Annotated in this window: 101 protein-coding genes (1 of these 101 cut by a window edge); 58 read left to right on the top strand and 43 right to left on the bottom strand. The window is 64.2% G+C overall.

Annotation, left to right across the window (positions count from 1 at the left end; genetic code table 11):
* Positions 1–337, bottom strand: the 5' portion of a protein-coding gene (locus tag A6B35_RS16410) for a DMT family transporter (protein WP_006204037.1). It extends 656 nt beyond the left edge of the window; 337 of the gene's 993 nt are visible here — the first part of the coding sequence; it begins with the start codon at positions 335–337; its stop codon lies off the left edge, out of view.
* Between the two features lie 159 nt (positions 338–496).
* Here A6B35_RS16410 and A6B35_RS16415 point away from each other — a divergent pair, with 159 nt between their 5' ends.
* Complete coding sequence (locus A6B35_RS16415) at positions 497–2,473, top strand: BTAD domain-containing putative transcriptional regulator (RefSeq protein WP_006204038.1); 1,977 nt, start codon at positions 497–499, stop codon at positions 2,471–2,473.
* 91 nt (positions 2,474–2,564) lie between these two features.
* Here A6B35_RS16415 and efp read toward each other — a convergent pair whose 3' ends face one another.
* Entirely contained in the window at positions 2,565–3,134 is a 570-nt protein-coding gene (gene efp / locus A6B35_RS16420; RefSeq protein WP_081482215.1) for an elongation factor P, read from the bottom strand.
* 140 nt (positions 3,135–3,274) lie between these two features.
* On the opposite strand from efp, the gene epmA reads away from it, so the two are divergent.
* Entirely contained in the window at positions 3,275–4,315 is a 1,041-nt protein-coding gene (gene epmA, locus A6B35_RS16425; protein ID WP_006204040.1) for an EF-P lysine aminoacylase EpmA, read from the top strand.
* Positions 4,316–4,323: 8 nt separating this feature from the next.
* On the opposite strand, the gene A6B35_RS16430 is transcribed toward epmA, so the two are convergent.
* Genes A6B35_RS16430 through A6B35_RS16445 form a run of 4 tightly spaced genes read right to left on the bottom strand, consistent with a single transcriptional unit; the run spans position 4,324 to position 8,675 of the window.
* Positions 4,324–5,151 (bottom strand): ABC transporter permease, encoded by an 828-nt coding sequence (locus tag A6B35_RS16430; RefSeq protein ID WP_006204041.1) that lies wholly within the window; start codon positions 5,149–5,151, stop codon positions 4,324–4,326.
* Between the two features lie 11 nt (positions 5,152–5,162).
* Entirely contained in the window at positions 5,163–6,443 is a 1,281-nt protein-coding gene (locus A6B35_RS16435; RefSeq protein WP_006204042.1) for an ABC transporter permease, read from the bottom strand.
* 6 nt (positions 6,444–6,449) lie between these two features.
* Positions 6,450–7,502 carry an ABC transporter substrate-binding protein gene (locus tag A6B35_RS16440; RefSeq protein ID WP_006204043.1) on the bottom strand — a complete coding sequence of 351 codons (1,053 nt, stop codon included), beginning with the start codon at positions 7,500–7,502 and terminating at the stop codon, positions 6,450–6,452.
* A 6-nt stretch (positions 7,503–7,508) separates the two neighbouring features.
* Positions 7,509–8,675, bottom strand: a complete 1,167-nt coding sequence (locus tag A6B35_RS16445) for an ABC transporter ATP-binding protein (RefSeq protein ID WP_006204044.1) — start codon at positions 8,673–8,675, stop codon at positions 7,509–7,511.
* Between the two features lie 304 nt (positions 8,676–8,979).
* Here A6B35_RS16445 and A6B35_RS16450 point away from each other — a divergent pair, with 304 nt between their 5' ends.
* The 8 genes from A6B35_RS16450 to lpxK all read left to right on the top strand — a co-directional run bounded on the left by A6B35_RS16450 (position 8,980) and on the right by lpxK (position 17,412).
* Positions 8,980–10,368 (top strand): aminotransferase-like domain-containing protein, encoded by a 1,389-nt coding sequence (locus tag A6B35_RS16450; protein ID WP_040583330.1) that lies wholly within the window; start codon positions 8,980–8,982, stop codon positions 10,366–10,368.
* A gap of 10 nt (positions 10,369–10,378) precedes the next feature.
* Complete coding sequence (locus A6B35_RS16455; protein ID WP_006204046.1) at positions 10,379–11,623, top strand: NAD(P)/FAD-dependent oxidoreductase; 1,245 nt, start codon at positions 10,379–10,381, stop codon at positions 11,621–11,623.
* Positions 11,624–11,815: 192 nt separating this feature from the next.
* Positions 11,816–13,159 carry a TldD/PmbA family protein gene (locus A6B35_RS16460; RefSeq protein ID WP_006204047.1) on the top strand — a complete coding sequence of 448 codons (1,344 nt, stop codon included), beginning with the start codon at positions 11,816–11,818 and terminating at the stop codon, positions 13,157–13,159.
* Positions 13,146–13,952: a 3'(2'),5'-bisphosphate nucleotidase CysQ gene (locus tag A6B35_RS16465; protein WP_006204048.1), complete on the top strand. Its 807-nt coding sequence runs from the start codon at positions 13,146–13,148 to the stop codon at positions 13,950–13,952. Before A6B35_RS16460 ends, A6B35_RS16465 begins: the two co-directional genes overlap by 14 nt.
* A gap of 74 nt (positions 13,953–14,026) precedes the next feature.
* Complete coding sequence (locus A6B35_RS16470; RefSeq protein ID WP_006204049.1) at positions 14,027–14,272, top strand: DUF4170 domain-containing protein; 246 nt, start codon at positions 14,027–14,029, stop codon at positions 14,270–14,272.
* 5 nt (positions 14,273–14,277) lie between these two features.
* Complete coding sequence (locus A6B35_RS16475) at positions 14,278–15,069, top strand: lysophospholipid acyltransferase family protein (protein ID WP_065518221.1); 792 nt, start codon at positions 14,278–14,280, stop codon at positions 15,067–15,069.
* The gene (gene waaA, locus A6B35_RS16480; RefSeq protein ID WP_065518222.1) at positions 15,066–16,382 is read left to right on the top strand and encodes a lipid IV(A) 3-deoxy-D-manno-octulosonic acid transferase; all 1,317 of its coding nucleotides are present in this window, start codon (positions 15,066–15,068) and stop codon (positions 16,380–16,382) included. Before A6B35_RS16475 ends, waaA begins: the two co-directional genes overlap by 4 nt.
* Position 16,383: 1 nt before the next feature.
* Positions 16,384–17,412, top strand: coding sequence for a tetraacyldisaccharide 4'-kinase (gene lpxK, locus A6B35_RS16485; protein ID WP_006205852.1), 1,029 nt, complete (start codon positions 16,384–16,386; stop codon positions 17,410–17,412).
* Here the strand turns inward: lpxK and A6B35_RS16490 are convergent, their stop codons facing one another.
* On the bottom strand, positions 17,413–17,646 hold the full coding sequence (locus tag A6B35_RS16490; RefSeq protein WP_040584002.1) for a DUF2093 domain-containing protein: 234 nt from the start codon (positions 17,644–17,646) through the stop codon (positions 17,413–17,415). It abuts the gene before it with no gap.
* 69 nt (positions 17,647–17,715) lie between these two features.
* Positions 17,716–18,642, bottom strand: a complete 927-nt coding sequence (locus A6B35_RS16495; protein ID WP_006205854.1) for a LysR substrate-binding domain-containing protein — start codon at positions 18,640–18,642, stop codon at positions 17,716–17,718.
* A gap of 91 nt (positions 18,643–18,733) precedes the next feature.
* On the opposite strand from A6B35_RS16495, the gene A6B35_RS16500 reads away from it, so the two are divergent.
* On the top strand, positions 18,734–19,627 hold the full coding sequence (locus A6B35_RS16500) for a DMT family transporter (RefSeq protein WP_006205855.1): 894 nt from the start codon (positions 18,734–18,736) through the stop codon (positions 19,625–19,627).
* Between the two features lie 27 nt (positions 19,628–19,654).
* Here A6B35_RS16500 and A6B35_RS16505 read toward each other — a convergent pair whose 3' ends face one another.
* The 3 genes from A6B35_RS16505 to A6B35_RS16515 form a co-directional block, all read right to left on the bottom strand.
* Positions 19,655–20,176 carry a P-loop NTPase family protein gene (locus tag A6B35_RS16505; RefSeq protein ID WP_006205856.1) on the bottom strand — a complete coding sequence of 174 codons (522 nt, stop codon included), beginning with the start codon at positions 20,174–20,176 and terminating at the stop codon, positions 19,655–19,657.
* A 42-nt stretch (positions 20,177–20,218) separates the two neighbouring features.
* Complete coding sequence (mutL, locus tag A6B35_RS16510; RefSeq protein ID WP_006205857.1) at positions 20,219–22,081, bottom strand: DNA mismatch repair endonuclease MutL; 1,863 nt, start codon at positions 22,079–22,081, stop codon at positions 20,219–20,221.
* Between the two features lie 113 nt (positions 22,082–22,194).
* Positions 22,195–23,097: a LysR substrate-binding domain-containing protein gene (locus A6B35_RS16515; protein ID WP_006205858.1), complete on the bottom strand. Its 903-nt coding sequence runs from the start codon at positions 23,095–23,097 to the stop codon at positions 22,195–22,197.
* 92 nt (positions 23,098–23,189) lie between these two features.
* On the opposite strand from A6B35_RS16515, the gene A6B35_RS16520 reads away from it, so the two are divergent.
* The 6 genes from A6B35_RS16520 to A6B35_RS16545 all read left to right on the top strand — a co-directional run bounded on the left by A6B35_RS16520 (position 23,190) and on the right by A6B35_RS16545 (position 29,706).
* The gene (locus tag A6B35_RS16520; RefSeq protein ID WP_006205859.1) at positions 23,190–24,740 is read left to right on the top strand and encodes a trimethylamine methyltransferase family protein; all 1,551 of its coding nucleotides are present in this window, start codon (positions 23,190–23,192) and stop codon (positions 24,738–24,740) included.
* A 43-nt stretch (positions 24,741–24,783) separates the two neighbouring features.
* Positions 24,784–26,433 (top strand): ABC transporter substrate-binding protein, encoded by a 1,650-nt coding sequence (locus A6B35_RS16525; RefSeq protein WP_006205860.1) that lies wholly within the window; start codon positions 24,784–24,786, stop codon positions 26,431–26,433.
* 96 nt (positions 26,434–26,529) lie between these two features.
* Complete coding sequence (locus tag A6B35_RS16530; RefSeq protein ID WP_006205861.1) at positions 26,530–27,222, top strand: corrinoid protein; 693 nt, start codon at positions 26,530–26,532, stop codon at positions 27,220–27,222.
* 98 nt (positions 27,223–27,320) lie between these two features.
* The gene (locus A6B35_RS16535; protein WP_006205862.1) at positions 27,321–28,430 is read left to right on the top strand and encodes a mandelate racemase/muconate lactonizing enzyme family protein; all 1,110 of its coding nucleotides are present in this window, start codon (positions 27,321–27,323) and stop codon (positions 28,428–28,430) included.
* Positions 28,431–28,631: 201 nt separating this feature from the next.
* On the top strand, positions 28,632–29,108 hold the full coding sequence (locus A6B35_RS16540) for a DUF3828 domain-containing protein (RefSeq protein ID WP_006205864.1): 477 nt from the start codon (positions 28,632–28,634) through the stop codon (positions 29,106–29,108).
* 4 nt (positions 29,109–29,112) lie between these two features.
* A complete protein-coding gene (locus tag A6B35_RS16545) occupies positions 29,113–29,706 on the top strand; it encodes a YqhG/Tai3 family protein (protein ID WP_006205865.1) in 594 nt (197 codons plus the stop codon).
* Positions 29,707–29,726: 20 nt separating this feature from the next.
* Here A6B35_RS16545 and queF read toward each other — a convergent pair whose 3' ends face one another.
* Positions 29,727–30,188: a preQ(1) synthase gene (gene queF, locus A6B35_RS16550; RefSeq protein ID WP_006205866.1), complete on the bottom strand. Its 462-nt coding sequence runs from the start codon at positions 30,186–30,188 to the stop codon at positions 29,727–29,729.
* A 60-nt stretch (positions 30,189–30,248) separates the two neighbouring features.
* Here queF and A6B35_RS16555 point away from each other — a divergent pair, with 60 nt between their 5' ends.
* Complete coding sequence (locus A6B35_RS16555; protein ID WP_006205867.1) at positions 30,249–32,294, top strand: oxidoreductase; 2,046 nt, start codon at positions 30,249–30,251, stop codon at positions 32,292–32,294.
* Positions 32,295–32,435: 141 nt separating this feature from the next.
* Here A6B35_RS16555 and A6B35_RS16560 read toward each other — a convergent pair whose 3' ends face one another.
* A complete protein-coding gene (locus A6B35_RS16560) occupies positions 32,436–32,843 on the bottom strand; it encodes a hypothetical protein (RefSeq protein WP_006205868.1) in 408 nt (135 codons plus the stop codon).
* Between the two features lie 114 nt (positions 32,844–32,957).
* Between A6B35_RS16560 and A6B35_RS16565 the strand changes: the two genes are divergently transcribed.
* Complete coding sequence (locus A6B35_RS16565; protein WP_006205869.1) at positions 32,958–33,467, top strand: MarR family winged helix-turn-helix transcriptional regulator; 510 nt, start codon at positions 32,958–32,960, stop codon at positions 33,465–33,467.
* Positions 33,468–33,512: 45 nt separating this feature from the next.
* On the opposite strand, the gene A6B35_RS16570 is transcribed toward A6B35_RS16565, so the two are convergent.
* On the bottom strand, positions 33,513–35,582 hold the full coding sequence (locus A6B35_RS16570; protein ID WP_006205870.1) for a putative bifunctional diguanylate cyclase/phosphodiesterase: 2,070 nt from the start codon (positions 35,580–35,582) through the stop codon (positions 33,513–33,515).
* 299 nt (positions 35,583–35,881) lie between these two features.
* On the opposite strand from A6B35_RS16570, the gene A6B35_RS16575 reads away from it, so the two are divergent.
* Positions 35,882–37,126 carry a glycine C-acetyltransferase gene (locus tag A6B35_RS16575; protein WP_006205871.1) on the top strand — a complete coding sequence of 415 codons (1,245 nt, stop codon included), beginning with the start codon at positions 35,882–35,884 and terminating at the stop codon, positions 37,124–37,126.
* A complete protein-coding gene (gene tdh / locus A6B35_RS16580; protein WP_040584004.1) occupies positions 37,114–38,148 on the top strand; it encodes an L-threonine 3-dehydrogenase in 1,035 nt (344 codons plus the stop codon). Before A6B35_RS16575 ends, tdh begins: the two co-directional genes overlap by 13 nt.
* A gap of 59 nt (positions 38,149–38,207) precedes the next feature.
* Here tdh and A6B35_RS16585 read toward each other — a convergent pair whose 3' ends face one another.
* On the bottom strand, positions 38,208–38,849 hold the full coding sequence (locus tag A6B35_RS16585; RefSeq protein ID WP_006205873.1) for a suppressor of fused domain protein: 642 nt from the start codon (positions 38,847–38,849) through the stop codon (positions 38,208–38,210).
* A gap of 18 nt (positions 38,850–38,867) precedes the next feature.
* Positions 38,868–39,338 carry a MarR family winged helix-turn-helix transcriptional regulator gene (locus tag A6B35_RS16590; protein WP_006205874.1) on the bottom strand — a complete coding sequence of 157 codons (471 nt, stop codon included), beginning with the start codon at positions 39,336–39,338 and terminating at the stop codon, positions 38,868–38,870.
* A gap of 126 nt (positions 39,339–39,464) precedes the next feature.
* Here A6B35_RS16590 and hmgA point away from each other — a divergent pair, with 126 nt between their 5' ends.
* The 5 genes from hmgA (at position 39,465) to A6B35_RS16620 (ending at position 43,830) form a co-directional block, all read left to right on the top strand.
* A complete protein-coding gene (gene hmgA / locus A6B35_RS16595) occupies positions 39,465–40,778 on the top strand; it encodes a homogentisate 1,2-dioxygenase (RefSeq protein ID WP_006205875.1) in 1,314 nt (437 codons plus the stop codon).
* Complete coding sequence (locus tag A6B35_RS16600) at positions 40,775–41,677, top strand: MBL fold metallo-hydrolase (RefSeq protein ID WP_006205876.1); 903 nt, start codon at positions 40,775–40,777, stop codon at positions 41,675–41,677. The genes hmgA and A6B35_RS16600 overlap by 4 nt, the downstream gene beginning before the upstream one ends.
* On the top strand, positions 41,674–42,687 hold the full coding sequence (locus A6B35_RS16605; protein WP_006205877.1) for a fumarylacetoacetate hydrolase family protein: 1,014 nt from the start codon (positions 41,674–41,676) through the stop codon (positions 42,685–42,687). Before A6B35_RS16600 ends, A6B35_RS16605 begins: the two co-directional genes overlap by 4 nt.
* A gap of 4 nt (positions 42,688–42,691) precedes the next feature.
* Entirely contained in the window at positions 42,692–42,988 is a 297-nt protein-coding gene (locus A6B35_RS16610; RefSeq protein ID WP_006205878.1) for a hypothetical protein, read from the top strand.
* 305 nt (positions 42,989–43,293) lie between these two features.
* Positions 43,294–43,830 (top strand): DinB family protein, encoded by a 537-nt coding sequence (locus A6B35_RS16620; RefSeq protein ID WP_006205879.1) that lies wholly within the window; start codon positions 43,294–43,296, stop codon positions 43,828–43,830.
* A 135-nt stretch (positions 43,831–43,965) separates the two neighbouring features.
* Here A6B35_RS16620 and hppD read toward each other — a convergent pair whose 3' ends face one another.
* Positions 43,966–45,081 (bottom strand): 4-hydroxyphenylpyruvate dioxygenase, encoded by a 1,116-nt coding sequence (gene hppD, locus A6B35_RS16625; protein WP_006205880.1) that lies wholly within the window; start codon positions 45,079–45,081, stop codon positions 43,966–43,968.
* Positions 45,082–45,219: 138 nt separating this feature from the next.
* Between hppD and A6B35_RS16630 the strand changes: the two genes are divergently transcribed.
* Positions 45,220–45,687, top strand: a complete 468-nt coding sequence (locus tag A6B35_RS16630; RefSeq protein ID WP_006205881.1) for an Lrp/AsnC family transcriptional regulator — start codon at positions 45,220–45,222, stop codon at positions 45,685–45,687.
* Here A6B35_RS16630 and A6B35_RS16635 read toward each other — a convergent pair.
* From A6B35_RS16635 to aztA, 4 genes are all read right to left on the bottom strand, one after another.
* On the bottom strand, positions 45,684–46,022 hold the full coding sequence (locus A6B35_RS16635; RefSeq protein WP_006205882.1) for a protein tyrosine phosphatase family protein: 339 nt from the start codon (positions 46,020–46,022) through the stop codon (positions 45,684–45,686). The two genes, A6B35_RS16630 and A6B35_RS16635, sit on opposite strands and share 4 nt — an antisense overlap.
* Before the next feature lie 123 nt (positions 46,023–46,145).
* A complete protein-coding gene (gene aztC, locus A6B35_RS16640; protein ID WP_006205883.1) occupies positions 46,146–47,087 on the bottom strand; it encodes a zinc ABC transporter substrate-binding protein AztC in 942 nt (313 codons plus the stop codon).
* 34 nt (positions 47,088–47,121) lie between these two features.
* The gene (aztB, locus tag A6B35_RS16645; protein WP_006205884.1) at positions 47,122–47,997 is read right to left on the bottom strand and encodes a zinc ABC transporter permease AztB; all 876 of its coding nucleotides are present in this window, start codon (positions 47,995–47,997) and stop codon (positions 47,122–47,124) included.
* Positions 47,997–48,806 carry a zinc ABC transporter ATP-binding protein AztA gene (aztA, locus tag A6B35_RS16650; RefSeq protein WP_006205885.1) on the bottom strand — a complete coding sequence of 270 codons (810 nt, stop codon included), beginning with the start codon at positions 48,804–48,806 and terminating at the stop codon, positions 47,997–47,999. The genes aztB and aztA overlap by 1 nt, the downstream gene beginning before the upstream one ends.
* A gap of 236 nt (positions 48,807–49,042) precedes the next feature.
* On the opposite strand from aztA, the gene A6B35_RS16655 reads away from it, so the two are divergent.
* Complete coding sequence (locus A6B35_RS16655; RefSeq protein WP_006205886.1) at positions 49,043–49,387, top strand: RidA family protein; 345 nt, start codon at positions 49,043–49,045, stop codon at positions 49,385–49,387.
* A 123-nt stretch (positions 49,388–49,510) separates the two neighbouring features.
* Here A6B35_RS16655 and hutC read toward each other — a convergent pair whose 3' ends face one another.
* The gene (hutC, locus tag A6B35_RS16660; RefSeq protein WP_006205887.1) at positions 49,511–50,251 is read right to left on the bottom strand and encodes a histidine utilization transcriptional repressor HutC; all 741 of its coding nucleotides are present in this window, start codon (positions 50,249–50,251) and stop codon (positions 49,511–49,513) included.
* Positions 50,248–51,600 (bottom strand): formimidoylglutamate deiminase, encoded by a 1,353-nt coding sequence (locus A6B35_RS16665; RefSeq protein WP_006205888.1) that lies wholly within the window; start codon positions 51,598–51,600, stop codon positions 50,248–50,250. The genes hutC and A6B35_RS16665 overlap by 4 nt, the downstream gene beginning before the upstream one ends.
* Positions 51,601–51,696: 96 nt before the next feature.
* Here A6B35_RS16665 and hutI point away from each other — a divergent pair, with 96 nt between their 5' ends.
* The 8 genes from hutI to A6B35_RS16705 all read left to right on the top strand — a co-directional run bounded on the left by hutI (position 51,697) and on the right by A6B35_RS16705 (position 69,454).
* Complete coding sequence (hutI, locus tag A6B35_RS16670) at positions 51,697–52,932, top strand: imidazolonepropionase (protein ID WP_040584006.1); 1,236 nt, start codon at positions 51,697–51,699, stop codon at positions 52,930–52,932.
* Positions 52,929–54,470 (top strand): histidine ammonia-lyase, encoded by a 1,542-nt coding sequence (hutH, locus tag A6B35_RS16675; RefSeq protein WP_006205890.1) that lies wholly within the window; start codon positions 52,929–52,931, stop codon positions 54,468–54,470. The genes hutI and hutH overlap by 4 nt, the downstream gene beginning before the upstream one ends.
* Entirely contained in the window at positions 54,467–55,282 is an 816-nt protein-coding gene (gene hutG, locus A6B35_RS16680) for an N-formylglutamate deformylase (protein ID WP_040584007.1), read from the top strand. Before hutH ends, hutG begins: the two co-directional genes overlap by 4 nt.
* Positions 55,283–55,310: 28 nt before the next feature.
* On the top strand, positions 55,311–56,981 hold the full coding sequence (gene hutU, locus A6B35_RS16685; RefSeq protein WP_006205892.1) for a urocanate hydratase: 1,671 nt from the start codon (positions 55,311–55,313) through the stop codon (positions 56,979–56,981).
* An 86-nt stretch (positions 56,982–57,067) separates the two neighbouring features.
* Positions 57,068–57,655, top strand: a complete 588-nt coding sequence (locus A6B35_RS16690) for a HutD/Ves family protein (protein ID WP_006205893.1) — start codon at positions 57,068–57,070, stop codon at positions 57,653–57,655.
* Positions 57,656–57,912: 257 nt separating this feature from the next.
* The gene (locus A6B35_RS16695; RefSeq protein ID WP_006205894.1) at positions 57,913–66,471 is read left to right on the top strand and encodes a glycoside hydrolase family 94 protein; all 8,559 of its coding nucleotides are present in this window, start codon (positions 57,913–57,915) and stop codon (positions 66,469–66,471) included.
* Between the two features lie 355 nt (positions 66,472–66,826).
* Positions 66,827–68,596 (top strand): glucan ABC transporter ATP-binding protein/ permease, encoded by a 1,770-nt coding sequence (locus tag A6B35_RS16700; protein ID WP_006205895.1) that lies wholly within the window; start codon positions 66,827–66,829, stop codon positions 68,594–68,596.
* Between the two features lie 105 nt (positions 68,597–68,701).
* Positions 68,702–69,454: a heme ABC transporter permease gene (locus tag A6B35_RS16705; RefSeq protein WP_006205896.1), complete on the top strand. Its 753-nt coding sequence runs from the start codon at positions 68,702–68,704 to the stop codon at positions 69,452–69,454.
* A 27-nt stretch (positions 69,455–69,481) separates the two neighbouring features.
* Here the strand turns inward: A6B35_RS16705 and A6B35_RS16710 are convergent, their stop codons facing one another.
* Entirely contained in the window at positions 69,482–70,540 is a 1,059-nt protein-coding gene (locus tag A6B35_RS16710; protein ID WP_006205897.1) for a D-TA family PLP-dependent enzyme, read from the bottom strand.
* Between the two features lie 139 nt (positions 70,541–70,679).
* On the opposite strand from A6B35_RS16710, the gene A6B35_RS16715 reads away from it, so the two are divergent.
* Positions 70,680–71,366 (top strand): D-lyxose/D-mannose family sugar isomerase, encoded by a 687-nt coding sequence (locus A6B35_RS16715; protein ID WP_006205898.1) that lies wholly within the window; start codon positions 70,680–70,682, stop codon positions 71,364–71,366.
* A 15-nt stretch (positions 71,367–71,381) separates the two neighbouring features.
* Here the strand turns inward: A6B35_RS16715 and A6B35_RS16720 are convergent, their stop codons facing one another.
* The 7 genes from A6B35_RS16720 to A6B35_RS16750 all read right to left on the bottom strand — a co-directional run bounded on the left by A6B35_RS16720 (position 71,382) and on the right by A6B35_RS16750 (position 77,628).
* Positions 71,382–71,585, bottom strand: coding sequence for a hypothetical protein (locus tag A6B35_RS16720; RefSeq protein ID WP_244426098.1), 204 nt, complete (start codon positions 71,583–71,585; stop codon positions 71,382–71,384).
* Between the two features lie 95 nt (positions 71,586–71,680).
* On the bottom strand, positions 71,681–72,541 hold the full coding sequence (locus tag A6B35_RS16725; RefSeq protein ID WP_006205900.1) for an RDD family protein: 861 nt from the start codon (positions 72,539–72,541) through the stop codon (positions 71,681–71,683).
* Positions 72,534–73,541, bottom strand: a complete 1,008-nt coding sequence (locus tag A6B35_RS16730) for a stage II sporulation protein M (RefSeq protein WP_244426107.1) — start codon at positions 73,539–73,541, stop codon at positions 72,534–72,536. The genes A6B35_RS16725 and A6B35_RS16730 overlap by 8 nt, the downstream gene beginning before the upstream one ends.
* A 2-nt stretch (positions 73,542–73,543) precedes the next feature.
* Entirely contained in the window at positions 73,544–74,854 is a 1,311-nt protein-coding gene (locus A6B35_RS16735; RefSeq protein WP_006205902.1) for a DUF58 domain-containing protein, read from the bottom strand.
* A complete protein-coding gene (locus A6B35_RS16740) occupies positions 74,851–75,807 on the bottom strand; it encodes an AAA family ATPase (RefSeq protein WP_006205903.1) in 957 nt (318 codons plus the stop codon). The genes A6B35_RS16735 and A6B35_RS16740 overlap by 4 nt, the downstream gene beginning before the upstream one ends.
* The gene (locus tag A6B35_RS16745) at positions 75,794–76,999 is read right to left on the bottom strand and encodes a hypothetical protein (RefSeq protein ID WP_006205904.1); all 1,206 of its coding nucleotides are present in this window, start codon (positions 76,997–76,999) and stop codon (positions 75,794–75,796) included. Before A6B35_RS16745 ends, A6B35_RS16740 begins: the two co-directional genes overlap by 14 nt.
* Positions 76,996–77,628: a DUF4129 domain-containing protein gene (locus A6B35_RS16750; protein WP_244426102.1), complete on the bottom strand. Its 633-nt coding sequence runs from the start codon at positions 77,626–77,628 to the stop codon at positions 76,996–76,998. Before A6B35_RS16750 ends, A6B35_RS16745 begins: the two co-directional genes overlap by 4 nt.
* 164 nt (positions 77,629–77,792) lie before the next feature.
* Between A6B35_RS16750 and A6B35_RS16755 the strand changes: the two genes are divergently transcribed.
* Complete coding sequence (locus A6B35_RS16755) at positions 77,793–78,560, top strand: YciC family protein (protein WP_006205906.1); 768 nt, start codon at positions 77,793–77,795, stop codon at positions 78,558–78,560.
* Between the two features lie 205 nt (positions 78,561–78,765).
* Positions 78,766–79,821 carry an ornithine cyclodeaminase gene (locus A6B35_RS16760; RefSeq protein ID WP_006205907.1) on the top strand — a complete coding sequence of 352 codons (1,056 nt, stop codon included), beginning with the start codon at positions 78,766–78,768 and terminating at the stop codon, positions 79,819–79,821.
* 31 nt (positions 79,822–79,852) lie between these two features.
* On the opposite strand, the gene A6B35_RS16765 is transcribed toward A6B35_RS16760, so the two are convergent.
* The 7 genes from A6B35_RS16765 to A6B35_RS16795 all read right to left on the bottom strand — a co-directional run bounded on the left by A6B35_RS16765 (position 79,853) and on the right by A6B35_RS16795 (position 88,582).
* Positions 79,853–80,662 (bottom strand): PA3715 family protein, encoded by an 810-nt coding sequence (locus A6B35_RS16765; protein ID WP_244426106.1) that lies wholly within the window; start codon positions 80,660–80,662, stop codon positions 79,853–79,855.
* 127 nt (positions 80,663–80,789) lie between these two features.
* Positions 80,790–82,475, bottom strand: coding sequence for a tetratricopeptide repeat protein (locus tag A6B35_RS16770; protein WP_006205909.1), 1,686 nt, complete (start codon positions 82,473–82,475; stop codon positions 80,790–80,792).
* A 238-nt stretch (positions 82,476–82,713) separates the two neighbouring features.
* Complete coding sequence (locus A6B35_RS16775; RefSeq protein WP_006205911.1) at positions 82,714–84,354, bottom strand: ABC transporter substrate-binding protein; 1,641 nt, start codon at positions 84,352–84,354, stop codon at positions 82,714–82,716.
* Positions 84,355–84,621: 267 nt separating this feature from the next.
* The gene (locus A6B35_RS16780) at positions 84,622–85,599 is read right to left on the bottom strand and encodes an alpha/beta hydrolase (RefSeq protein WP_006205912.1); all 978 of its coding nucleotides are present in this window, start codon (positions 85,597–85,599) and stop codon (positions 84,622–84,624) included.
* Between the two features lie 17 nt (positions 85,600–85,616).
* A complete protein-coding gene (locus A6B35_RS16785) occupies positions 85,617–86,294 on the bottom strand; it encodes an isochorismatase family protein (protein WP_006205913.1) in 678 nt (225 codons plus the stop codon).
* Positions 86,295–87,599: a M24 family metallopeptidase gene (locus tag A6B35_RS16790; protein ID WP_006205914.1), complete on the bottom strand. Its 1,305-nt coding sequence runs from the start codon at positions 87,597–87,599 to the stop codon at positions 86,295–86,297.
* An 86-nt stretch (positions 87,600–87,685) separates the two neighbouring features.
* A complete protein-coding gene (locus tag A6B35_RS16795) occupies positions 87,686–88,582 on the bottom strand; it encodes a GlxA family transcriptional regulator (RefSeq protein ID WP_244426110.1) in 897 nt (298 codons plus the stop codon).
* Between the two features lie 183 nt (positions 88,583–88,765).
* Between A6B35_RS16795 and A6B35_RS16800 the strand changes: the two genes are divergently transcribed.
* Positions 88,766–89,263, top strand: a complete 498-nt coding sequence (locus tag A6B35_RS16800; RefSeq protein ID WP_006205916.1) for a GAF domain-containing protein — start codon at positions 88,766–88,768, stop codon at positions 89,261–89,263.
* On the opposite strand, the gene A6B35_RS16805 is transcribed toward A6B35_RS16800, so the two are convergent.
* Positions 89,260–90,354 carry a YeiH family protein gene (locus tag A6B35_RS16805; RefSeq protein ID WP_006205917.1) on the bottom strand — a complete coding sequence of 365 codons (1,095 nt, stop codon included), beginning with the start codon at positions 90,352–90,354 and terminating at the stop codon, positions 89,260–89,262. The two genes, A6B35_RS16800 and A6B35_RS16805, sit on opposite strands and share 4 nt — an antisense overlap.
* 317 nt (positions 90,355–90,671) lie before the next feature.
* Between A6B35_RS16805 and A6B35_RS16810 the strand changes: the two genes are divergently transcribed.
* The 6 genes from A6B35_RS16810 to A6B35_RS16830 all read left to right on the top strand — a co-directional run bounded on the left by A6B35_RS16810 (position 90,672) and on the right by A6B35_RS16830 (position 96,557).
* The gene (locus A6B35_RS16810) at positions 90,672–91,133 is read left to right on the top strand and encodes a GNAT family N-acetyltransferase (protein ID WP_006205918.1); all 462 of its coding nucleotides are present in this window, start codon (positions 90,672–90,674) and stop codon (positions 91,131–91,133) included.
* A 138-nt stretch (positions 91,134–91,271) separates the two neighbouring features.
* On the top strand, positions 91,272–92,705 hold the full coding sequence (locus tag A6B35_RS16815) for an aldehyde dehydrogenase family protein (protein ID WP_006205919.1): 1,434 nt from the start codon (positions 91,272–91,274) through the stop codon (positions 92,703–92,705).
* Positions 92,706–92,877: 172 nt separating this feature from the next.
* Complete coding sequence (locus tag A6B35_RS37525) at positions 92,878–93,003, top strand: SEC-C metal-binding domain-containing protein (protein WP_425277679.1); 126 nt, start codon at positions 92,878–92,880, stop codon at positions 93,001–93,003.
* A 189-nt stretch (positions 93,004–93,192) separates the two neighbouring features.
* Positions 93,193–94,488, top strand: coding sequence for a hypothetical protein (locus A6B35_RS16820; RefSeq protein WP_065518223.1), 1,296 nt, complete (start codon positions 93,193–93,195; stop codon positions 94,486–94,488).
* A gap of 231 nt (positions 94,489–94,719) precedes the next feature.
* Positions 94,720–95,322, top strand: a complete 603-nt coding sequence (locus A6B35_RS16825; RefSeq protein WP_006205921.1) for an ANTAR domain-containing response regulator — start codon at positions 94,720–94,722, stop codon at positions 95,320–95,322.
* Positions 95,319–96,557 (top strand): CmpA/NrtA family ABC transporter substrate-binding protein, encoded by a 1,239-nt coding sequence (locus A6B35_RS16830; protein WP_040584011.1) that lies wholly within the window; start codon positions 95,319–95,321, stop codon positions 96,555–96,557. The genes A6B35_RS16825 and A6B35_RS16830 overlap by 4 nt, the downstream gene beginning before the upstream one ends.
* Before the next feature lie 242 nt (positions 96,558–96,799).
* On the opposite strand, the gene A6B35_RS37180 is transcribed toward A6B35_RS16830, so the two are convergent.
* Positions 96,800–96,928 carry a hypothetical protein gene (locus A6B35_RS37180; RefSeq protein WP_280110147.1) on the bottom strand — a complete coding sequence of 43 codons (129 nt, stop codon included), beginning with the start codon at positions 96,926–96,928 and terminating at the stop codon, positions 96,800–96,802.
* On the opposite strand from A6B35_RS37180, the gene A6B35_RS16835 reads away from it, so the two are divergent.
* The 8 genes from A6B35_RS16835 to A6B35_RS16870 all read left to right on the top strand — a co-directional run bounded on the left by A6B35_RS16835 (position 96,915) and on the right by A6B35_RS16870 (position 107,533).
* Positions 96,915–98,231, top strand: coding sequence for a CmpA/NrtA family ABC transporter substrate-binding protein (locus A6B35_RS16835; RefSeq protein WP_006205923.1), 1,317 nt, complete (start codon positions 96,915–96,917; stop codon positions 98,229–98,231). The two genes, A6B35_RS37180 and A6B35_RS16835, sit on opposite strands and share 14 nt — an antisense overlap.
* Before the next feature lie 95 nt (positions 98,232–98,326).
* Positions 98,327–99,223: a nitrate ABC transporter permease gene (gene ntrB / locus A6B35_RS16840; RefSeq protein ID WP_006205924.1), complete on the top strand. Its 897-nt coding sequence runs from the start codon at positions 98,327–98,329 to the stop codon at positions 99,221–99,223.
* A 10-nt stretch (positions 99,224–99,233) separates the two neighbouring features.
* Complete coding sequence (locus A6B35_RS16845; protein ID WP_006205925.1) at positions 99,234–100,031, top strand: ABC transporter ATP-binding protein; 798 nt, start codon at positions 99,234–99,236, stop codon at positions 100,029–100,031.
* A 406-nt stretch (positions 100,032–100,437) separates the two neighbouring features.
* Positions 100,438–100,635 (top strand): hypothetical protein, encoded by a 198-nt coding sequence (locus A6B35_RS16850; protein WP_006205926.1) that lies wholly within the window; start codon positions 100,438–100,440, stop codon positions 100,633–100,635.
* A 57-nt stretch (positions 100,636–100,692) separates the two neighbouring features.
* The gene (locus A6B35_RS16855) at positions 100,693–101,994 is read left to right on the top strand and encodes an MFS transporter (protein WP_006205927.1); all 1,302 of its coding nucleotides are present in this window, start codon (positions 100,693–100,695) and stop codon (positions 101,992–101,994) included.
* Positions 101,995–102,014: 20 nt separating this feature from the next.
* Positions 102,015–104,465: a nitrite reductase large subunit NirB gene (nirB, locus tag A6B35_RS16860; RefSeq protein ID WP_006205928.1), complete on the top strand. Its 2,451-nt coding sequence runs from the start codon at positions 102,015–102,017 to the stop codon at positions 104,463–104,465.
* 64 nt (positions 104,466–104,529) lie between these two features.
* Entirely contained in the window at positions 104,530–104,859 is a 330-nt protein-coding gene (gene nirD, locus A6B35_RS16865) for a nitrite reductase small subunit NirD (RefSeq protein ID WP_006205929.1), read from the top strand.
* A 4-nt stretch (positions 104,860–104,863) separates the two neighbouring features.
* Positions 104,864–107,533 (top strand): nitrate reductase, encoded by a 2,670-nt coding sequence (locus A6B35_RS16870; protein ID WP_006205930.1) that lies wholly within the window; start codon positions 104,864–104,866, stop codon positions 107,531–107,533.
* 90 nt (positions 107,534–107,623) lie between these two features.
* Here the strand turns inward: A6B35_RS16870 and A6B35_RS35610 are convergent, their stop codons facing one another.
* Complete coding sequence (locus A6B35_RS35610) at positions 107,624–107,929, bottom strand: hypothetical protein (RefSeq protein ID WP_006205931.1); 306 nt, start codon at positions 107,927–107,929, stop codon at positions 107,624–107,626.
* 367 nt (positions 107,930–108,296) lie between these two features.
* On the opposite strand from A6B35_RS35610, the gene A6B35_RS16880 reads away from it, so the two are divergent.
* The 4 genes from A6B35_RS16880 to A6B35_RS16895 all read left to right on the top strand — a co-directional run bounded on the left by A6B35_RS16880 (position 108,297) and on the right by A6B35_RS16895 (position 113,751).
* Positions 108,297–108,818, top strand: coding sequence for a putative pterin-binding protein (locus A6B35_RS16880; protein WP_006205932.1), 522 nt, complete (start codon positions 108,297–108,299; stop codon positions 108,816–108,818).
* Positions 108,819–109,019: 201 nt separating this feature from the next.
* Positions 109,020–110,801 carry a putative bifunctional diguanylate cyclase/phosphodiesterase gene (locus A6B35_RS16885; protein WP_065518224.1) on the top strand — a complete coding sequence of 594 codons (1,782 nt, stop codon included), beginning with the start codon at positions 109,020–109,022 and terminating at the stop codon, positions 110,799–110,801.
* A gap of 184 nt (positions 110,802–110,985) precedes the next feature.
* Positions 110,986–111,303 carry a hypothetical protein gene (locus tag A6B35_RS16890; RefSeq protein ID WP_139032264.1) on the top strand — a complete coding sequence of 106 codons (318 nt, stop codon included), beginning with the start codon at positions 110,986–110,988 and terminating at the stop codon, positions 111,301–111,303.
* Between the two features lie 9 nt (positions 111,304–111,312).
* Positions 111,313–113,751, top strand: coding sequence for a tetratricopeptide repeat protein (locus A6B35_RS16895; RefSeq protein ID WP_006205936.1), 2,439 nt, complete (start codon positions 111,313–111,315; stop codon positions 113,749–113,751).
* Between the two features lie 158 nt (positions 113,752–113,909).
* Here A6B35_RS16895 and A6B35_RS36650 read toward each other — a convergent pair whose 3' ends face one another.
* Positions 113,910–113,975, bottom strand: coding sequence for a hypothetical protein (locus A6B35_RS36650; RefSeq protein WP_244426112.1), 66 nt, complete (start codon positions 113,973–113,975; stop codon positions 113,910–113,912).
* Positions 113,976–114,115: 140 nt separating this feature from the next.
* A complete protein-coding gene (locus A6B35_RS35615; protein WP_006205937.1) occupies positions 114,116–114,274 on the bottom strand; it encodes a hypothetical protein in 159 nt (52 codons plus the stop codon).
* Positions 114,275–114,553 lie beyond the last annotated feature (279 nt).

Below are 114,553 nucleotides of genomic sequence, written 5' to 3' on the forward strand. Positions count from 1 at the left end.
TAAGCAACCACGCAGCCAGCGGCGTCATCACCGTTGCCGTGCTTATCAGAAAGCTTGCATTCGTGACGGTGGCGCCGAGATAGCAAAGCTGCTGAAGCATGATGGAGATGGCAAACAGCGCCCCCACTCTGGCCAGGCTGGCAAGATGGCCCGCCCCGACCGGCAGTCGCCTTTCAGTCAGGACAAAGGGCAGCACAAGCAGCCCGCCGATCAGGCAGCGCAGACCAACGGCACTCAGCGCATCGAGGTGGTCGAGCACCGTCTTTTGCGCGACATTTCCGAAGCCCCACAAGGCGGCGGCAAACAGGAGCAGCAAATTGGCTCTAAGCTTTGACATCCGCCGCCCTCGGGCCAAAGCCTGCCGCAGGCTCAGTCGCCCCTAATTCAGCGAAGTCTAATCGACCGGCCGTCACGAGAGCGCTTGAGGCGCGGCTCTACTGTTTGCGAAGCGTTAGTTTTGAGTTAGAATTTCGTCACGAGGGAAGCTGTTAAGCAAATGCAAGATGCGGATGGCGTCACTGCAAGTAAAATCTCGCTTTTCGGCGGTTTCCGGATTGAAAAGGAGGCTGTCGGCCCACTCTGGCTGACCGGGAAGCGAGGCCCCGCGATCATTGCCTATCTGGCCCGCTGTCCGGGTATGTCGACGACAAGGGAAAGGCTTGCTGACCTGCTATGGGGCGATAGCGATAGCGAGCACTCACGCAACAGCCTGCGGCAAACCCTCAGCGTCCTGCGCCGGGATCTGTCACGAGCGGGGGTGGATCTCATTCATTCCCGCAAGGAGTTGATCGGCCTCAGGCCGGATGCGGTTCGCGTCGACGTCGGGGAGTTCGAAGCCGGCCTCTCAGCCCGTTCCTCGCAGGAGCTCGAAACGGTTCTGGCACTTTACACCGGACCTTTTCTCGATGGCCTTTATCTGGGGAACAGTGCTTTCGATGACTGGGCCGCATCGGAACGCGAAAGGCTGCTGAACCGCGCACTTGAGTCGTTCGAAAAGCTTGCTCGTGTCGTGGACGCTGAAACGGGGCTCGTCCTGGCTGATCGAATTCTGGCCATGGAGCCGACGCGGGAGGAAGCCTATCGGCTGAAGATGGAACTGCTGGTCGCGTGCGGCCAACGCGACAAGGCGTCGCGAACATTCGAGGCTTGCAGGAGCATCCTGAAAAAGGAGTTTGGTGTCAACGTCAGCCCCGAGACGCGGGCACTTTGGCAGTCTCTCTCTGCTGCCGACGCATCATCAGGCCAGCAATCGGTCAATGGTGCTCCGGCCGTTCAGCACATCGGGCGTCCGTCGATCAGCGTCGCCGACTTCGTCAATCTGACCGGAGAGCGAGGCGACGATTTCTTCGCCAAGGGCCTCGTTCATGACATCACCACGGCGCTTTCGGAGGTGGCCAGCTACATCGTCATCTCAGGGCTATCGCCGCTCGAGAAGAGTGGCGAGGAATCCAGGGCGTCGGCTGCCCCAAGGGCCCGTTACATGCTCAGCGGCAGTGTCCAGAGATCCGGGGACGAACTGAGGGTGAACGTCCAACTTGCCGACGCTGCCGGTGGTCACAATGTCTGGGCCCAAAAATTCGACGGTCACTTCGAGAATGCCCTCGCGTTCCAGGACAGGATCGCTCAATCGGTTGTGTTGGCCGTGATCCTCGAACTTCAACTGACCAACTGGAAAGTGCGCGACAAGAGCCCGCCCGGCCCGCCCGAAGTGCGCAGGTTGGTGAACGAAGCGCTCATGAAGTATTTCGAGATGACTCGAGACTCACTCCTGGCCGGGATAGAGCTCGCCGAGAAGGCACTTTCGCTTAGCCCCGACAATGCCCGTGCCAAGCGGACGCTCTCGATCTTGATCTCCATGGGCGTGGCTTTTGGCGCGTTGTCTCGGGAGCAGGGTCAAATCGAGCATGCGCTGGCACTTGCGGAAGATGCGGTGAGGGCGGTGCCGGACGACGAGATTGCCCGGTGCATCCTGTCTTTTGCTCTCGAAAGCGCCGGCCGTATCGACGAGGCGATCGCCGAATGCCGGCATGCGATCAGTCTCAACCCAAGCTATCCCAGCGGCCACGGTGATATTTCGATGCTCTTCGCCTTGCGCGGTCAGCTTAGCGAAGCCGTGCGCGAGGCCAACGAGGCGATCCGGCTCGGAACGCATGACGTCATCGACTTCTGGCGTCACCACGGCCTGGTTGTCGCGCTGTTTGCCGCTGGTGACGATCGGCGGGCGCTCGAAGTAGCCCGCAAGGTGGTCAGGACCAAACCGGGCTTCGTTCGCGGCGCCCTTTACTGGGCCGCGACTGCTTCGGCGACCGGAAACAATGAAGAAGCCTCACGCGCCATCCATCATTGCCTGTCACAGCTTCCACATCTCAATCTGGGCAATGTCTGCCCTGGCTTTTTGCCGCGCTATATGAAGGACCATCATCACTCCCGGCTGCTTGAAATGCTGTCGAGAGCAGGTCTTCCGAGTTCCTAAATCCTCCAAGTGCAGCTGGTCGTGCCGACGCGCATTGGCTCGAATGAATTGAGCCTCATCGAGAATCCATCGGGAAGGGAGGCCTCGCGCCTCAGTCCTTGGCGCGCTCCACATAGGCACCGTCGGCCGTCATCACTACCACGCGCGTGCCGGCGCTGATGTGCGGCGGCACCGCCGTGCGCACGCCGTTGGATAGCATTGCCGGCTTGTAGGACGAAGACGCCGTCTGGCCCTTGGTCACCGGTTCGGTCTCGACCACCTCGAAGGTGGCGCGCTGCGGCAGCACCAGCGAGATCGCAATGCCGTTGAACTGCGAGACCTGCACCGGCATGCCTTCCTGCAGGTAGGGCGCGGCGTCGCCGACAACGCTCTCCGACACCGCCACCTGGTCGTAGGTTTCCGGGTTCATGAAATGATAGCCTTCGCCGTCGGCGTAAAGGAACGTGTGCTCGCGCTCCTCGACATAGGCGCGCTCGACCTGCTCGGTCGTGCGATAGCGCTCCGAAACCTTCACCCCATCGCCGATGCGGCGCATGTCGAGCTGGGTCACGGGCGTACCCTTGCCAGGGTGGATGTTTTCGGCAAAGAGGATCACATAGAGCTTGCCGTCCTTATCGACGACGTTGCCTTTGCGTAGGGAACTGGCGATGACCTTCACCACGGGGAACAATCCTAAAGTTTGTTGGCCTGAAAGAGCCGATTGGCACAAATCGGCTGCGAGAGCCGTCCGCTGCGGCCTAGCGCATCTTGGCTCGAACCGCCAGCCCCCAGTGCACGCCCATTGCTGATGAGCCTGGCCCGATGATCACCGCTTCGCCCTGGTGGACGCCCGACGTCCACGCCGACCGCCGGCCGCGGCTGATGCAGCGCAACGCGATCGCAACCGCCATGCGCGACTGGTTCGCGCAGCGCGACTTCATCGAAGTCACCACAGCGGCGCTGCAGGTGTCGCCCGGCAACGAGGCGCATCTGTCGGCCTTCGCCACCGAGCTGATCGGGCCGGACGCCGTACGCTCGCCGCTCTATCTCCACACCTCGCCGGAATTCGCCTGCAAGAAGCTGCTTGCCGCCGGCGAGCAGCGCATCTTCAGCCTGGGTGCCGTCTGGCGCAACCGCGAGCGCGGCCCCTTGCACCATCCCGAATTCACCATGCTCGAATGGTACCGGGTCGGCGAGACCTATGAGAGCCTGATGGCCGATTGCGCCGCGCTGCTGGCGCTGGCGGCCGAGCGTGCCGGGGCAACAACCTTCCGCTTTCGCGGCCGTGAGGCCGACCCGTTCGTCGAGCCGGAGCGGCTGAGCGTCGCCGACGCTTTTTCGCGTTATGCCGGAATCGACCTGCTCACTACCGTGGCTGCGGACGGCAGCACCGACCGCGAAACGCTGCAGGCGGCGCTGGTCCAGGCCGGGCTACGCACGGCCGAAGATGACAACTGGGCGGACCTGTTCAGCCGGGTGATGGTGGAAAAGGTCGAGCCGGCGCTGGGGCAGGGGCGGGCCACCATTCTTTACGGCTATCCGATCTCGGAGGCAGCGCTCGCCCGGCCGAGCGCCGCCGACCCGCGCGTCGCCGAACGCTTCGAGCTCTATTGCTGCGGCGTCGAACTCGCTAACGCCTTCGGCGAGCTCACCGATCCGGCCGAGCAGCGTCGCCGCTTTGCCGCCGAAATGGACGAGAAGCAGCGCGTCTATGGCGAGCGCTATCCGCTGGACGAGGATTTTCTCGACGCTCTCGCCATCATGCCGCAGGCGAGCGGCTCGGCCCTGGGTTTCGACCGGCTGGTCATGCTCGCCACCGGCGCGCTCAGGATCGACGACGTGATCTGGACGCCGGTTGCCTGAAGAATTGGCTATGCACCCTTGGCCGGCCGCTTCTGGCCGCGCCGTGCCAGAATATTGGCGACGACCAGCAGCACGATCGACAGCCCCATCATCAGCGTCGCGGCGGCGGTGATCGCGGGCGAGAGTTTTTCGCGCAAGCCAATGAACATTTCGAGCGGCATGGTGCGCTGGTTGGCGCTGGCCAGGAACTGCACCACGACCACCTCGTCGAACGAGGTGACAAAGGCGAACGCCGCGCCCGAGAGTACGCCGGGCAGGATCAGCGGCAGCATCACCGTGAAGAACGACCGCACCGGCTTGGCTCCCGAGATCGCCGCGGCGCGCATCAGATTGCGATCGAAGCCGGTCAGGCTCGCCGCCACGGTGACGACGACGAAGGGGCTGGCAAGTGCCGTATGCGCCAGGATGATGCCGGCATAGGTGCTGGCCAGCCCGACGCGGGCGTAGAACAGATACGAGCCGACCGCGGTGATCACCACAGGCACGATCAGCGGTGACAACAGCAGCGGCATGACGATGCGGCGTCCCGGGAATTTTTCGTCGGCGAGCGCGATCGCCGTCATCGTGCCGAGCGTCGTGGCGATCAGCGTCGTGCCGAAGGCGACCAGCAGGCTGTTGCCGATCGCCGACTGCCAGCGCTGCGTGCCGAGCACGACCTCGTACCAGCGCGTCGAAATGCCTTCGAGCGGGAAGATGAAGAAGGAGCCGCTGTTGAACGACAGCGGCACCGGGATCAGGATCGGCACCAGCAGGAACAGGATCACCAGCCCGCACCACAGCCACAACAGCCCGATGCGGATGCGCTCGCCGGTGGTCGGATAGGGAGACAGCATCATGGCCCGGGCTCCTATACGAGTTTCAGTCGGTCGAGGCCGAGGATGCGGGCAAATATGCCGAACAGCGCCAGCGTGAACACCAGCAGGATGAAGCTGAGCGCCGCCGCCATCTCCCAGTTCAATTCGACATTGACGTAGTTGGCGATGAAGTTGCTGATCAGCTGGTCGCTGGCGCCGCCGATCAGCGCGGGCGTGATGTAGTAGCCGAGGCACAGTATGAAGGTGAGCAGGCATCCGGCCATGACGCCCGGAAAGACCTGCGGAAGGTAGATGCGGCGAAACGCTGTGAACGGCCGCCCGCCCAGCGAATAGGCGGCCTTCATTTGCGACGGCGGGATGGTGCGCATGACGCTGTAGATCGGCAGCAGCGTGAACGGCAGCTGGATATGCGTCATGGCGATGATCAGGCCGATGCGGCTGTACATCAGGTCGAGCCGGTCGTCGACGACGCCGAGCCACAAGAGCAGGTCGTTGACCAGGCCGAACTTCTGCAGCAGCACCGTCCAGGCCGCCGTGCGCACCAGGATCGATGTCCAGAACGGCAGCAGCACCGCGACGATCAGGATGGCGGCCAGCCCCTTCGGCGCGCTGGCGATGAGATAGGCCAGTGGAAAGCCCAGCAAGAGTGTCGCCAGCGTCACCGCCGCCGCGACGAAGAAGGTGCGCATGAACACCTGCAGGAAGATCGCCTGTTCGGGTGGCACGCGTTCGATCGAGCCATCGGCATTCCAGCGCAGGTCGAGAGCGCTGAGCAGATAGAACGAGGTCACGGCGTGGGTGCCGTTGGCGATCGCCGGCCAGGTGCCCGGCTGCGACCAGAACGGCACGGATTTCACCACCTCCAGCGGCGGCCTGTCGCCGGCGCCTTCGAGCTGGCGCACCGTCTTCAACACCTGGCTGCGCGCACCGGGCAGGCGGGCGTTCAGGCTCTTGGCCAGCTCATAGGCGGTGCCCTTGGCCTGGTTGTCCTTGAGGTCGGCGGCCAAAGCCAGGAAGGCAGCATCGTCGGGCAGGCCGCTGCCGCTCCAGCCGCTGAGCGCCTGGGACGTCTGCGGCAAGGCATTGGCGATGGTCGGATCGTAGACGGCGCGCGACAGCAACAGCACGATCGGGATGCCGAAGCTCAGCGCCAGCAGCACCAGCAATGGTGCGGCCAGCGCCAGCGAGCGCAGCCGGTCGCCGAACTCGGCCCGGCGGATCGCCGCCGACACCGACCTGAGGTCGGCATCGGCGGCTGACCGGCCGCGGGCCAGCGCGGGCCGGTCGAGTTCGCTGGGCGGGATCGCCGTCATCGACTTCTACTGCGCGAGCCAGGCGTTGAAGCGCTTGACCAGGTCCTCGCCATAGTCGCCCCAGAACTCGGTGTCGGCGACGAGATAGGCACCCTTCAGATGCTCGGGAGCGTTCGGCAGCTTGGGCAAGGCGTCGGCAGCGACGAAGGACGCCGCATCGATGCGCACCGGTCCGTAGGTGATGTAGCTGGCGAGCTTGGCGTTGTTCTCGGGCTGGCTGATATAGGCGAGGTATTTGTAGGCGAGATCCGGGTTCTTGGCGCCTTTCGGAATGGCGATCATGTCGTATTCCAGGATCTGGTTGTTCCAGACGATCTTGAACGGCGCGCCGTCTTTGTCGATGGCGTTCTGGATGCGGCCGTTCCAGGCTGTGGTCATCACCACTTCCTTGGAGGCCAAAAGCTGCGGCGGCTGCGCGCCGGCATCCCACCAGACGATGTCCTTCTTGATCGTGTCGAGCTTCTTGAAGGCGCGGTCGACGCCTTCGGGCGTGCCCAGCACCTTGTAGACGTCGGCGGGTGCGACGCCATCGGCCATCAGCGCCCATTCGAGGTTCTGCGCCGGGAACTTGCGCATGGCGCGCTTGCCGGGGAATTTGGTGGTGTCGAAGAGATCGAGCACCGAGGTCGGCGCTTCCTTCAGCACGGTCGGGTCATAGGCCAGCACGTCGCCATAGGCGTCGAGGCCGACGCCGCAATCGAGGGCGGAGCCTTCGAGGAATTTATCGCGCGGCGCGATCTTGGAGTAGTCGAGACGCTCGAGGATGCCGGCGTCGCAGCCCTGCAGCACGGTCGCGGTTTCGACCGTCACCAGGTCGATCGGCACGTTGCCGGTGTCGACCATGGCTTTGACCTTGCCGAGATCACCGAGATATTCCTGCTCGACGATCTTGGTTCCGGTCTCCTTGGTGAACGGCTCGAACCACGCCTTGCGCTGCGCGTCCTGCCAGGCGCCTCCGCTGGCCATGATCGACAGCTCGTCGGCGACGGCGGCATGGCCGATCGCCATCCAGGCGGTTGCCGCCGCAAGCGCGAGCAGCCGGGTCTTGGTGATTTTCATCTGATCTTACTCCCCTGTTGTTTTTGATTTCGATCCGCCCGTTCCGGCATCGGCCGGAAAGGCGCGGCAATCACCGGGCGCGCAGGAAACCATCACCGGCTCCCCATTCGCCATGGTCGCTTCGGGGCCGACCTTGACGGTCAGCACCTGTCCGTTTTCGAGTCTGGCAAGCAGGCGCTGGTGATCGCCGAGATAGATGCGGCCGTCGACCGTGGCAGTCAGCCTGTTGCCGGCCTGCGCTGCGGCCGCCATGCCGAGTCGCTCGGGGCGGATAGCTACATGGCAGGCAGCACCCTCGGCGACGCCGATGGCCAAAGCGGTGATCGCGCCGCCGCCGTCCAGAGCGACGCGGCATTCCTTGCCGACCACGTGTTCGACCTTGCCGGCCAGCGTGTTGTTCTCACCGATGAAGCTCGCCACGAACGAGTTTTGCGGCGTGTTGTAGAGATCGTCGGGCGAGCCGAGCTGGGCGATGCCGCCATTGTTGAACACGGCGACGCGGTCCGACATCGTCAGCGCCTCGCTCTGGTCGTGCGTGACATAGACGATGGTGACGCCGAGCATCGTGTGCAGCTGCTTGATTTCGAGCTGCATGTGCTCACGCAACTTCTTGTCGAGCGCGCCGAGCGGCTCGTCCATCAGTACCAGGCTCGGCTCGAACACCAGTGCGCGCGCCAGCGCCACGCGCTGCTGCTGGCCGCCGGAAAGCTGCGTCGGCCGCCGGTCGCCAAACTGTTTGAGCCGCACCATGTCCAGCGCGCGGCCGACACGGGTGGTGATGTCGGCCTTGTCGATCTTGCGCACCGAGAGCGGGAAGGCGACGTTCTCCTCAACCGTCATGTGCGGGAACAGCGCGTAGTTCTGAAACACCATGCCGATGTTGCGCTCATAGGGCGGCAGCCGGTCGACCGAACGGCCCTCCAGCGTGATGATGCCCCTGGTCGGACGTTCGAACCCGGCAAGCATGTTGAGCGTCGTCGTCTTGCCCGAGCCGGAGGGGCCGAGCAGCGTGAGGAATTCGCCGCGGGCGACGCTGAGGTTCAGCCGCGTCACCGCGAAGGTGCGACCGTCATAGGATTTCTCGACATCGGTGAATTCGACAAACCTGTTGAGGTCGGCTGCTGGTGCCGAGGCGGCGCTGCCGGCTGGCCGGGCCGTCGCGACGGCGGTCACCGGTGGAAATCCGTCGTGCGGCCGCCAAGGCCGTTGGTCGAAACGAAAAGGGGCTTGCGTTGCATGTCTCGGTCTCGCGGGCGCTGGCCGCACAAGGGCGGCAAGCCAAACTTGTATGCTCACACAATCGATGGCTAAAGAACCATAGATGCAGACAAGTTTCGCCGTCAAGCGACTTTTTTGACGATTGTATGGGATTTTTGCAGTCGGATATTGAGTTTATCAACCAGACAAGCGCTATTGTCCGGCGCATTGTCTTATGCTAGATGCCAATCGTCTCAACAGTCCGAATCCGCCAATCTGCATGCTTCAAGACCTGCAACTCGCCTCGGATGAAGGTCCGGTCTATCGCCGCCTTGCCGACGCAATTGCCGAACGGATCGCCGCCGGCACGCTTGCCGTGGGCGACAGGCTGCCGCCGCAGCGCGAGATCGCTCGGGCGCTTGGCATCAACGTCACCACGGTAACGCGGGCGCTGTCGACGCTGCAGGCGCGCGGCCTGCTCGAGGCACGGCCGGGGCGCGGCACCACCGTCGCCGCCCGCGATGCCGGCGAAAGGCCGGGCTTCGTCTCGGCGCCGAGCGACGATAGCGGCGTCGTCGACCTGTCCGTCAACCGGCCGGCGACCTCAGCCTATCTCGACGCGCTGGCATTGCTCTTGCCGCGCATGGCCAAGCACCGGCACTACGCCACGCTGCAGGACTACCATCCGCCGGAAGGACCGTTGTGGGCGAGATCGGCGATCGCTGAATCGATGCGGCCGGTGGCCGGCGACGGTGATCCCGGCCGCGTCGTGCTGGCGGCTGGTGCCCAGCACGGGCTGGATTGCGTGCTTGGCGCGGTGACTAAGCAGGGCGAGGTCATTCTCGCTGACGAGGTCACCTATCAGGGCATCAATGCGCTTTGCCGGGTGCATGGGCTCGATCTCAGGGGCGTCGCCATGGATCGCGGCGGCATGCGGCCGGACGCCTTCGATGCCGCCTGCGCGCAACTTCGGCCCCGCGCGGTCTTCCTGGTGCCGACACTGCACAACCCAACGACGATCACGCTCAGCGCCGAACGCCGCAACGAACTGGTCGCAGTCGCCCGCCGCCACAATGTGCTGATCATCGAGGACGACGTCTATCGTCCGCTGGCCGACAATCCGCCGCCGTCGCTGGCCAGCCTCGAGCCGGAGCTGACGGTCCATATTGGCGGCCTGTCGAAATGCATCGCGCCGGGGCTGAGGCTCGGTTTCGTCATTGCGCCGCGCGCCATCGCCGGCCAGGTGGCGGCCGCTCTTCGCATCAATTGCTGGAGCATCAGCCCCATGGCGGCGCTGATCGGCACGCAATTGCTGGAGGAGGGGATGGCGACGCGCATCATCGAGGCGCAGAAGCAGGAGCTGCGCCAGCGCCAGGCGGTGCTGAGCGACATCCTCGGCGGCTTCGACATCCAGACCCATCCGACCTCGACCCATGCCTGGCTGCGACTACCGGAACCCTGGCGTGGCGCCGGCTTTGCCCGCACCTGTCTGCAGCGCGGCGTTGCCGTGCTGCCCGGCGATGCCTTCGCCGTCGGCCGCGAGCCGGTACAGCATGGGGTGCGCATCAATGTCGGCGCCGCACGCTCGCTCGACGATTTGCGCATGGCGCTGAGCACGATGGCCGAGCTGCTTGCGGCGGGTCATTTGCAGCTGCCTGGCTTCGTCTGAGGGGTCATTCGTGGCCGCATCCGAAACAGTCGAAATCGCCATCGTCGGCGCCGGTGTTGTCGGGTTGGCGACGGCGCTCAGGCTTGCCGGAGAGGGGCGCGAGGTTCTGCTTATCGATCCTAACGAGCCAGGCTCCGGCGCTTCCTTCGGCAATGCCGGGACGATCGCCGAATATGCCTGCATGCCGGTCGGCAACCCGGGCGTGCTGCACGCCTTGCCAAAGCTGCTGCTCGATCCCGACAGCCCGTTTGCACTGCGCTGGACCGCGCTTTTCCAGCTGGCGCCATGGCTCGCCCGCTTCGTCAGGCAGTCGCTGCCCGGGGCCACCCGCGCCAATGCCTTGGCGCTTGCCGGGCTGCTGTCGGAAGCTTTGCCGGCCTGGGGAGAGATGGTGCAGGAGGCCGGCCTGCAGGACCTTATGCGCCGCAATGGCTGCCTCTATCTCTACCGCCGCGAGAGCGACTTTGCCGCTGCCGCCGGCGGCCGGGCGTTGCGTGCCGAATTTGGCGTCCATCAGGAGGTGCTGACGCCGCAGCAGGTCGCCGTGCTGGAACCCGGCCTGCAGGCGATCGCGGCCCGTGGCCTGTACTTTCCGGACTCGCTGAACGTCACCGATCCGAGCATGGTGATGCGCCGCCTGCTCGAGGCGGCCGTCGCACGCGGCGCGTCGCTGGCCAAGGCCGAAGTGACCGGCCTGCGGGCTGGCGCCGGCGGCGTGGAACTCAGCGGCCCGGGTTTCCGGGTCAAAGCGAAGACGGTGGTCATCGCCGCCGGCGCACGCTCACGCGCCTTGGCCGCGCAGGCCGGCGACAGCGTTCCGCTCGAGACCGAGCGCGGCTATCACCTCGAATTTTCAACCGATGCGCCGCTGCTCAACCGGCCGGTCTGTCCCGTCGATCTCGGCTTCTACATGACGCCGATGGCCGGCCGGCTGCGTATTGCCGGCACTGTCGAGCTTGGCGGGCTTGCCGCACCGCCCAATCCGCGCCGACTGGCGCTGCTCGACCGCGGCGTGAGGCAGATCTTTCCCCAGCTCGGCAAGCCGTCATCGGAATGGCTCGGCTTCCGGCCATCGCTGCCCGATTCGCGTCCGGTCATCGGGCTCTCGCGCCGCAGTCCCGGCGTCGTCCACGCGTTCGGCCATGGCCATCTCGGGCTGACATTGGCGCCGATCACGGCGCGGCTGGTCGCCGATCTTATCGCCGGACACGGCGATGCGGCGCGCGTCGTTCCTTTTGCCGCAGATCGCTTCTGACAGTCCTTTCCTCCTTAGGATGCGAAGCCTTCTCGGAGAGACCGGAAACTCGAGATGGGCGTCGCTGGAGCTCTGAACCGGCTGCCTTGCCTTTTGATTGCCGCGTTTCTCATTGTACAAGCCACGGCGGACCAATAGATGGGTGCCAGTGGCTTCCTCCCAAGGCCGGTAGAAAAAGCAGGATTGATACGCATGACCAATACGCTCGACGCAGCGAAATTGACCGACCGCGTCGCGGCCCTGGTCGAGGCCGCCAAACGGGCCGGCGCCGAAGCCGCGGATGCGGTCGCGGTGCGTGGCCGCTCGGCTGGCGTGTCGGTGCGGCTGGGCAAGGTCGAGGCCACCGAATCGTCCGAGAGCGAAGATGTCTCGCTGCGTGTGTTCGTCGGCCAGCGCGTGGCGAGCGTTTCGGCGACCGCCGCCTCCGATCCCAAGGCACTGGCCGAGCGCGCGGTCGCCATGGCCAAGGTGTCGCCGGAGGACCCCTATCAGGGGCTGGCCGACCCGGCGCTGCTGGCGAAAACGCCGCGCGACCTCGATCTGTTCGACCCGACCGAGGTTTCGGCCGATGAACTGAAGGAGGCCGCACTTGCGGCGGAAGCGGCAGCCCTTGCCGTCAAGGGTGTCACCAATTCGTCCGGCAGCAGCGCCGGTGCCGGGCTCGGCGGGCTGGTGCTCGCCACCTCGCATGGTTTCGTCGGCCAGTATGTCGCCTCGCGCTTTTCGCGCTCGGCCAGTGTCATTGCCGGCGAGGGTACCGGCATGGAGCGCGACTACGAGTACTCCTCGCATCAGCATTTTTCCGATCTCGACGCACCCGAAGATATCGGCCGCAAGGCCGGCGAGCGGGCCGTGCGCCGCCTCGGCGCCCGCAAGGCGGCGACCGGGCCGGTCGATGTCGTGTTCGATCCGCGCGTTGCGCGCGGCATTGCCGGTCATCTCGCCGGCGCCATCAATGGCACCGCCGTGGCGCGCAAGACCAGCTTCCTGCGCGACATGATGGGCAAGCAGGTGGCCTCGACCGCGATCACCGTCACCGACGAACCACTCAGGCGCCGCGGCCAGGCCTCGCGTCCCTTCGACGGCGAGGGCATCGAGGGAAAGAGGCTGCTGATGGTCGAAAAGGGCGTTCTCAACCACTGGTTCCTGTCGACCTCCGCCGCGCGTGAACTCGGCCTCGTCACCAATGGACGCGGCTCGCGCAGCGGCTCCTCCGTCTCGCCATCCTCGACCAACCTCGCCATCGAGCCGGGCGAACGCACGCCGGAAGATTTGATCAAGTCGCTGAAGAGCGGCTTTTACGTCACCGAAGTGTTCGGCCAGGGCGTCGACATGATCACCGGCGAATACAGCCGCGGCGCGTCCGGCTTCTGGATCGAGAATGGCGAGCTTGCCTATCCCGTCGCGGAAGTGACCATCGCCTCCAATTTGAAGACGATGTTCCTCAACATGGTTCCGGCCAGCGATCTCGATCGCGATTTCGGCACCGCGGCCCCGACGCTGATGATCGAAGGGATGACCCTTGCCGGCGCCTGATACGGTCATATCGGCAGGGGCCCGCGAGGACTTGGCCCTGCTGCGCGACGCCGCCCGCGAGGCCGGCATCATCGCCATGCGCTATTTCGGCAACAACCCGCAGGCCTGGATGAAGGGCGGCACGTCGCCGGTCAGTGAAGCCGACCACGCAGCGGATGCCTATCTGCGCGACACGTTGCTTTCCGCGCGGCCTGACTACGGCTGGCTGTCGGAGGAAACCGCCGACAATCCCGTCAGGCTCTCGGCGCGCCGTACCTTCGTCGTCGACCCGATCGACGGCACGCGCGGCTTCCTCGAAGGCCTGCGCTCCTGGTGCGTCAGCGTCGCCGTGGTCGAAGACGGCCGCACGCTGGCCGGCGTGCTCGAATGCCCGGCCATGCAAGAGACCTATTGGGCGCTGCCCGGCGAGGGCGCGTTCCTGAACGGCCGTCGCATTGCCGTGCGCCTGCCTTCGGCAAAGGTCGAGATTGGCGGACCGAAGCCGCTGGTCGACCTGATGCCGGCTAAGTGGCAGGGCCGGCTGAACCGCGTCACCCACATTCCGTCTCTCGCCTACCGGCTGGCGATGGTCGCCAATGGCCGCCTCGATGCCACCTTCGTCAAGCCGAGCGCGCATGACTGGGACATCGCCGCCGCCGATCTCATCCTGCACGAAGCGGGCGGCGCCTTGCTCGACCGGCATGGCGAGCGGCCGCGCTATGCCGGCGAGGTGATTCGCCACGGCGCGCTCGCCGCCGGCAGCGGTGCGCTGCTTGCCGTGCTTGCCGGTGTCATTGCCGGGCTGGACAGTTAACCATCATCAAAGGTTCCAAAGTCGGCGGCTTTGGTCTAGACCTCTGCAAAACTCACGATATGTGAAGGACAGACATGGCCGCGGAAGACGGAAAGAAACAGCTTTTGCACCTGGTTTTCGGTGGCGAGCTGAAAAAGCTGGGCGGAACCGAATTCCGCGACCTCGATGGGCTCGACATCGTCGGCATCTACCCCGACTATCAATCCGCGCACACGGCCTGGAAGGCCAAGGCGCAAGCCAGTGTCGATAATGCCCATATGCGCTATTTCGTCGTTCACCTGCATCGGTTGCTCGACCCAGACAGCAAGGCCGTCGGTTGACTTCTATGCACCATGATGCGGCGAAAGCGCCGGCCGGCGAGGCCGCGCCCGCGGGCCGTGGCGGCAGCCGAGCCACCAAGGCCTTCTGGCGCAGGGTTCGCGAACCGCTGGCGCAGTCGCGAATCGTCAAGAACGTCATCGTCGGCCTTCTGGCGCAGTTCGTGCGTCTGGTGCGCCTGACCAATCGCACGGTCGAGGGATCGGCGAAGGTTGCCGGCGGCGCCTATGCGCATCTGGAACCCGGCATCATCGCGCTCTGGCACGGCCAGCATCTTCTGACGCCGGCCTACTATCCCAAGGGGCGGCCGCTGGTCGCCATGGTCTCGCGCAGCGCCGATGCCGAGCTCAACGCCCTGATGCTCGAGAGATTCGGCATCGAGGCCGTGCGCGGCTCCGGCGGACGTGACAGCACCAGGCATCTCGACAAGGGTGGCGCCAAGGCGTTGATTGCCCTGAAAAAGTCGCTCACGGCCGGCAAGAACGTCGCCATGATCGCAGACATACCCCACGGCACGCCGCGCGACGCGGGGCTCGGCATCGTCCTTCTGGCGCGGCTCTCGGGCCGCCCGATCATGCCCGCGGCCATCGCCACCAGCCGCCGCAAAGTGCTGGAGAAGAGCTGGGACAAGACCACGATCAACCTGCCTTTCGGCCGCGCCTCGATCGTGCTTGGAACGCCAGTTCTGGTGCCGGCCAATGCCGACGACGCCGAGATGGAGCGCAAGCGCCAGGAACTCACCGCCTCGCTCAACGCCGCCACCGCCGAGGCCTACCGCCTCGTGGACGGCCCTAAGTGAGCGAGCGCTGGGCGCGCGCCATGCTGTCGGCCTACCGCTACGCGGGCGCCGCCGCCTATCCGCTGATCGGGCCCTACGTCGCCTGGCGCACCTCCCGTGGCAAGGAAGATCGAGTGCGCCGGCGCGAGCGCTACGGCGTCGCCGGCCGCCCACGCCCGGAAGGGCCGATGATCTGGATCCACGCAGCGAGTGTCGGCGAGACCCTCGCCGTCATTCCCCTGGTCGAGAGCATCCTCGACTACGGCGTCAACATCGTGCTGACCACCGGCACCGTCACTTCCGCGCAGGTCGCCGACGAGCGGCTTGGCGCCCGCATCATCCACCAATATGTGCCGCTTGACCTGAAGCCGGCGGTCAGCCGCTTCCTCGACCATTGGCGGCCGGACCTGGCGATCATCGCCGAATCGGAAATCTGGCCGATGACCATGCTGGAACTCGGCGCCCGGCGCGTGCCGCAGGTGCTGGTCAACGGCAGGCTGTCCGACCGCTCCTTCACCTCCTGGAAGAAGCGCGCCAACATCGCCGAGGCATTGTTCGAGAACCTTGCCCATGTCGTCGCCCAGTCGGATGTCGACGGTGAGCGCTTCCGCTCGCTGGGCGCTCGGCCGGTCACCGTGTCGGGCAATCTCAAGGTCGACACCGCGCCGCCGCCGTTCGACGAAAAGGCGCTGTCCTCGCTGAAGCGCCAGATCGGCGAGCGGCCGACCTGGGCGGCGATCTCGACCCATGACGGCGAGGAGGTGGTGGCGGCCGAGGTCCACGCCATGCTGCACAGGCGCCATCACGGCCTGCTGACGATCATCGTTCCGCGCCATCCGGACCGCGCCGAGGCGCTGGCCGCGCAGATTTCCGGCATGGGCCTGAAGCTCGCCCGGCGCAGCAAGGGTGACAGGATCACCGCCGATACTGATATCCTGCTTGGTGACACGATCGGCGAGATGGGGCTTTATCTCAGGCTGACGGAGATCGCCTTCGTCGGCCGGTCGCTGACCTCCGAGGGCGGCCAGAACCCGCTGGAACCGGCGATGCTGGAGACGGCGGTGCTCGCCGGCCGCAATGTGCAGAATTTTCGCGAGGCCTATCAGCGGCTGCTCGACAGTGGCGGCGCGAGACTCGTGCGCGACCGCGACATGCTGGCCGGCGCCGTCAATTTCCTTCTGACCAACGAGGCGGCGCGTTATGAGATGATGGCCGCCGGTGTGGCGACCGTCGACGAGATGCGCGGCGCGCTGGCGCGCACGCTGAAGTCGCTGGAGCCCTATATCCAGCCGCTGGTCGTCAAGTCGCGCCTGAAGGGCGCCAACGGGAGGTAGCGTGACCTCCGAGGCGCCGCCCTTCTGGTGGGAAAAGCCGGACTGGCGCGTGCTGGCGCTGTGGCCGCTGTCGGCGGCCTATGCAATCGTCGCCGGCCGTCGCATGCGCCGCGCGCCGCGCGAAAAGGTCGAGGCACCGGTGCTGTGCGTCGGCAATTTCACCGTCGGCGGCACCGGCAAGACACCGGTGGCCATCGCGCTGGCCAGGCAGGCCAAACGCATGCAGCTCAATCCCGGCTTCCTGTCGCGCGGCCATGGCGGCTCGTTCGCGCAGCCGCATCTTGTTGATCCGCACCATGACGCCGCCAAACATGTCGGCGACGAGCCGCTGCTTCTGGCCGAACATGCTCCGGTCGCGGTGACGCCGAACCGCGCGGCGGGCGCCAGGCTGCTCATCGAGAAGTACGGCTGCGACTTCCTCATAATGGACGACGGCTTCCAGAGCGCGCGCATCCATATCGACTTTGCGCTGGTCGTCGTCGACACGCGCTACGGCATCGGCAATGGCCGCGTCATCCCCGGCGGGCCGCTCAGGGCAAACGTCGTCGACCAGCTGGTCTTCACCAGTGCGCTGCTCAAGATGGGCGAGGGCACAGCCGCCGATGCGGTGGTGCGCCAGGCGGCGCGCGCCGGCCGGCCGATCTTCGAGGCGCATACCGAGCCGCGGGCCAAGGAGCGCTTTGCCGGCAGGCGCTTCCTGGCCTTCGCCGGCATCGGCCATCCCGAAAAATTCTTCGACACGCTTCGCGCCGCCGGCGGCGAGGTGGTGCTCTCGAGGGCCTTTCCGGATCATCATTTCTATGGCGAGGACGAGCTTGCCGAACTCGCGGCGACCGCGCGCCGCGAAGGGCTAGGCCTCGTCACCACCGCCAAGGACGCCGCCAGGCTGCGCCACGGCACGGCGCCCGCCGGGTTCCCGGATCAGCTCGACGTGCTGGAAATCGACACCGTGTTCGAGCTCGACCACGTGCCGGAGCGGATCATCGACGAAACGCTGGATGCGTGGCGGCAGCGGAAGTTGCGGGGGTGATCAGCGCCGGCTGCGCAGATCCGGATTCGCTTCCATCTCACGCCGCAGCGAGGCAGTGGCGTTCGCATAAGGCTCTTGCCTGGCGACGCTCCAATATTTGAGCTCGTCCAGCGGGATGCTCTCACCGGTCACCGCGCAGCGCACGAACGTGCCGGGGCTGGTGACCTGGAAATCGCCATCGAGATAGCGAATCCGGGCTTCCTTGCCGCCAGGGCCTTCGAAGCGGTTCATCATGAGGTGGCGCCAAGGTTCATGAGGATGTCATCGCCATAAATTGCCGGCGAGGTCAAGCTTGACGCAATGCTAACTCTCGGCCTCGATGAACGCTTCGATCTTTTCCGGCGCCAGCCCGGCCAGCGCGGCGATGCGGCGGGCAAGGTCGGCGGCGGCGGCGCGCGGGCGGCCGGCAGGCCGGTCGAGCCAGTAGGAGATCGGATTGAGAGCGACGCGGTCGTCGGCCGCGACGATGCGGCCCGACTTCAGCTGGTCCTGCGTCAGCGGCGGCCGCGCCAGTGCGATGCCCAGCCCATGCGCGGCGGCGTCGAGCACCAGATTGTAATCCTCGAAGCGGCGGTCGTGCGGGCGCGGGCGGTAATCCATGCCCTGCGCCGCGAACCAGGCGCGCCAGGTGGACGCATCGGAATCGTTGATCAGCGGGAATTTGAGCAGCCGGGCAGGATCGCCTCGGCCGATCTCGTTCGCCAGTTCCGGCGAGGCTACGGGGAAGACATGTTCCTCGAACAGCTGCACCGAAACGCGGCCGGGAATGCGGCCGCGCCCGCAGCGCACCGAAAGATCGATGCCTTCATCGGCGAGATCGGCCTGGCGGTTGTCGACGTCGAGCACGATGCGCAATTTGGTCGGGTTGCTTTCAAGCGCTGCCATACGCGGCATCAGCCACAGTCCTCCCACCGAGGGAATCGAGGCGAGCCGCACCACGGCGGTGCCGCGCGGCTCCACCCAGCGGTCGGAATTGCTCGCGATCAGTGCGAAGGCTTCGGTGGTCCTGAGATGCAGACGATTACCTTCGATGGTCAGCGACACGCCGCGCGCGCCGCGATCGAACACTTTCAGCCCCAGCCAGTCCTCCAGCTTGGCGATCTGCCGGCTGACGGCGCCATGGGTGAGGTTGAGCTTCTCGGCGGCGGCAGAAAAACTCCCGGTGCGCGCCGCCGCGTCGAAGGCGCGCAAGGTCTCGAGCGGCAGCATCGGTTCTGAGCTGTGATCCATGCTCACAGGTGGCCCTCGATTTGCTCGTTTGTCAACCGGCCTGCAATGGCATTTCTATACATGCATGCAATTGAATCGCGAGGACGGTCAGATGAGCGCTTACACCGGCACGTTGAATTCGACACAGCGCATGGACACGACGGCGGTCATCGCCGTGGCCCTCACCGTGGTCGGTTGGGCCTCCGCCTTTCCGGCCATCCGCGCCGGCCTCGCTGCCTTCGATCCGCTGGAGCTCGGTGCGCTGCGCTTTGCCATCGCCGCCGTGCCGGCCGCTATCTTCCTCGCCGTCAAGCGCCCGGCGCTGCCCAGGATCGACGAATTGTGGCGCTTCGCCTTCGGTGGCGCCATCTTCGTCGCGCTCTACACGGCGATGCTCAATTTCGGCGAGCTGACGGTTTCGGCCGGTGCCGCCGGCTTCATCATCAATGTCAGCCCGATCTTCACCGCCATCATGGCCATGGCGTTGCTCGGCGAACGCTTCTCAGGCCTGGCCTGGCTCGGCACGGCGATCTCTTTCGCCGGCATCGGCATCATCGCCATGGGTGAGGGACAGGGCCTGCATTTCAACACCGGGGCGCTGCTGGTCTTGGGTTCCGCCTTGTGCTCAGCCGTCAACACCATCGTCCAGAAGCCGCTCTTTGCCCACCACCATCCGCTGACCATCGCCGCCTCCAACATGGTGCTCGGCGCGCTCTGCCTGGCACCCTTCCTGCCCAACGCGCTCTCGCAGGCCGCGGTCGCCGACGCCGCCGGTATTGGCGCCGTCGTCTTCCTCGGCATTGTGCCGAGCCTGATCGCTTACGCCGCCTGGGCAATCGCGCTGTCGCGCCTGCCGGCCGCGCGCGCCTCGAACTTCCTCTATCTGGTGTCGCCGGTGGCCACCCTGATCGGCTTCTTCTGGCTCGGCGAAGTGCCGACCCTGCTCGGCATCATCGGCGGCGCACTGGCGCTTGGCGGCGTCGTCGTGGTGAATTTGAAGAGGTGAATCAGAGTGTTATAGCAGTTGGCTGCGTTAGGGCTGGCGAGCAAGCGAGCTTAAGAAGTCGGATATCTGACGGCTGCCACGCAAGTTGATCGCCGGCACCAGTGCTCCCCTCGCCAGCCGCTCCTGCTCGATGAGCGGTCGACTGTCACGGTCGAAATTCCAGATGTAGCGCAGAAACTCCAAAAACTCTTTGTCCAGTCTCTCCCGGCATCCGGCCGCAAGATCAGGCCGAGGCCGGTTCAATGCGCTACGCAATATGACCCGGCTCAGGCAGGTTACGCGAGGGGTGTCGAGCCAGACAACGAGATCGGCGCGGGGCAGCCTTAGGTCGAAAGTCTGCCGATAATAGTTCCCCTCGCACACCCAGCCGCTACCAGAAATGGCTTGGCTGACGCTTGCACGAAAGACCGCATTTTGAGGTTTGGTCCAACCCGGCTCCCAGAACAGTCTGTCCAAATGCACAACCGGCAATTTCAGCCGCTCACCCACCGCCCTTGCCAGGGTTGATTTGCCGCTTCCAGCATTTCCGAGAATTACGATCCGTTGCACGAGGCGACCTCGAAAGGCGGTGAAGAGGGTCCAGAGACAGTCTCACCGCCGCCCGAACAGCCTTTCTATGTCGGCGAGCTTGAGCTCGATATAGGTCGGGCGGCCATGGTTGCAGGTGCCGGAGCCCGGCGTCGCCTCCATCTGGCGCAGCAGCGCGTTCATCTCCTCGGCCTTCAGCAGACGGCCGGAGCGCACCGAGCCGTGGCAGGCCATAGTCGCGGCGATCCTGTCCAGTCGGCCTTTCAGCGTCTCGACCGTGTCGTTGTCGGCGATCTCGTCGGCGAGGTCGCGCACCAGCTGCTGCACATTGGTTTCGCCGAGCATCGACGGCGTCTCGCGCACCGCGACGGCACCCGGCCCGAAGCGCTCGATGCCGAGGCCGAAGCGGGCCAGCGTCTCGGAATGCATGGCAAGCCGGTCGGCATCCTCTTCCGGCAGGTCGACGATCTCCGGCAGAAGCAGCATCTGCGAGGGCACCGCGCGGGCATGCAGCGCATTCTTCAAGGCTTCGAAGACCAGCCGCTCATGCGCCGCGTGCTGGTCGACGATGACGAGCGAATCCCTGGTTTGGGCGACGATGTAGTTCTCATGCACCTGCGCCCGCGCCGCACCCAGCACTGTGCCGAGCAGCGTCTTGGCCGCCTCGTCCTGGCCGGCTCGCGCATCGGCGCTGGCCAGCGGCCCGGCATCGAAGGCGGCCTGATCGTTCTCGCGGAAGCCGCCATTGCCGAGCCCACCGCCTTCCATGTCGAGCGGCCGCTGCGCGGAGCGGTCGAATCCGGAAAAGCCCGAGGCGCGATAGGCCGCATCGTAGCTGCGGTGGCCATTGGCCGGACCCGGATGCGCGTAGCTGGCAGCACCCGGCCGGAACGCCGCCATCATGCCGGCGGCACCTGTGGTCGCGGCGCGGATGCCGGCATTGGCCAGCGCCTCGCGGATGGCGCCAACGATCAGCCCGCGCACCAGTCCGGGGTCACGGAAGCGCACATCGGCCTTGGCCGGGTGGACATTGACGTCGACGGTTCCCGGATCGAGCGTCAGGAACAGCACGGTCACGGCGTGGCGGTCGCGCGGCAGCACGTCGGCGAAGGCGCCGCGAATGGCGCCGGCGATCAGCTTGTCGCGCACCGGCCTACCGTTGACATAGGCATATTGCTGCAGCGCGTTGGCGCGGCTGAACGACGGGATCGAGACATGGCCGGAAAGCTGCACGCTCTCCCGCTCGGCATCGATGGCGATCGCATTGTCCGGAAAGTCGGCTCCCATCACTTGTGCGACACGGGCAAGGCGGCCCTCAGAGCTGTCGTCGGTCGCCGGCAATTCCAGTGTCGAGCGGTCGGAGCCGGCCAACGTGAAGCGCACGGCAGGGAAGGCGATGGCAATGCGCTTGACCACGTCGCTGGTTGCCGAGCTTTCGGCGCGTTCGCCCTTCATGAATTTGAGCCGGGCGGGCGTGGCGAAGAATAGGTCGCGCACCTCGACCGTCGTGCCGCGATTGGCCGCCGCCGGCTTGACGGCGGACATACGGCCGCCCTCAATGCCGATCTCGGCGGCGCTGTCGCTCGATGCGGTGCGCGAGCGGATCGACAGCCGCGCCACCGAACCGATCGACGGCAGCGCCTCGCCGCGGAAGCCGAGCGAGCGGATGTCATGGATGTTGTCGGCAAGCTTGGACGTGCAGTGCCGCGCAATCGCCAGCACCAGCTCCTGCTCGGGGATGCCCGAACCGTCGTCGGTGACGCGGATCAGGTTCAGCCCGCCGCCGGCGGTGACGATCTCGACCCTGCTGGCACCGGCATCGAGCGCATTCTCGACCAGTTCCTTCACCACGCTCGCCGGACGCTCGATGACTTCGCCGGCGGCGATCTGGTTGATCATCGTTTCGGAAAGCTGGCGGATGGGCATTGGGTTAGTATAGGCGGATTCGTAACGGATGCGGAAGTTTTCGATACGGCGGAATAGCGGATACGGCGGGGCAGCACCCCCTCGCGGCGATCCCAGCTATGCGGCTTGCCTCCTCACGCCTGCGCGGCCAACCAGTCCCGCACCTTGCGGGCATTGTCGCTCAGCTCGCGGTTCTTCGGCCAGATGACGTAGAATCCGACGCCGGTCCTCAGCACATGATCCGTCACCGGCACCAACAGTCCAGATGCCACGAGCCGCGCGACCAGATGCCGCCAGCCGAGCGAGATGCCTTGTCCCTCCATGACCGCCTGAATCACCAATGCATAGTCATTGATGCGCAAGCCGCGCTCGGCATTACGGAGGCTGGTTCCTGCGGACGCAAACCATTCGTCCCAGTTCGGGGCCTCGCGGTAGGGCTCCTCGAGATGGATGAGTCGGTGCGTTGCCAGTTCCTCGACGGTCTTCGGCAGCCCAAACTTCGCCAGATAGTTGGGGCCTGCGACCGGGAAGATCTCCTCGTCAGAGAGCAACAGCGAATGATAGTCCGGCCAATCGCGCGGCACGCCGCCGCGCACGCCGAGCGGGATGCCCTCGGCGATGATGTCGAGGTCGCGGTCGGCGGTCTGGATGCGTAGATCAACGCCAGGCAGTTCGTCGCGGAATTGCTGCAGGCGCGGCATCATCCAGAACGAGCCGAAGGCGGTTGAGGCGGCCAGCGTGACATGGCCGCCGGTCGCCTGCAGGCGCAGGTCCTCCGCCGATTTGCGGATGTGGGACAGGCCGAGCGAGACATCGGCATGGAAGCGCTCGCCGGCCTCGGTCAGGCTGACCTGCCGGTGGCGGCGTTGGAACAGCTTGGCGCCGAGCTGTTCCTCCAACCCGCGCACTGCATAGGAGACGGCGGCCTGCGTCATGCCGAGCTCGCGCCCGGCGGCGGTGAAGCTCGACAGCCGCCCGGCCGCCTCGAAGACGATCAGGCTGCCGGCGGAGGGTAGGAGGTGGCGCAGGCTTCGCATAAGCGGAGCTTATACAAGAGATCAGGTTTTTCCAGCGTCACAGTCATGTTTCGTCTCGCTAAGTTGACGGGCTCAGGGAGGATTGACTTGCCATGAACGCACCGGCCGTTGAAGTGACCGAAACTGCCCACCGCCGCGGTGGCGGCCGCCTGGGGCGCAAGGCGCTCAGGAGCGTACCGATCGCGTCGTTCCCGACGCTGGTGCGCCAGATTCCCGCCTATCAGATGGTGCCTGACGAGGCGGTGGAGCTGATCCATCAGGAGTCGCTTGCGATTCTCGAAGAGGTGGGCTGCGAATTTCGTGACGACGGGGCAATCGCCCTGTGGAAGGCGGCCGGAGCCGATGTCAGGGAAACGCGCGTCCGCATCGACCGTGCGCTGCTGATGGAGCTGGTCTCCAAGGTTCCATCGGAGTTCACCCTCAATGCCCGCAACCCCGAGCGTACCGTGCGCGTCGGCGGCAAGAACTCCATCTTCGTGCCGATGTATGGCGCGCCCTATGTGCGCGACCTCGACAACAACAGGCGCTATGGCTCGCTCGCCGACCTCAACAATTTCCACAAGCTCGCCTACATGGCGCCGGCGCTGCACTCGTCGAGCTCGGTCATCTGCGAGCCGATGGAAATTGCGGTGCCCAAGCGTCACCTGCACATCATTCATTCGGCGCTGAAGCACTCCGACAAGCCGTTCATGGGCATCGTGACCTCGAAGGAACGCGCCGAGGACACGATGGCGATGGCCGGCATCGTGTTCGGCGACGAGTTCGTCCGCGACAACCCGGTGTTGGTGGCGATCACCAACTGCAATTCGCCGCTGGTGTGGGACGCCACCATGATCGACGCCATGCGGGTCTATGCGAGCCACAATCAGCCGCTGATCCTGGCGCCTTTCGCGCTGTGCGGCGCCTCGACTTCGGCCTCCGCCGTCGGCGCGGTGGCACAGGTCAACGCCGAGGCACTGGCCGGCGTGGCGCTGACCCAGCTCATCCGCCCCGGTTCGCCGCAGATCTACGGCCAGTTCATGGTCACCGTCGACATGAAGACCGGTGCGCCGATGGGCGGCACGCCGGAGGCGGCGCAGATGATGTATCTGATGGGCGCGCTGGCGCGGAGATACAAACTGCCGTGGCGCACCTCCGGCTTCCATGTCGGCTCGAAGCTCAACGACGCCCAGGCCGGCTACGAGGCGAACATGCTGATGCATGCCGCCATCCTGGCCGGCGCCAACTACATCTGGCACTCCGCCGGGTGGCTCGAGGCCGGCCTGACCTGCGGCTATTCGAAATTCGCGACCGACTGCGAGCAGCTTGTCGGCTGGTACAAATATGCCGGCGGGCTGCCGTTCGACGATTTCAAGGAAGCCATGGCAGCGATCCGCGAGGTCGGGCCGCAGGGCCATTTCCTCGGCACCCAGCACACGCTCGAACATTTCGAGTCCGCTTTCTTCATGCCCAGCATCATGGACTTCAATTCGTACGAACAGTGGAAGGCTGAAGGCGCAAAGGACCACGACACCCGAGGTCGCGAGAAGGCGCGCAACATGCTGGCGGACTATGAGGAGCCGAAGCTCGACGAGGGTATCGCCGATGGTCTCAAGGATTTGATCGCGCGGCGTGAGGAAAAACTGCCGGACAGCGTTAGTTGACAAGGGCAGGCGAAGACCTGACCGAACCATAAGGGAGGAAAACATGACGCTCTTCAGAAGCGATGGCGACCGCGTGCCGGGCGCTATCGAGGCAATGGCGAAAGAGACGCGTGCGGGCCGCATGGACCGGCGTGAATTCCTGGCGCTGGCCAGCGCCTTTGGCGCTTCGACGGCTTTCGCCTATGGCATGATCGGCCTTGCCGCGCCGACAAAAGCCCTGGCCGAGGAGCCGAAGAAGGGCGGAACGCTGCATGTCGCCATGTCGGTCAAGGCGCAGAAGGATCCGCGCACCTATGACTGGACCGAGATGGCAAACATCACCCGTTGTTGGCTGGAGCCGCTGGTGCGCTACACGCACCAGTTCACGTTCGAGCCGGTCCTGCTCGAAAGCTGGGACGTCAACGACGACGCCACCGAATACACACTGCATCTGCGCAAGGGCGTTACCTGGAACAATGGCGATGCCTTCAACGCCGATGACGTGGTCTCCAATCTGAACCGCTGGTGCGAGAAGGAGGCTTCCGGCAATTCCATGGCGGCACGCGTCGGCGCGCTGATCGACGCAAAGACTGGCAAGGCCCAGGATGGCGCTATCACCAAGGTCGATGACCACACGGTCAAGCTGAAGCTGAACGAACCGGACATCGCCATCATACCGGGCCTCACCGACTATCCGGCACTGGTCGTGCATCGCGACTTCGACAAGGATGGCGCCGACCCGATCAAGAAGCCAATCGGTACCGGAGCTTTCGAGCTGGTCTCTTACGACGTCGGCCAGAAGGCGATCGTCAAGCGTCGCGAGAACGGCAAGTGGTGGGGTGGCGAAACGCCGCTCGACGGTGTCGAGTTCATCGACTACGGCACCGACTTCAACGCCACGCTGAATGCCTTCGAGTCCGGCGAGATCGACCTCGATTTCGAAACGCCGGCCGACTTCATCGACGCCCTCGACAAGATGGATCTGGTGAAATCGGAGGTCGCGACGGCGACCACGCTGGTTGCCCGCACCAACATCACGCACAAGCCCTATGACGACCAGCGGGTGCGCAACGCGCTGCAGATGGCCGTCGACAACGATGCCGTCATGCAGCTCGGCTACGCCGGGCGCGGCACGGTCGGCGAGAACCACCACGTCGCCCCGATCCATCCAGAATACTATCCGCTGCCCAAGAAGACACGCGATGCCGCCGCAGCCAAGAAGCTGATGGCGGATGCCGGGCAGGCCGACTTCGAGCATGAGCTGATCACCGTCGAGGACGAATGGCAAAAGAACACCGGCGATGCGATCGCCGGCCAGTTGCGCGATGCCGGGATCAAGGTGAAGCGCACGGTGCTGCCGGGCTCGACCTTCTGGAACGACTGGACGAAGTATCCATACTCGATGACCATCTGGTACATGAGGCCGCTGGGCGTCCAGGTGCTGGCGCTCGGCTATCGCAGCGGCGAGGCGTGGAACGAAACGGCCTATGCCAACCCGGAATTCGACGCCAAGCTGAAGCAGGCGCTGTCGCTGGCCGATCCTGCCCAGCGCAAGGAGGTGATGAAAGACGTCGAGCAGATACTGCAGGATTCCGGCGTCATCATCCAGCCGTTCTGGCAGAAGCTGTACTGCCACATGAGCAAGAAGGTGAAGAACTACGGAATGCACCAGACCTACGAAATGGACTTCCAGAACGTCTGGCTGGACGCCTGATATAACTCCCGAGGCTGCAAGCAACCGCCGCCGGCGCCTATGACAAAGGTGCCGGCGGCCCGTAGATCACCGACAAGCAATTGGCGCAGGTAACAAATGGCCGACGACGAGATCATCCTTTCCGAGCTTTCCGACGACGAGCTGGTGCAGCAGATGCACGACGACCTTTATGACGGGTTGAAGGAAGAGATCGAGGAAGGCACGCAGATCCTGCTCGAGCGCGGCTGGGCACCCTACAAGGTGCTGACCGAGGCGCTGGTTGAAGGCATGCGTATCGTCGGCGAGGATTTTCGCGACGGCATCCTGTTCGTGCCGGAAGTGCTTTTGTCCGCCAACGCAATGAAGGCCGGCATGTTCATCCTGCGCCCGCTGCTTGCCGCCACCGGCGCGCCGAAGCAGGGCAAGATGGTGATCGGCACCGTCAAGGGCGACATCCACGACATCGGCAAGAACCTCGTCGGCATGATGATGGAGGGCGCCGGCTTCGACGTCATCGATCTCGGCATCAACAATGCGGTCGAAAAATACCTCGACGCCATCGAGCAGCACCAGCCCGACATCATCGGCATGTCGGCGCTTTTGACCACCACCATGCCCTACATGAAGGTCGTCATCGACACGATGAAGGAAAAGGGCATCCGCGACGACTATGTCGTTCTGGTCGGCGGCGCACCGCTCAACGAGGAATTCGGCAAGGCCGTCGGCGCCGACGCCTATTGCCGCGACGCGGCGGTGGCGGTCGAGACCGCCAAGGACTTCATGAAGCGCAAGCACAATGTGCGCGCTTGAGCACAACAGTGCGATCCAGGTTTGTGACCGAGAGCGCCGTCATGCACTGGAATGGCAAGATGGCCAGAACCGCTTGGCTCGAAGGGAGCTAAGGCCGTATGCGTATCGAGTCGATTAATGTCTATCAGGTGCTTCTGCCTGTCAAAGGCGGTGCCTACCGGATGGCCAGCTCCACCGTGCAGGATCTGGACAGCACGCTCGTTGAAGTGACCACCGAGGACGGACTGTCAGGCTGGGGTGAGACCTGCCCGGTCGGCCCTGTTTATCAGCCCCAACATGCTTTGGGTGCGAGAGCGGCGATTGTCGAAATAGCGCCTGGACTCGTCGGCCAAGACACCACGTCCATGCGCCGCCTCGCGAGAAGGATGGACGAGCGGTTGAACGGTCACAACTATGCCAAGGCAGCCTTGGATATCGCTCTCCTCGACCTCGCCGGCCAGCGGCTGGGCGTTCCGGTTTCGACACTTCTGGGCGGTGCGCTCACCGATCGTGTGCCCTCTTACTACTCGACTATTGTCGGTGTGCCCGATGAGACTGCGCGCATAGCCGCCGACAAGGTCAAGGCCGGCTACCCACGGCTTCAGATCAAGATAGGCGGACGGGATCTAGAGCAAGACGTCGCCACCGTGCACAAGGTCTGGGAAGCGGTTGGCTTCAAGGCCCGGATAGCCGTCGATGCAAATCGTGGCCTCACCGCCGCGGCCGCGCTGCACATCGATCGGCTTTGCCAGGCAATCCCGTTCGTGTTTGAACAGCCTTGCAACACCATGGAGGAAGTCGCGAGCCTCAAGGGACGCGTTACCCATCCGGTCTACCTGGATGAGAATACCGAGGATTTGAATGCCGTCCTGCGGGCAATTTCTTCAGGTATCGCGGACGGATTCGGATTGAAGGTCACCCGACTTGGCGGCCTTACCAAGATGGTCACGGTCCGCGACCTGTGTGCGATACGATCTCTACCGCACAGCTGTGACGATACATGGGGCGGGGACGTCATCGCCGCGGCATGCGTGCACCTTGCCGCTACCGTCGAGCCGAGACTTCTTGAGGGCGCCTGGATCGCGCAGGAATACATCGAAGGGCACACCGATCCCGTAAACCCCATCGTTGTCGAAAACGGGCATATCCACGTCCCGCAGATGCCAGGGCTCGGTGTCAAGCCCGAGCGCTCCCAACTCAAAGCGCCTGTCGCGACTTTCGGAGGCTGAGGATCCTGTGATGTTCGCAGCGATTGTATCTGGCCAGTATCGTCGGCAATTGGCCGCGGAAGCGCTTTTGCGACCTTCCAGAACGTCTGGCGGGGCGCCTGAGGCTGGCGCTGCGGGACTTCATGAACCGCAAAAAAGCCGATATGCAGGATGCGTGGTGGTGATCTTGCCACCACGCCGCCGAACATCCGGAGATCCTGCATGAGACCGATAGTGCTGGCCGCTGCCTTGTCGATTGCCTTGCCTGCCGCAGCACTCGCTGGGCCGGCTTCCAACGCCGTGAAGTTCTTCTACGCACCGGTGAAATTCGAGGCGGACGCCAAATATCGCGACCGCTTCACCGATCCGGTGACCAAGCTGTTCGAGCTCAACGACAAGGCGCAGCAGGAGAAGCCCGACGAGGTCTCCTGCATCGACTTCGATCCCGGTCTCGACGCGCAGGATTTTGACCAGAAGACGGTGACGAAGACGCTGAAGCTTGCCGAAACGGTCGATGGCGATACGGCCGAGGTAACGGCGACGTTCAGCCTTTTCCCGGAAGGCGATGATTCCAAACGCGAAATGGTCTGGTCGTTGAAGAAGGTGGACGGCAAATGGAAGGTCGCCGACATCGCTTCCAAAACCAACAACTGGACCCTGAGTGCCTTGGAATGCATGCCGGCGCCCTCGGCGGAGTGATGCTGTGCTCCGTCGTCTTGTCGTCACGCTGTCGACCCTATCGATGCTGGCCGCGGGGCTGAACGGCGGCGCCTCGGCGCAAGGCCTGTTCGGCGCGCCGCCGAAGGCCTCGTCCGACGACAACACGCCGGCGGATGCCGCATCGCCGCCGCCGGAAGGAACGCCCGCGCCGGGAACCAAGTCGGCCAAACCGCCGCCGCCCGCGCCCGTTTTGCCGGGATCGCCGACGGCGGTGGTGAAACCCTTCTACGAGCATCTCGGGCTGGAGCTTGATCCGGCTCAGCGCAAGAACTTCATCGATCCGGCGAAAACCGTTCTCGACAAGAGCGATACGCTGCGCGCCTCGGGGCAGGGCGAGTGCCTCGACCCCAACATGGCGCTCGACAATGCCGACTACGACAAGCTCGCCATCGACAAGAGCCTGCGCACCATCGAGGCCGTCAATGGCGACGAGGCCAAGGTGGTCGTCGCCTTTGTCGTCGAAGGTCACCAGCACCGGCTCGAATGGAAGCTGAAGAAGGTCGGTGGCGCCTGGAAGATAACTGACCTTCTGTCGGTGACCGGCGAATGGGCGCTCAGCCAATATCAGTGCGAATGAGTATTGCTAGCGTGATCCCGTCAACCCCGTCCGCGATAGGGCGCAACGCCGGTATCGGGCAGCCAGGCCCCTTCCGGCGGCGCGCCGGTTTGCCAGAACACGTCGATCGGAATGCCGCCGCGCGGGTACCAATAGCCGCCGACGCGCAACCACAGGGGCTTGGTCGCGGCTACAATGCGGCGGCCGATCATGACGGTGCATTCTTCATGGAAGGCGCCGTGGTTGCGAAACGAAGTCATGAACAGCTTGAGCGATTTCGATTCAACCAGCAGCGTATCGGGTGCGTAGTCGATGACGATATGGGCGAAATCCGGCTGTCCGGTGACCGGACAGAGCGAGGTGAATTCCGGGCAGACGAAGCGCACGATGGCCGGTGGGCCGTCGCCGCGCGCAAACGGCACGGTTTCCAAAACCGCTGCTTCGGGGCTCCGTGGCGGCTCGACATGGGCGCCGAGCTGGGTGAGGGCTTTGGTGTCGATCATGGCTGGGTCTCTTTTCAATTTTCGCCGCTCATTAGCACAAAATGAATCAGTAGGAAGACGATGACCAGCAACGATCCGCTCCTGCAGGCCTACCAGCTCAAGCACCTGACGCTGAAGAACCGGGTCATGTCGACCAGCCATGAGCCGGCCTATTCGGAGGACGGCATGCCGAAGGAGCGCTACCGGCTCTACCACGCCGAAAAGGCCAAGGGCGGCATGGCGCTGACCATGACCGCCGGTTCGGCGATCGTCTCGCGCGACAGCCCGGCTGCCTTCGGCAATCTGCATGTCTATGACGATAGGATCGTGCCCTGGCTCAAGGAACTGGCGGATGCCTGCCACGAGCATGATTGCAAGGTGATGATCCAGATCACCCATCTCGGCCGCCGCACCGGCTGGAACAAGGCCGACTGGCTGCCGGTACTGTCGGCCTCGCCAGTGCGCGAGCCGGCGCATCGCGCCTTCCCGAAGACCATCGAGGACTGGGATATCGAGCGCGTCGTTGCCGACTATGCGTCGGCCGCGCAACGTTGCCAGGCGGCTGGTCTCGACGGCATCGAGTTCGAGGCCTACGGCCATCTCATCGACGGCTTCTGGTCGCCGGCCACCAACCAGCGCGATGACGAGTTCGGCGGTTCGCTCGACAACCGCTTGCGCTTCACTCGCATGGTGCTCGATGCGGTGCGCGTGGCGGTTGGCGAAAAGTTCGTTGTCGGCATCCGCATGGTCGCCGATGAGGATTTTGAAAAGGGCCTGTCGAAGGACGAAGGCGTCGAGATCGCCAGGCGGCTGGCCGGCTCCGGCAAGGTCGATTTCCTCAACATCATCCGCGGCTCGATCGAGACCGATGCGGCACTGACCAAGGTCATTCCGGTGACCGGCATGCGCTCGTCGCCGCATCTCGACTTCGCCGGCGAGGTGAGGGCGGCGACGAAGTTCCCGACCTTCCACGCGGCACGCATTTCCGACGTCGCCACGGCGCGCCACGCCATCGCCACCGGCAAGCTTGACATGGTCGGCATGACCCGCGCCCACATCGCCGACCCGCATATCATCAAGAAGGTGATGGAAGGCCGCGAACACGAGATCCGCCCCTGCGTCGGCGCCACCTATTGCCTCGACCGGATCTATGAGGGCGGCGAGGCGCTGTGCATTCACAATGCGGCAACCGGCCGCGAGGCCGAGATCCCGCATATCATCCCCAGGACGGAGGGGCCTAAGCGCAAGGTGGTCGTGGTCGGCGCCGGCGCCGGCGGGCTGGAGGCGGCGCGCGTCGCCGCTGAGCGCGGCCATCAGGTGACGGTGCTCGAAGCCTCTAGCCAGGCCGGCGGGCAGGTGCGGCTGGCGACGCAGAACCCGCGCCGCAAGGAACTGATCGGCATTGTCGACTGGCGATTGGCCGAACTCGACCGGCTCGGTGTCGAGATCCGCTACGACAATTGGGCCGAGAAGGACGACGTGCTGGCGCTGTCGCCCGATGTGGTGGTGGTCGCCACCGGCGGCCTGCCGCAGAACCCGCCGCTGACGGCAGGCGACAATCTCGTCACCTCGAGCTGGGACATCATGGCGGGCGCCGTCAAGCCGGCCGAGAACGTGCTGCTCTATGATGACAATGGCGGCCATCAGGGCATGGGCGCGGCCGAACTGATCGCGACTGCGGGTTCGAAGCTGGAGCTGGTTTCGCCGGAGCGCTTCTTCGCTCCCGAGATGGGCGGCATGAACCATGTGCCCTATATGCGTGCCTTCCAGGAAAAGGGCGTCACGATCACCATCAACACCAGGCTGCGGTCGGTGCGGCGCGAGGGCAACCAATTGGTCGCCGAACTGGCTTCGGATTTTGCCGATGGCTGGCGCGGCGAGCGGCGGGTCGACCAGGTGGTGGTCGAGCATGGCACGGCACCCCTCGACGACCTCTACCTCTCGCTGAAGCCGCTGTCGCGGAATGGCGGCGCGGTCGACTACGAGCGGCTGGTCAGTGGCGGCGACATCTTCCCCAGGCGCAATCCCGAAGGCGGTTTCGTGCTGTTCCGCATCGGCGATGCGGTGGCCTCGCGCAACATTCACGCCGCCATCTATGACGGCATCAGGTTCGGCTTGCGGATCTGATGAGCAATACGGACGGTTGGTGACGCGCGCCGGACCTTCGCAGGGAGAGCCACCTGCCGCGTCGGCCCGGTGCGCGCCGCGCACGGTGCCGGCATGGCGCCGGGCACTGTAGGATATTGTAGACCGTGCTTGCGCCGTTGCTCAAAACATCCTGGCGGTGGCCATGCAGAGCACGGTGATGACAAGCAGCCCGCCGGCAATGCGCTCGCCCCTTGTCATCTTCGCACGCAACTGGCTTTCCGTTGCCTGGTCGGCGCCGGCAAGCTGCCTGCTGGCGGAGCCCACCAGCGCACCCTGCACGCCGGCGGCAATCAGGGCGGTCACGATGCCCAGCGCCAGCACCTTTTCCATCGAGCCGAAAACGCCCTCATGGAAGAAATACCAAAGCAATATGCCGGTGAGAAAAACCAGGCCGGCCGCACCCATTTGCGGTCGGAAGAACCGTTCCGCCCGGATGTCCGGGTCACGGCCGACAGCGATGGTGGTGCCCGCCCAGAACACGCCAGCCATGACGTGAAGGCCGAGGACGACAATGAAGATATATTGCATGACCGCATTTCCTCTTTTTGCCCCGCCGTTTGACAAAAAGTTAGATATCGAATGTTTCGATGTCAATCCTTGTGTCGAGTTTCACCGATCCGTTTGATGCACTAGAGTCGAATCATGACGCCTTTTGACCGCCCGCCCGTCGGAATGAACCTCGCCCGCACCGCCAAGGTGGTGACGCAGGCCTTTGACGCAGCGCTTGTCGAGGCTGGCGGCACGCTGCCGGTCTGGGTCACTCTGCTGTCGGTCAAGTCGCGCGAACTTGCCAACCAGCGTGAACTGGCCGGCATGATCGGCATCCAGGGTGCGACGCTGACCCACCATCTCAATGCCATGGAAGCGCAAGGGTTGCTGACGCGCCGCCGCGATCCGGAGAACCGCCGGGTTCACCAGGTGGCGCTGACCGCGGCCGGCGAAGCGCTGTTCGAGACATTGCGCACCGCAGCACTTGCCTTCGACAGGCAACTGAGAGTGGGATTGCCGGACGACAGGCTGGCGGAGTTTGCCGAGGTGCTGGCCGCGCTGCGCGCGAATGTCGAAGCGCCGAGCTTCGGGCTGGCGGATTTTCCGGGTGACAAGAACGACCTGCCTCGTTCCCGAAAACCGGCTCGCAACGTCAAATCATGAACTGCTCAATCATTGTGGCCGGCGTTACCTGAATATCGACACGCCTTAAGCGAGGCTGCCCTGCAGCACCTTCAGCCTGGCCTTCTTCGGGCTGCGCGCCATCAGCCATTCGCGCGCCTTGTCCTGCGGCATCGGGAAGGCGATGGAATAGCCCTGCACCTGGTCGCAACCGATCGCCATCAGCGAGTCGAGCTCGGCTTCGGTCTCCGCGCCCTCGGCGACGATCGAGATGCCGAGGCCGCGCGCCAGCTCGGTGATGGCACGCACGATCTTGGAGTTGTCGCCATTCTCGTTGATGTTCTGGACGAAGCGGCGGTCGATCTTCAGCCGGTCGATCTCGTTCGGGTTGACGTGGCTGAGCGAGGCATAGCCGGTGCCGAAATCGTCGAGTTCCAGATGCACGCCGGCGGCGCGGATGTGCCTGAGCTTCGCGGCGATGCCCGTCTTTTCGTCGTCGAGGATGACGGATTCGACGATTTCAAGCGACAGCTTCTGTGGCGCCAGGCCGGCCTTCTCCAGCGTATCGAACAGGAACTTGTCGAAGTCCGGCTCGCGCAACTCGGTGCCGGAGACGTTGACGGCGAGCCGCCCGAAGGCGATGCCGGCGCGGTCCCATTCGGCCGCTTCGTTGATTGCCTTGCCAATGACGATGCGGCCGATCTCGGGCATGAAACCGCATTTCTCGGCGACCGGAATGAATTCACCCGGCGAGATCATGCCGCGATCGGCGTGCTTCCAGCGCACCAGCGCCTCGATGCCGCTGATCGTGCCGTTGGTCAGCGACACCTGAGGCTGGAAATAGACCTCGAAGGCCTTGTCGGCGATGGCCGTGCGGATGTCGTGCTCGAGCTGCTTGCGGTAGTCGAGTTCGCGCCTGAGTTCCTCGGAGAAGAACGAGAAGTTGCCGCCGCCGAGCTTCTTGGCGGAGTAAAGCGCCAGATCGGCATGGACCAGCAGGTCCTCGGCATTGTCGGCGTCGACGGGATAGACGGCAATGCCGCCGCTGGCGCCCGGCAGGATGGTCGTGCCCTGGAAGACGATCGGCTCGTTGATCTGCTCCAGGATGCGCCTGCCCAGCATATGGATGTCCTCGGTGCTGCCGGCGCCGTTGAGGATCATCACGAACTCGTCGCCGCCGAGGCGCGCGCACAGATCCGATGCCCGGCAGGAATCGCGCATGCGCTGTGCGGTGACCACCAGCACATAGTCGCCGGCGGCGTGGCCGAGCGTGTCGTTGATCTGCTTGAAGCGGTCGAGGTCGAGCTGGATCACGGCCAGCCGCTCGCGCCGGCGATGCGCGCCCTTGATCAGCGTGTCGAAATGGTCGGTGAGAAAAGTGCGGTTGTGCAGGCCGGTCAGCCCGTCATGCACGGCGATGAAGGCCATCGAGTTGCGCGCGTCGACCAGCTCACGCGTCTTGCGCAGGATGGCGTTCGACATCGGCCGGAAGATGAACAGCGCCACCAGCACGATGACGCCGATGGTAGCGAAGAACAGGGTGCGGTGAAGATCGAGCAGCTGTCCCGAGCGCTCGTTGGCATAGGCGCTGATACGCTGGCCAAGTGCCGCATAGCCCGACAGCGTGGCATTGGCGACGGAGGCGTCGAGATTGACGCGCTCGGCACTGCCCTTATAGCCCTCGCCGCCGATTGCCAGCCTCGATTCGAAGGATGAGATCAGGCGTTCGCCGTTGGCGATCAGCCCGACCGAGAAATAGTCTAGGTGGAAGGGTTTGGCGAACAGCACATTCTCGATCGATTTCGGATCGAGCCGTGCCGGCGACGTCGGATCGGCGCCCGTCTGGTCGAGCAGGAGGTCGTAATTCGTCTCGAACTCGGCGGTCGCCTGCTTGAGCGCGGCAACCAGGGCCGGTTGCTTGTCGCGCGTAGCAGCGCCCGTTGCACCGGCAAGGAAGACGATGCGCTGCGACAGGGCCTTCTGCGTGCTGACGATGTTGAGCAGTGCGTCGTTGTGCTGCTGGGCCGCCATCATCTGCTGCAGCAGGATGAAGGAGGCCATCACCATGGTGGCGATGATCAGCAGCGCCAGCCAATAGCCGCTCTTGATCAGCAGTATCAGCTTGCGCGACACGCTATGCACTGGCTGCTGCGACATTTCTAGGTGACCCCCTCCGGCCGACGGATTCCTGCCGTGAATTCCTGGCGAGAAGACCATTGGCTTGAAAGGGTTAACAGGTCCGGAAACGATGACGCTGGCCGCAAGGGCTGGGATGGAAAGCTGCCAAGATGGTTATCATGTTCTTTAGCCGCAGCTGTGCATTTGAGTTCATCGTCGCTTGATTGTCACGAAGGATCGCGGCCGCGCGTTCGCGGCGCCACCGAAGCCGTCGCTTTTGCGATGGATTTTTCCGCCGCGCGGGGCGACAGTCCGATCGATCTCAACAGGGCCTGACCATGAGCGCGGCATTCCTTTCCCACATCGACAGCGAGCTTGAGGGCCTGAAGTCGGCCGGCCTCTACAAATCCGAGCGGGTGATTGCCTCGACGCAGTCGGCCGAAATCGAAGTCGGCGGCGAAAAGGTGCTGAATTTCTGCGCCAACAACTATCTCGGGCTCGCCGACAGTCCCGAATTGCGCGAGGCGGCAAAGCAGGCGCTCGACCGCTATGGCTACGGCATGGCCTCGGTGCGCTTCATCTGCGGGACGCAGGAGGAACACAAGGAGCTCGAAGCCACGATTTCCGCCTTCCTCGGCATGGATGACACCATCCTCTACGGTTCCTGCTTCGACGCCAATGGCGGCCTGTTCGAGACCCTGCTCGGCGAAGAAGATGCAATCATCTCCGATGCGCTCAACCACGCCTCGATCATCGACGGCGTGCGGCTGTCGAAGGCAAAGCGCTTCCGCTACGCCAACAACGACATGGCCGAGCTCGAGACGCGATTGAAGGAGGCGAAGGATTGTCGCTTCCGGCTGATCGCCACCGACGGCGTGTTTTCCATGGACGGCATCATCGCCAACCTGAAGGGCGTCTGCGACCTTGCCGACAAATACGACGCCATGGTCATGGTCGACGACAGCCATGCGGTCGGCTTCGTCGGCGCCAACGGCCGCGGGTCGGCCGAGCATTGCGGCGTCGAGGGCAGGGTGGACATCATCACTGGCACGCTCGGCAAGGCGCTGGGCGGCGCCTCCGGCGGCTATACGTCGGGCAAGAGGCAGGTGGTCGACTGGCTGCGCCAGCGCTCGCGGCCCTATCTGTTCTCCAACACGCTGATGCCGGCGATCGCCGGCGCTTCGATCCGGGTGTTCGAGATGGTCCGCAACGGCGATGCGCTGCGCCGGCGCCTCTACGACAACGCCGCGCGGTTCCGCTCCGAGATGGGCAAGCTCGGCTTCACGCTGGCCGGCGCCGACCATCCGATCATCCCGGTGATGCTGGGCGATGCGGCCCTTGCGCAGGAGATGGCGGCACGCATGCTGAAGCGCGGCATCTATGTGATCGGCTTTTCGTTCCCGGTGGTGCCGAAGGGCCAGGCTCGCATCCGCACGCAGATGTCGGCCGCCCATTCCAGCGCCGACATCGATCGTGCGGTGGCGGCGTTCGGCGCCGTCGGCAAGGAGCTGGGCGTCATCTCTGAGTTGCCAAAAGCGATTCCGGATCAAGCGATTCAAGGGACAAAAGAATGTCGAACATGATGAAGGCGCTGGTGAAGGCCAAGGCCGAACCGGGCATCTGGATGGAAGAGGTGCCGGTGCCGGAGATCGGCCCCAACGACGTGCTGATCAAGGTCAGGAAAACCGCGATCTGCGGCACCGACGTCCACATCTACAATTGGGACCAGTGGGCGCAAAAGACCGTGCCGGTGCCGATGGTGACCGGCCATGAATTCGTCGGCACGGTCGCCGATTTCGGCGCGGCGGTCACCGAATACAAGGTCGGCCAGCGCGTGTCGGGCGAAGGCCACATCGTCTGCGGCCATTGCCGCAACTGCCGGGCGGGGCGAGGGCATCTCTGCCGCAACACGCTCGGCGTTGGCGTCAACCGCCCCGGCGCCTTCGGCGAATACCTGGCGATCCCACAGCACAATGTCGTGCCGATTCCCGACGACGTGCCGGACGAGATCGCCGCGATCTTCGATCCATTGGGCAATGCGGTCCACACGGCATTGTCGTTCGACCTGGTCGGCGAGGACGTGCTGGTCACCGGCGCCGGCCCGATCGGCATCATGGGCGCGCTGGTGGCGCAGTGCGTTGGTGCCAGGAAAGTCGTCATCACCGACATCAACCCGGTGCGGCTGGCGCTGGCAAAAAAACTCGGCGTCCAGCATGTCGTCGATGCGTCCAAGGAAAAGCTGCGCGACGTCATGCCGGTGCTCGGCATGACCGAGGGCTTTGACGTCGGCCTCGAAATGTCGGGAGCGGCTCCCGCCTTCCGCGACATGATCGACACCATGAACAATGGCGGCAAGATCGCCATTTTGGGCATCGCGCCGACCGGCTTCGAGATCGACTGGAACAAGGTCATCTTCAAGATGCTGCATCTCAAGGGCATCTATGGGCGCGAGATGTTCGAGACCTGGTACAAGATGATCGCTTTGGTGCAAGGCCCGCTCGACGTCTCCGGGCTGATCACTCATCGTATCGGCATCGACGATTTCCAGACCGGGTTCGATGCCATGCGCAGCGGCAGTTCGGGCAAGGTGGTGATGGACTGGTGAGCGCTATGCTTCCGTCACCTGGACGAAACCGAAAGCAAAGGTCCCACAGACACCTGCCGTTAGACATAGGACGTGCGTTTAGGGTCGAAGACAATCGGATAATGGTGCTCGTCGAGAATATCGAGGAAAGCATCCAGCCGCGCCGTCCTGATGAACTCATACTCCGCACCGGAGATTAAATGGACGCAGAGGATCGTGACGTCATCATTGTCGATGGTCAGTGCCTCCGCAATGCCTTTGTCCGGCGCTATGATAGGGGTCAAAAACAGGAAAATTCTGAAATCCGACCCTGAGACGGGCGACCAAGGCATTTCAATGCGGTGACCAAAGCCCAACCATGTATTGTCGATAAAAGGATACTCCGCCAGCCATTTGAGATTGCTGATGACGTTCGGGTCAGGCTCGCGAACATACCACATCAGTTCGGCCCGCCGGTCGGTGTTCTCGCCTGCCGTTGACGGGATAGACATTCGCCGGTCGCTCATGCCGTTGGTCAGGAGCACAAAGCCGTTGCCCGCCGGATCGATGAGTGAGAAGTCTCGAGGAAACGCAAGAACCTCAACGTCATCAGGCCCATTGCCCGGGAAGATGCTATGGGGCTCGCCGAGCTCTTCGGTGTAAACCGATCTTCGATACAGGTTGTTGGAGTTGCCAGACCGGGGCGGATCGCTGGTGAACAATCCCTTTGGAAACCGAGCCATCTTCCACCGCTCCCGATATCAGCCCTCAGAACTCATCCGATTAGCACCGACTACGCTTTGTCCCAAGCAGGCTTCCAGCGCTGCCACCCCGTCCACAATCGCTGTTTGCTCTTCCGCACCCAACCTCGCCAGCAACTCCCGCTCAAACGCCTTCGCCAGCGGCACCATTTCGCGATAGGCGGCAAGCCCCGCTTTGGTCAGCGTCAGGTGCTCGACACGGCGATCGCTCTCGTCCGGCGTGCGCGTCAGCCAGCGCCGGCGCTCCAACTCGGCCACCGCACGCGAAACCTTGGTCTTGTGCATGGCCGACTGTTCGCCAAGTGCCTTTGCCGTCATTGTGCCGTGCTGGCCGAGCCCGGCCAGCGTGCGCCATTCGGGCCGGGTCAGGCCGTGGCGGTCCTTGTAGATCTTCGAGAATTCGTGGCTGACCGCATCGGCAAGCCGGTAGAGCCGGTAGGGCAGGAAGCTTTCCAGTTCGAGGATGTCCATGGTTGCTTAGTCCTCGCAACGCCATGGCGGCATTGATAGTTACATTTTAGATGGTTACAAATGAAACCACTTTGGTCAATCCATCAGGACGTCTCGCGTCTTCGTGGATGCGCAACGGAGGAAGCGATGACCTTTTCCTACATGCCAGGCTTCGGCAACGACTTCGAAACCGAGACGCTGCCGGGCTCACTGCCGCAGGGACGAAATTCGCCACAGCGGCCGGCCTACGGCCTCTATGCCGAACAGCTTTCCGGTTCGCCCTTCACCGCGCCGCGCGGCACCAATGAGCGCTCCTGGCTCTATCGCATCCGGCCGAGCGTAAAACACACCGGTCGGTTCAAACCGGCCAGCTATCCGCTGTGGAAGACTGCCCCCAATGTCGGCGACCACGAACTGGCGCTCGGCCAGTACCGCTGGAACCCGGTGCCGATGCCGAAGGAGCCGACCGATTTCATTCAGGGCATACGCAGCATGACCACGGCCGGCGATGTGCTTGGGCAGACCGGCATGGCAGCGCATGTTTATGTTGCCAACACATCGATGGTCGACGACCATTTCTTCAACGCCGACGGCGAGTTGCTGATTGTGCCGCAGGTGGGGGCGCTGCGCTTCGTCACCGAGATGGGCGTCATCGAGCTTCGGCCGGGCGAGATTGCCGTCCTGCCGCGCGGTCTGGTGTTCAAGGTCGAGCTGGTCGACAAGGAAGTGCGCGGCTATGTCTGCGAGAACTACGGCGCCAAGCTGACGATGCCCGACCGCGGCCCGATCGGCGCCAATTGCCTCGCCAATCCGCGCGATTTCAAGACGCCTTGCGCCTGGTTCGAGGAGAAGGAGACGCCGTGCCGGCTGATCGTCAAATGGTGCGGAAATTTCCACGTCACCGAGATCGGCCATTCGCCGCTGGACGTGGTGGCGTGGCACGGCAACTACGCGCCCTACAAATATGATCTTGCGACGTTTTCGCCTGTCGGCGCCATCCTGTTCGACCATCCTGATCCGTCGATCTTCACGGTGCTGACGGCGCCCAGCGGCGAGGAGGGCACCGCCAACATCGACTTCGTCATCTTCCCGCCGCGCTGGTTGGTGGCGGAGGATACGTTCCGGCCGCCCTGGTACCACCGCAACATCATGAGCGAGTTCATGGGCCTGATCCACGGCCAGTACGACGCCAAGGAGGAAGGCTTTGTCCCTGGCGGCATCAGCCTGCACAATCTGATGCTGGCCCACGGGCCAGACGCCCCTGGCTTCGAAAAGGCCTCGCGTACCGAGCTGAAACCGGTCAAGCTCGAGGACACCATGGCCTTCATGTTCGAGACCCGATTCCCGCAAATGCTGACCCGCTACGGCGCCGAGCTGGAAACAAGGCAGGACAATTACATCGACTGCTGGGCCGATCTGAAGAAGCGTTTTAATGGCACGCCCGAGGGCGACTGGTCTTGAGCGTCGACCGGGTGCGCGATCGGTTGGTGCTTCTGGGTTCCAAGGGCGGACCGGCGTTGCGGCCAGGCGGGCCTTGGCCGAGTTCGTCGCTGCTGGAGCTCGGCGGCCGCACCATTGTCGTCGACTGCGGGCTGGGCGTGACGCGGGCGTTTGTTGACGCAGGAGTCGGCCTGAAGGCGCTCGACCTCATCTTCATCACCCATCTTCATTCCGACCACGTGCTGGAACTCGGGCCGCTCATCCACACCGCCTGGACGGCCGGTCTGGCGAGCCCGGTCAGCGTCTTCGGACCACCCGGCACCGGCCATTACTGGAGGCGCTTTTGTCAGGCGATGGAATTCGACATCGAGATCCGCATCGCCGACGAGGGCCGGCCGGATATCCGCGAGCTGGTTTCGGTCGTCGAGTTCGGCGAGGGCAAGGTTATCGAGGACTACGGACTGAAGGTGACGGCGCTGCGCGTCGACCATCCGCCGGTGACCGACTGTTTTGCGCTGCGCTTCGAGCAAGGTGGGAAAAGCGTTGTCTTCTCGGCCGACACGGCGTTCTTTCCACCGCTGGCCGATTTCGCCAAGGGTGCCGACATTCTTGTCCACGAGGCGATGCTGGAACAAGGCATCGAGAGGCTGGTCGCCAAGACCGGTAACGGCGCGCGGCTGAGGGAACATTTGCTCGCCAGTCATTCGTTTGCCGATGAAGCGGGGCGCATCGCTACCGACGCCGGTGTCAAAAGACTGGTGCTGAACCACCTCATCCCGGCCGACGATCCCGAGATCGGTGAAGCCGATTGGATCGCTGCCGTCAGGAAAACTTGGTCTGGCGACTTGACGATTGCCCGCGACGGCCTTGTTGTGGGCTTAAGCTGCGCCGAAGCCGCAGTAGGAGAGGAAACCGCATGAAGCTTGCCACATTGAAGGACGGGACACGCGACGGGAAACTTGTCGTCGTCTCGCGTGACCTGACGCGCTTTACCGATGCCTCGTTTCTGGTGCGCACCCTGCAGGCCGCGCTCGACGACTGGAGCCGCATCGCGCCGCATCTCGCCGCCATGGCGGAATCGCTGGAGAACAATGCGGTGCCTTCTGCCCGGTTTCACGAGCATGACGCCCATTCGCCGCTGCCGCGCGCCTATCAATGGGCCGACGGTTCGGCCTATGTGAACCATGTCGAACTGGTGCGGAAAGCGCGTGGCGCCGAGATGCCGGCGAGCTTCTGGACCGATCCGCTGATCTACCAGGGTGGCTCCGACAGCTTCGTTCCGCCGCGCGATCCGATCCGCATGGCGGACGAGGCCTTCGGCATCGACATGGAGGCGGAAGTCGCCGTCGTCGTCGATGACGTGCCGATGGGTGCCGGCCTCGATGAGGCGCGGGCCGCGATCCGGCTGGTCATGCTGGTCAATGACGTGACGCTGCGTGCCCTCGCGGGGCCGGAGCTAGCCAAGGGTTTTGGCTTCTTCCAATCAAAGCCGTCCTCGGCCTTTTCGCCCGTCGCGGTGACGCCGGACGAATTGGGCGACGCCTGGGATGGCGGCAAGGTCAGCCTGCCGCTGCTCGCCGATCTCAACGGCAAGCCGTTCGGCCGGGCGAACGCCGGCATCGACATGACCTTCGATTTTCCGGCGCTGATCGTCCATGCCGCCAGGACAAGACCGCTGGTCGCCGGCACGATCATCGGCTCCGGCACCGTGTCCAACAAGCTCGACGGTGGCCCGGGCAAGCCGGTGCCGGCAGGTGGCGCCGGCTATTCCTGCATCGCCGAGCTGCGCATGATCGAGACCATTGTATCAGGCGAACCCAAAACGCCGTTCCTGGGCTTCGGCGATACGGTGCGCATCGAGATGAAGAACAAGGCGGGAAGTTCTATCTTCGGCGCCATCGAGCAGAAGGTCGAGAAATACGAGAGGTGAGGGAATGACGGGCGGGGCATTCTATCTTCTGTGCGGCGTCTGGGCGCTTGTGATGCTGGCGATCTTCATCCAGGCGATCCGGCTGAGTTATCGCATCGAGGCGCGCTCGCCTGACCTCACCAACCGCAGCGGCTTTCCGCGCAACGCGATGATGTTCCACACCGTCACCAACATCAACGTCGCGCGCGACGAGGAAACGCAGGCCATGCGGCGGCGCATGAACCGGCTGCTGCTGATCGTTCTGGCCGGGTTCGTGGTCATGTGGGCGGGCCTCTATCTGATGCGGTCGACGGACGCTTGACTGGCAGATGCCGTACTCCGTTCCCTATCTTTGTTGGATCGGACTTTGCAGCGTCGCAACCGGCTGGCTGTTGATCTCCGCAATTCGGCTCTGCCGGCAGGTCGAGGACCGGTCTGAAAGGCTGCGCAATTTCAGCAGCATGGCGCGCCTACCGAAGCTTATTCATGTTGCTTTGAACCGGGACGTCGCAAGCGACGCCGAAACACAGGCGCTGCGGCGCGGCATGAACGCTCGTCTTACGGGTATAGTTGCCCTGGCCGGCATTACAAATTTGGTTGCCTGGACCGGTTGGGCAGGCGCATAGCATGGATATTCTCACCCACTTCAGCCGCATGGCCGGCAACAATCTCTGGTCGAACGACCGGCTCTATCGTGCCGTGCTCGCGCTCAAGCCCGGTGAGTTCGAGGCCGAGCGCACCAGTTTCTTCCCCTCGATCAAGGCGACGCTCAACCACATCCTTGCGGTCGATTATCTCTATCTCGATTTCCTGGAGCAGGGTGGTGTCGGCGCTGCGGCCTATGATGATTTCGTGCCGTTCGATAGGCCTCAGGCGCTGTTTGCCGCCCAGGTCGCGGCCGACCGCAGGCTCATCGCCTTCTGCGACGCCCTGTCAGAGGCCGATCTCGACCGCCGCGTCATCACCGACCGGCGCGAGGACGGCATGGTCCCGGAAAAGATCGGCGACATCCTCGCCCACGTCTTCCTGCACGACATCCACCATCGCGGCCAGGTGCACGCGATGCTGTCCGGCACCTCCGTCGCGCCGCCGCAGCTGGACGAGTTTCTGCTCGATTATGATGTGAAGCTGAGGAATGAAGAGGTAGAGCGGTTGGGATTGTGATCGACCAATCCGCGATATTGGCGCCGCCCCTCATTGCCCTGCCGGGCATTTCTCCCCGTTACGGGGAGAAAGAGGCTGGCCGCAACCCGACGCCGCAGGCGGGTGAGGGGCAGCTCTACGTTGGTAATTTGACCGTTACGCGGCCTTGCCGTCCACCTTGATCACCCCGCGCTTGATCTGGTCCTGCTCGATCGATTCGAACAAAGCGCGGAAATTGCCCTCGCCAAAGCCTTCGTCGCCCTTGCGCTGAATGAACTCGAAGAAGATCGGGCCGATCACGGTTTTCGAAAAAATCTGCAGCAGGATCTTGGTCATGCCGCCGTCGACCACGCCTTCGCCGTCGATCAGGATGCCGTGCTTCTTCATCCGCTCGATCGGCTCGTCATGGCCGTTCACACGGTTCTGCGACATGTCGTAATAGGTTTCCGGCGGTCCCGGCATGAACTTCAGCCCGTTTGCCGCCAGCCTGTCGGTGGCGCCGTAAATCTCGTCGGTGCCGACGGCGATGTGCTGGATGCCTTCGCCATTGTACTTCTTCAGATATTCGGCGATCTGGCTGGTCTCGTCCTTGGACTCGTTCAGCGGGATGCGGATCTTGCCGCAGGGCGAGGTAATCGCCCGGCTGACCAGGCCGGTGATCTTGCCGTCAATGTCGAAGAAATGGATCTGCTTGAAGCCGAACAGCTCGCGGTAGAAATCCCACCATTTGTCCATCTGGCCGCGATAGACATTGTGGGTGAGGTGGTCGAGATAATAGAAGCCGACGCCTTGCGGCCGCAGGTCGCGCTCGCCCAGCCATTCGAACTCGGCGTCATAGGCCGAGCCCTTCTTGCCATAGGCGTCGATGAAATAGAGCAGCGAGCCGCCGATGCCGACGATGGCCGGCACGTCCAGCGCCTTGTCCTTGCCTTCGTAGGGCGTGGCGCCTTTGGCCACGGCATGGTCGAACGCGTGCCTGGCATCGACCACCCGCCACGCCATCGAGGCGGCGCAGGGGCCGTGCTTGTCGGCGAATTTCATCGCATGCGAACCGGGCTCGGCATTGACGATGTAGTTGATGTCGCCCTGGCGCCAGACGGTGATGTTCTTGCTGCGGTGTTTGGCAACCGCGACATAGCCCATGCGGGTGAAAAGCTCGGCGAGCTTCTCCGGCTCCGGATGCGCGAATTCGACGAACTCGAAGCCGTCGGTGCCGGCGGGATTGGCCTTGCTGATCTTGGCGGGCGGTGCGTCGTGCGGGAAGGGGCCCATGGCAGGTCTCCGAAAGCTGTTCTGGCCGCTCTTGGCCATCCTTGCCCATTATAGCGCCAACCAACCGCACAGAGCTTGCATTCAAACGCTTGAAATGTTCATCTGATGCGTGAAGCGTGCACAGAGAGGAGAACGTCCGTGGATGATGTGCGCATTGATCAATTTGACCGCAAGATACTGGCGCTTCTGCAGGCCGATGCGCGGTTGACCAACAGCGATTTGTCGGACCGGGTGAATCTATCGCCGTCGCAATGCTCGCGCCGCCGTCAGCGGCTGGAAGAGGACGGCTATATCAAGGGGTATCGCGCCGTGCTCGATCGCGACCGGCTCGGCTTTTCGCTGGTCAACGTCATCTCGGTGACCTTGGCCACCCACAACCGCGACAATGCCAGGCGCTTCGGCGAATTGCTGGCGCGGCTCCCGGAAGTGCAGGAGGCGCACGCGCTGACCGGCGAGATGGACTACATCTTGAAGGTGGTGACGCCGGACCTGAAGTCGCTGTCGGAATTCGTCAACGACGTGCTCTTGCCGCACGAATCCGTGCAGCACGTGAAGACGGCGATCGTGCTGGAGACACTGAAGGAAACCGGCGCGCTGCCGATCTAGGCCTTCTGCTGCTGGATCAGGCCATAGAGATTGGTGCAGCGCGCGCCCGAGCGGCAATAGGCGAACACCGGGCCTTCGAGCTCGTCGAGCGCCGCGGCCTGGTCCTCGACATTCTCCATGGTGATCTGGCCGCTGATGACCGGGATGAAACGGAAGGTGAGCCCCGCCGCTTCGGCGGCTGCCTTGACGCTGTCGGCCGAAGGTTGGCCGGGCTGCTCATTGTCGGGCCGGTTGCAGATGACGCTCTTGAAGCCGGCTTCCTTGATGGCGGCGATGTCTTCGAGCTGGATCTGTCCCGCGACCGAATAGTCTTCGCTGATCTGGCGGTATTCCATGGTGTCCTCGCAATCCGATTTGTCGGCAGTCTTGCCACTCCCCGGTCGGACCGGCAATCCGCGCAGGGAAGAAATCTCCCTGCGCAGATAGACATTTCCGGCGACGAATCCAACCGGCCTTGCTCAACTGCCGAGGATGGCGCCTTTGATCTGGGCGATGTTGTTGTGCATCATGTCGATATAGGTCGAGGCCGGGCCGCCGGGCTGCGACAGCGCGTCTGAGTAGAGCGTGCCGCCCACCTTGATGCCGGTCTCGCTGGCGATCTGCTCGATCAGGCGCGGATTGGTGATGTTCTCGACGAAGATCGCCGCCGCCTTGTCCTGCTTGACCTGATTGACCAGCTTGGCGACGTCGGCGGCCGAAGGCTCGGAATCGGTCGACACGCCCTGCGGCGCCAGGAAGGTCAGGCCGTATTCGTGTTCGAAATAGCCGAAGGCGTCATGCGAGGTGATGACGACGCGTTTTTCTTCCGGGATGGACTGGATCGCCGTCTTCACTTCGCCTTCGACCGCATCGAGCTTCTTGGTGTAGGCGGCGGCGTTGCTCTGGTAGCTGACGCAGCCCGCGGAATCGGCGGCGCAGAAGGCATCGGCGATGTTCTTCACATAGATCTTTGCGTTGGCGATCGACTGGAAGGCATGCGGGTCGGTGACCGTCTTGCCGCCACCCGTGCCGGCGCCTTCGGCAGCGTCGGCATCGGCGAACTCAGGCTTGAAATCGATCGGCGTCACACCCTTGGTCAGCACCGCGATTGTCGCCTTGGTGGCGCTGGCGTCGATCAGGCGCTGCAAAAAGCCTTCGAAATGCAGCCCGTTGACCAGCACCACATCGGCGCCGGCCATCGCCACTGCATCGGCCGGGCTCGGCTCATAGACATGCGCGTCGCCATCCGGGCCGACGATGGTGGTGATGTTGACCCGGTCGCCGCCGACATTTTTCGCGAAATCGGCAATGACCGTGAAGCTGGCGACCACCTTGAGCGGCGCCGCGAAGGCCGAGGAGGCTCCAAAGGCGCTTAATGTTATAACGCTCATGGTCAGGGCGGCGCGGATCGATTTCAGCATTGGGAAGATCTCCTTGTAGGGCGGGGGGTGGGGATCAGGCGGTTCGGTGGCGGTGATGCACGATGCGAGCGCGCAGCACGCCGCGCGTGCCGAACAGGATCGAGGCGAAGTAGACGACGCCGGCGGACAGGATGATGGCCGGACCTGACGGCAGCGACGCGTGATAGGAGAGCAGCAGCCCGGCAATGCAGGAGGCGAAGCCGATCAGCACCGCCAGCACGCACATCGGCTCGACGCGCACGGTCCAGAAGCGGGCGGCCGCCGCCGGCAGCATCATCAGCCCGACCGACAGCAGCGTGCCCAGCGCCTGGAAGCCGCCGACGAGGTTGAGCACGACGAGGCCGAGAAAGATGAAATGCACCGGGCTGCCGAGACGGCTGACCGAGCGCAGGAACAGCGGATCGAGGCATTCCGCGACCAGCGCCCGCCAGAAGATGACGAGGCAGACCAGCGTCACCGCGACGATGCCGCCGATCAGCGCCAGCGCCTCATTGTTGAGCGCCAGCACGGTGCCGAACAGCACATGCATGAGGTCGACGCTGGAGCCACGGATCGACACCATCAGCACGCCGATGGCGAGCGAGATGAGATAGAAGGCCGCCATCGAGGCGTCCTCGCGCTGGATGGTGAAGCGCGAGACGGCACCGGCCCCGAGCGCCACGATGATGCCGGCGATCAGCCCGCCAATGGTCATCGGCAGGATTTCAAGCCCATAGAACAGGAAGCCGGCGGCGGCACCGGGCAGGATGGCATGCGCCATGGCGTCACCCGACAGGCTCATGCGCCGCAGCATCAGGAAGACGCCGACCGGGCAGGCGCCAAGCGACAGCATCAGCGAACCGATCAGGGCCCGCTGCATGAAGCCGAAATCGGCAAAGGGGGCGATAAAGAGGGTGTAGAGCGCGTCCATCAGGCTGCCCTCGGCCCGGAGCCATGATGGTGGTCGTGAACGTGATCGTGCCCGTGGACATGCCCGTAATCATGGCCTTCCGGCTCGCACCACGGCGCATTCTCTTCCCACGCTTCATGGAAGCGGCGGGCGCGCAAAAGGTTCTCCGGCCGCAGCGTTTCCTTGGTCTCGCCCCAGGCCACCGGCTGGCGGGCGAGCAGTAGCGTTTCGGGGAAATTCTGGCGGACGAGGTCGAGATCGTGCACGACGACCATGATGGTGCGCTCCTCGCCGTGCCAGCGTTTGATCAGCGCGATCAGGTCGCCGACGGTCTTGGCATCGACGGCGTTGAACGGCTCGTCGAGCAGGATGAGATCGGCGTCCTGCAGCAGCACCCGGGCAAACAGCGTGCGCTGCAGCTGGCCGCCCGACAGCGTATCGATCGGGCGTTTCTCGAAGCCGCCGAGGCCGACGGCCATCAGCGCCTGGCTGACGGAGTCACGGTCTTCCTTTGTGTAGCGGCCGAGCATGCCGCGCTTGGGCCAGAGGCCCAGCGAAACCAGATCGACGACCCGTGCCGGAAAGGAACGATCGAGCTCCGACTGCTGCGGCAGATAGGCGGCGCGAACGCCGGGCGCACGGATCACGCTGCCGGCCATCGGCTTGAGAACCCCGACAATGCCCTTCATCAGCGTCGACTTGCCCGAACCGTTGGCGCCGACGACGGCGGTCAGCGAGCCCTTGCGGATGGTGCCGTCGAGATGATGGATCGCCGGGTGGCTGCCATAGCCGAGCGTCAGGTCGCGGAAGGTTAGGCAGGCATTTGTCATCAAAACGATCCGTGGCGCGGAAATCCGCGCTGCTGCAGGCGGTCAAGTCGATATGTGATGTTATTACATTAGTCAACAAGCCAATCTGGCGGAATTGCGGCGCCCAGGTCAACTTGCCGTGTACGGTTGGCCGCGCGCCCACCGCCTTGGCTCAAGAAGGATTCGCCCAGGCGGCCTTGCCCGAAGCAAGCCGCGACTCTAAAGAGGCGCGACCCACAAATGGAAGGAAACATCCCATGAGCATTCGTCGCATCGATGTAGGCCCGCGCATGACCCAGATCGTCATCCACGGCAACACCGTCTATCTGGCCGGCCAGGTCGGCGAACCCGGCGGCAACGTCGCCTCGCAGACCCGCGACATTCTGGCGACCGTCGACGAATTGCTGGCCAAGGCCGGCACCGACAAGACCAAGATCCTGCAGGCGATCATCTGGCTGGACGACATGGGCACCTTCGCCGAAATGAATGCGGAATGGGACAAGTGGGTGCCGCAAGGCCACACGCCGGCCCGCGCCACCGGTGAGGCGAAGCTTGCCGGGCCGGAGTATCTGGTCGAGATGATCATCACTGCTGCGCTGTAAGCGCCTGCCCTCTACCTCCCCCTTGTGGGGAGGTCGGGCCGAAGGTCCGGGTGAGGGAAGCGCCGCACCTCCACCCCGCTGCTTCGCAGCGACCCTCCCCACAAGGAGGAGGGTAAAGAGGCGCTACCCCTGCGAAGGCCTGAACCGCGCCACCAGCGTGTGGCTCTCGGCCGCATAAATGAAGCGGACATGGGTGACTGGATGCTCGGCGCTCCATGTCCGCCGTTCGACCACCAGGCACGGCGCGCCGGGCTCGATGTCGAGGGCATCGGCAATGTGCTGGTCGGCGGCAATGGCGCGGATGCGATGCTCGGCTTCGCTCCACGGCACGCGGCCGATCAGCCAGGGGCCGGGTGCGATTTCAAGAAATTCCTCCTCGCCGGCCTCCACGACGGCGGTCAGATTGATCAGCCGTTGTTCGTGCGCGAACGGCCGCTGTCCGGCGAAATGCAGGCACTCCAGCGCCAGCACCGGCCCTGCGGCGGTTAGCTCAAGCAGGGCGCGGTCCTCGGCGCTGCTGCGCCGCTTCAGCCGCGCCAGTCGTTCATAACGGTAAAGCAGGCCAAGCGCCTCGACCTCTATCCGGATGTCGTGGATCTCCAGCACCGCGGCCTGCGATTGCGGCCGGCGCACGAAGCTGCCCGAGCGGCGGCGGCGCTCGATCAGCCCGGCCTTGGCCAGCTGTGACAGCGCCTTGTTCACCGTCATGCGCGAGCAATTGTACTCAGCCGTCAGCTCGTGCTCGAACGGGATGCGGTGGCCGGGCGCCCAGGCACCTGACAGGATTTTTTCGCTGATGTCGGACAGGATGCGCTGGTGCAGCGAGCCGCCGCCTTCCGTCGCTGCTGTCTCGATCAGGCTCATGCCGAAAGCGCCGTCATCACTTTGCGAAACCGCGCGGCAATCGCCTCGCGCTTCGCATGCCGGCCGCCGCTGACCTGCTTCTTGCCATGCACCCAAACGCAATCGACTTTGGTGCCATTGGCGAAGATCCAGGCATCGAGGATCGCGTCGCCGGCCTTTCCGGTTAACGATGGGTGACCTCCATCAAGCGAGACGAAATCGGCAGCGGCCCCGGCAGCGATCCGCGACGGGCCGGCGCCGAGTGCGGCGCTGCCGCCGCCGAGCGCCGCATCGAACAAGGCGCGCCCGGTCGAGCCGCCGGCGACCGCCAGCACGTTGCGGGCGCGGTGGGCGAGACGCTGCGAATATTCGAGCTGCCTGAGTTCGTCCGGCAGGCCGATCAGCACATTGGAATCGGAGCCGACACCGAAGCGTCCGCCATGTTCTCTGAACAGCGGCGCGGCAAAGGTGCCGTCGCCGAGATTGGCCTCGGTGATCGGGCATAGCCCAGCGACAGCGCCGCTTTTTGCCATGGCGACTGTCTCGTTCTCGGTCATGTGGGTGGCATGGATCAGGCACCAGCGCTGGTCCACCCCGGCATTGGCGAGCAGCCATTCGACCGGGCGCGCACCGGACCAGGCGAGGCAGTCCTCGACTTCCTTGACCTGCTCGGCGACGTGGATGTGGACGGGCCCGTCCGGCGCCATAGCGGCAACCGAGGCGAGTTCATCCGGCGTCGCGGCGCGCAGACTGTGCGGGGCGACGCCGATGACGGCTTGATTCAGAGCGCGAACGCATTCCCGGCTTTTCTCAAGCAGCAGCGCGAACCTCCCCACATCATTGATGAATCGCCGCTGGCCTTCATTGGGCGCCGCGCCGCCGAAGGAGGAATGCGCGTAAAACACCGGCAGCAGTGTCAACCCGATGCCTGTCTCGCCGGCCGCCGCCGCGATGCGTTCAGCCATCTCGGCGATGTTGGCATAGGGCTTTCCGTCGCAGTCGTGGTGCAAATAGTGAAATTCGCCGACGCGTGAAAAACCGGCCTCGAGCATCTCGACATAGAGTTGGGCGGCGACCGCCTCGACCTGGTCGGGCGTCATCGACAGCGCGAAACGGTACATCACCTCGCGCCAACTCCAGAAACTGTCGGCGGAAGGGCCGCGCAATTCGGCAAGGCCGGCCATGCCGCGCTGGAAGGCGTGGCTATGCAGGTTCGGCATGCCGGGAACCACGATGGCATGGCGCTCGTCGCCGGCTTGCGGCGATGCACCTGCGTCGACTGTCACGATGCGGCCTTCAGCCAATGATATCCTGACATTGCCGTGCCAGCCGTCGCTCAGCAGCGCCTGTTCCGCAAAGATCGCCGTCACGTTTTTCTCCGAATCCCGCTTTCCATTCACGATAGCACTTGCAGTGCGTTTCAATATGTATATACATAATTGCCATCCATTGAAACGGAAAAGATGATGGCGGCACAAATGAAAAGCCCGGCAGGGGGCCTTCACCTTTGGCGCAATGCGCGCCTGGCGACCATGGCCGAAAACACGGCCGGACTTGGCATCGTCGAAAAGGGTGCGATCGCCGCGCGCGATGGCCTGATCGCCTATGCCGGCCCGGAAGCCGAGATGCCGTCGAGCCTAGCTCAGGGCACCGAGAGCATCGACTGTGAGGGCCGCTGGATCACGCCCGGCCTGATCGACTGCCACACGCATCTTGTCTATGCCGGCAACCGCGCCAACGAGTTCGAGATGCGTCTGGCCGGCGCCACCTATGAAGAGGTCGCCAAGGCCGGCGGCGGCATCGTCTCCTCGGTCAAATCCCTGCGTGCCGCCAGCGAGGACGAACTGGTCGCCCAGACGCTGCCGCGCCTTGACGCGCTGATGGCGGAGGGCGTCACCACCGTGGAAGTAAAGTCGGGCTATGGCCTCGACTTGGCCAATGAGACAAAGTCACTGCGCGCCGCGCGACGGCTGGGCAACAAACGCCCGGTGACGGTCCGCACCACATGTCTCGCCGCCCACGCGCTGCCGCCAGAGGCACAAGGCGACAAGGACGCTTTCATCGATCTGGTCGCCCAGGAGATCCTGCCGGCCGTCGCCGCCGAAGGTCTCGCCGATGCGGTCGACGGATTCTGTGAAGGCATCGCCTTTTCGCCCGAGCAGATGGCACGTGTTTTCGACGCGGCCAGGGCGCTCGGCTTGCCCGTAAAACTCCACGCCGACCAGCTTTCCAACCTGCACGGCGCCGAACTCGCCGCCCGCTATGGCGCGCTGTCGGCCGACCATCTCGAATACACCGACGACGCGGGCGCGGCGGCGATGGCCAAGGCCGGGACCGTGGCGACGATCCTGCCCGGCGCCTACTATTTCATCCGTGAGACCAAGAAGCCGCCGGTCGGCTTGTTCCGCCAGCACGGCGTGAAGATGGCGGTCGCCACCGACTGCAATCCCGGCACCTCGCCGCTGACCTCGCTGCTGTTGACCATGAACATGGCCGCGACTTTGTTCGGCCTAACCGTTGACGAGTGCCTTGCGGGTGTCACCCGCGAAGCGGCTCGCGCGCTGGGGCTGCTGGAAAAGACCGGCACCTTGGAGGCCGGCAAATCCGCCGATCTGGCGATCTGGGACATCGAGCGCCCGCCCGAACTCGTCTACCGCATGGGCTTCAACCCGCTGCATGCCCGCATCTGGAGAGGACAATGACCGAACTCGTTTTGAAACCCGGCAATGCGACGCTTGCCGACTGGCGCGCCATCTACCGCGGCGCCGTGCCTAGGCTGGATGACGCCTGCCGGCCAAAAATCAAGGCCAGCGCCGAGGCCGTCGCAAGGATCGTCGCCAAGGGTGAGCCGGTCTATGGCATCAACACCGGCTTCGGCAAATTGGCGAGCGTGCGCATTCCCGCCGCCGACCTCGAGACCCTCCAGCGCAACATCGTGCTGTCGCATGCCGCCGGTGTCGGCGAGCCGATGCCGGTCGCTGTCACCAGGCTGATGATGGCGCTGAAACTCGCCAGCCTGGCGCAGGGCGCATCCGGCGTGCAGCCGCAGACCATCGAATTGCTGGAAGCCATGCTCGCCAACGACGTCATCCCGGTGGTGCCGGCTCAAGGCTCGGTCGGCGCTTCCGGCGATCTCGCGCCGCTGTCGCACATGACGGCGGTGATGATCGGCGTCGGCGAATGCTTTACCCCGCATGGCCGTTTCCCGGCCAAGGTTGCCTTCGTCTCGCACGGGCTGGAGCCGGTGACCTTGGGCGCCAAGGAAGGCCTGGCGCTGCTCAACGGCACGCAGTTCTCGACCGCCTATGCGCTGGCCGCTTTGTTTGAGGCCGAAGTGCTTTATCAGTCTGCGCTGGTCGCCGGCGCGCTGTCGACCGACGCCGCCAAAGGCTCCGACGCCCCCTTCGATCCGCGCATCCATCTGTTGAGAAAGCATCGCGGCCAGATCGAGACGGCAGACGCACTGCGCAATCTGATGGCCGGCAGCGCTATCCGTGAATCGCACCGCGTCGGTGACGAGCGCGTGCAGGATCCGTACTGCCTGCGCTGCCAGCCGCAGGTGATGGGTGCCGCCCTCGATGTGCTGCGCAAGGCCGCCGATACGCTGGGCACCGAGGCCAATGGCGTCACCGACAATCCGCTGATCTTCGCCGAGGACGATACCGCGCTTTCCGGCGGCAACTTCCACGCCGAGCCGGTGGCCTTCGCCGCCGACATGATTGCGCTCGCCGTCTGCGAGATCGGCTCGCTGTCGGAACGCCGCATCGCCATGCTGGTCGATCCGGCGCTGTCGGGCATGCCGGCCTTCCTCACGCCGAAGCCCGGCTTGAATTCCGGCTTCATGATCCCGCAGGTGACCGCGGCGGCGCTGGTCTCCGAGAACAAGCAGAAGGCCTATCCGGCGAGCGTCGATTCCATCCCGACCTCGGCCAACCAGGAAGACCATGTCTCGATGGCCGCCCACGGCGCGCGCCGGCTGATCGGCATGGTCGAGAACGCGACTGCCGTCATCGGCATCGAGTTGCTGGCCGCGGCCCAAGGTTGCGACTTCCACGCACCGCTGGCCTCGAGTGCCGCGCTCGAGGCGGTGCGCAAACTGGTTCGGGCCGAAGTGCCGCATCTCGACAATGACCGCCATTTCCACCCCGACATAGAAAAGGCCATCGCCATGGTGCGCAGTGGTGCCGCGGTGAAGGCGGCGGGCGCGGTGGCGCTGCCCGCGATCTCGGGAGCGGCATGATGGCCGACTGGCTTACGGTAACGCGCGGCACGGCCCCGCTGCTGGTGTCGATCCCTCACACCGGCATCGATCTCGCCGGCCTCGAGAACCGTTTGGTCTCGCCTTGGCTCGGCCGCCGCGACTGCGACTGGTGGATCGACAATCTCTATGATTTTGCTGCCGGCCTCGGCGCGACGATCATCCATACGGCGATCTCGCGCACCGTCATCGACGTCAACCGCGACCCGTCCGGCGCCTCGCTCTATCCCGGCCAGGCAACCACCGGGCTCTGCCCGACCGAGACTTTCGATGGCGACCCGCTCTACCGCGAGGGCGAGGAGCCGGGACCGTCGGAAATCGACCAGCGTCGCGAAAAATACTTCGCACCCTATCACGCGGCCCTGCAGGCCGAGATCGACCGGTTGCGCGGCCTGCACGGCAAGATCGTGATCTACGACTGCCACTCGATCCGCTCGGTGCTGCCGCGCCTGTTCGAAGGCACGCTGCCGGTGTTCAACCTCGGCACCAATGACGGCAAAAGCACCGATCCCGTGCTGCAAGGCAGGGTCGCCGAGATCATGGCCGCAACGGGCGAGACATGGGTGGTCAACGGCCGCTTCAAGGGCGGCTGGATCACCCGCAATTTCGGCCAGCCGCAGAACGGCGTGTATGCGCTGCAGATGGAGCTTTCCAACCGCGGCTACATGCGCGAACCCGAAGGAAGGGGCGCGCCGGACAACTGGCCGGTGCCTTACGACGCCGAATACGCGGCGCCGATCCGCGCCACGCTGAAGACGATCCTCGAAACCGCCATTGACTGGGCCGGGCGCTGACGCGCCGCCTTACTCGAAAGGGACAATGATGACCGATCCTCGCCACAACATCCGCGAAGTGCGCGCCCCGCGCGGCGACAAGCTCAACGCCAGATATTGGACGACCGAAGCGCCTTTGCGCATGCTGATGAACAACCTCGATCCGGATGTCGCCGAGAACCCCAACGAGCTGGTCGTCTATGGCGGCATTGGCCGTGCCGCGCGCACCTGGAATGACTTTGATCGCATCGTCGCCTCGCTGAAGACCCTCAATGAGGACGAGACGCTGCTGGTCCAGTCCGGCAAGCCAGTCGGGGTGTTTCGCACCCATCCGGATGCGCCGCGCGTGCTGATCGCCAACTCCAACCTTGTGCCGCATTGGGCGAATTGGGAAAAATTCAACGAGCTCGATAAGAAAGGCCTGATGATGTATGGCCAGATGACGGCCGGCTCGTGGATCTACATCGGCACGCAAGGCATCGTGCAGGGCACGTACGAGACCTTCGTCGAGGCCGGCCGCCAGCACTATGGCGGCAACCTCAAGGGCAAGTGGATCCTGACCGGCGGCCTCGGCGGCATGGGCGGCGCCCAGCCGCTGGCCGCGGTCATGGCTGGCGCCTGCTGCCTCGCCATCGAATGCAATCCGGATTCGATCGATTTCCGCCTGCGCACCCGCTATGTCGACGAGAAGGCCGAGACGCTCGACGAGGCGATGGAAATGATCGAGCGCTGGACCAAGGCCGGCGAGGCGAAGTCGGTCGGCCTGCTCGGCAATGCGGCCGAGATCGTGCCCGAGATGTTCAGGCGCGGTATCCGTCCCGATATGGTCACCGACCAGACGTCGGCGCACGACCCCATCAACGGCTATCTGCCCAAGGGCTGGACGATGGCCGAGTGGCGCGAAAAGCGCGTCAGCGACCCCAAGGCTGTCGAGAGAGCTGCCCGCGCCTCGATGCGCGAACATGTCGAAGCGATGGTGGCGTTCTGGAATGCCGGCGTGCCGACGCTCGACTACGGCAACAACATCCGCCAGGTGGCCAAGGACGAAGGTTTTGAGAACGCCTTTGCCTTCCCCGGTTTCGTGCCCGCTTATATCCGCCCGCTGTTTTGCCGCGGCATCGGCCCGTTCCGCTGGGCAGCGCTGTCTGGTGATCCCGAGGACATCTACAAGACCGACGCCAAGGTACGCGAACTCACCCCCGGCAACACCCATCTGCACAACTGGCTGGACATGGCGCGCGAGCGCATCGCCTTCCAGGGGTTGCCGGCGCGCATCTGCTGGGTCGGCTTAGGCGACCGACACCGGCTCGGCCTTGCCTTCAATGAGATGGTCGCCAAGGGCGAACTCAAGGCGCCTGTCGTTATCGGCCGCGACCATCTCGATTCCGGCTCGGTCGCCTCGCCCAACCGCGAGACCGAAGCGATGAAGGACGGCTCCGACGCCGTCTCCGACTGGCCGCTGCTCAACGCGCTGCTCAACACCGCGTCGGGCGCCACCTGGGTGTCGCTGCACCATGGCGGCGGCGTCGGCATGGGCTTTTCGCAGCATTCCGGCATGGTCATCGTCGCCGACGGCACGCCGGACGCCGCAAGGCGCCTGGAGCGGGTGCTGTGGAACGACCCGGCGACCGGTGTCATGCGCCACGCCGATGCCGGCTACGACATCGCTGTTGACTGCGCCAAGCAGCACCAGCTTAACCTGCCGGGCATTTTGGGGTGAGAAACGCCCGGCCGCAGGCAGGCGAAAAGCCACGGAATCGGCTTTTCGAGTTTCGAACGCCCGTAGCCATAACGGAGGGCTGAGCCGTGCGCATCCTTCGTGCCGCCGACTACCGCGTCATGCCGTGGAAGAACGGCGGCGGTACGACGACCGAAATCTCCGTCTCGCCTGAGGGCGCCGGGCTCGATGATTTCGACTGGCGCGTCTCCATGGCGCGCGTCGAGGCCGGCGGGCCGTTCTCCAGCTTTGTCGGCGTCGACCGCACCTTGGCCGTGCTGGAAGGCGAGGGCATCGTCCTCGATATCGCCGGCCGGGCCCCTAAGGAACTGACCGGCACAACCGCTCCGTTTTCCTTCCCGGCCGACGTGCCGACTGGAGCATCGCTGATCGCCGGCCCGATCACCGACCTCAATGTGATGACCCGCCGCACCCGCATGACCCACACTGTCGAGCGGCTGCTGATTTCGGCTGCGATCGACGTTCAGCCGGCGGCCGATGCGACGCTGGTCCTGTGCCTCGACGGTGAATTCGCGGTGCACGGCGCTGCGCCGGCGCGCCTGGGTCCGCTGGATGCGGTTCTGCTGGGGCAGGGTGCCTCAAGGCTTCGCCTGGAGCCCGCCGGGACGGTGGCTATGTTCGTCGTCCACATCGGCCGTGTTCCCGGAAACGGTTAACGCCTGTCTCCAAACATGATCGCGCTGCCGGCGAAATATCGCGTAAGCTGTTGCCCGTACCACGAAAAAGCCTGAATCCGATCAAATCCGAATGGGTGCGAGGGGCGCTCATCCGGAAGTTGTCGAGAGACGGCGCCCTGTCGCGCGCGGAAACAACATTTCGGCAATGTCGCCATGCAACCAATTGCATTTGAATCGGTTTTAGGGACATTGCCGTGGCGGGGACGCCGCATCGCGCCCGCTATACGGAATTTTCAATGAACATACAGACGAACCCTGCCAAGATCGAAAAGACGAGCGCCGCCTTTCCGGCCATAACGGAAGAGCCGATCCGCTCCAATTTCCTCCCGGAGGACCGCCTGCGTGCGCTGGGCAGCGGTCTCGCCGAGGGCGAAGTCGGGGACCTGTTCGGGCTGACGCCGTTCGAATTCCAGGCCCGTATCCGCGACAGCGCGAAACGAATTCTCGAAGTCTACCGCTCGACCAATGCCGCGCAGGCCAAGGGCGAAACCATCACGCCGGCGGCGCAATGGCTGCTCGACAACAACTATCTGGTCGAGGAGACGATCTTCCAGGTCAAGCGCGATCTGCCGCGCCGCTTCTATCGCCAGTTGCCGACCCTTAAACTGGCCGACGGCACCAGCGTGCCGCGCGCTTTGGCGGTGGCCTGGACCTATGTTGCGCATTCCGACAGTTCTGTCTCGGCGACCATGTTCAAGTCGATCGTCGAGGGTTTTCAGTCGGTCGAGCCGCTGAAGATCGGCGAGCTCTGGGCGCTGCCATCGCTGCTGCGCTTCGTGCTGATCGAAAACCTTCGCCGCATCGCCGTGCGCGTCAACCGCACGCGGCAGATGCGCCAGATCGCCAACGAAGTCGCCGACCGCGTGCTGGCGACCGACGACAACGCCGACCGCCAGGCGATCCTGTCGCATTACGTCACCCATGCGCAGGACACCACCTTCGCCACCCAGCTGCTCTACCGTCTGCGCGACGGTTCGCAGAATGCCGGCCGGGCGCTGGAATGGCTGGAGGGCGAGCTCGAGAAGACCGGCTCCGACGCCGAGGAAATCATCATCTCCGAGCATCACACGCTGTCCAGCGGCAATGTCACCACCGGCAACATCATCCGCGGCCTGCGCCTGATCAACGACGTCGACTGGACGGTATGGTTCGAAGGCGTCAGCCGCATCGACACGCTGCTGCGCGAGCGCACCGATTTCGCCGCGCTCGACTTCTTCTCGCGCGACCAGTACCGCACCGCTATCGAGCAACTGGCGCGGCGCTCCGAGCTTTCCGAATACCGCGTCGCCGAGAAGGCGATCGAGCTTGCCGGTCATGCTGCCGGTGATAACGCTGCCGAGAGTGCGGCGCATACGGATGTAGGTTTCTTCCTTGTCGGTCCGCTCCGGCTGGAGCTGGAAAAGGCGATCGGCTACCGGCCGACCGTCGCCGTCACGGTCAAGCGCACCTTTGCCAGCACCGGCTGGCTGGGCGTCGTCGTGCCGGTGTTTGCGCTGACCGTCCTGCTTCTGGCACTCGCCGGCAATGCGCTCGCCCATCTCGGCCTGTCGGTGCCGTCCATCGTGCTGATGCTTGCGCTGTTCGCGGTGCCGGCCAGCGAGGGCGCGCTCGCCTTCTTCAACACCGTCGTCTCGCTGTTCCTGAAGCCGACGCGGCTCGTCGGTTACGACTACAAGCACGGCGGGGTGCCGGCCGAAGCGCGCACGCTGGTCGTGGTGCCCTCGCTGATCGGCTCGCGCGATGATGTCGAAGAAAACATCCGAAACATCGAGGTGCATCACCTCGCCAACACGGCCGACGAGATCCGCTTTGCGCTGCTTTCGGACTGGCCGGACTCCAAGACCGAAATCGACGCCGCCGATATCGAGATCCTGCAATATGCCCGCGACGAGATCGCCCGGCTCAACGCCCGCTATCCGTCGGAAGGCGCGCCGCGTTTCTATGTCCTGCACCGGCGCCGGCTCTACAACGCCGCGCAAGCCTGCTGGATGGGTTGGGAGCGCAAGCGCGGCAAGCTGCACGAGCTGAACCTTTTGCTGCGCGGCGACAGCGACACCACCTTCCTGCCGCTCGATGTACCGCTGCCGGAAAACGTCGTCCATGTGATGACGCTGGACGCCGATACGCGCACCACGCGCGATGCCGTCGCCACCTTGGCCGGCAAGCTCAGCCATCCGCTCAACCGCCCGCATTTCGATGCGGCCAAGCGCCGTGTCACCGCCGGCTACACCATCCTGCAGCCGCGCATCACCGCCTCCTTGACCAGCGGCGACGACGCCTCGTTCTTCCAGCGGATTTTCTCCGCCAATCGCGGCCTAGACCCTTATGTCTTTGCCGTTTCGGACGTCTACCAGGACGTCTTCGGCGATGGCTCCTTCACCGGCAAGGGCCTCTACCATGTCGATGCCTTCGAGGCGGCGCTGAAGGGCCGCATCGAGGAGAACACCATCCTCAGTCACGATCTGCTCGAAGGCGCTCTGGCGCGCTCGGCTTTGGTCACCGATGTCGAGCTGGTCGAGGACTATCCGACCCGCTATTCGGTCGATGCTTCCCGCCATCACCGCTGGGCGCGTGGCGACTGGCAGCTGCTCAGCTTCATCTTCAATCCGCGCTCCGGCGTGCCGGCGCTGTCGCGCTGGAAGATGGTCGACAATCTGCGCCGCTCGCTGACGCCGATTTTCTGGGTGATGGCGGCGATCGCCGGCTGGACGCTGCTGCCTTTCACGCAGGCCGCGCAATGGCAGGCGCTGCTGATCCTCAGCCTGTTCATGGCGCCGACCTTCGACATCGTCAACGGCATCCTGCCCAAGAGCGGCGACCAGACGCCGCGCGGTCATTTCTCGGCGCTGGCGCGCGACACCGTCTTCGGCACGGCCCTTGTAGCGCTCAAGATCCTGTTGATGGCGCACAACGCCTGGATGATGGGCGACGCCATCGTGCGTACGGTCTACCGCCTGTTCGTCAGCCGGCAGAACCTGCTCGAATGGCGCACCGCCTCGCAGGCGCACAAGAGCGGCGGCAGCGACCTCGGCGCCTATTACGGCATGATGTATGGCGCCGTGATCATCGGCGTCGTCGGCCTGGCCATCCCGGTGCTTGCCGATTCCACCGGCGCCTTCGTCGCCTTCTTCTTCGCGATTTTCTGGATCGGCTCGCCGGCGGTCGCCTGCTGGATCAGCCGCTCGGCCGAGACCGAGGACCGGCTGCGCATCTCGGCCGCCGACATCCATACGCTGCGCACGGTAGCGCGGCGCACCTGGCATTACTTCGAGACCTTCGTTACCGCCGAGCACCACAATCTGCCGCCGGACAATTTCCAGGAGAGCCCGGCGCCGGTGGTGGCACCGCGCACCTCGCCGACCAATATCGGCGTCTACCTCTTGTCGGTGGTCTCGGCGCGCGATTTCGGCTGGATCAGCCTGTCCGACGCCATCACCCGCATCGACGCGACGATGTCGACCATCGAGAGCATGCCGCGCGATCGCGGCCATCTCTACAACTGGTACGACACGACCACGCTGAAGCCGCTCTATCCGCTCTACATTTCGGCCGTCGACAGCGGCAACCTCGCCGGCCATCTGGTGGCGGTGGCGGCGGCCTGCGCCGAATGGGCGGAAGCGCCTTCCGTGCACCTGCAGGGCGATTTCGAGGGCATCCTCGACACGGTGACCATCCTCGACGAGAGCCTCGAGGAATTACCCGACGACCGCCGCCAACTCAGGCCGCTGCGCCAGCGGCTCGCCGATCGCCTCGACGGCATGCGGCGCGCGGTGATGACCATCAAGGCGCAGCCCGAGATGGCCTCGATCCGCACCATCAACCTTGCCGTGCTCGCCGGCGAGATCCGCAAGCTTGCCGTCGCCATCCACACCGAGGCCGCGTCGCCGAAGAGCGATGTCATCGCCGATTGGGCGGCGAGGCTGGAAGCTACTTGCGAGGCGCATGTCCATGACTCGCACAATGACGAGAACGCTGTCGAAACCCTGCGCGCCAGGCTCCTGGCGCTGCGCGAGCGCACGCGCCGCTACGCCTTCGAGATGGATTTCTCCTTCCTGATGCGGCAGGAGCGCAAGCTCCTGTCGATCGGCTACCGTGTCGAGGAACACCAGCTTGACGAAAGCTGCTACGACCTTCTCGCCTCCGAGGCGCGACTGACCAGCCTGTTCGCCATCGCCAAGGGCGACCTGCCGACCGAGCACTGGTTCCGGCTTGGCCGGCCCATCGTCGAGATCGGTTTCCAGGGCTCGCTGATGTCCTGGTCGGGCTCGATGTTCGAGTATCTCATGCCGCCGCTGGTGATGAAGGAGCCGCAGGGCAGCATCCTCAATCAGACCAGCAAGCTGATCATCAAGCGCCAGATCCAGTACGCCCGCTCGAAGAACGTGCCGTGGGGCATTTCGGAAGCCGCCTACAACGCGCGCGACCGCGAACTGACCTACCAGTACACCAATTTCGGCGTGCCCGGGCTCGGCCTGAAGCGCGGCCTTGGCCAGAACACGGTGATCGCGCCTTACGCGACGATCCTGGCGGCGCAGTTCACGCCGCGTGAATCCGTGCAGAACCTGGCCAGGCTGAAGGCCATCGGCGCGCTTGGCCGGCACGGCTTTTACGATGCCGTCGATTTCACGCCGCAGCGCGTGCCCGAAGGCGCCGACCACGCCGTGGTGCTGAACTACATGGCCCACCATTCCGGCATGTCGATCGCCGCCGTCGCCGACGCCATCTTCGAAGGACGTCTGCGCGACCGTTTCCACAGCGACCCGGTGATCGAGTCGGCCGAACTCCTGCTGCAGGAGAGGGCGCCGCGCGACATCCCGACCGCCACTGTCCGGACCGAGGCCGACGAGCGCTCGAAGGACGAGACCGAGACCGAGAGCCCGGATACACGCATCATCCTCGATCCGGCACGTGCGCTGCGCTCGACCAACGTCATGTCCAACGGCCGCTATTCGGTGATGGTCACCGCCACCGGCTCGGGCTACAGCCGCTTTGGCGAGCTTGCCGTCACCCGCTGGCAGCCGGACCCGACCGAGGACCGGCTCGGCTCCTACGTCTTTCTGCGCGATGCCGGCACCGGCGACTGGTGGTCGGCGACGTCAGAGCCGAGGCGGGCGGAGAACGAGCGTGTCCAGACGCTGTTTTCCGACGACAAGGCGAGCTTCATCAAATCCGTGGGATCGCTGCGTTCGGAGGTCGAATGCATCGTCATCTCGGAAGGCAATGGCGAAGGCCGCCGCGTCACGCTCTACAATGACGGTGCCGTCGACCGGCATATCGAGGTGACTTCCTTCGCCGAACTGGTGCTGGGCAACGAAGCCTCGGACTACGCCCATCCGGCCTTCTCGAAAATGTTCGTCGAGACCGAGATCGCGGCCAACAAGGGCGCCATCTTTGCCACCAGGCGCAAGCGCGAGAAGAACGAACCCGACCTCACCATGGCGCATTTCGTCACCGATCCTTCGGGACCGGCGCGCGATGCCGAGGCCGAGACCGACCGGCGCGCCTTCATCGGCCGCGGCCGCACCATCGTCGATGCGGCTGCCTTCGATTCCGGCGCCAAGCTTGGGGGCCATTCCGGCTTCACGCTGGATCCGGTCGCCGCCCTGCGCCGGCAGGTGCGCGTGCCCGCCAACAAGAAGATCTCGCTGACCTTCTGGACCGTCGTCGGCGCCAACCGTGCCGAGCTCGACGAAGCCATCGCCCGGCTCGACCATCCGGAAAGCTTCGCCCGCCAGGCGATGCTCGCCTGGACCCGCAGTCAGGTGCAGACCCGCCATCTCGGCCTTAGCCTGACCGACGCCGCCAATGTGCAGAAGCTGGCACGCTATCTGGTCTATCCCGATCCCTTCCTGCGCCTGCCGGCCGAATCCATCGCGTCGGGGCTCGGCAAGCAGTCCAGCCTGTGGCCGACCAGCATCTCCGGCGACTTTCCGATCTTCCTGGTCCGCATCGGCGACGTCGCCGATCTGGAGATCGTCGCCCAGGCGCTGCGCTTCCAGGAATATATGCGCGCCCGCGGCATGATGATCGACTTCGTCGTCGTCAACGAACAGGCGTCCTCCTATGTGCAGGACCTGCAAAGGGCAGTCGAGACGCTGTGCGAAAACGCCCGCCTGCGCGGCAAGGAGCTCGGCCCGCGCCAGCACATCTTCGCCGTGCGCCGCGACCTGATGGACGAGGCCACCTACAAGACCTTGCTCGCGGTTGCCCGTGTCGTGCTGCACACGCGCAACGGCACCATCTTCGACCAGATCGAGCGCGCCGAGGCGGCGGCGCTGCAGGCACGTGATGCCCTGCAGCCGGCGCCGGGCGCGGCGGGCCCTCGCGAGTCATCGCTGCCGGCACCGGCCTTCATGGCGCGCCCCTCGGCGGAAAGCAGCGCCGACGGCAGCGGCTTGAACCTCTGGAACGGTTTTGGCGGCTTCGACGGCGACGGCCGTCATTACGTCACCCGTTTGACCGGCCACCGCACGACGCCGCAGCCCTGGATCAACGTCATCTCCAACGCGTCGTTCGGCTTCCATGTCTCTGCCGAGGGCGCGGCCTTCACCTGGAGCCGCAACAGCCGCGACTACCAGCTGACGCCATGGTCGAACGATCCGGTCTCGAACCGGCCGAGCGAGGGCATCTACATTTACGACCACGCCAGCGGCAAGGCATTCTCGCCGACGGCCGCCGTGCTGCGCGATCCCGCCATGACCTACGAAACATGGCACGGGCAGGGTTTTTCGACGTTCCGCTCGAAGCGCGGGCTGCTGTCGATGGACCTGACGCATGTGGTGGACCCGGACGATCCGGTGAAGATCACCCGGCTGCGCATCCAGAATTCCGGCTCGGTGTCGGCGCGGCTGCGCATCTATGCCTACGCCGAATGGGTGCTTGGCAGCCATCGCTCTCGCACGGCGGCGACCATCGTGCCCGCGCGGGACGTGGCCACAGGCGCACTGCTGGCGAAGAATCCCTATGGGCTGGATTTCAGCGAGCGGGTGGCCTTCCTGGCCGCCGGCGGCCCGGTGCATTCGGTGACGGCGGACCGCGGCGAGTTCATCGGCAGGCACGGCAGCAGCGAGTATCCGCAGGCGGTGCTGGCGGGTGCCAACCTGTCCGACCGTGTCGAGGCCGGTGATGATCCCTGTGCCGCGATCGCCAGCGACGTGGACATCCCCGCCGGCGGCGACGTGACGCTTTTCTGGCTGCTCGGCGACGCGGCCTCTGTCGAAGAGGCGAGCGCGCTGGTGCAGACCCATCGCGGCAAGGATTTCGACCAGCGTCTGGCCGACAATGAGCGCGTCTGGCGCGGCTTCCTCGATACCATCCAGGTCGAAACGCCCGACAAGGCGCTCGACGCCATGGTCAACCACTGGCTGCCCTACCAGAGCCTCGCCTGCCGCATCCGTGCCCGCTCCGCCTTCTACCAGGCGAGCGGCGCCTTCGGCTTCCGCGACCAGCTGCAGGACACGATGGCGCTCTTGGCTCATGACCCGAAACTGGCGCGCGACCAGATCCTCAACGCGGCGCGCCGGCAGTTCCCCGAGGGCGACGTGCAGCACTGGTGGCTGCCGCGCACCGATGCCGGCGTGCGCACCATGATCTCGGACGACGTGGTCTGGCTCGCCCACGCCACCAGCCGCTACATCGACGTGACCGGCGATGCCGGCATCCTGAAGGAGCAATTGCCGTTCATCGACGGGCAGGAGCTCGGCGAAGGCGAGCACGATGCCTTCTTCACGCCGGAGATTTCCAAGACGCATGCCTCGCTCTACGACCATTGCGCGCGGGCGCTCGATCTCGCCATCAAGCGCAGCAGCCCGGCCGGCCTGCCCCTGATCCTCGGCGGCGACTGGAACGACGGCATGAACCGCGTCGGCGAAGGCGGCAAGGGTGAGAGCGTCTGGCTGGGCTGGTTCCTCTTGAAGACGCTGGGCGACTTCGCCCCCGTTGCCAAGACGCAGGGCGACACCAAGCGGGCGCAAGCCTGGACAAAGCACGCCGATGCGCTGAAGCGGGCGCTGGAAAGCACCGCTTGGGACGGCCAATGGTATCGCCGCGGCAGCTTCGACGACGGCAGCCCGCTCGGCTCGCACAATTCGCAAGAGTGCAAGATCGACTCCATCGCTCAGTCGTGGAGCGTGCTGTCGGGTGAGGGCGATCCGGCGCGCTCGACCACCGCCATGCAGCAGGCGACAAAGATGCTCGTCGACGACGAACTCAAGATCGTCAAGCTGTTCACGCCGCCCTTCTCCAGGACCGACAAGAACCCGGGCTACATCAAGAGCTATCCGCCCGGCGTACGCGAGAACGGCGGCCAGTACACCCACGCGGCGACATGGTTCGTCATCGCGCTGGCCGAGATGGGCCGCACCGACGACGCCTATCGATGCTTCTCGATGCTGAACCCGGTCAACCATTCCGCCGACGAGGCGGCCGCCGAGCATTATCGGGTCGAGCCCTATGTCGTGGCGGCCGACATCTATGCCGGGGAAGGCAAGGGCGGTCGTGGCGGCTGGACCTGGTACACCGGGTCGGCCGGTTGGCTTTACCGGGCCGCGGTCGAAGGCATTCTGGGTATCGAGCGGCGCGGCAAGCAGATCACGTTCCGGCCGAAACTCCCCGGCCATTGGGACGGCTATGCGGCGACGCTCAAGATGCTGGGGGCCGAGGTCAAGGTTCGCGTCATCCGCGACAAAAAGGCCAAATCCATTTCGCTCGAGGTCAATGGAACCAAGACAAAATCCTCGTCCTTTGAGCCGAAAGCCGGCGACAAGGTCGAGGTGGTTGTCAGGATACCTGCGTGAAATCAAAGGCTTGAAGTGCTATCTGCACGTTTTTCGGGGTGTGCAGTACTCTGCAGTCTTTATTTGCTCATGATCTTGGCGAATGGGCGGTTCGGCCCATTAGCCCCAGCTACGCAAGCTTCCGGTGATTAAAAATGTGGCAGCGCTTCGGCGCTGCCATGATTTTGCCGCAAGGCTGACATTTCACCTTTTATCTCAAACCGTTAGGTGATCACGACAGATTTCGCAGCGTCGTCATCTTTTGTTCGCGAATTGGGAACGGAAGAGGTAGACGGGCATTGTTTTGCGACACGTTAACCGGTACGTGTCAAGAAATGGTGCGGTGCACAATAAAACTTTTGGCGGAGTAGCTGAAGTGTCCCTTCTGCAAATCTACTGGAGAGCGCTGGGTTATCTCGCGGCCGACAGAAAGCGCGTCGCGCTGATCTGCGGCGCGAACGTCGCGCTTGCCATTATCGCCATCCTCGAGCCGATCATGTTCGGACGGGTGATCGATGCCATCTCCGAGCATGGCTCGGTGTTCTCGACGCTGGGATTGTGGGCCGGCCTCGGTGCCTTCAACATCGTCGCCTTCGTGCTGGTGGCGCGCGGCGCCGACCGTTTCGCTCACAAGCGGCGCAGCGAAGTCCTGTGCCAGTCGTTCGAGCGCGTGATCACGATGCCGCTCGCCTGGCATCACCAGCGCGGCACCTCCAATTCGCTCCACACGCTGCTGCGCGCGGTGGAGACCCTGTTCAGCCTGTGGCTCGAATTCATGCGCCAGCATCTGTCGACGGCTGTCGCCCTTGCGCTGCTGATCCCGACCGCGCTCAGCATGGACGTTCGCATGTCGATGGTGTTGCTTGCGCTCGGCGCCCTCTATGTCGGCATCGGCCGGCTGGTGATGCGCCGCACCAAGGCAGGCCAGGCAGCGGTCGAGCAGCACTACCACACCGTGTTCGCGCATGTGACCGACTCCGTCAGCAACGTCGCCGTGCTGCAGAGCTACAACCGCATCGGCCATGAGACCGAGGCGCTGAAGCGTTACGTCAAGAACCTGCTCGATGCGCAGAATCCGGTGCTCGACTGGTGGGCGATCGCCAACGCGCTGCATCGCCTGTCGTCGACCATCTCGATGATGATTGTGCTTTTGATCGGCGCCTATCTGGTCACCCATGGCCAGCTGCGCATCGGTGACGTCATCGCCTTTACCGGATTCGCCACGCTGCTGATCGCCCGTCTCGACCAGATGTCGGCCTTCGCCAACCAGATCTCCGAGGCCCGCGCCAAGCTCGAGGACTTCTACCGCCTCGAGGACTCGGCCGCCGAAACCGCTGAGCCCGACGGTCTGCGCGACCTCGTCAACGTCACCGGTCACGTCCGTTTCGAACATGTCGGCTTTGAGTTCGCCAATTCCGGCCAGGGTGTCGACGACGTGTCGTTCGAAGTCCAGGCAGGCCAGACGGTCGCCATCGTCGGCCCGACGGGCGCCGGCAAGACAACGCTCATCAACCTGCTGCAGCGTGTCTTCACGCCGTCCAGCGGCCGCATCCTGATCGACGGCATCGATACCCGCTCGGTGACCCGCAAGTCGCTGCGCCATTCGATCGCCACCGTGTTCCAGGATGCCGGCCTGCTCAACCGCTCGATCGAGGACAACATCCGCGTCGGCCGCGCCGAGGCGACCTATGACGAGGTCCACGCTGCCGCCAATGCCGCCGCCGCGCAGGACTTCATCCTGTCGAAGAGCGCCGGCTACGACACGGTGGTCGGCGAGCGCGGCGGCCAGCTTTCGGGCGGCGAGCGCCAGCGCATCGCCATCGCCCGCGCCGTGCTCAAGGATGCACCGATCCTGGTCCTCGACGAGGCGACCAGCGCGCTCGACGTCGAGACCGAGGACCGCGTCAAGGAAGCGATCGACGAGTTGCGCCGCGATCGCACCACCTTCATCATCGCCCACCGCCTGACCACGGTTCGCGACGCCGACCTGGTCGTGTTCATGGACAAGGGCAGGGTGGTCGAGTTCGGTGGCTTTGCCGAACTGTCGCTGCGCAACGGCCGCTTCGCCAGCCTGCTGCGCGCCGGCGGCCTGCTTAACGATGAAGAGGTCCGTCGCCTCAGCCGGACTGTGAACGAAGCGGCTTGAGCGGAACGGCTTTCCTTCTCCCACAGGGGAGAAGGAAGAGCCTGCCTCGCCTGCGACACCACCACTCGATTGCCCCAAACACGCCGCGGGTCTATGTAAGGCCGCATGAGCGACACCACCTCACGCCTCACCGGCTGGATGGATATTGCCAACCCGACGCGCTTCGTCGGGCTGGCCGACAGGCTCGTGCCGTGGCTGGCTTCGGTCGCCGCCATCCTGCTCGCTGCCGGTCTCTATATGAGCTTCGCGGCACCCGAGGACTTCCAGCAGGGCATCACCGTGCGCATCATGTACATTCACGTGCCTTTCGCCTGGCTCGCCATGATGTGCTACACGCTGATGGCGATCTCGGCGTTGGGCACGCTGGTCTGGCGCCATCCGCTGGCCGACGTGGCGCTGAAATCGGCGGCTCCGATCGGCGCCGTCTTTACGGCACTTGCCCTGATCACCGGTTCGATCTGGGGCAAGCCGATGTGGGGCACCTGGTGGGTGTGGGACGCGCGACTGACCTCGGTCTTCGTGCTGTTCCTGATGTATCTCGGTATCATCGCGCTGACCCGGGCGCTCGATGACGCAAGCCGCGCCGCCTGGGCCGCGGCCATCATCACGCTGGTCGGCTTCATCAACATCCCGATCATCAAATTCTCGGTCGACTGGTGGAACACGTTGCATCAGCCGGCATCGGTGTTCCGCATGGGCGGCTCGGCTATCGATCCCTCGATGTTGCGGCCGCTGCTGGTGATGGCGCTCGGCTTCACCGTGCTGTTCTTCGCCCTGCATCTGATGGCGATGCGCACGGAAATCCGCCGGCGCCGCGTGATTTCGATGCGGCGTGTGGCGGCGCGCCAGGCTAACTGACCTCAGTCGAAGATCAGCTACCGCTTCTCATCCCATCCGGCCGCGCGCAGCCACCGGCAGCGTTTCCAGCACCTTGTCGCCGTCGACCAGATGCACCTGGTCGAACAGATTGGTGACGACGCAGCAATGGTCGGGCACGACGCGCACGCGCTCGCCGATGCGCAACTTCGCATCGCCTGAAAGCGTGACATTGCCGTGCTCTTCGCTGAGGCCCGTGACCCTGGCGCCCGGGATGCCCAGCAACTCGCCGAAATCGGCCAGCCCCAGCGTGTCGCTGGACAGCGCCTTGCTGCCGGCATCGAGGATGGCCCGCGCCGGCGTCGGGTGGCTGACCACCGTCGACAGCACCGTCAGCGCACAATCGTCAAGGCCGCCGACGCCTTTGGCAACCTGGTAGCGGTCGAGATAGATGTAGGTGCCGGGCCGATACTCGGTGACGACGCTGTCCTCGCCCGAGCGCCACATATCCGGCGTGCCGCCGCTGGAGATGCGTTGGCATTCGAGGCCCGCTGCCGCCAGCGCTTGTTTGGCATCCACAAGCCACGCCTCGGCCTGCGCCGCGCGGCCGGCCGCCGGATAGGTCATCAGCCCGCCGAAGCGAAGACCCTTGGCCTTGTCGATCTCGCGCGCCAGCGCAACTGCCTCGTCGGGGCTCTGCACACCGCAGCGGCCCATGCCGGTGTCGCATTCGACCAGCACCGGCAGCGGATGGCCGGCATCGGTGAAAGTGTCGGCGAGCCCTTCCAGCGTTTCCCTGCTGTCCGTTGTCACCGACAACGTCACGCGGCCGTGCAGCGCCTTGAGGCGCTCCAGCTTGGCGCGCCCGAGAATGTTGTAGGGCAGAAAAATATCGGCGAGGCCGGCATCGGCCATCACCTCGGCCTCGCCGATCTTCTGGCAGGTGATGCCGACCGCGCCGGCCGCAACCTGCTTCTTCGCCCAGTAGGGCAGCTTGTGGGTCTTGATATGCGGCCTGAGCTTCAGTCCATGGCGGTCGCCATGCGCCTGCGCCCGCTTGATGTTGGCTTCGGCGCGGGCGGCATCGATCAGGATCGCCGGCGTATCGAGGTCGTCTATGCTGCGCATGGATTGTCACCTTGAGATTTGCCTGGACTTATGGCCCCGATCGGTCCGGATGTCATGAGGCCAGCATAGAGTTTGCGTCGACACCGGATCGGTGTTCGGCTATGCGCTGTAGGCGCCGCCTGAAGAAGGGATCACGACCATGAAACGCTCCACCATCAACGACATCATCCGCGACGCCGACGCCTTCATCCGCTCGTTCGGCTATATCATGCCGCCCTTCGCCTACTGGAGCCCGGAAGAGATGAAGGCGCGCAAGGCTGATTCTGCGGCTATTTTCACCTCGCGCCTCGGTTGGGACATCACCGACTACGGCCAGGAGAAGTTCGACGAACTCGGCCTGTTCCTGTTCACCGTGCGTAACGGCGTCTACGCGGACATGAAAAAGGGCATGGGCATGCTCTATGCCGAGAAGATCATGATCTCGCGCAAGGACCAGCTGTCGCCGATGCATCGCCACAACATCAAGGCCGAGGACATCATCAACCGCGGCGGTGGCAAGCTGGTGCTGGAACTGTTCATGCACGATCGCGACGGCGGCATCGATCCGAAGGCCGAAGTGTCGGTGCCTGTCGACGGAACCATCCACAGATTGCCGGCCGGCGGGCTGCTGAAGCTCGATCCGGGCCAGAGCGTTACACTAATGCCGGGCGTCTGGCACGCCTTCTGGGCCGAAGGCAAGGACGTGCTGATCGGCGAGGTCTCGACCGTCAACGACGACCTCACCGACAACGTCTTCCGCGAGCCGATCGGCCGTTTTTCCAACATCGACGAGGATGTCGCGCCGCTGCATCTGCTGGTGTCGGATTACGAGAAGTGGGTGGGGTAGCGGCCTGGCTGCCTTCTATTTTGATCGACCGAGGAGCGCGCGCAGTCTGCGCACTTCGGCGACCAGGCGAGGCACGTCCTGACGCGCGGCAGCCATGAAATCCTGATCGGCAACAGTCCCGTCGGTCATTTCGATGTCTTCGCCTCGATCCGCTCCTTCGCCGGTTTGGATGAAATTCGATCCGCCGAGAAAATCCCGGCCTCGACCCATGATTTCCATGGGCCTGGCTGGGCCGCAGCTGCCCGGGCCTCCATCTCCTGGAGTTCGAGTTCGGATGGAGATGTGATCATGGCGGCCTCGTTGGTTCGTGGACGCTAGCGCGCGTGCTTGTCCGCCTTGCGGTTGCCAAGCAGCAGCTTGCGTTCCAGATGCGCCCTGAGCTCGCCGTAGTAGGCGGTGAGGAAGGCCCTTGAATCCGGCGCCTGCGGCACTGCACCGATCTTGCGCCCGATCGTATCGGCCACCGCCCTGAGTGCGAAATAGTCGTCGCGGCGCAGCACCTCTTCCAGCTTGTGCAATTCGGCGATGCCATAGGCGTCGAGCTGGGCTTGGCTGAAATGGAATGCTTTGGCGACCGGATCCTGCCGCAGCGACAGGTCCTCGACCAGCGCAACCTTCGGCGCTTCGACCACCCAGGTGCCGGCCAGCAGGTCGCCGATGCGCAGGCGGTCGCGGTTGAAAAGCGGGAAGAGCGCGAACAGCAGCGCCCACACCAGCCCGAAGATCGTCGTCAGCGTGTCGGCGACGCCGGCGCCGCCGCGTCCGGCAAGGATAGAGAGCGGCAGGAAGATCTCGATCTCGCGCATCAGATTGCGCGCTATCACCTGATCGATCGTGAGACCCGCGCCGCTGCGCGAGGCGACCCGTATGCCGACGATCCGCTTGCCGGGCGTCGCGGCGCGCCGGCCGGCCTCGAAGGCGATGAAATAGGCATTGCGCAGCAGGAAGATCAGGATGATCCAGACGATGAAGAGCGGCTGCAGCTCGTGGGCGCCAAGGCCTCTCAACCCGAACAGCGCGACGATGGTGATCACCACCGCCGCGGTGGAGATGATCACGACATCGAGCAGGAAGGCGGAAGCCCGCGTGCCGGCGTCGGCAAGCCTGACCCTGAGATCGACGCCTTCCGGCGTGATCAGCGGTCGTGCCGCTACAAAGGCAGCGCGCCTAGCCATGCCGCACCAGCCGGAACAGGTAGAAATAGGCGCTCCACAGCGCCAGCATGCCGCCGCCTATGGCATAGCGCGCGCCATCGCTGGTGATCGTCTGCCGGCCGATGCCTTCGAGCAGGCCGGCAAACAGCAACATCACCACGACGCCGACCATGGCGGTCGCGGCCACCCGCCCGGCCTGGGCGGCGGCCGCCATGCGGGGCAGTTCGCCGGGAAAGGCGATGCGCGTGCCGATGCGCATGCCGGCGGCGCCGGCCAGGGCGATTGCGAAGATCTCGGTGGTGCCGTGAATGGAGAGCCAGCCGCCGAGTTCCAAGCCCAGCCCCTTGGCCAAATAGATCTGGAATATCGCGCCGAGCATGCAGCCGTTCATCAGGATGAGCAGCACGGTGGGCACGGCAAAGGCGAAGCCCAGCGCAAAGGCCAGGATCGCCACCTGCGTGTTGTGCGTGAAAAGATAGGCGGCGAAGCTCGACAGGAATTCGCTGCTGGCGCCGTCATAAAGCACGCTGCGCAGCATCTCCGCCGACGAATCCGGGTTGCGCCCACCGGCAAGGCCAGGCGCGATGATGGCGTCGTACCAACCCTTGTCGGACGCGACCAGCCAATAGCCGGCGCCACCGCCGATCGCCGTCAGACCGACAGACACCAGCGTCTCGCGCCACAGGTCGCGTATGGCATGCGGCCAGTCATGCAGGAAGAAATCGCCGATGCGCTGCCGCAGGCCGCGGCGCGCGCCGTAGAGGTAGAAATAGCCGCGCAGGCAGAGCGATTCGAGATAGGAGACCAGGGCATTGTCGAGCGATGTCGCGCGCGCCACCGAGAGCGAAGACAGCGCCGACCGGTAGAGCAGGGGCAGCGACAGCAATTCCTCTTCCGAAAGTGCGCGCGGCGCCCGTTTCTCGACACGCGCCAGCAGTGCCTCGAACGCCTTCCAGTCGGCCTCGCGCTCCTGGCGGAAGCTGGCCAGCGACTGGCGTACCGCGTTGGTGCCAGCTTGCATCGTCACAGCAAATCCTCCTGCTTGAGCTGCAGGTAGCGCTCGACCAGCGCCAGGCCGAGCCGCTGATGGCTGGCCTCGATGACATGTGCACCGAGCAGCCTGAGCCGGCCGATCACCACTTGCCGCTCCCTGAGCAGGCTGCCGGCGGTCACGGCGCGCGCGACGTCTTCGGGGGCGGTGGGCGGCATGTCGGCCAGCGTTTCCAGCTCGACATCCTTCATCATCATGAACAGCACCAGATGCCGTTCGGTCAGCCGGCCGACGGTGCGCAGCATTAGTTCGGCGCTGATCGGGTCGACGAAATCGGTGAAGACGATGACCAGCGAGCGGCGGTCGAGCTTGGCCGAAAGCGTGGTCAGCGCGAGCGTGAAATTGGTCTCCTCGCTGGAATAGTCGATCTCGGCCGCGCGCTTCTGGATCATCGCGAAGCTGGCGGAGCCGCGCACCGCGCCGCTGGTGACGCGGGGCCGCGCATCGAACGAGAACAGGCTGACCATGTCGCCGCCCTTCAGCGCGATGAAGGCCGACAAAAGTGCTGCCGTCACGGCACGGTCGACCTTCGGCACGCCGTCGACCGGCTCGCACATCAGGCGTCCGCTGTCGATGGCGAGCACGATGTTGTTGTTCTCCTCGATGCGGAATTCGCGCGCCAAAAGTTTGCCGTGGCGGGCGCTACGCTTCCAGTCGATCATCCGCCGGCCCATGCCGGGCTGATAATCCTTCAGTGACTCGAACTCACGGCCCTGGCCGGCACGCCTTTGCGCATGGCCGTCGGCCAACGTCGAGCGCTGCAGAAGGGTGATCGCCTCGTCGCGGGCGCTCCTGACATCTGGCAGCACCGCCACCTTCTTGTCCATCGGCAGCACGACCTGGTTCCAGACCAGCCCGAACGGTCCGCGCCAGCGCAGCCACAGGCGGTCGAAGCTGGCAATGCCGCGCCGCAATGCCTCGAACTGCAGGTCGAGCGTTCCGCCGTCCTTGGTCGGAGCCAGCGCGCCGCCGCTGCCGGCGACCGGCGCCAGCCGCGCATCGTGCCCGACCCGCGCCTGCAGTGCCCGCGGCCGGCCGGCAAAGCGGGCGGCGATCTGCAGGTTGAACCGACCGCCGACGCCGATCTGCGGCGGCGCGTCGAGACTGGCGCTGAGCGATGCCCGTCCGCGCCCGGCGGCCGCATCAACCGCCAGGAAGGCAAGCAGCAGGCAGATCCACAGCAAGCCGAGATACCAGAGCGACGGCAATGCCAGCGCCACCAGGAAGGCAGGGATGGCCCCCGCCGCCGCTGCCCAGATCGCCCTGCCGCTTGGATAGATCAACGTGGCGCTTCCGTCTGGTCGACAAGGTCGGAGACGATCTGCTCGACCAGCCGCCCGTCGATCTGCGCCGCCGGCGAGAGGATGACGCGGTGGCGCAGCGCGGGCACGGCGAGCGCCTTGACGTCATCGGGGATGACATAGGCGCGTCCGTCGAGTGCCGCCCTGGCGCGCGCCGCGCGGGCGAGCATTGCGCCCGCGCGTGGGCTGGCGCCGACTTCCAGTTCCGGGCTTTGGCGTGTGGCGCGCACCAGCGAGGCAATGTAGCCGACGACGTCGTCGACGAGCGTGACATCGCCGACGGTGGCAAGCGCCTTCTCCAGCGTCTTGCGGTCGGTCTGCGCCTCGATGCCGTATTGCTTGATGTCATGCGAGGCGGAACCGCCGCCATGGTGGATGATGATGGCGCGTTCCTCCTGCGCGTCGGGGTAGCTCACCCGGTGCTTGAACAGGAAGCGGTCGAGCTGGGCTTCGGGTAGCGGATAGACGCCCTGGTGCTCGATCGGGTTTTGCGTCGCCACCACCATGAAGTTCTGGCCGAGCGAATGCGTGGTGCCGTCGAAAGTCACGGCGTGTTCCTGCATGGCTTCCAGCAGCGCCGCCTGCGTCTTCGGCGGCGTGCGGTTGATTTCGTCGGCAAGCAGCAGGTCGCAGAAGATCGGGCCGCGCGTCAGCGTGAACTGCCCGGTCTGGAAATTGTAGATGTTCGATCCGACGATATCGCCGGGCATCAGGTCGGGCGTGAACTGGATGCGGCCATAGGCGACGCCGAGCGCCTGCGCGAAGCAGCGCGCCGTCATCGTCTTGGCGGTGCCCGGCGGTCCTTCGAGCAGGATATGCCCACCCGCGAACAAGGCGGTCAGCATCAGGTCGACCGTGTCATGCTGGCCCGTAATCGCCTTCGCCACCTCTTCCCTGATCGCATTCGCCAGGGTCTTCACATCATCGACGTTCACTGAGCCTCCTTGACGTCCAGTCGTGCAGCCGCTCGGCCGCCTCATGCATTTGCGCCAGGGTCCTGGCATTGTTTGCGGCCTGCAGGCGCACAGTAAAGCCGCCGGCCTCGTCCTTGTCGCGGGAATCCAGCCAGTGGTCGAGCGCTTCGCCCTGCAGGCCGTGCGGCGCGCCGAGCAGTGCCGCGGCGCGCGCCCGCGCCAGGGCGCCGTAGCGGTCGCCCAGTTCCTCCAGCCGACCCGCGCGCCTGAGCAGCATCGCCGTGGTGTCGACCAGCGCCCGCTTGCCGAAGGCGATCGCGCGCTCCTCGGCACGCGGTGGCCCGAAACGGCCAAGGCCGTGCAGGAAGGCCAACGCCGATGCGGCGAGGATGGTCAGCGTCAGCGCCAGGAACGGCGGCTCGACCAGGAGCTTGGCGAGATCGTATTTGCGCCCCGCGCCGTGCAGGGTGAGGTCGAACATGACCGTCCCTTCGTCGGGTGTCAGGAAGGCGATCAGGTCGCGCGCCGCCGCTGCCTTGTCCGGGTCCTTGAGCGCGGCGTTGTTGATCAGGTCGGGGTCGGTCAGGATGTAGAAAGGCTTGTCGGCGAGTTCGGTGAGAACAGCCTTGCCGTTGCCCGCCGCGATCAGCGGATGCTCCTCGGCCACCCACTGCATGTCCTCGGGCGCGGCAACGAGCCTGCCTTCGATGTCGAGTTTCTCGACCGTGCTTTGGCCGACGCCGAGCTTTGCCTTGGTGATGCGGCCGAGCCATTCATTCACGACCGTGTCGGGCAGCCGCTCGACTTTCGTCTCCCAGCCTTCGTGCTCCAGCAGCGGGAACGTCTGCCATTTCGGCAGCACGAAGAGCGTGCTGAGGTCTTTGCGCAGATCGAGTATCCGGGTGAGCGCCTCCGGGTCGCTCGCGGGCGAGATGGTGACGATCAGCAATTTGTCGCTGGCAAGGTCGTCCTCGTTGCGCGCCATCGACGGTGGCTCGCCGGTCAATTTCAGCCATTCCACCAGGCCGGCATAGCCGGAGCCGCCCTTGGACAATGGCGTTGGCCCGCCATTGCCAGGCGTGCGGAAATCGGGGGCATAGGTGGAAAGCAGGAAGAAACCGGCCGCCGCGAGCAGGCTGGCGAAAATGCCCCAGAACAGCGTTCTGCGGCTGAACGGTTCCTGCGACGGAACTTCGGCTGCCGGAGCGCTCATGCCCAGGCATCCCGGAAGGCGAATCGCTCATAGGCGCCGCGCGCCTGTTGCCAGCCTTCGGCCCCGACCGGCCGGCGGGCGAACAGCGCGGCCTCGACGATCCGCGCGATCTCGCTGAACGCGCCGCGGGCGCGTGCCGGCAGGGAAGGCGCATTGGCAATGTCGCGCGACGTCAGCGACGGCCGCAGGAAGTCGGGCAGCCGTCCGGCAATGTCGGCGACGCTGCGGCGAAGCAGGAGGTGGACCGCTTCGTCATAGTCGCCGCGCGCGGCAAGCGCGTCCGCTTCCGACAGCAGGATCTGGGCTGCGCCTGCGTCGGGGCGCCATGCCTCTTCCGCCTCGGTCTCCTTGCGTGCGCGCCGCCACGGCAGGCGCCAGGCGACGCCTTTCACTTCAAGCACGATCAACAAAAGGATGATGGCCGCGCCCGATATCACCGCGGCCCAGAACAGATAGATCATATAGGGACCGAGCCGCTCCAGCATCTCCAGCAACGGCTTCAGCCATTCGGGCGGTTCAGGCTGAACAAGGGCCGGCAGGCCGAACTGGATCGAATTATCCGCAAGCAGCTGCTTGTGCATCTTGGCCAGCCATTCGGCGTCCGCTGTGCCCAGCCCTGCATTTGCCACCCGCTCGCCCCCTGCAACCTGCGGTTCCGCGCCGACAGTGGCAATGCAGAATAAGAATTGCAAGTGGGCTGGACGGCGACCTTCAATCTTGGCAAATTTACTGTCGAGTCCGCCAACCTACACGCGGCGGTGAGCACGGGGGGTGCATCATGACTTCGACGACAATGGAACGGCCGGAGAAATTTCAGTTCGGCAGGGTATTCAACAACACATTTGCCGTAATCGGTCGCAACATCGGTCTTTGCGTTGGTTTGGCTTTGCTGTTTTCAGGCGTGCCGACGGTTGTTTTTCGACTTTGGACCGAATCGCGCATGCAAGCGATCTTGCAGACCGATCCTGGCGCCGCGGCAGACCCCACCTTCGCGTTTGGCAACCCCTGGATCACGGTTGTTGCCGTTGTCATAAGCTCCATGCTGGCGCTGCTGCTGCAGTCGGCGCTTGTGCGGGCCACCATCGAGGATTTGAACGGCAAGCGGCCGACCCTTGGCGACAGCCTTCAGATCGCCATCCGCTTTCTGCTGCCGACCCTGGCGATAGGTTTCCTCGTTGCTCTGGGGTCGGGCCTGGCCATGATCGCCTTGATCGTGCCCGGCGTCATCCTGTGGCTCGGCTGGTCGGTGTCGGTGCCGGTTCTGATCCAGGAGCGGCTCGGCGTGTTCGGCTCCATGTCGCGAAGCCGTGCTCTGACCAAGGGCAGCCGCTGGTCGCTATTTGGCCTGTTCCTGGTTTTGATCATCATCGCCATGGTCATCCAGGGGGCGGTTGGCGTGGTTGTCTACCTTTTTCACGGCACTGTCGCTTCCATCCTGGAGGGGCTGGTGCAGAGCGTGGTGTCGATGGTGCTGTCGGTCGCCGCCGCGGTCAGCTATGTCGAGCTGCGCCAGGTCAAGGAAGGCACCAGCGTTGACGAACTGGCGGAGATCTTCTCCTGACGGGGAGGGGTCTCACCACATCATGAAGCTCCTGCATATCGGCCTTCAGCCCGAACGTGGCTGAAGGCCGTGCCTGCTCGTGGCCACCAGCGCCGCGATTGGCGCGCTTGAGGCGCGCGATCCCGCACTCGTTTGCGTGATGAAGGCGTATAATGCTCAGCGTAATGACTGATTGCCGTCGGCAAAGGCGGGAGCACGCGAGACCATGATCCCCAATCTCAACATCGTTCCCTTCGTCAGCGTCGACCACATGATGAAGCTGGTGCTGAAGATCGGCGTCGAGCGTTTTCTTACCGAGCTTGCTGCCTACATCGAGGACGACTTCCGCCGCTGGGAGGCCTTCGACAAGACGCCGCGCGTCGCCTCGCACAGCGCCGAGGGCGTCATCGAACTGATGCCGACCAGCGATGGCGAGGTCTATGGCTTCAAATATGTCAACGGCCATCCCAAGAACATGCGCGAGGGCCGCCAGACGGTGACCGCTTTCGGCATGCTGGCCGACGTCCACAATGGCTATCCGGTGCTGCTGTCGGAAATGACCATACTGACGGCGCTGCGCACGGCGGCGATGTCGGCGCTGGCGGCAAAGCACCTGGCGCCTGCCGGCGCCGATTGCATGGCGCTGATCGGCAATGGCGCCCAGGCCGAATTCCAGGCGCTGGCCTTCAAGGCGCTGCTCGGCGTGCGCAGATTGCGCTTCTTCGACATTGATCGCGCGGCGACGGAAAAATGCATCCGCAATCTCGCCGGCCTCGGCTTCGATATGGTGGCCTGCGGAACCGCGCAAGAGGCAGTCGAGGGCGCTCAGATCATCACCACCGTCACCGCCGACAAGCAGTACGCCACCATCCTCACCGACAACATGGTCGGCTCCGGTGTCCACATCAACGCGGTCGGTGGCGATTGTCCCGGCAAGACCGAGCTGCACCGCGACATCCTGCTGCGCTCAGACATTTTCGTCGAATACCCGCCGCAGACCCGTATCGAGGGCGAGATACAGCAGCTTCCCGCCGACCATCCGGTCACCGAGCTGTGGCAGGTCATCACCGGCGTGGCAAAGGGCCGGCGCGAGCCCGGCCAGATCACCCTGTTCGATTCCGTCGGCTTCGCCATCGAGGATTTTTCGGCGCTGCGCTATGTCCGCGATCAACTCGCATCGACCGGCCTCTACCAGGAACTCGACATGCTGGCCGACCCCGACGAGCCGCGCGACCTGTTCGGCATGCTGCTGAGGGCGGCGGCGCCGGCGAAAATGGCTTAGGATTGGTCGAGAATAAGTTAGCGCGACCTTCTCACCGCCCCAGGACCTTGAGCGCCTCCGGGACCGGGTATCGGCTGCCGTCATAGCGCAGCCGGTAGGTCAGCTTCACAGGCTTGCCGGGATGGGACTGGCACTCGCCGTCCTTGTCGGGAGAGGGCTCGTCGGTATCCCTCCGCTCGATCACGGTGATGTCGTGATAGCCGCGGTGGCTCGCCGAGTGCATCGTCAGGCTGACCTCGCGGGAATGAAAGGATCCGGTGCAACTGGCATCGCCTTCGCCGCCAAAGTCGGCCACGACGAGGCCGTCGAGCACCAGGCGCAGGCCATCGCTGGCGAAGGCATAGAGCCGCAGGTCGGTTTCTCTGAAAGGATTGGGCTGCGAATGGTTTGCCATTTCGATGCGCAGGCCGAAGGCGGTGACATCGGGCGCCAGCCTGTAGCGGCCCGTATCGAATGCGATCTCGCGGATGGCGATGGCGTCATCGTTCATCAGCCCGGGCTGGAGCAGGCGCTGGCGCACTTGCAGGCTCTTCGCGTCAAACACCAGAAGCTCGATATCGCCGACATGTTCGTCGACACTGAGTTTTGCACTGTCGAGCAGCGGCACCGCGACCAGCAGCAGGTCGTCATGGGCGGGCCAGATCTTGCAGACCAGGCCGAATGAATTATCGCCCTCCGGGAGCGTCAGGGAGATGCTGGTATGGGGTTCGAGCGTGAACGATTTGCCGTCGGCGCTCTTCTGGGCCTTGGGATAGGCCAGCTGCACCAGGGCGGCAGCGTCGCCGCAATCGTCGGCCCTGGCCTGGGCGGGCAACAGGCTGGCGGCGGCGAGGCCGAGCAAGAGGGTACCTGACAGCAATCGCATGGGGGTTCTCATCTCGCAGGGCCGGGTTCGGTCAGGATTGTCTACGCGAGATTGGCGGCGGCGCACAGGGGTGCAGGAAAGTCACGACACCTCCTCAGGCTCGTCAGTGGCAGCAGCTATGCCCTGCCTGGACACTTGTCCGGCACAGGCAGGACGAGGTGATCGGCACGTCTGTTCGGTCCTGCGCGGTGGCGAGCCTGGCCTGCAGCAGCGGCAGCTCGCCAGTGTCGCCGCGGCGTTTCAGGCACTCGACCAAGCCGTGCAGCGCCCAGACATTGTCCGGATGCTGGGCGCAGCGCTGGACCGTGCCGCTCAGGCCGAGATCGTCACGATAGACCTGTTCGGCCTCTTCAGCGTGACCCTGGTCGAGGAGCAGGGCGGCCAGCGCATGGCGCGGCGGGTGCATCCACGCCCACGGTTCGGTGTAGGAAAGATTGTCGTCGAGCTCGACCGCTTCCCTGAGATGGACATAGGCCTCCTCATGCCGGCCCTGGTGATAGGCTAGTTCGCCGTCGAGCAGGGCAGCGCCGACGGCCAGCGAGGCGCGGGTCGGGTTGCTGAGGAAGCGCCGCTCCGGCGGTATGCGGCTCAGATGAAGGTGGAAGCGCTCGCGCTCCTGTTCGGCTGCCTTGAAATCCCCCAGCGTCGCATGCGCGACGCCCTTGGCGTAGTGCTGCATGGCGGTGGTCAGCACATAGAGGTCCGGCTCCTCAACCATCGGCTCGTCGATGATCTCCTGCCAGCGGCCGAAGCGCACCTGCACATGCGATTTCATGGCGTGGTAGCCCTCCACGGTCTGGGTGAGCTTCGGTCGGTCCGGAATGCTGACGACGTCGCGCGTCACCAGGCTGCGCACCTTGTCGGCCGCCCACAGCGCCGGCCTGTGCTGGCCGAGGAACATGCAAGAAAACATCATCAGATGCAGGTCGTGACAGCAGCCGAGCAGGTAGTAGGAAGTCTCCTGCGCATAGGCGAGATAGAGGTCGTTGGCGCGCACCGCCTTTTCGCTGGCGCGTTTTGCTTTTTCGTATTCGCCGCAGAGCACATAAATATGCCCCGGCATATGGTTCATGTGGCCGGCATCGGGGCACATCGTGCCGAGCAGGTCGGCCGAGCGCATGCCGCGTTCAGGCATGGTCGACATTTCCAGCAGATGGATGTGCAGATGGACGATCGCCGGATGCTGCGCGACGCCGCGTTCGTCTGAGAGTCTGATCGACCGCTCGCAGACCTCGAGCGCCTCCAGCACGTCCGAGTTCGGCGCCGGCTTGCCGGTCTTGAGGTCCCACAGACGCCGCACCGTGCGCATCATCAGCGCTTCGACAAACAGCGCCATGACGTCGTGGTCATCGGGAAAGTCGGCATGGACGCGCCGCATCTCGGCGGCATAGGCATCGTCCCACTGCTCGAATTCCGCTGGCGTCACGCGGTGCGGCTTCTGGAACCGGCAGGCCAGCGCCTCGATCAGCCGCCTTTCGACTGTGCTCGCCTGATCGGTATTGGCGCGCGCAAGCTGGATGTGATCAAAGCAGAGTTTCGTCGCCCTGTTCGCCTCGGCCTCGCCATGCTCCTTCCAGGTCAGATTGTAGAAAGGGCCAGCCGCATAGGCGATGCCCCAATGCACGAAGGCGCATTCAGGATCGGTTTCCAGCGCCTTCTCAAAACACTTGATGCCTTCCTCGTGGTTGAAGCCGTAGCACCAGTTCAGCCCGATATCGAACCAGCGCTGCGTCTCCGCCGAGCGGGTGGAGATGGGGCGCCGGTAGGTGCCGAGATCGAAATGATCCATGCCTGAATGCTTCTCGCGCTGATGATCAGTCAGGCGCAATCTGTGCCAAAATTCACGCGCATGGCAAATGGCATTCGGCGAGCGCCTGCCTCCGCTTAGCGGTCAAACGTCCCGGGCGAAACGGTTCAAGCAACGAACCATCATCGAGCGGATGTCGGTCGCGCAGGTTCCGGACGTCGTCAGGGCGGCCACCGCCTGACGCGCCCACGATAGGTGGTCGCGTCAGCCGATCGACAGATCAGCTCTCCAGCCAGACCTTCTCGAAATGCTGCTCGAGCGACTGGTGCTGCTCGCAGCCATGCACGCCTTTGCGGTAGGTGCGGTAGACCGAGCGCCAGTAAGGCTGGATGATGATGCCGGAGTCGCGCAGATTCTGCTCGATCTTGGCCATGATCTCCTTGCGCGCCTTGGCGTCGGGCATTGCCAGCGCCCTGTCGAGCAGTTCGTCGAACTCCTTGTTGGCATAGGCACTTTCGTTCCAGGCGGCGCCCGATTTGTAGGCCAATGCCAGCACCTGGACGCCGAGCGGCCGTCCCAGCCACTCGGTGCAGGAGAACGGGTATTTGCTCCAGTCGTTCCAGAAGGTCGCGGCCGGCAGCACGGTGCGCTTGATCTTCAAGCCTGCCTCGCGCATCTGCGCGGCGATCGCATCGCCGGTGCTCTTTTGCCATTCGACATCGACCGAGATCAACTCATACTCGTGGTCGGCCTTGCCGGCCTCAGTGAGCAGCTTCTTCGCCTCATCCACATCACGCTTGGCCGGGCCGATATCGGCATATTCGGGGTGCACCGGGCCGACATGGTGGTTGTCGGCCGGCTTGCCGCGACCGTCGATGCCAAGTTTCAGCACGGCTGAATTGTCGACGGCAAGCTGGGCGGCACGGCGCACCTTGGCGTCGTCATAGGGCGCATTGCCGACATTGAAGCGCGCCACGATAGTCGAGCCGGTGGCGATCTCGGAATTCTCGAGCCCCATGTCTTCGGTCTGCGACACGGCATCGGAGGCGGTCTCGTGGTCGGTGTCGATCTCGCCGGATTCGAAGGCCGACAGCATGGCGTTGGGATCGGAGCCGTAATCGACCCATGTGATGCCGTCGAGATGGAACTCGCCCTTCCACCACGGCTTGTCCTTGCGGCGTACCTCCGCACTCGTCTCGGCATCCCATTTCACCAGTTCGCAAGGACCGGTGGTGATCGCCAGCGCCTTCATCGGGTCGCCGTCGCCATCATAGGAGCGGTGCATGATCAGCGCCGGATAGTCTGCCATGCCGGCGATCAGCGAGATGTCGGGCTTGGGCAAATTGAGCTTCACGGTGAAGTCGTCGACTTTCTCGATGCTGCCGTCGACCGGCTTCTTGGTATCGGCATTGACCAGCGCGCCCATGCGCGCGGCGACCGAATTGCCGGCGACCGAGGCGTCGCACCAGCGCGTCAGATTGTGGACGACGTCGTCGGCGTTGAACGTATCACCGTTCGACCAGGTGATGCCCTTGCGCACATGAAGCGTCAGTGTCTTTGCGTCGTCGCTGGTCTCCCAGCTTTCCAGCAGCCACGGCTCGAAGCTGAAGTCGGTGTTCCAGCGCACCAGATATTCGTTGCAGTGGCGCGCGACATTCGACATTTCGACGCCGTCGAAGGTGCGCGGATCCTTGAATCCCTTGACGTTCATGGCGACGCGGAGTGTGCCGCCCTTTTTCGGTTCCTCAGCGCGGGCGGGCGAGGGGGCAAGGCCGCCGAGCGCCAGCGCACCGGCCGCGCTGACGCCGAACCCGGCCATCAGGGCGAGGTACTCGCGCCTATTCATGGCGCCTTTCTTGAAATCGTCGGCGATCGGCTTTGCGCGCGGGTGCAGCTTTCGGTCGGTCAGCATGAACTTCATCGTCGTTCCCTCCTGTTGGTGCATGTCGCCAAAAGCATGCTTTCGGGCCTGACCCGAGGGTGCGCTGCGGTTTTGGGGCAACGACATGCACGCAAGACCAGGTCGCTCCGGTTGCCGCCAGACGCGGGGGGAGGATGCGGTTCACCGGAGCGCCATTGCCTCAGCCGATGATAGGGCGGGCTTACGCGGGGAAATGTTCGCTTTTCCGCAGTTCTTGTGCGCTGTTCCGCAGCGGGCTGCGAGGACGGCGAGACAACGAGATGGCGTTCAGGACGGCTGGTTGTTCTTGCCCAGCATGGTCACGGAAGCGATGGCCGAGAGGATATCCAGGAAAGCCTCGCCGGCGCGCGGCACGCCCTTGCGGGCGCGCAAGAAACTGTGCACGAGGCGCGGCTCCTCCTGCCACCAGGCCGAGCCGCCGGCGGCAACGATGCGGTCGCGATAGGCCTCGCCGTCCGACGATAGCGGGTCGCATTCCGCCGTAATGACGAAGGTCGGCGGCAGGCCGGAGAAATCACCGTCGCGCAACGGCGAAAAGGTCGGATCGTCGGGTGATTGTCCGGGTGCAGAGCGGATGCGGCGATAGAAATCGATATCGCCGAGCGAAAGAAGCGGCGCATTGGCGTGCTCGATGTAGGAGCGGCCGGTCTCGTCGCCGCCGAGGCCGGGATAGATCAGCACCTGTCCGGCCGCGCGGCGCGGGCTGCGGCGCGTCGCATGCGCGACGGCGGCGGCCAGATTGCCGCCGGCGCTCTCGCCGCACAGCACGATCGGCAGGGCGCTGGTCGCGGCCGCCCACTCGAACACCGCCAGCGCATCGTCGAAGGCGGCGGGATGAAGATGCTCCGGTGCCAGCCGGTAGTCGGCAGAAAACACCTCGAACCCGGTGGCTGCGCAGATCTCGGCGCAGATGTCGTCATGGCTGTCGAGCCCGCCCAGCACGAAGCCGCCGCCATGATAGTAGACGACGATCGCCTGCGGCGTCTTGCCGGCGAGCCGGTAGCGCCGGACAGGAATGTCGCGAGCGGCGCGACCGACCAGGCCGTCACTGGCTGACACGCCCGGCGGATGGCCCTGGTGGAAGGCCCGGCACATCGCGTCATAGACCGCCCTTTGCTCGGAGATCGGCAACTCGGCGATTTCGGGCGGATACCACTCATTGACCCGGTCGATATAGAGCCACAAAGCCGGATCGAGCCGCCTTGCGTATTTCCCGCGCCTGGTCATGTGGTGGACCGTGCCCATCGCATCCGATCCTCGCGTCAGAGGTCGTCGTAAAGCCCGGCCGCGTTCTCATAGGTGAAGCGCAGCGGCACCGAACCCTCGACCTGCCAGACGCTGACCGTGTCGCCCGACAGCAGCCGGCAGGCATCCACGGTGTTGGCGACAGCGCCGCCATAGAGCCGGTTGGCGAGGTTGAGGATGGCGGTCTGGTGCATCGCTGCACTGGCGCTGCCGCAGGCGTCCTTGACCAGCAGCACGCGAAAGCCGAGCGCCACCGCATCCCTGACCGTGGCGTCGATGCAGGCCTCGGTCCACACGCCGGCGATCACCAGCCATTCGATGCCGCGCGACTTCAAATCGTCCGCCGCGGACCCTCCACCGAAGGCGCTGGCCTCGGTCTTGACCAGCATCGTCTCGCCGGCAGCCGGCGCCACTTCCGCGCAGATCGCGGTGAGCGGATCGTCCTTGTCGGAGAAGGCCGACTTGCCATCGGCATCGACCGGATGGAACGGTCGTGCCTTGGCGAGATCGACGATGTAGGCCCAGTGATAAAGCGGCACGAAATTGCGCCGCGCTGCTTCTTGCAGACGCTGGACGTTGGCGAGGATGTCGCCGAACCCTTCGACCAGATAGCGCTTGTCCTGGCGATGCTCTTCCTGGAGATCGATGAACACCGCCGCCACGGTGCCTCTGCTGATCGAGATCGGGCGCTTCATTCAAACGTGCCTGTCAAGGAAATCGTCCTCATAGGGGAAGCGCGACAGAAGCTCGGTGCCGGTCTCGGTGATCAGGATCTCGTCCTCCAGCTTGACGCCCTCGCGGCCGCCCTTCTCGCCAATATAGCTTTCGACGCTGACCACCATGCCGGGCACGATGATGCCGTCGCGGCCATAGGTCTCGTAGTCCATGGCATGCGCGATGAACGGCGTCTCGCCATGCATGCCGACACCGTGCATGACCGAGGTGTAGCGCTGGTCGACGAAGCGGTCGGGGATCTTCCACGCCTTTTCGGCGATCTCGCGAAAAGCCATGCCGGGCTTTACGATCGAGATGTTGTGCTGAACCTGGTCATGCGCCATGCGGTAGAGCGATTTCTGATAATCGGTCGGTCTGCCCGGCCCGCAGCGGAAGGTGCGCGAGAAGTCGGAATAATAGCCGTAGCAGCCGATCGTGTCCGTATCGAGCGCCAAGAGTTCGCCCGGCCTGATCTTGCGGCCGCTCGCCTCGTTGAACCACGGGTTCGTGCGTTGGCCCGAAGTGAGCAGGCGCGTCTCGATGAACTCGCCGCCCTGGCGGATCACCTCGTGGTACATGATGGCGAACAGGTCGTTTTCGGACACGCCGGGTTTTATCGCCTCGCGCACGGCTGACACGGCGGCCTCGGCGCCGGCCATCGACACCTGCAGGCATTTCACTTCCTCCGGCGTCTTCACCGCGCGCACCGCCAGGATTTCGCCCTGGCAATCCCTGACCTCGCAGCCGCGCTTTTCAAGCGCCAGCGCTTGCAGATGGCCGCAGCGGTCGAGGCCGAGCTTCATCGAGCCGCCGCCGTGCTTTTTCAAGAGCTCGGCGATCTCGTCGGCGAACGGGCCGGCGGTCTCGTCGTCGCGGCCCGAGACGGAGGACCAGACCAGCTTGGAAGGACGCGCCTCGTCGATCGTGTCGAGCACCATGGAGACATGGTAGCTTTGCGGATATTCGAACAGCACGATCGGCCCTTCGGTCGGGATGAAGAAATAGCGGGTCGAATTGCGCAGGAAATAGCCGAACATGTTGCGCGAGCCGGTGGCGTAGCGCTGGTTGTAGGGATCGAACAGCACGATACCGCCATAGCCTGCCTCGCGCATCCAGGCGCGCAGCTTTGCCAGACGCCCTTTGCGCAACGCATCCGCATCGATGAAGGACGGCTCGGTGTCCGACAGCCACATGCCGCCGGCCGGATCGGCCGCGGCCGGGTGGCGCATGCGGTCCTTGAAGTCCACGTCCTCGGTGCTGTCGGGGTCGAAAACGACGATGCTCATGGGTGCCTCCTGAAGCGGCGAAGATGGGCCATGCGTCATGCAAACGCTGTGCGGAATCCCGCAAATGTCGTGCCGGATGCCGCACCCTAGTGCCGCCGCATCCCCTTCGGCGCATGCCCATGCTCTTCCCTGAACGCCCGCGCAAAGCTCGACATCGAGGCAAAGCCGCAGGCTAAAGCCACGTCGCGCACCATCAGGGTGGAGTGCGCCAGCAGGTCGGCGGCGCGCTTCAGCCTGAGGCGCCGGTAGTAGCCATTGGGCGAGATGCTGAGTTCGGTTCGAAAATTCCGCTCGAGCTTGTCCGGCGAAACGCCGAGCCTTGTCGCCAATTCCGCCATGCCGAGCCGCTCCTCCACCGCGTCCTCCATGATGGCGATGGCCGACAGCACCAGCTCGTTCTGCACGCCGGTGCGCAGGCGCAGCGGCATCAGCTTGCGGTCCACACTCGATCGCAAAGGGCTGTGCACGAACCATTCGGCAACGCCGGCGGCGAGCTCGGCGCCGTAGTCGCGGGTGATGATCTCCAGCATCATGTCGAGGCTGCCGACGCCGCCGGCCGACGTAAAACGCTTGCGGTCGATGACATAGAGATCGCGTCTCAGCTCGATGTCCGGAAACGCCTCGGTGAAGGCCGCCTGGCTGGTCCAGTGCAAGGTGCAGGCATGGCCGTCGAGCAGGCCCGCGCGGGCGAGGAAGAACGCCGCATCCGCCACCGCACCAATATCGGCGCCGCCTCTGAGGCTCTTGCGGATCCAGCTCAACGCCTCGTCGGCGACGAGATGGTCTGCATCGCCGCCGGAGCAAACGACGATGCGGTCGACCTTCGGTGCATCGCCGGCAAAAAAGCCCGGCTGGATGACGACGCCGTTCGAGGCTTCGACCGGACCCTTGCCGGCGCCAACGATCACCCAGCGATAGCATTCCTTCTTGGCCAGCACATTGGCCGCGCGCAACGGCTCGATCAGCGAGCTGAACGCCATCATCGGAAAACCGGGGAAGACCAGCACGGCGAAGGTGAGGGGAGCCTCGGCCGCCAACGGCTGCGTGCGCTCACGTTTTCGATTGGCGAGGGTGGCGTTCACGATTGTGTATTTCCCGGCAGCGTCATTGGTGGCAGAGAAACTGTAGCGGGCGTATCCAGCCGCTGGCAACGGAGACAAGCGACCATGTTTGCGGCAAAAACCATCGACAGCAGCGACAAGGCAGCGTTCTACCGCGATCTCGTCGCCCAGCTGAAGGCGCTTCTCGAGGGCGAGCGCGACTCGATCGCCAACGCCGCCAACACGTCGGCGCTGATCTTCCAGATGGTGCCCGACCTCAACTGGGCCGGCTTCTATTTCCTGGCGTCCGACGAGGAACTGGTGCTCGGGCCCTTCCAGGGCAAGCCGGCCTGCGTGCGCATCGCGGTCGGCAAGGGTGTCTGCGGCACGGCCGTCGATCTGGATATGTCGATGCTGGTCAAGGACGTGCACGACTTTCCCGGCCACATCGCCTGCGACGCGGATTCGCGCTCTGAGCTGGTCGTGCTGCTCAGGGACAATGACGGCGTCTTCGGCGTGCTCGATCTCGACAGCCCGACGCCCGGCCGCTTCGACAAGGAGGACCAGGCCGGCATCGAGAAGCTCGCGGCGATCTATGTCGCGGCGAGTTCCTTCGAGGACTAGACGAACTTCACCAGCATCAGGCTAAAGCCGCCGACGAACAGGAAGGCGAAGAAGGCCAGCATCAGCGGGCGCAGGCCGCGCGAGCGCAGCTGCGAGATGTCGGCCTGAAGGCCCATGGCGGCGAGCCCCATGGTCAGCATGATCTGGGTGGCGAGAGCGATCGCCGAATGGATTTCGGCGGGCATTGCAACCATGCTGTTCAGCGCCACAACCGCGATGAACGCCACGACGAACCACGGCATGGGCGCCTTCGCCGCCGACGGATCCGCACTGCCGCGGCGCGCCATCAGGCCGAGCGCGAGTACCATCGGTGCCAGCATGGCGACGCGCGTCAGCTTGGCGACGGTTGCCGTCTCGCCCGCCTGCGTGCCGTTCTGGAAGCCGGCGCCGATCACTTGCGCCACCTCGTGGATCGAGGCGCCCGCCCACAGGCCGAACGCGTGCTGGTCGAGGCCAAAGACCGGCGCCAGTAGCGGAAAGCAGAGCATGGCAATTGTGCCGAACAGCGTGATGGCGGCAACGGCGTAGGTGACGTCTTCGTCGCGCGCGTCCGTCACGATGTTGGTGGCGACGATGGCCGAGGCGCCGCAGATCGAGGTGCCGGCGGCAATCAGCTGCGCTAGCTTGCGGTCGACGCCGAGCAACCGGCCGAGCGTGACGGTGAAGACGAAGGTGGCGCCAAGCGTGGCGGCCACGATGCCGACGCCGCCGGCGCCGATCGCCGCCACCTGGCCGAGCGTCAGCTGGAAGCCGAGCAGCACGATGGCGAAGCGCAGCAGACGGCGCTGCGAAAAGGCGATGCCGGCCTTGGCGTGGACGGGCGTGCCGAGCACATTGGAATAGATCATGCCGGCGACCACGGCCAGGATCATCGGGCTGAACAGAGCAAAGCCTGAAACGCTGCGGGCCGAGTAGGCGACGCTGGTGATCATTGCCACCAGCACGATGCCGGGCACCACGCCGGCCCAACTGACCGCCGCCGCGCCTGTGCGCGTTTCAACGGCGGCTCCGTTTGGAAGATCGTTCGCGGTGGTCGACAGGAAAGACAAGGAAATGCTCCAGGCGGGTTCGCCAGTGGAATGCCATTCCATTACCGATCTTTCCAACGAATTATTCGCATCACAACGATCGATTTTTCCGAACGATTGCGAGGCCGTCGAATTGACTGCGGACGATGGGCTGCACTCCTGCCTCTATCCGCCCCGGCAGGCGGCTTGACGCTTCGCCGTTTCTGTTCCAGCTTGCCGCAATGTTCGCCTTTCCCGCCAACTCGCAGCGATGCCGTTCTCACGAGCGGCAAGCTGATTGCGCGAGAATGAAGGCCGCCTAGTCGACAATCCGGTCTGTTCGTCCCCAGCCCCGCCCATCCAAAACGGATCGGCGGGTTTTTTGCATTTTGGAGCATTGAATGACTGATCTTTCCATCCAGTTTCGGCCGGCCGAGCCGGCGGATGCAGCCGCCATCAGGGACATCGTGCGCGCCGCCTATGCCAGATGGGTGCCGGTGATAGGCCGCGAGCCCTTGCCGATGCGGGCCGACTACGACAAGGCCGTCCGCGAGCATCGGTTCGACCTTGCCATCGAGAAGGGCGAGATCGTCGGCCTGATCGAAACCATGCGACATGAGGATCACATCTGGATCGAGAATCTCGCCGTCGCGCCTGACGCGCAGGGCAGGGGCATCGGCCGGCTTCTGCTCGACAGAGCCGAGCGCAGGGCGGTCGAAGCCGGTTGCGCGGAGCTTCGCCTGCTGACCAATGGCGCGTTCGAAGCCAATGTGCTGCTCTATCGCAAGCACGGCTACGCGATCGACCGGGAAGAAGAATTCATGAACGGGATAACCGTCTATATGAGCAAGACACTCGCGTAGTTTTGTTTGGCTCCGAGCCGAACGGGCTTGGCTCAACGACTGGCGCTTGCGTTTGACAGTGCCGACCGCGCATCGTTATCTCTGGAAAAATACGACGATCCCCCAATCAAAATCGAGATCCGCCCCGAGGAGGAAACCATGTCCCACAATCTGCAGTTCTACATCGATGGTGCCTGGGTCGATCCGGTCGTGCCGAACACGCTCGACGTCATCGATCCGTCGAACGAAGACGCCTTCGCGCAGATCTCGCTCGGCTCCAAGGCCGATGTCGACAAGGCGGTGGCCGCCGCCAGGCGCGCCTTCAACACATTCGGCTTCACCGAGGTCGCCGAGCGGCTCGACCTGTTGAACCGCATCATCGACATCTACAAGAAGCGCAGCGCCGATCTTGCCGTTGCCGTGTCGCGCGAAATGGGCGCGCCGCGCCAGATGGCGCTGGACAGCCAGGTCGGCGTCGGCCTCGCGCACCTGCAGAAGATGGCCGAGGTGCTGAAGAGTTTTCAGTTCCGCCACATCAGGGGCTCTTCGCTGGTGGTGAAGGAGCCGATCGGCGTCGTCGGCCTGATCACGCCGTGGAACTGGCCGCTGAACCAGATCACCTGCAAGGTCGGTCCCGCACTTGCCGCCGGCTGCACCATGGTGCTGAAGCCGTCGGAAATCGCGCCGCTCGACGCCATCATCTTCGCCGAGATTCTGGACGAGGCCGGCGTGCCGAAGGGCGTCTTCAACCTCGTCAATGGCGACGGGCCGGGCGTCGGCCAGGCGCTCTCCAGCCACCCGGATGTCGACATGATGTCGTTCACGGGCTCGACCCGCGCCGGCATCCTGGTCGCCAAGGCCGCCGCCGACACAGTCAAGCGCGTGCATCAGGAGTTGGGCGGCAAGTCGGCCAACATCCTATTCCCCGATGTCGACCTCGAAAAGGCCGTCAGCAAGGGTGTCGCCGGCTGCTTTAGCAACAGCGGCCAGTCCTGCAACGCGCCAACCCGCATGTTCGTGCCGCGCGACCGCCACGACGAAGCGGCCGCTTACGCCAGGACGGCGGCGGAAAAATTCACGGTCGGCCCGGCCGATGCGCCCGGATCAAAGCTCGGCCCGGTGGTCAGCCAGATCCAGTTCGACAAGATCCAGGACCTGATCCAGGCCGGCATCGACGAAGGCGCCACCCTGGTCGCCGGCGGCCCCGGCCGTCCCGCCGAACTCAACCGCGGCTACTATGTCCGGCCGACCGTCTTCGCCGACGTCACCCACGACATGCGCATCGCCCGCGAAGAAATCTTCGGGCCGGTGCTGGCGATCATGCCCTATGACAGCGTCGACGAGGCGATCCATACCGCCAACGACACCGTCTACGGCCTCGCCTCCTACATCCAGGCCAAGGACATCCAGAAGGCTCGCGAAGTCGCCGCCCGCATGCGCACCGGCAACGTCTACATCAACTACCCGACCTGGGACGCCGGCCTGCCGTTCGGCGGTTACAAGCAGTCCGGCAACGGCCGCGAATATGCTGAGTATGGGTTGGAGGATTTCCTGGAGATCAAGGGCATCGCGGGGTACGAGGCGGCGGAGTAGGCACGAGGCGGTTGGGGCCGGCGTTTGGCGCCGGCTGTGATGGGCGCGGTCTAGCCGCGCCCCTGCTATTTGAAGGCGGCGTTTCGCGAAAGGCTGCAAGTATATCTTGGAGGTGCAGAGGCGGTTCCGCAGTCAAATGCTGGATTTGTCGATCTGTGCTAGCTTGTCGCCAATGAATTCGAAAACTTGGAGTCGATTCCTTCCGACGCGGAGAAATGGACCTTGTCCGTGCAAGAGCGGGCTGCGGTTCAAGCATTGTCATGGGCGCTTCAACACCTCAGCGACCATGGACGAATGAATTGAACAGCAACTCAACGAGTTGATGCGGGTCAGAGAAGCCGAGGAGATCCTTCGCAAACGTCAGCAAGGTTATGGTAGGCCAATGCTGACGTCCCTATACAATGGCGTTCGGGTTGTAGTTGTTGGGAGGCGGATGGTTCATTCGCCTAGTTGGCAATTTGTATCCGACTTCCTAATCGATAATCTTATGACTGTTTTCGGTCGAGAGTGGGGCGCCAATGCCTCTCAAACGATTGCAGATCATATGCTTTTTAGCTGGTTGGACGGCCTTGGTGAAGCACGAAAGGAAGTCGGAGAAGGTGTATTACTCCCGCCCAGGGGAAATGTGTCTGCCTTAACTCGTCTCGCCTACGCTCTTTACCTCCTTGAGCACAACGATAAGCCGCAGCAAAACCTCCTAACCCGGCTGAGACATCCCGTTAATTTCGCACCCGCCGTGTACGAGGCGCTAGTGGCGTCGGCATTTGCCCTGGCCGGCGCGCGGATCGATGGCGCTGAGGATGAAACAGGCGGCGCTCCTAAACCTGAGTTCTTTGCGACATTCCGAAATGGACTTATCTACGCAGTCGAGGCGAAACGAAAGAAAAGTTGGAAATCCCCGTTTGACTTGAACAGCGATGCGTTTGTCGACGAATTGCAGGGCTGGTTACGTGACAAGCTATACAAAGCTTCAAAGAAAGCTCTGGCAAACCCCGTTTATTGGTTTGAGTTAGGGATCGACGCAGAAATCAATCCGGATGAGGTAGATCGTCTTCGCCAAGTCGTCGTTGCAGGTGTTACGAACGCCGAAACAATCACTGTTAACGGGGGGCCTCCGTCTCCGGCCTACGTTTTCGTGACCAACAACCAGGACTTGGTCAATGAGGAAGCATCGAATCTAGGTTTTTTCGCTTTGCTCATGGGATTTGCCATGGACAATTTCCGCGAAGGGGTCGTCGACATCGAGACTGCGATGGACAATCACGACATACACCGTCCCATTCGGTGGGTGCATGACTGCTTGTCCTTGGTACAGCGAGTGCCTAACAGCTTCGAAGGCGTGCCCGATGAGTTGTTGGACGATCAGGGCCAGCCGATAGACACATTAAGGATTGGAAAGCTAATCCCATACCCCAGAAGCGACGGCACGGAGGGCGTCGGCCGAATCCGAGAAATTGCAACCTTGGACCAACAGGCAATGGTCGTGTTGGTGGACGAACAAACCAATCAGCAGGTCTTCGCCAAACTGCTCCTCAAACCCCAGGAGGCAGAAGCGGCCAAGAAATTCGGAAACGCGATTTTCGGAAAGCCCGAAGGACCTCAAAGGGTCATAGGCGATCGCCTGAGACTCTATGATCGCATGCTTGAAATATATGCTGATTATGACCGCAAATCCCTTCTGAATCAGATTAGGAAGCATCCAAACCTAATCGATTTCGAAAACCTGGATACGGAAAATCTAAGGATAAGAGTGGCGAGAGAGATAGCCAAATCCATTGGATAATCATGCATCCCGCGAGATCCCCTGTCGCTTCCTAAGCTTCTGAATTTGCTTAAGGAAAACTTGGCTCGAGAAACTAGGATTCGAACCGGGACTCGCGGTGTCAGAGTCGCAGTCTATCGTTAACCTACTCCCCAGCAGGCGCAGTCTGTAACGCGCGAAGCGGGCGGCTATGCGCCGCGAACCTTGCCCATCCCGCATTGCACAATCTCCTCGCATCAGCAAAATACAGCCATGGTCCGCTCCTCACTCGCCGTTCTGGTGATCGACGAAAACCGCATCCGTGCCTCGATCATTGAGGCCGGGCTGCGGGAGGCTGGCCATGAGCGGGTCACGGTCATCCATGACGTCACCGGCATTGCGCGCCGCATTGCCGAGATCGAACCTGATGTCATCGTCATCGATCTCGAAAACCCGAACCGCGACATGCTGGAAAACATGTTCCAGCTCTCGCGCGCGGTGAAGCGGCCGATCGCCATGTTCGTCGACCGCTCCGACCAGGCCTCGATCGAGGCGGCGGTCGATGCCGGCGTGTCGGCCTATGTCGTCGATGGTCTGCGGCAAGAGCGCGTCAAGCCGATCCTCGACATGGCGGTCAGCCGTTTCAACGCCTTCTCGCGCATGGCGCGCGAGCTGGAGGAGGCGCGTAGCGAATTGGAGAGCCGCAAGGTCATCGACCGCGCCAAGGGCATTTTGATGAAGTCGCGCGGTTTGAGCGAGGAGGCGGCCTACACGCTGCTGCGCAAGACGGCGATGAACCAGAACCGCAAGATCAGCGACATCGCCCAAAGCCTGGTGACTGCCGCCGGGTTGCTTGGGCCGCTGGAGGACGAGTGAGCATGGGCCACGAAATCACCGCCGGCTTCATGCCGCTCTTCGACAGCGCCGTGCTGGTCGCCGCGCGCGAGATGGGCTTTGCCGCGCGCGAGGGCATCGAGCTCAAGCTGCAGCGCGAGACGTCCTGGGCCAACATCCGCGACCGCATCGCCATCGGCCATTTCGACGTTGCCCATATGCTGGGGCCGATGCCTTTGGCCTGCAATCTCGGCCTGACGCCGCTGGCCTCCGAGACGATCGTGCCGTTCTCGCTGGGCCTGGGCGGCAATTGCGTCACCGTATCCAACGCCGTCTGGCAAGGCATGGCGGCGCATGGCGCCGCGCCAGACCTCGACCCGGCGCGCGCGGGTGCAGCGCTCCGTGCGCTGATCCGGGAGCGGGCAGGGGCCGGCCGCGATCCGCTGCGCTTTGCGGTTGTGCATCCGCATTCCGGGCACAATTACGAGCTGCGCTATTGGCTCGCCGCCTGCGGCGTCGATCCGACCCAAGAGATCGAGATCGTCATCGTGCCGCCGCCCTTCATGGCCGATGCTTTAGCCGCCGGCCGCATCGACGGCTATTGCGTCGGCGAACCGTGGAACAGCGCCTCGGTCGCCGCCGGCACCGGCCATATCGTCACCGTTAAGGCGCTGCTGTGGCGCAATAGCCCGGAGAAGGTGGTTGGTGTGCGCAAGGCGTGGGCGCAGGAGAACCCGGATGCGCTGGCGGCGCTGCTGCGCGCCCTGCATCATTCGGCCCGCTGGTGCCAGGATCCGGCCAACCACCAGGAATTGGCCGCGGTGATGGCGCAGCCCGGCTTCCTCGGCCTGCCGCCGGCAGTGCAGATGCCGATCCTGACCGGCCATCTCGATCTGGGCGGCGGCGCGGAGTGGGCGATCGACGATTTCTTCGTGCCTTTCGACAAGGCAGCGAACTTTCCCTGGAAGAGCCACGCGCTGTGGTTTTACACGCAGATGGTGCGCTGGGGGCATGTCGAGCACACGCCTGAGAACCTTGCTATCGCCAGGGACTGCTACCGCCCCGACCTCTACCGCTCGGCACTGAAGCCGCTTGGCGTGGCGCTGCCCGGCGCCAATGCCAAGGTCGAGGGCGCGCTGAAGGCCGCGACGCCGGTCGGTTCGGCGGGGGCAAGCCTGGTGCTTGGTCCCGACGGTTTCTTCGACGGTCAGATCTTCGATCCCGATGAGATCGACGCCTACATTGCCGGCCAGAAATTGGTCCGCGCTGAAGCCTGATCATTTTCGCGCCATTCTTGTGCATTGCACAAAAATTGTGCGCGCGCTTGCGCTAATGAACAATCTTTGGCTAGCGCGCCCTGCGGGCGGGCGCGCCGCCATTGGGGCATGTCGTTGATTTAATTCATGTTTGTCATCCATTCTGAAACTGGCACGGTTCCTGCTTTGTCATAGGCAGGCTCTTCTAGGGTCACGGAACGGGCGTCCAATGGCGGGCGCCACAGGCAAAGCTGCCGCTCAGGTCAACACGCGATCCCGGATGGACGGACGCGCGCGGCCTGGCCGGCGGCTTTTTTGTTTTGATCGAACACGCAATCGACGGCGCCGATCCCAAGCGGCGCCCAACCGGAGATGACGATGACGAAACGCATCAAGACCGAAGCCCCTCTCGAGGGCATGACCCGCCGCAATTTCCTGATGGCAAGCGCTGCCACCGCGGCAACCCTGGCGGCGGCGCGTGCGCTGCTGCCCTCCGGCGCCTATGCGGCGCCGGCCGCTCCGGAAGTGACCGGCGCCAAGCTCGGCTTCATCGCGCTGACCGACGCCGCCCCGCTGATGATCGCCAAGGAAAAGGGTCTGTTCGCCAAGTTCGGCATGCCCGATGTCGAGGTGCTGAAGCAGGCCTCCTGGGGCGCGACGCGTGACAATCTGATGCTCGGCGGCGAGGCCAACGGCATCGACGGCGCCCACATCCTCACGCCGATGCCCTACCTGATGCACACCGGCAAGGTGACGCAGAACAACCAGCCGCTGCCGATGGCGATCGTGGCGCGGCTCAACTACGACTGCCAGGGCATCTCGGTCGCGCAGGAATATGCCGCGACCGGCGTCGGCCTCGACGCCTCCAAGCTGAAGGAGGCCTTCGCCGCCAAGAAGGCCGAGGGCAAGGAGGTCAAAGCCGCCATGACCTTCCCGGGCGGCACGCATGACCTGTGGCTGCGCTACTGGCTGGCCGCAGGCGGCATCGATCCCGACAAGGACGTCTCGACCATCGTCGTGCCGCCGCCGCAGATGGTGGCCAACATGAAGGTCGGCAACATGGACGTGTTCTGCGTCGGCGAGCCGTGGAACGAGCAGCTCGTCCACCAGGGCGTCGGCTTCACCGCCGCCACCACGGGCGAATTGTGGAAGGGCCATCCGGAAAAGGCGCTCGGTCTGCGCGCCGCCTTCATCGAAAAGAACCCGAACGCCACCAAGGCCATCCTGATGGCCGTCATGGAAGCCCAGCAATGGTGCGAGGCCAAGGAGAACAAGGACGAGATGGCCGCCATCATCGGCAAGCGGCAATGGATGAACGTGCCGACCGCCGACATCATCGGCCGTCTCAAGGGCGACATCAACTACGGCAACGGCCGCGTCGCCTCTGGCACCGACCTCTACATGAAGTTCTGGAAGGACGGCGTGTCCTATCCGTTCAAGAGCCATGACAGCTGGTTCCTCGCCGAGAATGTCCGCTGGGGCAAGTTCGCGCCGACCACCGACATCAAGGCGCTGGTCGACCAGGTCAACCGCGAGGATCTGTGGCGCGAGGCGGCAAAGGACCTCGGCGTCGCCGCTGCTGATATTCCGGCATCGTCGTCGCGCGGCGTCGAGACCTTCTTCGACGGCAAGACCTTCGATCCGGCCAATCCGTCGGCCTATCTCGACAGCCTGAAGATCAAGGCATCGGCTTAGGCGCAACCGCGCCTGCGCGGTTGTCGCAGGCGACCCAGGCGCAAGCGGCATCAGCCGCTTGTCGCCAGATCCGACCCACGGAGCTTTTCGAAAACATGTCAATCCAAGCCATCGAGGACACCAAGGTGAAGGCGTTTCCCGCGCCGGCCGAGCCGTCAAAGGTGATCGCTTTCGCCACAAAGGCGCGGCGCCGTTTCGACCCGCTCGCGATCGTGAACAAATTGGCAAGCACGCTGCTGCCGCCGGCCGTCGTCATCGTACTCATGCTCGTCGTCTGGCAGGTCGCCTGCTCGTCGCCGACCTCCAGCCTGCCGCCGCCGAGCCAGGTGTGGAACGAGGCCTATGACCTGATCGCGCATCCCTTCTTCGACAATGGCCCGCAGGATATCGGGCTCGCCTGGCGGGTGCTGATCTCGCTGCAGCGGGTCGCCATCGGATTTGGCCTCGCGGCAATCGTCGGTGTCGCGCTCGGCGCGCTGGTCGGCCAGTCGGTGTGGGCGATGCGCGGCCTCGATCCGGTGTTCCAGATCCTGCGCACCGTGCCGCCGCTTGCCTGGCTGCCGCTGTCGCTGGCGGCTTTCCGCGATTCCAGCCCGTCGGCGATCTTCGTCATCTTCATCACCTCGATCTGGCCGGTGATCATCAACACCGCCGTCGGCGTCCGCAACATCCCCGAGGACTACCGAAACGTCTCGCGCATCCTGCGGCTCAACCAGATCGAGTTCTTCGTCAAGATCATGGTGCCGGCGGCAGCGCCCTACATCTTCACCGGCCTGAGGATCGGCATCGGCCTGTCCTGGCTCGCCATCGTCGCCGCCGAAATGCTGACCGGTGGCGTCGGCATCGGCTTCTTCATCTGGGATGCGTGGAACTCGTCGCGGCTGCCCGACATCATCGTCGCGCTTGCCTATATCGGCGTCACCGGCTTTTGCCTCGACCGCCTGGTCGCGACGGTCGGCACCTTCGTCACCCGCGGCACAACGGCAAAGTGAGGAAAGCGCCATGACGGCCTATCTGAAACTCGACCATATCGACAAATCCTTTGCCCGCGGCGGCCAGGTCAGCGAGGTGCTGAAGGACATAAGACTGACCATCGACAAGGGCGAATTCGTCTCCATCATCGGCCATTCCGGCTGCGGCAAGTCGACCTTGCTCAACCTGATCGCCGGGCTGACCAAGGTCTCCGCCGGCGCCGTGCTGCTCGAGGACAAGGAGGTCGACAGCCCGGGACCGGAGCGCGCCGTGGTGTTCCAGAACCACTCGCTGCTGCCCTGGCTGACCGTTTACGAGAACATCAACCTGGCGGTATCCAAGGTCTTCGGCGGCACCAAGAGCCGTGCCGAGCGGCATGACTGGATCATGCGCAATCTCGACCTTGTGCAGATGGCGCATGCGAAGGACAAACGGCCGGCGGAAATCTCGGGCGGCATGAAGCAACGCGTCGGCATTGCGCGTGCACTCGCCATGGAACCGAAGATCCTGCTGCTCGACGAACCGTTCGGCGCGCTGGACGCGCTGACCCGCGCGCATCTGCAGGATGCGGTGATGGACATCCATTCGCGTCTCGGTTCGACGACGATCATGATCACCCATGATGTCGACGAGGCGGTGCTGCTCTCCGACCGCATCGTCATGATGACCAACGGTCCGGCGGCGACCATCGGCGAGGTGCTTGCCGTGCCGCTCGCCCGGCCGCGCCGCCGCGTCGAGCTCTCTTCCGACCGCACCTTCCTGCGCTGCCGCGAGGCGGTGCTGAAGTTCCTCTACGAACGCCACCGCTTCGTCGAAGCCGCGGAGTAGGGCCATGACCGAAAAACGCGTCATCATCGGCAACAGGCGACCTGCATCCGCAATGGGCAATCTACCGCATTGCACAAATATTATGCTGCTGTGCAAGCGTTCTGACTAATCTTTGATCCGTTGTCGGGCTTGGTCAAAAGTCGCGCGGCTGCGGTTTCGCTTTGATTTCCTTGGAGAATATAGAGCGCTGTCGAATTGGCACGCTTCCTGCTTTTCAGAATGCGGGCCCGCATGGGCCAAGAGACACGACGGCGTCCAATGGCGGGCGCCACAGGCAAAGCTGCCGCTCAGGTCAACACGCGATCCCGGATGGGCGGACGCGCGAGGCCTGGCCGGCAGCTTTTTTGTTTTGACCGAACACGCAATCGACGGCGCTGGTCCCAAGCGGCGCCCAACGGAGACGACGATGACGAAACGGATCGGAACTGGCGCGTCCCTGGCGGACTTCACGCGCCGCGATTTTCTGGCCAGCAGCGCGCTGACGGCGGCACTGTTCACCGCCGCGCTCCTCCTCTTTCCCGCAGGCGCCAAGACTGACGGCAAGGGTCCCGCGGTGACCGCGCAGAACTCGGTCTCATCCAGCTCGCCGATGCCGCGCCGCTGACAATCGCGAACGAACAGATAAGGGCGGTGCCTCCCACGCCGCAAACCGGAGCCTGAAATGACCGCAAATCTCCCAGCCGCGCCCAGCCAGGATGGTGCCCCCAGGCAGGCGCTCATGATGTCCACCATCGCCTTTACTGTCTGCTTCGCGGTGTGGACGATCTTTTCAATCATTGGCGTGCGCATAAAGCAGGAGCTGGGGCTGAACGAGACGGAGTTCGGCCTGCTCGTCGGCACGCCGATCCTCACCGGCTCGATCGTGCGCATGGTGCTCGGCGTCTGGACCGACCGTTTTGGCGGACGGCTGGTCTACACCGCGACCATGCTTGCGGCGGCGGTCGCGACCTTCCTGCTCGCCTTTGCGCACACCTACGGGCAGATGCTGGTCGCCGCGCTCGGCGTCGGGCTCGCCGGTGGCTCCTTCGCTGTCGGCGTCGCTTATGTCTCGCGCTTCTTCCCTGCCGGCAAGCAGGGCACGGCCCTCGGCATCTTCGGTGTCGGCAATGTCGGGGCCGCGGTCACCAAGTTCCTGGCTCCGTTCGTGCTTCTCTCCTGGGGCTGGCAGTCGGTCGCGCTGATCTGGGCAGCGGCACTCGTCGTCATGGCCGTCGTCTTCTGGTTCACTACCAGCGACGATCCGGTCATCCGTGAGCGCCGCGCCGGCAAGGCGGCGCCCGCGAGAAGCTTCTGGCAGGAATTCGCGCCGCTGAAGAACCTGCAGGTCTGGCGCTTCGCCTTCTACTATTTCTTCGCCTTCGGTGCGTTCGTCGCGCTGTCGCTGTGGTTGCCGCGCTACCTGATCGGGGTCTACGGCTTCGGGCTGGCGACAGCCGGCATGATCGGCGCTGCCTATTCGATCCCGGCAAGCATCTTCCGCGCCTATGGCGGCGTGCTCTCCGACCGGATCGGCGCTCGCACCGTGCTCTACTGGACCTTCGCTGTGTCGTCCGTCGCCACGCTGATCCTGTCGCTGCCGTCGGCCGACTATGTCGTTCACGGCATCAGCGGGCCGATCCCCTTCCACTTCGCCATCGGGCCGGTCGCCTTCATCGCCGTCGCCTCGATACTCGGCTTCTTCATGAGCCTGGGCAAGGCCGCCGTCTACAAGCACATTCCGGCCTATTATCCAGGCAGCGTCGGCGCGGTCGGCGGCGTTGTCGGCATGATCGGCGGGCTCGGCGGCTTTGTCCTGCCGATCGCCTTCGGCGCCCTCAACGACCTCACGGGCGTATGGTCGAGCTGCTTCATGCTGCTCTTCGTCATCGTCGCCACCTGCTTTGCCTGGATGCACGTCTCCATCCGGCGGATGGAGCGCGCGGCATCTGCCGAAACTTCAGCCCTTTCCTACGCGGCTGAGTGAGACTGGAGCGGATCAGGAATATGACCGAAAAACTCGTCATCATCGGCAACGGCATGGCCCCCGGGCGCATGCTGGAGCATCTGCTGGAAAAGGCGCCGGACCGCTACCAGGTCACCATCTTCAACGCCGAGCCGCGCGTGAACTACGACCGCATCATGCTGTCGCCGGTTCTGTCGGGCGAAAAGGATTATGAGGAGATCATCATCCATGGCGATGGCTGGTACATCAAGCACGGCATCACCCTCTACAAGGGCCACAAGATCGTCGCCATCGACCGGCAGGCCAAGACCGTCACCTCTGATCACGGCGTGACCGAACCTTACGACAAGCTGGTCATCGCCACCGGCTCGGTGCCGTTCATCATCCCGGTGCCGGGCCACAATCTGCCGGGGGTGCTGACCTATCGCGACCTGGACGACGTCCGCGCGATGATGCTTGCCGCCCAGTCGCGGGCCAAGGCCGTGGTCATTGGCGGCGGCCTGCTCGGGCTCGAAGCCGCGGCCGGTCTCAACGCGCAAGGCATGGACGTCACCGTGCTGCATGTCATGCCGACGCTGATGGAGCGCCAGCTCGATCCGGCCGCTGGCTACCTCCTGCAGCGCGCCGTGGAAGAACGCGGCATCAAGGTCATCACCAAGGCCAATACCCAGGCGATCACCGGCAACGGCAAGGTCGAGCAGGTGGAACTTGCCGATGGCACCGTAATCCCGGCGACGCTGGTGGTGATGGCGGTCGGCATCCGGCCGAACGCGGCGCTGGCCAAGGAGGCTGGCATCGCCGTCAACCGCGGCATCGTCGTCGATGCCGGCATGCGCAGCAACGACCCCGACATCTTCGCGCTCGGCGAATGCGCCGAGGTCAACGGCATGGTCTACGGGTTGGTGGCACCGCTCTACGAGATGGCGCGTGTCGCGGCCAGCCAGCTTGTCGGCGACGAGGCTGCGGCCTTCGTCCATTCGGACACGCCGACGAAGCTCAAGGTCACCGGCATCGAACTGTTCTCGCTGGGAGACTTCGCCGAGGGCGAGGACCGCCAGGAGATCGTGCTGCGCGACGCTGCGGCCGGTGTCTACAAGCGCCTGGTGCTGAAGGACGACCGCATCATCGGCACCGTGCTCTATGGCGAGACGGCCGACGGCGCCTGGTTCAATGATTTGAAGAAGAAGCAGACCGACATATCGGAGATGCGCGACACGCTCATTTTCGGCCAGTCATACCAGGGGGGCGCCCCCCTGGACCCTATGGCGGCCGTTGCAGCCTTGCCGGATGATGCGGAAATCTGCGGCTGCAACGGCGTCTGCAAGGGCAAGATCACGGGCGCGATCACGGCCAAGAGCCTGACCTCGCTCGACGACGTGCGCGCCCACACCAAGGCCTCCGCGTCCTGCGGCTCCTGCACCGGGCTGGTCGAGAAGCTGATGGTGCTGACCCTGGGCGACACCTACAACCCGGCCGCCGTGCAGCCCATGTGCACCTGCACCACGTTCGGCCATGACGAGGTGCGCCGGCTGATCAAGGCCAAGAGCCTGAAGACCATTCCGGCCGTCATGCAGGAGCTGGAATGGAAGACCTCCTGCGGCTGCGCCAAATGCCGGCCGGCGCTGAATTACTACCTCGTCTGCGACTGGCCGAACGACTACGCCGACGACTACCAGTCGCGCTTCATCAACGAGCGCGTCCATGCCAACATCCAGAAGGACGGCACCTATTCGGTGGTGCCGCGCATGTGGGGCGGCGTGACCAGCGCCTCCGAGCTGCGCGCCATCGCCGATGTCGTCGACAAGTTCGAGATCCCGATGGTCAAGGTCACCGGCGGCCAGCGCATCGACATGCTCGGCATCCGCAAGGAAGACCTGCCGGGGGTGTGGGCCGATCTCGGCCAGGCCGGCTTCGTCTCCGGCCATGCCTACGCCAAGGGCCTGCGCACGGTGAAGACCTGCGTCGGTTCCGACTGGTGCCGCTTCGGCACGCAGGATTCGACGGGTCTCGGCATCCGCATCGAGAAGTTCATGTGGGGCTCGTGGACACCGGCCAAGGTCAAGATGGCGGTGTCGGGTTGCCCGCGAAACTGCGCCGAGGCGACCTGCAAGGATGTCGGCGTCATCTGCGTCGACAGCGGCTACGAGATCCATTTCGCCGGAGCCGCCGGCCTCGACATCAAGGGCACCGAAGTGCTCGGCCTGGTCAGGACAGAGGACGAAGCGCTGGAGCATATCGTGGCGCTGACGCAGATGTACCGCGAGCAGGGCCGCTATCTCGAGCGCATCTACAAATGGGCCAAGCGCATCGGCATCCCCGAGATCAAGGGCCAGATCATGGACGATGGCGAGAAGCGCAAGGCCTATTACGAGCGCTTCGTATTCTCGCAGAAATTCGCCCAGGTCGATCCATGGTCGGAGCGCGTCTCCGGCAAGGACAAGCACGAATTCCGGCCGATGGCATCGGTCGGGTTCGCCGAGGCAGCGGAGTGAGCGCGTGTTCCCGAAAAGTGGAAACCGGTTTTCGGTCGAGAACACGCGCAAGAAGGAAATCTAGATGAACTGGATCGCTATCGGCACGCTCTCCGACATCCCCCGGCGCGGCGCGCGCTGCGTTGCCACGCCCGAGGGCAAGATTGCCGTTTTCCGCACCGTGGACGATCAGGTATACGCCATCGACGACCATTGCCCGCACAAGGGCGGGCCGCTCAGCCAGGGCATCGTCCACGGCGCGGCGGTGACCTGTCCGCTGCACAATTGGGTGATCTCGCTGGAGACGGGCAAGGCGCTCGGCGCCGATGAGGGCGTTGTGCGCACCATCCCGGTGCGCATCGACGGCGAGCGGCTGTTCATCGCGCTGGAAGCGCTGGCCAGCCGCGCGGCCTGAAATCATGGAGATCGACGCAGCACGCGAGGTGAGGACCACCTGCCCCTATTGCGGGGTGGGTTGCGGCGTGCTGGCGAAGGTCGCCGCGGACGGGCAGGTGTCGGTCCGCGGCGATCCTGACCATCCGGCGAATTTCGGCCGGCTCTGCTCCAAGGGCTCCGCCCTTGCCGAGACCATCGACCTCGACGGCCGGCTGCTCCATCCGGAGATCGACGGCCGCCGCGCCGGCTGGGACGAGGCGCTCGACCGCGTCGCCTCGACCTTTTCGCAGACCATCGCCGAGCATGGCCCGGATTCAGTCGCCTTCTATGTCTCCGGGCAGTTGCTGACCGAGGACTATTACGTTGCCAACAAGCTGATGAAGGGGTTTGTCGGATCGGCCAATATCGACACCAATTCGCGGCTCTGCATGGCCTCTTCGGTCGCCGGCCATCGCCGCGCCTTCGGTTCCGACACGGTGCCGGGAACCTACGAGGATCTCGAGCTTGCCGATCTCATCGTGCTGGTCGGCTCCAACCTCGCCTGGTGTCATCCGGTACTCTACCAGCGCATCGCGGCGGCGCGCGAAAAGCGGCCGGAGATGAAGATCGTGCTGGTCGACCCGCGCCGCACCATGACCGCCGACATCGCCGACATGCATCTGGCGATCGCGCCGGATGGCGACGTGGCCTTGTTCACCGGGCTGCTTGCCTATCTTGGCCAGCACAATGCGCTGGACCGCGCCTATGTCACCGAGCGCACGACCGGCTTCGGCCAGGCCCTTCTCGCCGCCTCGACGCTCGACCTTGCCGGCGTTGCGGAAGCCACGGGCCTCAGCGAGGACGAGCTTGGCCGCTTCTACAGCCTGTTTGCCCGGACGGAAAAAACCGTCACCGTCTACAGCCAGGGGGTGAACCAGTCGTCCTCGGGCACCGACAAGGTCAACGCCATCATCAACTGCCATCTCGCCACCGGGCGCATCGGCAAGCCCGGGGCAGGGCCGTTTTCGGTGACCGGCCAGCCCAACGCCATGGGCGGCCGCGAGGTCGGCGGCATGGCCAACATGCTCGCCGCCCACATGGAGATCGAAAACCCCGCGCATCGAGCCCGCGTGCGCCGCTTCTGGAACGCGCCGGCGCTGGCCGAACAACCCGGCCTGAAAGCGGTCGACATGTTCAAGGCGGTGGCCGACGGGCGCATCAAGGCGCTGTGGATCATGGCCACCAATCCCGTCGATTCCATGCCGGACGCCGACGCCGTCGAGGCGGCGATCAAGGCCTGTCCCTTTGTCGTGGTCTCGGACGTTCTGGCTAGCACCGACACGGTCCGCCACGCCCATGTCCGGCTGCCCGCGACCGCCTGGGGCGAGAAGGACGGCACCGTCACCAATTCCGAGCGCCGCATCTCGCGCCAGCGGGCCTTTTTGCCAGCGCCCGGTGAGGCGCGGCCGGACTGGTGGATCGTCGCCGAGGTGGCGAGGCTGATGGGGTTTGGCCAGGGGTTTGCCCACGTGACGCCAGCGCAGATTTTTGCGGAGCACGCGGCGCTCTCGGCATATGAGAATGATGGGGCGCGGGATTTTGATATTGGTGCCTATGCCGGGATCGAGGCGGAGGAATACGACGCGCTGGCGCCGTTCCAATGGCCAGAGAAGGATGGTCAGGCAGCGCGTAGTCCTTCCACCCGCTTCTTCGCCAACGGCAACTTCTACACGCCCGACGGCAAGGCGCGCTTCATCCCCATTCGCCCCGTCGCGGAAACCCGCACGGACGAAAAATTTTCGCTGATCCTCAACACCGGCCGCGTCCGCGACCACTGGCACACGATGACGCGCACCGGCAAAAGCCCGCGCCTGTCCCAGCACATCGCCGAACCCTTCGCCGAAATCCACCCGGCGGATGCGCAGCACTTTGGCATCGGCGATGCCGACATCGTGCGTATCTCCAGCCCGCGGGGCGAGGTGCTCGTGCGAGCCTTGGTGACATCGCGCCAACGCCAGGGCAGCCTGTTTGCGCCGATGCATTGGACCGACCAGTTTGCCGCCAAAGGCCGGCTCGACGCGCTGACGGCGTCGCTCACCGATCCCGTTTCCGGCCAGCCGGCCTTGAAACATGTCGCGGTGCGCATCGAGAGATTCGCGGCCAAAGCCTTCGGCTTTGCGGTTATGCGACAACGCCCGGCGCCGGTTGCCGCGACCTATTGGGCCGTGGCCAAATGCCGGGGCGGCTGGCGGGTCGAACTGGCTTTCGCCGACGACGACATCGACTGGGCGGGCTTTGCCGCTGCGCTGTTCGGCGCGTCACCCGACATGCTTGCCTATCACGACCGTGACGCCGGCCAGCATCGCATCGCCGCCTTCGACGGCGAGCGCCTCGCAGGCGCGCTGTTCGTTGCCCCCGGCCCGGTCGCGGTGTCGCGCGGCTGGGCGGCCGAACAGCTCGAAGAAACCCATGCCGGCCAGCGCGAGCGCTTCCGCATCGTCGCCGGCCGCGCCGGCGCCGAGCGGCCGGATGCCGGCGCCACCGTCTGCTCCTGCTTCAGCGTCGGCGCCAACCAGATCGCGGCGGCGGTGGCGGCAGGCTGCACGAGCGTCGCTTCCATCGGCGAGACGCTGAAGGCCGGCACCAATTGCGGCTCCTGCCGCGCCGAGATCCGCGCGATCATCGAGGCGAGGCGGGTGCAGGCGGCGGAGTGAAGGGGCGCAGCAGCGCAGGCCTCTGGGCCTTGGTGACGCGTCGCCCTTTTGAAGGCTGGCAGGCATGGGCGAGGCGACTGGCGATTACGCCTACTGCGATCGCCCAGGCTGCCAAACTGTCGAACTGTCGCCCAGCGGCCAATTGGCGCTTCGCCCTGCGTCCGGCCCGCGGCCTGCCTCAATGACCCCGACCATTGCGCGCGTAAATTCAACCACACTGTTTGCCGTGACGGCGGCCTTGTCGGGACTTTGCCCAATCTGTTCGGCGGCTCCGCAACATGACAGGCGGATGAGATCGTAGTGCAGGTCTCTTTCATCGTCCGGCAACGCCGCCAAAGTCAGGGCGCGGCAGTGGATCATCCGCAGCAGTTGTGCCAGTGCTGTTTCGACACTCATGCGTTTTGCTCCGCATCGGTCGAACGTCCCGGCCCTGAGGGGCGCTGGAACGTCGATCGGAGGTTGGTTCCTGCCCCCAATGCCGAAAGGCTGCATCACAGCCGTTAATATATCGTTGATCGCTAATATATTCGCCGGCTTGACGGTTTTGCTTGTCGGGGCGCCGATGCCGGGCAGCAACGAACCCTGCGGAGCGGCTGCTTACGCTGCAAGCGCCGCCTTGCGGCCGCAAGTCAAGACAGCGCGTGAAACCAAAAGCTAACTGAAAAACAATCATTCGATGGAAAGATAGCTGTTCCGCCGACAGTATCGGCGAGCCGGCAACGGTTGGTACTGACCATAAAATGGAAAGGACTGCGTTGTGTCGATGCTCAAGGGAAGATTCTTCGCCTTTCGCCGCAGCCTGATCCTGCTGGTTGTTTCCGCAATCGGCGTGTTGCCGGCATTCGCCCTAGAGCCAGCCAAATATCCGGAGCCGCCCGACACCGTCGCCTTCAAGGTTGAGAAGAACGGGGAATCGATCCCGGTCACATTGCGGCAACTGGAAAAGCTCGGCCTTTACAGCGTTTCCACCCCAAGTCCCTTTGAAAAGGGGCAACTGAAGTTTCAGGGTGTTCTGTTCCGGGATGTGCTCAAGCTGATCGGAATGGACGGCGAGGGATCCGTCGTGCTGCGCGCGCAGGACGACTATGTGCAGACAATCCCGAAGGAAGACTGGACGGAAGGTCCTCTTCTTCTTGCCACGCGCCAGGACGGCCAGTTGCTGACAAGGCGCACGCAAGGTCCCACGCGGCTGATCTACCCTCTTGACGACCATCCGGCCTTTGATACGCCGGTTCACAAGCCGAGATGGATCTGGTTGATAAAGACGATTGCGCCAGCCAATTGAACCCCAGCATGACATCCGGCCATGTGGTTTAGAAGCACAGCCTGGCGGGTTCCTGTAACCTACGCGGCAGCGGCGGCATCGGCAGCCATCTGCTCAGCCGCGCTGATCGCGGTGCTCTTCACGAGCGTCAGCAGGATAGAGTCCGCGATGCCGCGTTTCGGCTTCTTCGCCATTCGTGAGTTTCACATTGCAATACGCGACGTGACGCATCTGCGGGACATGATTTCGCTTGCCCAGGCGGCTCCCAAATCACCGGAAAGCCTCGAGCACCTGTCGACCGCGAACGACCTGATCTACATCCGCTTCGAGCGCATCGACGGCGGCGACACCATCAGCGAAATCCCCGCCTATGCCGGTATCGTGCCGCGGGTCAACGACGCGGTGAAGCAGCTTGACGCCGTCATTGCGGCCGGCGTGCCTCTTGACGAAAAGCGCCTGAAGGAGGTGGGAAACGAGCTCGACCAGATTGTCGCTCGCATGAACGATGAATACTACAAATACGGGGAGGAAGTGAACGTCGATCTCTATTCGGCGGAGAAGAACCTGAACAGGTTCAACTACCAGATCGCCTTTGCCTTGACCGTCTTGTCAGCGCTCGCGATAGGAACCGCCGTGTTGCTGATCGGTCGTCGCGAGACGATCAGGAAACTCGAATTTCTCGCCTGGCAAGACGCGACGACGGAGTTGAAGAACCGCGCCTGGATGTCCGCTAACCGGGACGGGCTGCTGGAGCGGGCGAGGTTGGCCGGCAAGCAACTTCGGCTGTTCCTGATCGACCTCGACCATTTCAAGAGCGTCAACGACACGTTCGGTCACCACGTCGGCGATATGCTGCTGAAAGCCGTTGCCGAAACCCTGCAGTCGGTCGAACTGCCTGATGAAGTGGCCGCCGTCCGTTTGGGTGGCGACGAGTTCGCCGTCATCGCGATCGGGGATAGCCACTCGGCGGATATGGGACATCGTCTTCGCGAGCAATTGAACCGCTTTGCCGATCTGGACGGCCACCAGGTGCGCATCGGCGCCAGCATCGGCATGGCGTCCTTTCCGGACCATGGGTCGGATATCTCTACCTTGCTGCGCAACGCAGACAGCGCCCTTTATGTCGCGAAAGCGGAGGGACGATCCGGATTCGTGACCTACTCGCCCGCGATCCTCAGCCAGATCGACGCGCAACTCGGCGAGGAAGCGGCGATCAAGCGGGCGCTCAATGACGACGAGTACTTCCTTGTCTGGCAACCGCAATTCGAATTGGCGACCGGGCGCATGATCGGTGCCGAAGCCCTGGTCCGTTGGCGCGACCGCGTTTCAGGGACGGTTCGCTTGCCGGACTCATTCATTCCGACAGCGGAACGGAGTGATCTGATACTGGAAATCGACAAGACCGTGCTGAGCAAGGCCTGCGCGCAGGCAGCGCATTGGATGTCGATCTCCGCCGACGATTTCGTCTGCGCGGTCAATGCTTCGGGCAAGAGCCTGCAGGAGGATGCATTCTTCCTTCACCTCGTCGAGGTGCTGCGGCGGACCGGATTGCCGCCGTCGCGCCTGCAGCTGGAAATAACGGAAGGGGTGTTCATCCACAGCAGGAACGCCTTGGACACTTTGTCGAAAATCCGGAACCTCGGCGTCAGTCTGGCGCTCGACGATTTCGGATCCGGATATTCGAGTTTCGGCTACCTAGCCGACCTCGACCTCAATCGCCTGAAGATCGATCGATCGTTCTTGAACGATCTGGAGTCGTCCGGGAAGAAGCAGGACGTGATCAGGGGGATCATCGCGTTGGCCAATACCCTTGGCCTGGTCGTCATGGCCGAAGGCGTCGAAACAGAAGCGCAGCTGGCTTTCCTGATCGCCGAACGATGCCACGGCGCCCAGGGGTTTTTCATGTCGGAACCCATCGACGTGAAAGTGCTGACAAATCAGCTGATCGCACGGCGCGGCGGCCTCAAAGCCAAGGCCAGGTCCAGGCTGAACCTCTCGGCCTGATCGTTTGCCTTGAGACTTAGCCGCCGGAATTAAGTTGGCCGGGAGCCTGGATTTAAGCCGGACGGACTTGAATAGACGCTTCTCGTATTTCCCACCTGACTTATCGCGACAAACGATTATCGCAGCGTCAGGTGTATTTTTGTGGTATGAATTTTAGGAGCAGCTAAGCAACGGGGGCCAGACAATGGACGCCGCAGTGCTACAGGCAGTTGGGCAAGTGGCGGGAATTGGCGGTCTTGCCCTGGGCGTGTTTCTCCTTCTTTTTAGAGAAATTATTCGCAAGAAGATTTTCCCGATGCTTCCGCCCGCGCAGGCATACCGGCTTCTGCGGTTGATTACTGGTGCCGTCTGGTCGATCGCTCTCGCCGGCATCGCGGCCTGGGTCTATACGAGCCAGGCATCGGCGAAAGCCGTGTCGGCGGATCACGGTATTGCGATCGGCGGCGATGTATCGGGCGGATCGACAGTCGAAAATACCACCGCAGTCGATCCCGCGAAGTAGAAACTTCCGATGCGGTACGTGGCCAGTTTTATTGCTGCCGCGGTGTATTTCCACCTCGCCCTGGGACCTGCAAAGGCGATTGGCGATACCGAGGTCAAGAATTGCGCGATCGCGATTGCGGACTCGGTCGAAGCCAGCAACATCTCGAATGTCTGCGGGGTACCTCCGGAGCTCCTGGCCGCGATCGTCGAGGAGTTCAAACAGACCAGGGAAGAGCTGCAAAGGAGCAACCAAGACCTTCGGGAAATGGCTGAGGACCGCAAGGCATCGGTTGAGCGTCTCAAGCAGACACTCGACCTGACCAACGGCCAGGTGCGGGCGGCGTTTGAGATTCTCGGAGAGACAAACGTTCCTTCCGAGCAACTTTCAAGCAAGCTTGTCGAGATTGCCCAGAAATTCAAGCTATTGCAGTCGATCGCGGCGGCCGAGCCGGGCGACACGCCCGAAATAACCGACCTCAAGCAACAAGTGGAAGCCGCGACCAAGGCCGGCGAACTCGACAAGGCCGATTCCCTGCTCTCCACCATTGACGAAAAGCAGTCTCAGGCCGAGGACAACCTTGCGGTAAACCGCGCCAAGACGCTTGCCAACCGTGGCGACCTCGCACTCGGCCGGCTTCGTTACAAGGATGCGGCGAAACATTTCGCGAGTGCGGCCGCCACGCTCCCGCCGGATGACGCATACGTCGCTCAGCGACGCGAGTATCTGAGGCAAGAAGCCTCGGCGTTTGGTCAGCAGGGGGAGGAATATGGAGATACCGCGGCCCTGCAGCGGGCGATCGAATTGAATGAAAGCTTGCTTCAGACGACTTCTCGATCAGGATCCCCGCTTGAATGGGCGGGCACCGAAAATGCGCTGGGTCTTGCCCTTCTTGCCCTTGGCGTCCGCGAAGGAGGCAAGGAACGCCTCGAACTGGCTGGCGCCGCGTTCCGGGCGGCGCTTGAAGAGCGAACGCGTGTGCGGGTGCCAATTGATTGGGCGACCACTCAAACCAACCTTGGCATCGCGCTCTGGGCGATCGGCGAACGAGACAATGGCACCGCGAACCTGGAGGAAGCGATTGCCGCTTTTCATGCTGCGTTGGAGGAGCGAACAAAGCAGCGCGAGCCGATCGGCTGGGCACTGACCCAAATCAATCTCGGCAATGCGCTACGCACACTTGGTCTGCGCGAGAGCGAGACCTCTCGGCTGAAAGACGCCGTGACGGCTTATCAGGCGGCGCTTGAAGAACTGACCCGCAAGCGCTCTCCGCTCGACTGGGCGAAGGTTCAACTCAATCTTGGCCTTGCGCTTTGGGCGATCGGCGATCGGGAGAGCGACGCAGCACATCTGGAGCAATCGATTGCGGCTTTCAACGGGGCACTGGAGGAATGGACCCGCGAGCGCCTGCCGATCAAATGGGCCGCCGCCCAGAGCAGTCTCGGCAATGCCTTGTGGTCACTCGGGGCACTCGAGCCGGGCACGGAGCGCCTTGAGAAGGCTGCCGCGGCCTACCGTGCGGCACTCCAGGAATTGACCAGGGATCGTGTTCCGATCGATTGGGCAACAACGCAGAACAATCTCGGAGGCACACTTTTGGCCCTCAGCGAGAAGGAGACCGACCTCTCCCACATCAAGGACGCGATCACGGCGTTTCGCACGGCGCAGGAGGTATGGACCCGTAAGCGGGCACCGCTCAAATGGGCGATGGCACAGAATAACCTCGGCAGCGCCCTGACCTCTCTCGGTCGGCACGACACGGACAAGGCGAGTCTCGAGGAGGCCGTCGCGGTCTTGCATGCAGCGCTGGAAGAGCTGACCCGCGAACGTGTGCCGATCGAATGGGCGAGGGCGCAGAACAACCTCGGCCTCGCGCTTATGCGGCTCGGCATGCTTGAGAGCGGTACGCCTCGCCTCGACGAAGCGATTGCAGCCTTCCACGCCGCGCTGGAAGAATGGACGCGCGAGCGGGTTCCGCTGAACTGGGCGTCGGCTCATGGCAATTTGGCAAATGCGCTCGGCAAACTTGCGGCAAGGGCAGCAGGGCCTGAACGGGTCAAGCATTGGGAGGCCGCAATCGTGTCGTTGCGAAACAGCCAGCAGATAAATACGCGCGAGCTGCAACCACAGGCGTGGGCCTTCATGCAGAACTCGATCGGATACAGCCTTGTGCTGATCGGCGAACAGGAGGACGAAGTGGCTCGGTTCGAGCAGGCCATCCCGATCCTGCGCGAGGCGCTGGCTGTCCAATTGCAACTGCAAGAAGCAAGAAGTGCCGCGGCGACTTCCGACAGCCTCTGCCACGCGCTGCTCGGGACGGGCAGCCGAATGAAGGATCGCGGGGCGCTGCTCGAAGCCAGGCAATTGTGCGAAAGCGCGAAACAGGTGATCACGGCAGCAGGAGACAGTGCAGCCGAGACTTCGGACAATCTCGCCAGGATCGCGGACGCCCTCAAGGCGCTGCCATAGAGTGCACGGATTGCAGGGGTATGGGATGCAATGCAACTGTGCCGCTTAACTAGTTGATTCAATGCGCAAATAGCTGTCTTGGGTTCCGGGAAGCTTTTCGAACTTTCTGGATTGCGCCTCAACCCGAATTGCGTGTGCTCATTGGACAGATCAGGCCATTAGATTCGGTCATGGCAAGTAGCCGTATTGCACACCCAAACGAAAACGAGTTTCTCGCTGCCCACATTGATGGTGCGGTGCGCCCAATCGGGCGGGATGAACGCACAGGACGCCGGACTTCATCTCGACGATCTTGGTCTCGCCGTCACGGGCCCGGCGGCGGTGCGATCAGTCTCTATCTGGACGTGGCCTCGTGCGCGCCGCTCTAACGGACGAGTGCGAGCCCAATGGCGATGCCTAGGCCGATAGCAAGGCCGCCAGCAAGCTTCCCGACCAGATCGAGGGCGATGGCGCGGACAAGCGTCCACTCGTCTCTACGAGGCGCCTGAACGGCGCGGGAAAGGTCGTCGAACATCGCTTCCATGGTTGCCACCCTGCGATTTTGAGGGCGAGCCTAGATCAGATCCGACGAAATGTGAATCCCCCCGTTCGATGAGGTGACCAAGGAACGCGCGCTGGCGGGCTACTCTGACGGCGGTTCAATCAAAGTCTAACGATCGGCACAGCGCACTAGAAAGCACGTGTGGTAACCGTTAATTCAACCATTGCTAGTATATTAGCAGAGTGGCGGCTCCGACCGGCTTGGGGGCTGGGTTTAGCCGGAGCCTGCGCAGCCAGGGGTAGTAGTTGACCGCGCTGTCTC

The sequence above is a fragment of the Mesorhizobium amorphae CCNWGS0123 genome (assembly GCF_001686985.1).
GTDB classification, from domain to species: Bacteria; Pseudomonadota; Alphaproteobacteria; order Rhizobiales; family Rhizobiaceae; genus Mesorhizobium; species Mesorhizobium amorphae.

What these genes read in the sequence shown, in the direction of transcription:
- A6B35_RS16880 (WP_006205932.1), top strand. Translation starts at nt 108,297, where the DNA reads ATGCTCAAGGGAAGATTCTTCGCCTTTCGCCGCAGCCTGATCCTGCTG.
- A6B35_RS16895 (WP_006205936.1), top strand. Translation starts at nt 111,313, where the DNA reads ATGCGGTACGTGGCCAGTTTTATTGCTGCCGCGGTGTATTTCCACCTC.
- A6B35_RS16825 (WP_006205921.1), top strand. Translation starts at nt 94,720, where the DNA reads ATGGTCCGCTCCTCACTCGCCGTTCTGGTGATCGACGAAAACCGCATC.
- A6B35_RS16635 (WP_006205882.1), bottom strand. Translation starts at nt 46,022, where the DNA reads ATGGAATACCGCCAGATCAGCGAAGACTATTCGGTCGCGGGACAGATC.
- A6B35_RS16430 (WP_006204041.1), bottom strand. Translation starts at nt 5,151, where the DNA reads ATGATGCTGTCTCCCTATCCGACCACCGGCGAGCGCATCCGCATCGGG.
- nirB (WP_006205928.1), top strand. Translation starts at nt 102,015, where the DNA reads ATGACCGAAAAACTCGTCATCATCGGCAACGGCATGGCCCCCGGGCGC.
- A6B35_RS16585 (WP_006205873.1), bottom strand. Translation starts at nt 38,849, where the DNA reads ATGGCTCGGTTTCCAAAGGGATTGTTCACCAGCGATCCGCCCCGGTCT.
- hutU (WP_006205892.1), top strand. Translation starts at nt 55,311, where the DNA reads ATGACCGATCCTCGCCACAACATCCGCGAAGTGCGCGCCCCGCGCGGC.
- A6B35_RS16820 (WP_065518223.1), top strand. Translation starts at nt 93,193, where the DNA reads ATGACTGTTTTCGGTCGAGAGTGGGGCGCCAATGCCTCTCAAACGATT.
- A6B35_RS35610 (WP_006205931.1), bottom strand. Translation starts at nt 107,929, where the DNA reads ATGAGTGTCGAAACAGCACTGGCACAACTGCTGCGGATGATCCACTGC.
- A6B35_RS16520 (WP_006205859.1), top strand. Translation starts at nt 23,190, where the DNA reads ATGAACGCACCGGCCGTTGAAGTGACCGAAACTGCCCACCGCCGCGGT.
- hutI (WP_040584006.1), top strand. Translation starts at nt 51,697, where the DNA reads ATGGCGGCACAAATGAAAAGCCCGGCAGGGGGCCTTCACCTTTGGCGC.
- A6B35_RS16540 (WP_006205864.1), top strand. Translation starts at nt 28,632, where the DNA reads ATGAGACCGATAGTGCTGGCCGCTGCCTTGTCGATTGCCTTGCCTGCC.
- A6B35_RS16620 (WP_006205879.1), top strand. Translation starts at nt 43,294, where the DNA reads ATGGATATTCTCACCCACTTCAGCCGCATGGCCGGCAACAATCTCTGG.
- nirD (WP_006205929.1), top strand. Translation starts at nt 104,530, where the DNA reads ATGAACTGGATCGCTATCGGCACGCTCTCCGACATCCCCCGGCGCGGC.
- mutL (WP_006205857.1), bottom strand. Translation starts at nt 22,081, where the DNA reads ATGCCCATCCGCCAGCTTTCCGAAACGATGATCAACCAGATCGCCGCC.
- A6B35_RS16715 (WP_006205898.1), top strand. Translation starts at nt 70,680, where the DNA reads ATGAAACGCTCCACCATCAACGACATCATCCGCGACGCCGACGCCTTC.
- A6B35_RS16810 (WP_006205918.1), top strand. Translation starts at nt 90,672, where the DNA reads ATGACTGATCTTTCCATCCAGTTTCGGCCGGCCGAGCCGGCGGATGCA.
- A6B35_RS16805 (WP_006205917.1), bottom strand. Translation starts at nt 90,354, where the DNA reads ATGGAATGGCATTCCACTGGCGAACCCGCCTGGAGCATTTCCTTGTCT.
- A6B35_RS16475 (WP_065518221.1), top strand. Translation starts at nt 14,278, where the DNA reads ATGCACCATGATGCGGCGAAAGCGCCGGCCGGCGAGGCCGCGCCCGCG.
- hutC (WP_006205887.1), bottom strand. Translation starts at nt 50,251, where the DNA reads ATGAGCCTGATCGAGACAGCAGCGACGGAAGGCGGCGGCTCGCTGCAC.
- A6B35_RS16725 (WP_006205900.1), bottom strand. Translation starts at nt 72,541, where the DNA reads ATGGCTAGGCGCGCTGCCTTTGTAGCGGCACGACCGCTGATCACGCCG.
- A6B35_RS16870 (WP_006205930.1), top strand. Translation starts at nt 104,864, where the DNA reads ATGGAGATCGACGCAGCACGCGAGGTGAGGACCACCTGCCCCTATTGC.
- A6B35_RS16655 (WP_006205886.1), top strand. Translation starts at nt 49,043, where the DNA reads ATGAGCATTCGTCGCATCGATGTAGGCCCGCGCATGACCCAGATCGTC.
- hutH (WP_006205890.1), top strand. Translation starts at nt 52,929, where the DNA reads ATGACCGAACTCGTTTTGAAACCCGGCAATGCGACGCTTGCCGACTGG.
- aztA (WP_006205885.1), bottom strand. Translation starts at nt 48,806, where the DNA reads ATGACAAATGCCTGCCTAACCTTCCGCGACCTGACGCTCGGCTATGGC.
- A6B35_RS16530 (WP_006205861.1), top strand. Translation starts at nt 26,530, where the DNA reads ATGGCCGACGACGAGATCATCCTTTCCGAGCTTTCCGACGACGAGCTG.
- A6B35_RS16450 (WP_040583330.1), top strand. Translation starts at nt 8,980, where the DNA reads ATGCTTCAAGACCTGCAACTCGCCTCGGATGAAGGTCCGGTCTATCGC.
- A6B35_RS16760 (WP_006205907.1), top strand. Translation starts at nt 78,766, where the DNA reads ATGATCCCCAATCTCAACATCGTTCCCTTCGTCAGCGTCGACCACATG.
- A6B35_RS16755 (WP_006205906.1), top strand. Translation starts at nt 77,793, where the DNA reads ATGGAACGGCCGGAGAAATTTCAGTTCGGCAGGGTATTCAACAACACA.
- A6B35_RS16435 (WP_006204042.1), bottom strand. Translation starts at nt 6,443, where the DNA reads ATGACGGCGATCCCGCCCAGCGAACTCGACCGGCCCGCGCTGGCCCGC.
- A6B35_RS16440 (WP_006204043.1), bottom strand. Translation starts at nt 7,502, where the DNA reads ATGAAAATCACCAAGACCCGGCTGCTCGCGCTTGCGGCGGCAACCGCC.
- A6B35_RS16775 (WP_006205911.1), bottom strand. Translation starts at nt 84,354, where the DNA reads ATGAAGTTCATGCTGACCGACCGAAAGCTGCACCCGCGCGCAAAGCCG.
- A6B35_RS16780 (WP_006205912.1), bottom strand. Translation starts at nt 85,599, where the DNA reads ATGGGCACGGTCCACCACATGACCAGGCGCGGGAAATACGCAAGGCGG.
- A6B35_RS16525 (WP_006205860.1), top strand. Translation starts at nt 24,784, where the DNA reads ATGACGCTCTTCAGAAGCGATGGCGACCGCGTGCCGGGCGCTATCGAG.
- A6B35_RS37525 (WP_425277679.1), top strand. Translation starts at nt 92,878, where the DNA reads ATGAATTCGAAAACTTGGAGTCGATTCCTTCCGACGCGGAGAAATGGA.
- hutG (WP_040584007.1), top strand. Translation starts at nt 54,467, where the DNA reads ATGATGGCCGACTGGCTTACGGTAACGCGCGGCACGGCCCCGCTGCTG.
- A6B35_RS16835 (WP_006205923.1), top strand. Translation starts at nt 96,915, where the DNA reads ATGACGAAACGCATCAAGACCGAAGCCCCTCTCGAGGGCATGACCCGC.
- A6B35_RS16890 (WP_139032264.1), top strand. Translation starts at nt 110,986, where the DNA reads ATGGACGCCGCAGTGCTACAGGCAGTTGGGCAAGTGGCGGGAATTGGC.
- A6B35_RS16855 (WP_006205927.1), top strand. Translation starts at nt 100,693, where the DNA reads ATGACCGCAAATCTCCCAGCCGCGCCCAGCCAGGATGGTGCCCCCAGG.
- A6B35_RS35615 (WP_006205937.1), bottom strand. Translation starts at nt 114,274, where the DNA reads ATGGAAGCGATGTTCGACGACCTTTCCCGCGCCGTTCAGGCGCCTCGT.
- A6B35_RS16850 (WP_006205926.1), top strand. Translation starts at nt 100,438, where the DNA reads ATGACGAAACGGATCGGAACTGGCGCGTCCCTGGCGGACTTCACGCGC.
- A6B35_RS16720 (WP_244426098.1), bottom strand. Translation starts at nt 71,585, where the DNA reads ATGGAAATCATGGGTCGAGGCCGGGATTTTCTCGGCGGATCGAATTTC.
- A6B35_RS16555 (WP_006205867.1), top strand. Translation starts at nt 30,249, where the DNA reads ATGACCAGCAACGATCCGCTCCTGCAGGCCTACCAGCTCAAGCACCTG.
- aztC (WP_006205883.1), bottom strand. Translation starts at nt 47,087, where the DNA reads ATGCTGAAATCGATCCGCGCCGCCCTGACCATGAGCGTTATAACATTA.
- A6B35_RS16500 (WP_006205855.1), top strand. Translation starts at nt 18,734, where the DNA reads ATGAGCGCTTACACCGGCACGTTGAATTCGACACAGCGCATGGACACG.
- A6B35_RS16495 (WP_006205854.1), bottom strand. Translation starts at nt 18,642, where the DNA reads ATGGATCACAGCTCAGAACCGATGCTGCCGCTCGAGACCTTGCGCGCC.
- A6B35_RS16815 (WP_006205919.1), top strand. Translation starts at nt 91,272, where the DNA reads ATGTCCCACAATCTGCAGTTCTACATCGATGGTGCCTGGGTCGATCCG.
- A6B35_RS16770 (WP_006205909.1), bottom strand. Translation starts at nt 82,475, where the DNA reads ATGGATCATTTCGATCTCGGCACCTACCGGCGCCCCATCTCCACCCGC.
- A6B35_RS16605 (WP_006205877.1), top strand. Translation starts at nt 41,674, where the DNA reads ATGAAGCTTGCCACATTGAAGGACGGGACACGCGACGGGAAACTTGTC.
- A6B35_RS16575 (WP_006205871.1), top strand. Translation starts at nt 35,882, where the DNA reads ATGAGCGCGGCATTCCTTTCCCACATCGACAGCGAGCTTGAGGGCCTG.
- ntrB (WP_006205924.1), top strand. Translation starts at nt 98,327, where the DNA reads ATGTCAATCCAAGCCATCGAGGACACCAAGGTGAAGGCGTTTCCCGCG.
- A6B35_RS37180 (WP_280110147.1), bottom strand. Translation starts at nt 96,928, where the DNA reads ATGCGTTTCGTCATCGTCATCTCCGGTTGGGCGCCGCTTGGGATCGGC.
- A6B35_RS16460 (WP_006204047.1), top strand. Translation starts at nt 11,816, where the DNA reads ATGACCAATACGCTCGACGCAGCGAAATTGACCGACCGCGTCGCGGCC.
- A6B35_RS16570 (WP_006205870.1), bottom strand. Translation starts at nt 35,582, where the DNA reads ATGTCGCAGCAGCCAGTGCATAGCGTGTCGCGCAAGCTGATACTGCTG.
- A6B35_RS16590 (WP_006205874.1), bottom strand. Translation starts at nt 39,338, where the DNA reads ATGGACATCCTCGAACTGGAAAGCTTCCTGCCCTACCGGCTCTACCGG.
- A6B35_RS16785 (WP_006205913.1), bottom strand. Translation starts at nt 86,294, where the DNA reads ATGAAGCGCCCGATCTCGATCAGCAGAGGCACCGTGGCGGCGGTGTTC.
- A6B35_RS16490 (WP_040584002.1), bottom strand. Translation starts at nt 17,646, where the DNA reads ATGATGAACCGCTTCGAAGGCCCTGGCGGCAAGGAAGCCCGGATTCGC.
- A6B35_RS16610 (WP_006205878.1), top strand. Translation starts at nt 42,692, where the DNA reads ATGACGGGCGGGGCATTCTATCTTCTGTGCGGCGTCTGGGCGCTTGTG.
- A6B35_RS16705 (WP_006205896.1), top strand. Translation starts at nt 68,702, where the DNA reads ATGAGCGACACCACCTCACGCCTCACCGGCTGGATGGATATTGCCAAC.
- A6B35_RS16745 (WP_006205904.1), bottom strand. Translation starts at nt 76,999, where the DNA reads ATGAGCGCTCCGGCAGCCGAAGTTCCGTCGCAGGAACCGTTCAGCCGC.
- queF (WP_006205866.1), bottom strand. Translation starts at nt 30,188, where the DNA reads ATGATCGACACCAAAGCCCTCACCCAGCTCGGCGCCCATGTCGAGCCG.
- A6B35_RS16560 (WP_006205868.1), bottom strand. Translation starts at nt 32,843, where the DNA reads ATGCAATATATCTTCATTGTCGTCCTCGGCCTTCACGTCATGGCTGGC.
- A6B35_RS16695 (WP_006205894.1), top strand. Translation starts at nt 57,913, where the DNA reads ATGAACATACAGACGAACCCTGCCAAGATCGAAAAGACGAGCGCCGCC.
- A6B35_RS16470 (WP_006204049.1), top strand. Translation starts at nt 14,027, where the DNA reads ATGGCCGCGGAAGACGGAAAGAAACAGCTTTTGCACCTGGTTTTCGGT.
- epmA (WP_006204040.1), top strand. Translation starts at nt 3,275, where the DNA reads ATGATCACCGCTTCGCCCTGGTGGACGCCCGACGTCCACGCCGACCGC.
- A6B35_RS16515 (WP_006205858.1), bottom strand. Translation starts at nt 23,097, where the DNA reads ATGCGAAGCCTGCGCCACCTCCTACCCTCCGCCGGCAGCCTGATCGTC.
- hmgA (WP_006205875.1), top strand. Translation starts at nt 39,465, where the DNA reads ATGACCTTTTCCTACATGCCAGGCTTCGGCAACGACTTCGAAACCGAG.
- A6B35_RS16795 (WP_244426110.1), bottom strand. Translation starts at nt 88,582, where the DNA reads ATGATGGCGTTCAGCTCGCTGATCGAGCCGTTGCGCGCGGCCAATGTG.
- A6B35_RS16415 (WP_006204038.1), top strand. Translation starts at nt 497, where the DNA reads ATGCAAGATGCGGATGGCGTCACTGCAAGTAAAATCTCGCTTTTCGGC.
- aztB (WP_006205884.1), bottom strand. Translation starts at nt 47,997, where the DNA reads ATGGACGCGCTCTACACCCTCTTTATCGCCCCCTTTGCCGATTTCGGC.
- A6B35_RS16710 (WP_006205897.1), bottom strand. Translation starts at nt 70,540, where the DNA reads ATGCGCAGCATAGACGACCTCGATACGCCGGCGATCCTGATCGATGCC.
- A6B35_RS16535 (WP_006205862.1), top strand. Translation starts at nt 27,321, where the DNA reads ATGCGTATCGAGTCGATTAATGTCTATCAGGTGCTTCTGCCTGTCAAA.
- A6B35_RS16790 (WP_006205914.1), bottom strand. Translation starts at nt 87,599, where the DNA reads ATGAGCATCGTCGTTTTCGACCCCGACAGCACCGAGGACGTGGACTTC.
- hppD (WP_006205880.1), bottom strand. Translation starts at nt 45,081, where the DNA reads ATGGGCCCCTTCCCGCACGACGCACCGCCCGCCAAGATCAGCAAGGCC.
- A6B35_RS16730 (WP_244426107.1), bottom strand. Translation starts at nt 73,541, where the DNA reads ATGCAAGCTGGCACCAACGCGGTACGCCAGTCGCTGGCCAGCTTCCGC.
- tdh (WP_040584004.1), top strand. Translation starts at nt 37,114, where the DNA reads ATGTCGAACATGATGAAGGCGCTGGTGAAGGCCAAGGCCGAACCGGGC.
- A6B35_RS16845 (WP_006205925.1), top strand. Translation starts at nt 99,234, where the DNA reads ATGACGGCCTATCTGAAACTCGACCATATCGACAAATCCTTTGCCCGC.
- A6B35_RS16800 (WP_006205916.1), top strand. Translation starts at nt 88,766, where the DNA reads ATGTTTGCGGCAAAAACCATCGACAGCAGCGACAAGGCAGCGTTCTAC.
- A6B35_RS16565 (WP_006205869.1), top strand. Translation starts at nt 32,958, where the DNA reads ATGACGCCTTTTGACCGCCCGCCCGTCGGAATGAACCTCGCCCGCACC.